Genomic DNA, 115343 nt, shown 5'->3' on the forward strand with positions numbered 1-115343 from the left:
ACCTCGGCCGCCGCGGCGTCCAGCAGTTGCTGGTGCGCCTTGAGGTCCTGCGGCTTACCGAGCGGGCGGTTGGTGGCGACCTCGCTCACCAGGGCGGCGATCTCGTTGTGCCGTATCAGCTTGACCTGCCCGGGCGGATCCCCCACCCCGCGGGCGTCGTCGATCTCGACGTCCACCGGCACGATCCCGTAGACGTAGGAGCCGGTGCTCACCGCGGACCGATCGGCCTGGTCGGTGCCCGCGGCCCTCGACCTTTCCGTAGAGCTGGACATCTCAGTCCTCCCCCCTTCGCCTCCGGCGGGGCACCGACTCCTCTTCCTCGTCGGACCCGCCGATGAAATCACGGAGTTTCTCTCCCGCCGCGTCAAGGGCCCCCTGGGTCGCGCCCTTGACCTTCCTCTTGCTTCCGCCCTCGGTAATGTCGCCGACGAGGTCGGGGAGGCCCTTCTGACCGGTTTGCGAGAGGTCCAGGCGGTTCGCGGCTTCCGCGAACCGCAGGTAGGTGTCGACGCTGGCCACGACGATGCGCACGTCGATCGTCAGGATCTCGATGCCGACGAGCGAGACCCTGACGAAGGCGTCGATCACGAGGCCCTTGTCGAGAATCGTGTCGATGACGTCGGCCAGGCCCGACGACGACGAGGACGAGCGACCGGCCGCTCCGCCCCCCGAAGGCTGCACTATGGTCATTGGCTCTCTCCTCCAGTGCTCATTCGACGGCCTGTCGGGTCAGGCGCCTCGACGGGCGGCCGTACGGCGGGCAGGACGGCGCGGTGACGGCTCCTCCTCCTCCTCCTCCTCCTCCGATTCGTCACGCCGACGCCTCTCCTCCGCGTTCTCACGCCGACGCCCCATCAGGCGTACTCGCCGCCGAGGCCTTTCAGGCTCTTCCTCGTCTTCCTCGGTGTCCTCGTCTTCCTCGGCTTCCTCGTTCCGCTTCCTCCTGCCACGCGGCTTCTCTTCTTCCTCGGGCTCCTCTTCCTCGGGCTCCTCCTCGTCCTCCTCCTCGTCTCGCTCCTCGTCCTCCTCCTCGTCTCGCTCCTCGTCCCGCTCCTCTTCCTCCTCGGGCTCCTCTTCCAGCTCTCCCTCGGTCTGCTGGGGCTCCTCCTCCTCGGACTGACGTTCCTTCTCCTCGCGGAGGGCGGTCTCGTGGTCCTTGACGACCTTGCTGTCGCGTATCTCGCCGCGCCAGCCCTCGATGTCATCGGGGTGCAGGATCGCGTGAACCATGACGTGGCGCCGGAAGTGCTTGAACTCCAGACGCGCCCGCCGTCCCTGCGCCCGCCAGATGTTGCCGGTGCGCTCGAAGAGCCCCTGCGGGTGGTACTCCAGCACGAGCAGGACGCGGGTGACGTCGGGGGTCAGCGCGTGGAAGGTCACGGCACCGTCGACGTAGCCCTTGGCTCCCTTGGATCGCCAGACGATCCGCTGGTCCGGCACCTGTTCGACGATCGTCGACTCCCAGACCCGGTGCGACCAGAACACCTGCGCCTTCCACGTGACCTTCTCGTCGGACTGCTGGTCGACGCTTTCGACCTTCTTCATGAAGCTCGGGAAGTCCTGGAACTGGGTCCACTGGTCGTAGACGACCCGGATCGGGGCGCCGACATCGAGCGACTCGACGATGTTGATGAGCTTCAGCTTCTTGCCCTTGCCCCCCTTGCCCCCCTTGCCGTCCCCGCCGCCCAGGGCGGACTTCAGCCCGGTGAAGCCTTTCGCCAGCTTGGCGACCCCTTTCACCCGGCCCATGAACCCCTCCGACCCCGACAACTGGCTCATCAGGCCCGCGCCGCCTTTCAGCGCGCCCATCAGGCCGTCTCCGTCGCCGCCGCCCTTCAGCGCGCCCATCAGGCCGCCTCCGCCGCCTTTCAGCAGGCTCGTCAGGCCCGCGCCACCTGTCAGCGCGCTCACCAGGCCCGAACCGTCGCCTTCGACGTAGTCGGTCAGCCGGCCGGTCAGGCCCTCGACCTTGTCGGTCACCGAGGCCAGGGCACGCTCGGCCAGGGCTGCGCCGAGGTCCTGGAGTCCGTCGGTGAGCTGGTTCAGGGGCAACTCCTTGACGATTCCGTCAACCGCTCCTTTGAGGGGCCCGCCCTCCAGCTTCTCGGTCAGCTTCTCTGTCATCGGGCTCACCTCCGTACCCGGCGAACCGGCCGATCGGATCCGGACGAGGACGCCCTCTCGCGCCGCACACCGCTGTGGGCCTTCTCTCGCTTGGCCGGCGGCTCCTCGTCGGAGAAGTCCTCATCGTCGTCCTGCGACTCCTCATCGCGAGACCTGGACGAGGACGCCCTCTCGCGCCGCTCGCCGTTGTGGCTCTTCTCCCGCTTGGCCGGCGGCTCCTCGTCGGAGAAGTCCTCATCGTCGTCCGACGACTCCTCGTCACGGGCGGCGGGTCGCTTCGCGTTCCCGGCCCGTTCCCTGCCGCCAGGCTTGCCCGCGGTCTTCCGGGGCTTGGCCTTGCCGCCGGCCCGCCCGTCTTCCGCCTCTTCCGAGTCGTCGGCCTCGTCACCGGCCCGGTCGGGGTTCCGCAACGACTCGGCCCGGTCGGAGAGCCGGTTGCTCATCGACTTGATCTGCTTGCTCGCCGCCGCCACGGCCGCGGCCTTCCCTGCCTCCAGCAGGCCGTCGCGAACGCCAGCAGTGATCTTCTCCAACTCCGGAGAAGAGCTGAGCGTCTTGAGCCCCTGCTGCAGCAACTTGCGCTGGTGGGTCCCCAGCCGTCCCGTCGCCCCGGCCACCGCCAGCGCGAGAGCCAACTTCAGCTTCTGGCGTCGGCCGAGGGCGTAGCCCGCGGCGACCGCCAGGGCCAGCTGTGCTTTGCTGTTCACGATCATCACTCCTCACCCGAGCACTCAGCCCTAAGACCGACCCCCCGGTTACGGCCGATCGGCCGTACAGGGCGGAAGCGCCGGCATTCGCCACGCTCGAACACGCTGGAGAATGTCTCGCTCTTGAATCGGCGGCTTCATACCCTAGAAAGGGACTAAAAAACATATACAGACACAAACCAGACATGCTTGATTCGAACATCACCCGCTCGGAGTGACGCTCGCACCTGCCACCGGATATTCAGGGCGGAGACCCGCTCTTCGAGGCGAGGAGGACGTCAACCGCCGATCGGTTCCTCCCCCTCCGCGATCCGGTCGAGGAGGGCCTCCAGCGTCTTGTCGTCCGTGGCCGGAGCCATGACGGTGATCCTCAGATGGCGGACCCCGCCGATCTCCGCGGAGGTCAGCAGGAAAGCGCCGTCCTCCATCAGGCGCTCGCGGAGGGCGGCCTGGTCGCCGGCACCGTACCGGAAGCAGACGATGTTGCTCTCCGGCTCGTACGGGCACTCGAAACCGGGCCGCTCACGGGCCAGCTCCCAGAAGCGGCGCGCGGTCGCGTACTGCCGCGTGACGTAGTCGCCCAGACCTCGCTCCCCCCTCCAGGCCAGGTTGAGGAAGATCTTCAGTCCCAGTTCGGCCTTGCTGCACTCCACGGTCCTGCCGATCAGGTCGAAACCCTGGTCGCCGTAGAACAGATAGCTGGCTCTCTGCCGGAAGGCCGCGTCCAGGTCTCCCTCGCGCCTGGTCAGGACCGCCGCCACCAGGCTGGAGGTCCGCAGCATCTTGTGGGCGTCCCAGATCAGCGAGTCGGCGAGCTCGATCCCGTCGAGCAGGTGCCGGTGCTCCTCCGACAGCAGCGCCGAGGCTCCGTGAGCTCCGTCCACGTGGAACCAGACCCCGTTGTCCGCGCAGAACCCGCCGATCCCGCGCAGGTCGTCGTAGAGCCCGGTCCCGGTCGAACAGGCGTTCGCCACCAGGGCCATCGGCCGCCGTCCCGCCCGCCGTACGCGCTCCAGGGCGTCGGGCAGCCTCGCGACGTCGACTCTGCCCAGCCCGTCCACGTCCAGCGGCATGACCGCGCGCTCCCCCAGGCCGAGGATCGCGGCGGCGCGGGTGAGCGAGTAGTGCGCCGACTCCGGCGCGAGCAGGGCGAGGTCGCCGGGGACCCCGTCGGTCCACGCGTCCGGCGCGGCGGCCGCCCGCGCGGCCAGCAGCGCGGTCAGGTTGGCCAGCGACCCCCCGTGGGTGAGCACGCCGCCGCCGTCCTCGCCGTACCCGACCTTGCCGAGCATCCAGCGCAGGACCTCGAACTCGACCGTCGCCGCCGAGGCGCCCATCTCGTAGATCGCCATCGGGTTGTTGGCCGCGCCGTGGACGAAGTCGGCGAGCGCGGCGGGGAAGTCGGGCGACGCGACCTGGTGGGCGAGATAGGCCGGGTGGTGCAACCTGGTGCCCTCGGCGAGATAGGCGTGCAGGAACTCCCCGTAGCCCTCCGGGGTCATCCCTCCCTCCCGCATCCACCGCGCGAGCCCCAGCCGCTCGGCCAGCTCGTGCGGGGGCCTGCGGCGGATGACGGGCGGCAGACCCCGCTGGCTCTCGTCCACGTAGGCGGCCAGCTCGTCGACGGTCAGACCGGCGGCTCGTACGAATTCCTCAACGTTCCACATCACACCGGGATACTGGTCGACCCGCGACGAATCGCCAAAGCCGACGAACACTCCTCTGGCCGACGAGTTATCGCATTGGGTAGAGTTAGCTCTACATGATGTAGCATTATCTCTACATGGATCGGCATCCCAACAAAGAGATCCGGGCGGCGATCGACCATCTGATCGCCGCCGGGTGGATCATCGAGAAGGCCGGAGGTCACGCATGGGGACGCGCTTCATGTCCCGGAGGACACCAGGGTTGCAGGCCGCCGACATCCATCTGGTCGACCCCGCGTTCGCCGGAGATCCACGCCAGACGCCTTCGCCGTCTCGCCGACCAGTGTCCGCACGGCCCTGAAGCCGATCCATCGGAGGGAGAGTGGATCTCATGACCGCCTACAGCTTCGAGCTGCACTTCACAGCCCCGATCGGCGAAGAGACGATCGATGTCCTGTACGAAACGGGATGGGACGACGCCACGGTGTCGCTCGATCCCGTCATGGGCGGGCCCGGCGTCGCCGCGTTCGACCGCGAGGCGTCCACAGCGGTGGAGGCGATCGCCTCGGCGATCGCCCAGGGCCGGGCCGCGGGAGTCGAGATCACCGGAGTCAGCGAAGATCTCGTGACGCTCGGCGAGATCGCCGAGCGGACCGGACGGACCTTCGCCACGGCCGATCACTGGGCCGTCGGGCGCCGAGGCCCCGGCGAATTTCCCGCGCCGAAGATCCGGCGGCCCCGCGTGAGCCTCTGGTCGTGGGCGGAGGTGGCGACCTGGCTGCACGACAACCATCTGGCCGAGATCTCGCCGATGGAGGTGGAGGTCGCACGGGTCTGTGAAATCGCCGACTCCCTGATTCGCGCATACCGTCTCCAGCGCCGGCTTCCCGTCGAGGATCGCGAGCGCCTCCGCCACGCGATGACCTGATCCTTGAGCGCCGGGGCACCCGACCGTCGAGGACACTCTTTCCGATGATCATGGCTCGGCGGAAGCGGTGGCCGGCCGGGTGATGCCGACGACGACCAGACCTCGCTGACGCGCACGCCGTCCTCGGCTCCCGAGGTTCTGATCTCGGGGATTTACTTCAGGTGGAACCGCTTCATGACCTTGAGAAGGCCCGCGAGGGTGTCGGCGTACTTGTCGTAGCCCATGCCGAGGATCGGCTCGAAGCCCAGCCAGGACGCCTGGCTGGAGACGGTCTGCGCCTCGGTGTACCTCAGCAGGCCCTCGGTCCCGTGACGCCGGCCGAGCCCGGAGGACTTCATCCCGCCCATGGGCGCGTCGTAGGAGGCGTAGGCCGAGCCGTACCCCTCGTTGATGTTGACGGTTCCGGCCTTGATCCGGGAGGCGAGCGCGCGTCCGCGGGACAGGTCGCGGGTCCAGATGGAGGCGTTGAGGCCGTAGTCGGTGTCGTTGGCCCTCTCCACCGCCTCGTCCTCGTCCGAGAACCGGTAGATCGAGACGACCGGGCCGAAGGTCTCGGCGCGGCACAGGTCCATGCTCTCGTCCACGCCGGCCAGGATGGTGGGCTCGTAGAACAGCGGGCCGAGGTCGGGGCGGGCCTTTCCACCGGCGAGGACCTCGGCCCCCTTCGCGACGGCGTTGTCCACGTGGGCGCCGACCGCGTCGAGCTGGCGCCGGGAGGTGAGCGAGCCCATCTGCACGTTCCAGTCGAGCCCGGAGCCGAGCCTCATGTTCCGCGTCTGGCGGACGAACCTCTCCACGAACGCGTCGTGCACGGCGTCGTGGACGTAGAGCCGCTCGATGGACAGGCACAGTTGCCCGGCGTTGGTGAAGCAGGCGCGCAGCGCGCCCTGGGCCGCCACGTCCAGGTCCGCGTCGTCGAGGACGATCATCGGGTTCTTGCCGCCGAGCTCCAGCGAGCAGCCGATCAGCCGCTTGGCCGCCGCTTCGGCGATCTTCCGGCCGCCGCGGGTGGAGCCGGTGAACGCCACGTAGTCGGCGTCCTCGATCAGCGCGTCACCGATCTCGGCGGGGTCGCCGAGCACGACCTGCCAGATCTCGCGGGGCATCCCGAGGGAGACCAGCAGGTCGATCGTCCACAGCGTGGACAGGGCGGTCTGGGTGTCGGGCTTGTGGACCACGGCGTTACCCGCGAGCAGGGCCGGGACGACGTCGGTGACGCCGAGCGACAGCGGGTAGTTCCACGGGGAGATCAGGGCCACGGCTCCCTTGGGCCGGCGCGCCTCGACCGTCTTCGTGGCGACGGGGAGGATGCCCGCGCGAGGCTTGGGCTCCAGGAGGCCGGGCGCCCGCCGCGCGTAGTAGAGCGCGCAGCCCGCGACGTCGAGGACCTCCTCGAAGGCGTGCCTGCGGGCCTTGCCCGTCTCCCACTGGACCAGATCGAGGATCTCCTCGCGACGGTCGAGGATGGCGTCGTGCAGGCGGAGGAAGGGCTTGGTCCGCTCACTCACGGGCAACGCGGCCCAGATCTCCTGCGCCTCCCGCGCCCCGGCGTAGGCGGCCCGGACGTCCCCGGCGGTGGAGACGGGCAGTTCGGCGAGAGGCTCGCCGGTGAACGGCGCGATGATCTCCTGGGTCTTCCCGCTGGAGGTGACCTGCCGGACGATGCGTTCGATCATGCTCGGGTCAAGCGTCCGCGTTGCTCCAAGAGTGACAGCCATGACCGCAGGGTAATCGCGGGAGGCGATCCCTGGCTACTGATCGGTAGAGGGTTGAACCGGGCGTCGCCTCGATCCGTCGTAGGGGCATGAGGACATCGATCCGTACGGCCGGCGCCGTCACCCTCGCCGCCGCCCTGCTCGCCACGGCGTGCAGTTCGACGGAGACTTCGCCGGAGGCAGGGCCCGGCGCGAGCCGTACGACGCCGGTCGAGCTGGGCGACATCAAACTGGTCTCCTACAGCGGTTGTGACGACATGCTGACCGGATTGCGGACGGAGACGGCGAAGAACGTCGGCCCCTGGGGCCTCGGCGGCCCGGTGATCATGTACGCGGAGGCCCTCTCGGCCGCGCGCGCGGACGCCGGCGCGGCCAAGGGCGTCGCGGGCGCGCCCGAGCACTCGACCACGAACGTGCACGAGGCCGGGGTCGACGAGCCGGACCTGGTGAAGACCGACGGCAACCGGGTGATCACCGTGAACCGCGGCGTGCTGCGGGTGGTGGACACCGCGACCAGGAAGGTCACCGGCACGCTCAGACTCGTGGACGCCGAGCAGGCCTGGGCCCCGGCCGACCTGTTGATCAGTGGAGACCGGGCGCTGGTGCTGTTCTCCGGCGGCGGGATCATCCCGTTCGGCGCGAGGGCCAAACGGGCCGCGAGCCCCGGACCGCGTTACGTCCTCGTCGACCTGTCCGGCCCGCCGAAGGTGCTCGGCTCGCTCACCCCGAACGGCGCTCACGTGGACGCCAGGATGGTCGGCTCGACGGTGCGGGTCGTGGTCCGCAGCCAGCCCGAGATCGACTTCTCGTTCCCCGACGCCGACCCCGGTCTCTCGGACGGCGACCGCACCCGGCTGAACAGGGACGTCGTGGCCAAGACCCCGGTCGAGGCGTGGCTGCCGAAGTTCGAGGTGACCGCCGCCGACGGCACGACCTCGAAGGGCTCGGTCAGGTGCGAGCAGATCAGCCACCCCGCGGAGTACACCGGGACGTCGATGCTGACCGTGCACAGCCTGGACCTGTCTCCGGGGGTCACGGGGATCTCCGAGACCGCGCCGATCGGCGTGGCGGCCGACGGTGACACGGTCTACGGCACCGGCAGCAGCCTGTACGTGACCAGCAACCCGCGCTGGTGGTGGCCCCGGCCGATCATCGACGACTCCGCGCCGGCGCCCACCCGGACACCCACCGAGACGGAGCCGCCCAGGGCGACCCCGGCGGCGCCGCAGTCCGAGCCGACGCCGACGGAGCCGTCGGTGACGCTCTCCCCCGGGCAGACCCCCCCGAGCGTCGAGCCCGCGACGGCGACTCCGACGCCGACCCCGGCGCCCCCGAGTTTCACGGCGGCTCCCAGTCCTGAGAACACCCCGGTCGAGCCTCCGGAGGAGACCGAGGTCCACCGGTTCGACATCACCGCGGCCGGCGCTCCCCGCTACGTCGCCTCGGGCAAGGTGCCGGGCCGGTTGCTCAACCAGTACTCCCTGTCGGAGTACGAGGGGAACCTGCGGGTCGCCACCACCTCGACCGCGGGGCGGAGCAGTTCCAGCGCCGTCTACGTGCTCAAGGCCGACACCCTGGGCAGGGTCGGGGAGGTCGGCGGCCTGGGTGAGGGCGAGCGGATCTACTCCGTCCGTTTCATCGGCCCCGTCGGCTACGTGGTGACGTTCAGGCAGGTCGACCCGCTCTACACCCTCGACCTGCGCGACCCGGCCGCCCCGAGGAAGACCGGCGAGCTGAAGATCACCGGCTACTCGGCCTATCTGCACCCGGCGGGCGAGGGACGGCTGATCGGCGTCGGCCAGGAGGCGAGCGAGGAGGGCCGCACCCTCGGCACCCAGGTCTCGCTGTTCGACGTCAGCGATCCGGCCAACCCGCGCCGCCTGTCGCAGATGTTCCAGAAGGACTCCGGCTCCGAGGCCGAATGGGACCCGCACGCCTTCCTGTACTGGGCCAAGACGGGCATGGCCGTCCTGCCGCTGAGCACCTGGACCGGCACCGAGCCGACCAACGGCGCGGCCCTGGTCCTCGACATCGGCGACTCCGCCATCACCAAGACGGGCACCGTCGTCCATCCCGCGCCCGCGCGCGCCGGCAACGCCGGCTTCGCCGCCTACGACCCGGGCATCCGCCGCTCGGTCGTCATCGGTGACAGCCTCTGGACGGTCTCCGATCTGGGTCTGAAGATCAGCGACATGAACGGCCTCGCCGACCAGGCGTGGATCCCCTTCTCCTGACCGTCCCGCTCCCGGCCTGGTCAGGGCCTCTCCCGACCCGATCGAGTACGGCTCGCGCCTCCGGCATCACCGCCGGGGGCGCGTCCTATTACACCGACATATCATCCTTTACAAGATCTTGTCATGGCTCTTGATCGATGTTACTTCTTGCGCACCGCATGTGATTCACGTGTGGCACGGCCGACGGCCATATCTACGCAGGAGGATCGGTGTCGACCAAGCCCTGGTTACGCCTCACCGTCATCGCAGCCGCGACCGCGGCGCTAGCCCTTCCCCTTCCGGGTATCGCGAACAGTGAACCCGGCGGGCAAGCCCCCAAGCCCCACGATTTTCAGGCCGAGATAGGCGCCAAACCGGATCTGGACAACCGCCGGGGCAGCGTCGCGCCACCGGCCTCACTGTCCCGGTCCACGAGCACCGCGACGATCCGGTGGAACACCCTCGGCACCCCGGCCGTCATCACCGACTCCGCACCGCTCGCCGAAGGGCTGGGCTCCGATCCCGAACAGGCCGCGCGGGCCTACCTCAAGGCGAACGAGAACCTCTTCGGGCTCTCCGGCGAAGCCGTGGACGGGCTGGAGAAGGTCGCGGTCAACCCCATCGGGGAGGGCCACGCCGTACTGCTCAGGCAGAGGTTCGGCGGTCTGCCGGCGGGCGTGGACGGGCAGGTCGCGATCGGCGTGAAGGACGGCAAGATCGTCCACGTCACCTCGACCCTGTCGCGTTCGACCGAGGCGCCCCCCGCCGCCGGGATCACCGAGCAGCAGGCGCTGGAGATCGCGGCCAGGGACGGCGGCATCGACCTGGCCACGGCGAGGACCAAGCAGGCCACCGCCGTCGCGGTGCCCGCACCGGACGGGACGCACAACGCCTTCCAGGTCGTCCTGATCGGCGGCTCGGAGGGCGAGGCCGCCGGCTACACCACCCACGTGGACGCGGTCAGCGGCGAGATCCTGACCCGCGAGAACCTCGTGGACCACGACTACGACCGTGACCGGGACCGCGATCACGGCAACGCCCCGGTGGGCCCGAGCTGGGAGGTCTTCCCGGCCAACCCGCCGGCCAACTACTCCTCCTCCGACACCCGCAAGACGTGGTGCCACGCCTCCGGCGCCCGCTGCGACTACGTGGTCGGCGGCGACCCCGCCACGGGCAAGGCCTGGGACGTGGACCACACCACGGGAGCCTCGACGACCACGAGCATCGGCAACTCCGCCAGGACCGTCGAGAACCGGGCCAGCGGCAGCTCCAACAGCGTCGGCACCCGCAGCAACGTGATCACGCCGAGCCGGAACTACGCCTACCCCTGGACCAACAAGTGGTACACGGCCAAGTGCGACCCGGCCACGTTCGACCAGCCGGGCGAGGCCGACCTCGAGGCCGCGATGGCGAACCTGCACGCCATGCACAACCGGATGCACGACTGGTCCTACCGGCTCGGCTTCACCGAGAACGCCTGGAACATGCAGAGCGACAACGGCGACCGGGGCGGCCTCGGCAACGACCCCGAGCGGGGCAACGCCCAGGCGGGCGCCCGGGTGCTCACCGTGCGAAACAACGCCAACCAGATCACCGGCCCCGACGGGGTCGCTCCGATCACCAACATGTACCTCTGGCAGCCGATGGCGGGCTCGTTCTACGCGCCGTGCGTGGACGGCGACTACGACATGTCGGTCATCGGGCATGAGTACACCCACGCGATCTCCGGTCGTATGATCGGCGGCCCGAACGCCGGATGGAGCGGCGCCCAGGCCGGCGCCATGAACGAGAGCACCTCCGACCTGTTCTCCATGGAGCAGCTCTACGAGTACGGCTTCCGCCCCGCGGGCGACACGCCCTACGTCACCGGCGGCTACGTCACCGGCGACAAGAAGGCGGGCATCCGCAACTACGACATGTCCAAGTCCCCGCTGAACTACAGCGACATCTCCTACGACATCGTCGGCACGCAGGTGCACGCGGACGGCGAGATCTGGTCGGCCACCCAGTTCGACGTGCGCAAGGCCTTCATCCAGCGGTACGGCGAGGGCAGCCCGTCCAAGCAGAAGGCGTGCGCCGACGGCCAGATCCCGGTGGACCAGTGCCCCGGAAACCGCCGCTGGGCGCAGGTCTCCTTCGACGCGCTGCTGCTGATGGCCTCCGGCGCGGTCAGCTACGTCGACCACCGCGACGCGCTGCTCGCGGCCGACGCCATCCGCTTCGGCGGCGCGAACCAGTCGATCATGTGGCGGGCGTTCGCCGAGCACGGTCTCGGCGCGGGCGCGGCGAGCCTGGGGGCGAACGACCCCGACCCGACCCCGAGCTTCGTCGACCCCAAGGGCAAGAACGGCAGCCTGCAGCTCAAGCCGCTGCTGGACGCCAAGGACGCGGCGCTCAAGCTCTACGTCGGCGACTACGAGGGCCGCGTCGTGCCGGTGGCCGACACCGACCCGGCGACCGACCTCGGCGACACCGTGGAGATGACCCCCGGCACCTACGACTTCGTGGTCACGGGCAACGGATTCGGTCACACCCGGACGAAGGCCACGGTGCTGCCCGGCCTGAAACTGCCGCTGCTGCTGCCCCTGGCGAAGAACCACGCCTCCGCCGCACTGGGTGCGACGGCGACCGGTGACGGCGTCAACCAGGCCATGCTGATCGACGAGACCGAGGCGACGAACTGGGCCTCGCTCACCGGACCGGTCAAGGGCAAGTCCGTCACCGTCGACCTGGCCGGAACCAGCCCGGTGGAGGTCCGCAGGGTCCAGGTCAGCGCCATGCTCCGGCCCCTCATCGGCGACGCTGCCGACCCCGGCGCCCAGAACCGCTTCAGCGCCCTGCGCGCCTTCGAGGTCCTGGCCTGCGACGCCGCCAAGAAGGACTGTTCATCCCCCGACTCCTACAAGCGGGTCTACACCAGCCCGTCCGACGCCTTCCAGACCAGCCTGCCGCGTCCTCGCGGCGCCGACCTGCTCATCGAGTCCTTCAAGATCCCGACCACCAAGGCGACCCACCTGACCCTGCGGGCCGTCTCCACCCAGTGCACCGGCAACCCGCTCTACGCCGGTGAGCAGGACAACGACCCCAACTCCGCCACCGACTGCTCCACCGCCAGCCCGGCCAGGGACCACCTGCGCGCCGCCGAGTTCCAGGCCTTCACCCGCTAGGTCCCCGTACGGCTCCGCCTGATTCTCCCGCGGCTCCCGCCTTCCCCGGCGGGAGCCGCATCCATGGGGCCCGCACGACGGAAGACCCGGGCGGGGCGGACCGCACGGACCCGAATCGGGTTCTGATCGGGCCCCGCGTCAGGCCTGATCGAGCCCCCGAGCCACCCCGGAGGTCCGATCAAGGTCCCGGACTACACGGGGGTCGAATCGGGGCCCGCCACCGGCACGATCTCGGGGGCTCCGAGGCGGATCGCGTCGGCCTCCTGGTCGGTGTCCTGCTCCTGGGAGAGCCGCTCGGCCTCGACGCGCTTCGTGTAGTACTTCACCTCGCTCTTGATCTGCTCGGCGTCCCATCCCAGCGGCCCGGCGAGCAACTCGGCGGTCTCCTCGACCACGTCCAGCCCCCGGTGGAAGGTCTCGATCGAGATGCGTGTGCGCCGGGTCAGGACGTCGTTCACGTGCCGGGCGCCCTCGTGGCTGGCCGCGTAGACGACCTCCGCCCTGAGGTAGTCGTCCGCCCCGGTCAGCGGCTTGCCGAGCGACGGATCCCGCTCGATCAACGCCAGGATCTCGTCGATCATCGACCCGTAGCGCTGGAGCAGGTGCTCGATCCTGGCCACGTGCAGCCCGGACGACTGGGCCAGCCTGTGCCGGGAGTTCCACAGGGCCTGATACCCCTCCGCCCCGGCCAGCGGGACCTGGTCCGTGCACGACGGCGGGACCCTCTGGTCCAGGCCGTGCGCCACGGCGTCCACCGCGTCCTTCGCCATGACCCGATACGTCGTGTACTTCCCGCCCGCCACCATGACCAGCCCCGGCACCGGATGGGCCACCACATGCTCGCGGGAGAGCTTGGACGTCTCCTCCGACTCCCCGGACAGCAGCGGGCGCAGCCCGGCGTAGACGCCCTCGACGTCCTCGCGGGTCAGCGGCACCGAGAGCACGGCGTTCACGTGGTCGAGCACGTAGTCGATGTCCGACCGGGACGCCGCCGGGTGCGCCCGGTCCAGCTCCCACTCGGTGTCGGTGGTCCCGATGATCCAGTGACGGCCCCACGGGATCACGAACAGCACCGACTTCTCGGTGCGCAGGATGATCCCGGTCATCGAGTGGATGCGGTCGCGCGGCACCACCAGGTGGACGCCCTTGGAGGCGCGGACGTGGATCTGCCCCCGCCCGCCGACCATCGCCTGGATGTCGTCGGTCCACACCCCGGTGGCGTTGACCACCTGACGGGCCCGTACGTCCAGCTCGCGCCCGGCCTCAAGATCCCGTACCCGGACGCCGGTGACCCGTTCCCCCTCGCGCAGGAACCCCACCACCTGCGCCCGCGAGGCGATGTTGGCCCCGTAGGTCGAGGCGGTCCGCAGCATGGTCACCACGTAACGGGCGTCGTCGACCTGGGCGTCCCAGTACTGCACCGCGCCGGAGAACGCCGTCCTCCGCAGCGAGGGCGCGATTCGCAGCGCCCTCTTGCGTGACAGGTGCCGGTGTCCGGGGACGCCCCGGGTGAACCCGAAGGAGAAGCCCAGCGTGTCGTACATCACCAGGCCGGCCCCGATGTACGGCCGCTCCCAGCCGACGTGCGTGAGCGGCATCAGGAACGGCACCGGCCGGACCAGGTGGGGGGCGATGCGCTGGAGCAGCAGGGACCGCTCCTGGAGCGCCTCCCTGACCAGGTCGAAGTTGAGCTGCTCCAGGTAGCGCAGACCGCCGTGGATGAGTTTGGACGACCTGGACGAGGTGCCGGAGGCGAAGTCGCGCGCCTCCAGCAGCCCGACGGTTAACCCGCGGGTCGCCGCGTCCAGCGCGACCCCCGCCCCGACGACCCCACCGCCGATCACCACGACGTCCAGTTCCTGAGCTGCCATCTGATTCAGTGCGGCGGTCCGTTCGGCAGGACCGAGCTGTGCGGTGCCCATTCGCGCCGTCATGCTGCATCCCCCTGGAGTACGGCTTGTCATCTTGCGTCGTGTATCTACCCCTCAACCATAGGCATCACTACCGACCGGTAGTGAACCCCGGGCAGGGATACGGGTCACATCCCGGTGAACGGCGGGAGACCTCCCGCGGGCCTCGCGAAGAAGGAGCCCGGCCTGGGGAATTCGACGACCACCGTCCCGGCGGAACCGGTGGAGGATGGTCCCATGAGCATCACACTCACCGACGCCCGCGTCGTGACCCCCCAGGGTGTCCACGGAGGCTGGCTCACCATCGAAGACGGCCGCATCACCCACATCGGCCAGGGCGCCGCCCCGGGACCGGGCCACAGCCTCGGCGGCCGGTACGTCGTGCCTGGCTTCGTCGACATCCACAGCCACGGCGGAGCCGGCGGTTCCTTCCCCTCGGGCGATCCGGACCAGGCGAGCGCCGTCGCCGCCCTGCACACCCTGCACGGCACCACCACGCTCATGGCCAGCCTGGTCACCGCGACCCTGGACGACCTGGCCAGGGCCACCGCCGCCCTGGCCGACCTGTGCGAGGACGGCCTGCTGGCCGGGATCCACTTCGAGGGCCCCTACATCTCCGGTGCCCGCTGCGGCGCGCACAACCCGGCACTGCTGCGGGAGCCGTCGGCACGGGAGCTCGGCGGGCTGCTCAAGGCCGGGCGCGGCCACGTGCGGATGCTCACCGTCGCCCCCGAGCTGCCCGGCGCGCTGGACACCATCCGGGAGGCGGTCGCGAACAACGTGATCGCCGCGCTCGGGCACAGCGACGCCACCTACGAGCAGACCCTCACGGGCATCGACGCGGGCGGCAGCGTCGCGACCCACCTCTACAACGCGATGCCGCCGCTGCACCATCGCGACCCGGGACCGATCGCCGCGCTGCTGGAGGACGAGCGCGTCACGGTCGAACTGATCAACGACGGCGTGCACGCGCACCCGGCGATGGTGCGCCTGGCCTACGACGTCGCGGGCCCCGGCCGCACCGCGCTGATCACCGACGCGATGGCGGCCGCGGGGGCGGGTGACGGCGTCTACGGGCTCGGCACGATGAAGGTCAACGTCGTCGGCGGCGTGGCACGGCTGGCCGAGGGCGGCTCCATCGCGGGCAGCACCCTGACCATGGACGTCGCGTTCCGGCGCGCCGTCCAGGAGGTCGGCCTGTCCCTGAGCGAGGCGGCCGAGATCGCCTCGCTCACCCCCGCGCGGGTGCTCGGCCTCGCCGACCGCCTGGGCTCGGTCTCGGTCGGCAAGCAGGCCGACCTCGTGGTGCTCACCGAGGAGCTGCGGGTCGCCGGGGTCATGCGGCAGGGGGCCTGGATCACCGAGCCCCGGTAGACCGTACGGGCGAGACTCCGGCCGTCAGGAGGGCAAGGCCGGTGACGTCTGGCCATCACCGGCCAAAGTAGTCTTTCCTTGTCCATCGGTGGACGTACGTATCCACCGGGTTCGGGGCACTTCGAGACCGCGCCGAAGACGACCTCGACGCGTGATCGGCCCTGGATACGGCACATGAGGCTCGAACACGACGCGTGAGGAAGGGACGGCGATGGCGGAGCCTGACCCGGGAGTGGTCCCGCAGGCGGTGCTGAGCCCGCTGACGAGAACGGCGATCTTCCTGGTGGTGACGGTCGACCCAGGTGGTGAGCCCGTCGCGAGGGATCTGCTGTCCGAGTTGTCGGCGTTGCAGCGCGCCATCGGTTTCCGGGCGCCGAACGGCGACCTGAGCTGTGTCGCCGGAATCGGGTCGCAGGCGTGGGACCGGCTGTTCGGCGGGCCACGCCCGGCCGAACTGCATCCTTTCCCCGAGCTGACCGGGGCCGTCCACCGCGCGGTGTCCACCCCCGGTGACCTGCTGTTCCACATCCGGGCCCAGCGACTGGACCTGTGCTTCGCGCTCGCGTCGCAGATCATGGAGCGCCTGCGCGGCGCGGTGACGGTCCGCGACGAGGTGCACGGATTCAAGTACTTCGACGTGCGCGACCTGCTGGGCTTCGTCGACGGGACCGAGAATCCGATCGGCCCGGCGGCCGGCGCGGCGGTCCTGGTCGGCGCCGAGGACCCGGAGTTCTCCGGCGGGAGCTACGTGATCGTTCAGAAGTACCTGCACGATCTGCAGACGTGGAACGCCCTGCCGGTCGAGGCCCAGGAAAGGGTGATCGGCCGTACGAAGCTGGACGACATCGAGCTGGACGACGCCGCCAAACCGGCCGACTCCCATGTCGCGCTGACCACGATCGTCGACCCCGACGGCACCGAGCGGCAGATCCTGCGGGACAACATGCCCTTCGGCACCGTCGGCAGCGGTGAGTTCGGCACGTACTTCATCGGCTACGCCCGTACCCCGTCGGTCACCGAGAGGATGCTGGAGCGGATGTTCCTCGGCGATCCCTCGGCGAGCCATGATCGGATCCTGGACTTCTCCACCCCCGTGACCGGCACCCTGTTCTTCGTCCCGAGTGTCGACTTCCTCGACGACCTGCCCGATCCGCCCGGCATCACCGCTGAGACCGGGGTCCACGCCGAGGACGAGGCAGGCACGACATCCGAGGTCCGGGAGCTGTCCGAGGGTTCCCTGGGCATCGGCGACCTGAAAGGGAGCACCGCCCGATGAACAACCTGCATCGCGAACTGGCACCGATCTCCGCGGCCGCGTGGGCCGATCTGGAGAACGAGGCCCGTCGCACCTTCGAGCGCCACGTGGCCGGCCGCCGCATCGTCGACGTCCCCACGCCGGGAGGCGTCCAGCTGTCCGCGGTCAGCACCGGGCACCTGGACGCCATCGACCTCCCCGCCGAGGGCGTCGTCGCCCACACGCGCCGCTCCCAGCCCATCGTCGAGTTGCGCGTGCCGTTCACCGTCGACCGGCAGCAGGTGGACGACGTCGAGCGCGGGGCCAAGGACGCGGACTGGCAGCCGGTCAAGGACGCCGCCCGCCAGATCGCCTTCGCCGAAGACCGCGCGATCTTCGAGGGGTACGCCGCGGCCGGCATCGCCGGCATCCGTGAGAGCTCCTCCAACCCGGCGATCGCGCTGCCGGCCGAGGTACGCGACTACCCCGACGCCGTCAGCCGTGCCGTGTCCGCGCTCCGGCTGGCGGGCGTCGGCGGGCCGTACACCCTGGCTCTCAGCGCCGACGCCTACACCGCCGTGAGCGAGACCTCCGATCACGGCTACCCGATCCACGAGCACATCGCCCGGCTGCTGGACGGTGAGATCATCTGGGCGCCCGCCATCGACGGGGCCTTCCTGCTGTCCACCCGCGGCGGCGACTTCGAACTGCGTCTCGGCCAGGATGTGTCGATCGGCTACCTGTCCCACGACGCGACCAGCATCCAGCTGTACTTCCAGGAAACGCTGACCTTCCTCGTGTACACCGGCGAGGCCGTGGTGACGCTCACGGCGCCGTCTCAGCCCACCGGCTGAACCCCCGGGCCAGGGCTCCGTATCGAGGTCGCGCCGAGGCCGTACCGGGGGTCGCCGCACCGTCCCGGCCCCCGGCCTGGCCGCGCCGAGGCCGTACCGAGGCCCGGCCCGCCGGTTGGGCCTCGCTGAAGCCCGCCGCTCCGCCCGGCCCGCCGGTTGGGACGGGCGGAGCCCGGCAGGGGCGGGCCGATCACCCCCGGCGGCGCCGCCCTCGACGGCCCCGCGGGCCGATCACGACCAGTTCCAGTGGACGCCGACCACGCCGGGTTCGAGCGTGTCGGCCACCATGTGGACGGCGTGGTGGGCGTTGAGCGCGAGCTCGTCCCGGTCGCGCTCGGGGGCACCGGGATCGTGGCGGGCGAAGCGGTGGACGCGGGCCGGAAGCGCGGTGGGGGCGAAGCTCACCCGGAGCACGTACTGGCCGGCGGGGAAGCGGAAGATCCGTTCGTACTTGACGGTCTCCACGCCGCTCGGGTCGGCCAGCTCGTAGCGGATCACCTGGGTGTCCCCCGTCTTGAGCTCCCGATCGAACAGCAACTCGGCCACCACCAGGGCGGTCGGCCCGTCGCGGCGGACCCGGCCGACCCTGCAGTCCTCAAGCGCGCGGATCCGCACGCGCTCCACGTCACATCCCAGGTCACCCCAGTAGATCATGATGTAGCGGTCGACGGCGTCCTCGTGCGCCCGCACCACCTGGAGCGTCTCGCGCCGGACGATGCTGCGGTCCTGTCCGGTCTGCACCGTCTCGTACATCCCGGCGATGTGCAGGCGCCGGTCGTCGGCCACCCCGTCCAGGTCCCTCAGCAGCGCCGACAGGGTCTGGGAGGACTCCATGATCGCGGGGTGCGGCGGGGCGCTCTGCGGCGGTTCCCCGACACCCCGGCCCCGGGGGCGGGGCGGGCCGAGGAGCGCCATGAGCGAGCGGGGCGGCAGGGCGAGTATCTCCTCCAGCGCGCGTACGGCACGCAGCGACTCGGGCCGCTCAGGACGGCGCAGTCCCTGCTGCCAGTAGCTCAGGCTCGTCATCCCGACCCGCAGGCCGCGTTCCTCCAAACGCTGGCGGAGCCTGCTCAGGGTCAGGCCACGCGCCTCCACCGCGACGCGGAGCGCGGCGTGAAAAGGGCCCTCGCCAAGGGCGATCTGGAGTTCTTGATCATCCGACACATGTGAATGTTCACAGATTTTCCCCTAAACGTCACTTCTGCCCCCGCTCGCAGCGCCCCTGACCGCGGCGCGGGCCCGTCTCCGGCCCGTCTCCGGCTCGTCTCCGGCTCGTCTCCGGCTCGGAGAACACCGAACGCCCGGCCCCACGGAAGGGACCGGGCGTTCGAAGGGGACGTCAGCCGACCTGCGGGGCCACGACGACCTCGACCCGCTGGAACTCCTTGAGGTCGGAGTATCCGGCGGTGGCCATCGTGCGCTTGAGCGCGCCCATCAGGTTCATCGAGCCGTCGGCCACGGAGGAGGGCCCGTGCAGGATCTGCTCCAGAGTGCCGACCGTGCCGAACCTGACCCGCTTGCCCCGGGGCAGTTCGGGATGCTGGGCCTCGGACCCCCAGTGGAAGCCGTGACCGGGGGCCTCGGTGGCCCTCGCCAGCGGCGAGCCGACCATGACCGCGTCCGCGCCCACGGCGATCGCCTTGGCGATGTCACCGGAGGTGCCCATGCCGCCGTCGGCGATGACGTGGACGTACCGGCCACCGGACTCGTCCATGTAGTCGCGGCGGGCCGCGGCCACGTCGGAGATCGCGGTGGCCATCGGCACCACCACGCCCAGCACCGTGCGGGTGGTGTGCGAGGCCCCGCCGCCGAAGCCGACGAGCACGCCCGCCGCGCCGGTCCGCATCAGGTGCAGCGCCGCGGTGTAGGTGGCGCAGCCTCCGACGATCACCGGAACGTCGAGTTCGTAGATGAACTGCTTGAGGTTCAGCGGCTCGGCCCTGCCGGAGACGTGCTCGGCGGAGACCGTGGTGCCGCGGATCACGAAGATGTCCACGCCCGCGTCGATGACGGCCTTGTGGTACTGGACCGTGCGCTGCGGGGACAGCCGGACGGCCGTGGCCACCCCGGCGGCGCGGATCTCCTCGATGCGCCGGCCGATCAGCTCTTCCTTGATCGGCGCGTTGTAGATCTCCTGCAGCCGCTTCGTGGCGGCCTCGCCGTCGAGCTCCGACACCTCCGCCAGCAGCGGCGTCGGGTCCTCGTAGCGGGTCCACAGACCTTCGAGGTCCAGCACGGCGAGACCGCCGAGCCGCCCGACCTCGATCGCGGTCTTCGGCGAGACCACGCTGTCCATGGGGCTCACCACCACGGGCAGTTCGAACCGGTAGGCGTCGATCTGCCAGGAGATCGAGACCTCCTCCGGATCACGGGTACGACGGGACGGGACGATGCCGATCTCGTCGAGCGCGTAGGCACGACGGCCGTTCTTGCCGCGCCCGATCTCCACCTGAGTCATATGTCTGTCTTTCCTTCATGCGTGTACGGGTGCTCACGCCAGATGGGCGCGGGCCGTACAGTGCAGCTGTGGCTCGCCTGCTCGCCGAGCCCGGCGCGGATCCCCGTTCTTGGGAACTTTAGCGACCGTGGTAGTTCGGAGCCTCGACCGTCATCTGGATGTCGTGCGGGTGGCTCTCCTTGAGACCCGCCGAAGTGATCGGCATGAGCTCGCATTTACTGTGCATCTCCGAGACCGTGCGGCATCCGGAGTACCACATGCCCTGGCGCAGGCCGCCGATGAGCTGGTGGGCCACCGCGGCGATCGGGCCGCGGTAGGGAACCTGGCCCTCGATGCCCTCGGGGATGAACTTGTCCTCGCCGCCGACGTCGGCCTGGGCGTAGCGGTCCTTGCTGAAGGAGGTGCCGCCGCGCTCGCGGTTGCGGACCGCGCCGAGCGAGCCCATCCCCCGGTAGGACTTGAACTGCTTGCCGTTGATGAAGATCAGCTCACCCGGCGACTCCTCGCAGCCCGCGAGGAGCGACCCCAGCATGACCGTGTCGGCCCCGGCCGCGATGGCCTTGACGATGTCGCCCGAGTATTGGAGGCCGCCGTCGCCGATCACCGGCACCCCGGCGGGACCGGCGGCCAGGGAGGCCTCGTGGATCGCCGTCACCTGCGGGGCGCCGACGCCGGCGACCACGCGGGTGGTGCAGATGGAGCCCGGCCCGACCCCGACCTTGACCGCGTCGACCCCGGCGTCGACCAGCATCTGGGCGCCGGCGCGGGTGGCGATGTTGCCGCCGATCACCTCGACCCGGCTGTTGGCCTTGATCTTGGCGATCATGTCGGCGAGGCCCTTGGAGTGACCGTGTGCGACGTCCACGATGATCGCGTCGACGCCGGCCTCGACCAGGGCCATCGCCCGCTTCTCCGCGTCATCCCCGATGCCGATGGCCGCCCCCACGACGAGCCGGCCATCGGCGTCCTTGGTGGCGAGCGGATACTGCTCGCTCTTGGTGAAGTCCTTGACGGTGATGAGCCCGCGGAGCCGCCCGTCGGCGTCGATCAACGGGAGCTTCTCGATCTTGTTCTGCCTGAGCAGCTCGTACGCGCCGTCCCTGGAGACGCCGACCGGCGCGGTGACCAGCGGCATCTGGGTCATGACCTCGCGCACGGAACGACCGTGGTCGGTCTCGAAGCGCATGTCGCGGTTGGTGACGATGCCGACGAGCACGCCGGTCGCGTCGGTCACCGGGACACCGGAGATCCGGTAGGTCGCGCAGAGCCGCTCGACGTCGGCGAGGGTGTCGTCCGGCGAGCAGGTGACCGGGTTGGTGACCATCCCGGCCTCGGAGCGCTTGACGAGGTCGGCCTGCTGGGCCTGGTCCTCGATGGAGAGGTTCCGGTGCAGGATGCCGATGCCGCCCTGACGGGCCATCGCCACCGCCATCCGGGCCTCGGTCACGGTGTCCATCGCGGCGGAGACCAGCGGAATCCGAAGAGTGATCCCGCGCGACAGCCGAGTGGTGGTGTCGGCCTCACCCGGCTGCAGATCCGAGTAGGCGGGCACCAGGAGCACATCGTCGAACGTGAGCCCCGGCTCGGTGAACTTGGCCATCTGCAAACCTCCTGCCACGGCGCTCTCATGATGGGGAAAGGCGCCGGCCCCCGGGTCACAGTTTAGAGTCTGCGGCCAAACCTGCGGGACACCCCCGGGGAAAGACGGGAGACCGAGCGGTCGGTGACCCGCTCGGCCCCCCGCATCACCGGCACCGGCACGAGAACGCCTGGCATGCCACCGGACCCCCCTCCGCGTCCGGATGGCGGCGCACCCGCATCCGGTGCCGACGCTGCGTCAAGCCTGCGTCACGATCGGTTCCCCCCGCAACGTACATCCGTGCAATTGCACAAAGTTGCACACCCCGACGCACCAGGTAGGGGCAACGCCCGGACAAGGACGATTCGTCGGGTTATCCTCGCCAGACCCCGTGTCATTTCAGGAGCCCCTCGCCGATGCGTACTGACACATCTGCACCACCAGACCCGCTGGAGACCCTGGGTCTCACCCCTGCCCAGACGACGCTCTACAACGCGGTGCTGCGCCTGCATCGCGCCACCTGCGCCGAGCTCGCGGAGGCCACCAACGACTCCCCGGAGCCGCTCGGCCGCGAGCTGGCCATCCTCGTGAGGCTCGGCGTGGTCGACGAGCAGGGCGGGGAGTATCTCGCCCGGCACCCCGCCACGGCCCTCGGCCACCTGGTGGCCGAGCGACTGGACCGGCTGGCCGCGGAGAGCCGCAGGATCGACACCGTGCTCGGGTCGATCCGCGGGTTCATCCACCAGTACGACGCCGGGCGCGACTATCAGGCGGGCCAGTTCCCCGTGACCCTGGTCGGCGGGGCCGACGAGCTCTACGAGAGCGTGATCGGCATGGCGGTCCAGGCACCGCCGCTGGAGCTGCTGTCGGCGATCCCCGACCAGCGGACGGTGAACGACTTCGCGCACCGCTACGCCGACCAGTGGATCGCGGCCCAGCGCACCGACCTGCTCTCCTCCCGGTTCATCATCCCGGTCCACACGCTGGAGATACCGGGCCTGCGCGACAAGCTGGACCAGTTCGAGCGGGCGGGGGCCCAGGTCCGCACCCTCGACGTGGTGCCGAGCTGGTTCCTCGTCGCGGGAGCCGACGCCGCGGGCATGCCCGCCCAGTGGGGCGGCACGCTCGCGGAGAACGCCTACAACTTCCACCTGGTCAGAGCGGCCGTCGTGGTGGCCGCGCTGCGCTCGTTCTTCGAGGAGCTGTGGGCCCGCGCGGCGCCGCTGCCGTGGACGCGCCGCGGCGACGGCGTGATCCGGGTGCTGCGGCTGGCCGGCCAGGGGGTCTCCGACGAGATGATCGCCCGGCAGCTCGGGGTCTCGGTCAGGACGGTGCGCTCCCGGTTCGCCGACGCCATGGCCGAGCTCGGCGTGCAGTCGCGTTTCCAGGCCGGGGTGGAGGCCTCGCGCCGCGGCTGGCTCGCCTAGTCCGCCCGGACGAGCCGGGACCCGCTCGCGGGCATCCGGTTCGTATGAGTTCCGGGCCTGTCTGTCACATCCAGGCCATAAGGTGGGATCGTGCTCGACGATGTCCCTCGCGACCCGTTCGCGGATGACCCCGACGACCCGGCGGCGGCGCTGGGTGAGCCTGACGATCCGGAGCCGCTGACCTCGGACGAGCGTGACGAGGCCATGACCGACCTCGCCGACGTGGAGGTCTTCCGATCCCTACTGGAGCCCCAGGGTGTGCTCGGCCTGGTCCTCGACTGTCCCGAGTGCGGCGAGCAGCACTACTTCAACTGGGAGCTGCTGCGCGGCAATCTGCGCCAGATGATCGAGAACGGCCAGCCGCAGGTGCACGAACCCGCCTACCAGCCCAACCCCACCGACTACGTGAGCTGGGAATACGCCCGTGGCTACGTCGACGGTGTGATCGACACCGAAGAACGCCGCTGATCGACGTCGTCGACCAGCGCCGACAGCAGGCCGATCACGGCATCCGAGGTGGGGACGGGCCTCCTGGCGGAGAGCGCCTCCAGGACGGCGTCGGCCTCGGCCACGGCCGGGTCCTCGTCCGGCCCGTATTTCCGAACCGGACGTCGCGGGTGAACCGTTGTCATGATCGCGCTCGCTCCGGGTCCTCGGCGGGCCTGCTCCGCGCTCCGGGTCCTCGCCCCCGACCACCACTCGACTGCTCCACGGTCAAGCTATCGACTCCAGCTCCGCCATCGCTCGCAGCCGGGCCAGCGCCCGGTGCTGGGCAACGCGAACCGCACCTGGTGACATACCCAGTACATTACCGGTCTCCTCGGCGGAAAGACCCGACACCACCCGGAGCATGAGCAGCTCGCGTTGATTGTCGGGGAGCCTGGAGAGCAGCCGGCGCGCGTGCTCGGCCTCGATGTAGCGCACCACGGTCTCCTCCGGCCCCGGACCCTCGTCGGGCCCGTCAGGAAGGTCCTGCGTGGGTACGGCGGAGCGTACGGAACTACGCAACGCGTCGGCCACCTTGTGGGACGCGATGCCGAAGACGAAGGACGCGAAGGGGCGTCCCATGTCCCGGTAGCGAGGCAGTGCGGACAGCACCGCGATACATACTTCCTGGGCCACGTCGTCCGCGATGTGATACTGACCGGAGACCCGGCCGAGACGACCACGGCAATAACGGACAACCATTGGCCTCAGCTGCGCGATCAGAGATTCGATCGCTGTGCGATCTCCCTGAACGGCGAGCCTCGTCAGATCTTTGAGATCATCCCTGTGGGCGGTCCCTTCAGATCTCGTCGCAAGCCTTACCCCATTTTTGGCGTCGGCGACGCATCCCTCGGTCACGTTAGGCATGATGCCCGCCCTGGTATGACCTGTCGTCATCGCAAACGGCTACGGATTGGTCACATTGAAGCGGCGATAACCGGTAGTAATCAATCGATCACAACAACGGCTTGAATTTATAACAATATTTCATTGGATTACCGAATAAGTCGACTATTTGTTAGAACGGTGTTTGGCCTTCCGCACATCACGCGATGACGCTCCGCAGGGCCTTTCGGTTTACCGCAAAACGCGAACGGCTCGCACCCCTCGGGGGGACGCGAGCCGTGCGGATCGATGAAGATCAGTGACCGTGGCCGTGACCGTGGCCGCCCGCGGCGGCGGCCGGAGCCTCCTCCTCGGGCTTGTCCACCACGAGCACCTCGGTCGTCAGCAGCATGCCGGCGATGGAGGCGGCGTTCTGGACGGCCGAGCGGGTGACCTTGACCGGGTCGATGACACCCTGCGCGATCAGGTCGCCGTACTCACCGGTCGCGGCGTTGAAGCCCTGACCGGCGGTCAGTTCGGCCACCTTGGTCGTCACGACGTAACCCTCGAGACCGGCGTTCTCGGCGATCCAGCGGGCCGGCTCGATGAGCGCCTTGCGGACGATGGAGACACCGGTCGCCTCGTCGCCGCTCAGGCCCAGGTCGTCCAGGATCTTGGAGACGTGGATGAGCGCGGAACCGCCGCCGGAGACGATGCCCTCCTCGATCGCCGCGCGGGTCGCGGAGATGGCGTCCTCGAGACGGTGCTTCTTCTCCTTGAGCTCCACCTCGGTGGCCGCGCCGACCTTGAGCACGCAGACGCCGCCGGAGAGCTTGGCGAGGCGCTCCTGGAGCTTCTCGCGGTCCCAGTCGGAGTCGGACTGCTCGATGGCGAGCTTGATCTCCTTGACGCGGTCGGCGATCGCCTGCGCGTCACCGACGCCGTCCACGATGGTGGTGGAGTCCTTGGTGATCACGATGCGGCGGGCGGTGCCGAGCACCTCGATGCCGACGTGCTCCAGCTTCAGGCCGATCTCCTCGCTGACGACCTGGCCACCGGTGAGGATGGCGATGTCCTGCAGCATGGCCTTGCGGCGGTCACCGAAGCCCGGAGCCTTGACGGCGACGGAGGTGAAGGTGCCACGGATCTTGTTCGTGACCAGGACCGCGAGAGCCTCGCCCTCGACGTCCTCGGCGATGACGAGCAGCGCCTTCTTGGACTGGGCGATCTTCTCCAGCAGCGGCAGGAACTCCGAGACGGAGGAGATCTTGCCCTGGGTGATCAGGATGTAGGGGTCCTCCAGGACCGCTTCCATGCGCTCCTGGTCGGTCACCATGTAAGGCGACAGGTAGCCCTTGTCGAACTGGAGACCCTCGGTGAACTCCAGCTCCAGGCCCATGCTGTTGGACTCTTCGACGGTGATGACACCGTCCTTGCCCACCTTGTCGAACGCCTCGGCGATCAGCTCGCCGATCTTGACGTCCTGCGCGGAGATCGTCGCGACGTGCGCGATCTCCTTCTTGTCCTCGACCGGGCGGGCGGACTCGATCAGCTTGTCGCTGACGGCCTTGGCCGCGAGGTCGATGCCGCGCTTGAGCGAGAGCGGCTGGGCGCCGGCCGCGACGTTGCGCAGACCCTCGCGGACCATCGCCTGGGCCAGAACGGTCGCGGTGGTGGTGCCGTCACCCGCGACGTCGTTGGTCTTGGTGGCGACTTCCTTGGCGAGCTGGGCGCCGAGGTTCTCGTACGGCGTCTCCAGCTCGACCTCGCGAGCGATGGTGACACCGTCGTTGGTGATGGTCGGCGCACCGAACTTCTTGTCGATGACGACGTTACGGCCACGCGGGCCGAGGGTCACCTTCACGGCGTCCGCAAGGGCGTTCACACCACGCTCAAGAGCGCGGCGTGCGTCCTCCTCGAACGACAGGGTCTTCGGCATAACATTCCCCTCTATAAGTACGTCGGCGCATCAAAGCCCCGGGCGCTCACGCGACCCGGGGCTCGATACGTCACCTTTATGAAGCTGGAACTACTTCTCGATGACGGCGAGCACGTCGCGGGCGGAGAGCACCAGGTACTCCTCGCCGCTGTACTTCACCTCGGTGCCGCCGTACTTGCTGTAGAGGACCACGTCACCCACTTCGACATCGAGCGGAATCCGCTTCTCGCCCTTGTCGTCCCAGTTGCCGGGGCCCGCCGCGAGGACTTTGCCCTCTTGCGGCTTCTCCTTGGCGGTGTCTGGGATAACCAGACCGGAAGCGGTGGTCTGCTCTGCCTCAAGCGGCTGGACCACAATGCGGTCGCCGAGCGGCTTAACGGGAACCTTGGTGGCGGTCGTCACGTCGGACCTCCCCTTCAGATTTGAATGATCTAGAAGAGGCGACCAGCGGTCTGCCGTCGCGGGTGTCAGACCTGCCTCGTCGCATGTATCTGGCACTCTCACCGGGAGAGTGCCAATACGGAACAGTATGCAAGGAGGGCTTGACAGTCAACACGGGATGGCCCTTCTGCGCTTCACGCGAACGTCAAGCTCTACCTGCCCCCACCTCAAGCTACCGTTCCGGCCGGGCCGCATCCGCCCGGGAAGGTGATGAGACGTCGAGGAATACCCGACGGGCGCGGGGAAGCACGGCGGAAAAGCGGGCGCCGGTCCGGCCTGGCAGCCGAACCGGGGCGAAGGCCACGGCCCGGCCAGGCGGTAACGTCGGACGACGTGGACCTTGACGCATTCCGGGAGCTGCTGACGCCTCGCGGCCAGGAGGCCCTGACGGCCGCGGCCGAGACCGCCGGCGACGACCCGGTGGCGGCGGTGACCCGGCTCAGGAAGAGCTACGACGCGGGCCTGACCTCGGCGGCGCTCACGCAGGCCGGGCTCAGGAGGCGGGCGAGGGAGAAGTTCGGCTCCGACGCCGATCTCATGTACTTCACGCAGGCCGGCCTGGAACAGGCCACCCGCCGGGAGGTCGCCGACCACAGGACGCGCCGCGTCGCCCCCGGCTCCAGGGTCGCCGACGTCTGCTGCGGCATAGGCGGCGACCTCCTCGCGCTGGCCAGGGCCGGATGCGTCGTCGAGGCCGTGGACGCCGACCCGCTCACCGCGGCGGTCGCCCGGGCCAACGCCGAGGCCCTGGGATTCGGCGACCGGGTCTCCGTCCGCACGGCGGACGCCTCCTCCCTCGACCCGGCGGCGTTCGACGTCCTGTTCGCCGACCCCGCCCGCCGTACGGCCCGGGGCAGGACCTTCGACCCGATGGGCTACTCGCCCCCGTGGCCCGACGTGCTGGAGATGGTGGCGAAGGCCACGTCGGCCTGCCTCAAGGTCGCCCCCGGGATCCCCTACGAGTTCGTTCCCGCCGGGGCGGAGGCCGAGTGGGTCTCCTACAAGGGGGACGTCAAGGAGGCCGTGATCTGGTGCGGCGCCCTCGCGGGCGAGACCGATCGCAGGGCCACGATCCTGCCGTCGGGCGACACGATGACGCCCGACCCCCACCTGGGCCAGGCGGAGGTCGGCCCCGTCGGCCGTTACATCTACGAGCCGGACGGCGCGGCGATCCGGGCCCATCTGGTCGCGGAGATCGCCGCGACGGTCGAGGGGCGCCTGCTCGACCCGCACATCGCCTACATCACCGGGGACGTCGCGGCACGGACCCCGTGGGCGTCGCGGTACGAGGTCCACGAGACGCTGCCGTTCTCGCTCAAGCGGCTGCGGGCGGCGCTCCGCGAGCGCGGGGTCGGCAATGTGACGATCAAGAAGCGCGGCTCGGCGGTCGATGTCGACAGATTGAGGAAAGACCTGCGACTTTCGGGGGATAAATCGGCGGTGGTCATTCTTACCCGAATCATCGACAGGCCGTTCGCCTTCATCTGCAATCCCGGCTGACCAGCCGAAACGGCGAATATGGACAATTCATTGACAATTACGATCTTTTAAATTCGACCCCGTTAAACCTTGATCAAGAGGCTAAGGTTGCCGGGCGAGAGTTCACTCTCTCGTGTGCGGTTTGACCGCGTTGAACAGCGAAATGAACCAATCCCACCGCGCGGCTGACCGTCGGCGAGTGAAGGAGCTTTCGGTGGATCACTCCGACCACACCCTGCTCCAGGCAGGCGGCCAGACTGCTATCTCCGACCGGATGCGCGAGCTCCTCGCCCGCGCGGCACAGGATCACGTCTACGAGCAGCGGACCCAGGGCGCGGTGCTGGACGAGATCCGCCAGCGCCTCGAAGGCATGGAGTGGTTGCTGCGGGAGGTCAGGGAGCGTGAGCTCGGCGGGCTGAGCGGCACGCTGGAGTCCGTCCACGGCCGCCTCGACGACATCTCCGTCCGCCCGCCGGCCTGGGCGGAGGGCCTGGCCCAGCACGTCGAGGCGGTCCGCGACCACGTGGACGCCGTGGGCGAGCGCGTCGGCTCCCTCGGCCAGCAGGTCGACTCCGTCCGCGACCGGGTCACCCCCCTCGTCGAGCTGCCGAGCCTCTGGACCGACATCGGCACCGTCGGCGAGAGCGTGGACGAGGCGCTCACCCGCCTGCAGACCATCACGGACGCCGCCCAGGGCGCCGACGACCGGCTGAAGGAGCTGACCGAGAATTTCGGCCGTCTCCAGTCGCACATGGAGGTCGCGGCCCACCGGTTCACCCGCCTGGACCGGTCGCTGGCCGACCTCGTCCAGCGCGCCGGGCGTCTGGAGTCCGGGATCCTCGAACTTCCCGCGAACGTGCGGGAGGCCGTCGACGGCGCGGCCGACCGCCTGCTCGCCGCCGTCGAGGAGATGAACGGCAGGATCGACCTGCTCGCGCCCCGGATCGACGACCGGGCCGACGGCGTCGAGAGCCGCATCGCCCGGCTGGACGGCCGCCAGATCATCGTCGAGGGCCGTTTCGACACGATCGACGAGCGCCTCGACGACATCGAGGGCCGCGTCACCAGCCGGATCGAGGTGATCGACGCCCGGCTGTGCGCCCTGGACGGCCGCGCGGAGAAGACCGCCGAGCGTCTGGAGTGCGTGGACGAGCGCGTCGACAGGCTTCCCTTCACCCTCGACATCGACGGCGTGCACAAGAACGTCGGCGCGCTCCTCGACATCCAGACCGATGGTCAGGGCAGACGCTTCGACTCCCTGGACGAGCACGTCGCCCGCGCGGAGGCCGCCCTGGCCCCGCTGGCCGACATGCTCCGCGCCCAGCCCGACCGCGCCCAGCTCTCCGAGGCCCTCGGCGCGATCGTGGAGCCCGTCCGCACCGACCTCACCCGCCGGCTCGGCGCCCTTGAGGAGACCATGCTGGCCCTCGCCGAGGCACTCCTGCGCCCCACCCGCGCCGACAAAGACTGATCACCGGCGCACGTCCTCCGGCCGCCGGGCGGCGTGCCGCGCCTCCGTCCTCAGGTCGGACGACACGTCGCCGCCTCGGGACACAGGTTGTCCCGGACCGTCGCGAGCAGGGACGACAGCACGTCGATCTGCTCGGGCCCCAGCCCCTGGGTCATCCGCCGGTGGGCTTCCCTCATCACCCTGCGAATCTCCGGCCGTAGCGCGTCTCCCGCGGGCGTGATCTCCACGACGCTGATGCGCCGGTTGGTCGGGCAGGGACTGCGGCTGACGAACCCACTGCGTTCGAGGCGTTGCAGGCTCTTGGTCATCGTTGACACGTCGATGCCGAGGATCTTCGCCAGGGCGTTCTGCGACTTCGGGCCGTGCTCCGCGAGCGCGTTCACCACGCGTTCCTGACCCGGGTAGAGGTCGATCTCCGCGAGAAGAGCGGCGAGCAGCACGCGATGACCACGCGTCGTCTGGGCCATCAGGCAGCTCAGATCGTTGTCGTACTCCCCGCTCATCGTGACCGCATCGACGTGCTCGGCGAGCAGCGGCTCCGCCATATCAGGATCCTTCCGTCGCCCCGAGCCTACCGCTTGCATATTGGTCGGCCAAGTTGTAGAACTGACCATTGGTCGGCCAAGTTGGTCGGCCATGAAAGGAACCGGGACATGTCTTTCTCACCGTTCACGCTCGACGGACTCCAGCTCCCCAACCGTCTCGTGATGGCCCCCATGACCCGTTCACGGGCCTACGTCGACGGAATCCCCTCCTCCCTGACCGCTCTTTACTACGCCCAGCGGGCCTCCGCCGGCCTGATCATCACCGAGGGGATCCAGCCGAGCCAGGCCGGCAAGGGTTACATGAACACTCCGGGCCTGTACACCGACGAGCAGGTGGCCGGCTGGCGAGAGGTCACGGACGCCGTCCACGCGGCGGGCGGCCGGATCTTCGCCCAGCTCATGCACGCCGGCCGGATCGGCCACCCCGACAACACCGGCGGGATGCCGGTCGGGCCGTCCGCCGTACGGCCCTCGACGCAGATGTTCACGCCGAACGGCATGCAGGACATTCCGGTCCCCGTGGAGCTGTCCACCTCCGAGGTCGAGGCGACCGTTCAGGACTTCGCCGCCGCCGCCGTCCGCGCCGTCGACGCCGGCTTCGACGGGGTCGAGCTGCACGGCGCGAACGGCTACCTCATCCACCAGTTCCTGTCGCAGAACGCCAACCTGCGCGAGGACGGCTTCGGCGGATCCGTGGACGGCAGGATCAGGTTCGCCGTGGAGACCGCCCAGGCGGTCGCGAAGGCGATCGGCGCGTCCCGGGTGGGCATCAGGATCTCCCCCGGAAACGGCGCCGGAGACCTGGTCGAGGACGACCTGCACGAGGTCTACCCGGCGCTGGTCTCGGCACTGGCCGGACTCGACCTGGCCTATCTGCACCTCGTGGCGAGCTCCTCGGACGAGCTCAACGGGCGGATCCGCGCGCTCTGGCCGAACGCGCTCATCGTCAACGACTCCTCACTCGGCGATCCGGCCGCCACCGTGGCCCACTGGCTGGACCGCGGCGCCGACCTGGTCTCGCTGGGCAAGTCCTTCCTGGCCAACCCCGACCTGCCGATCCGCCTGCGCCTGGGCGCGACGCTCAACGAGGCCGACTTCACCACGGCCTTCGGCGGCGACCACCGCGGCTACACCGACTACCCGACGCTCGCCCTTCACTCCGCCTAGAGCGCGTGGGCGGCGGACACGCGTCCGCCCGCCCCCGCTCCGCTCGGGAACGGGGGCGGACGGACGGCGGTCAGACGTGGACGGTGGTGATCGGCAGGGAGGAGTCCGCCGGGATGTCCAGCCGGGACGGCGCGGCGCCGGCCGCCACGAGGTCGGAGCCCAGCGCGGCGACCATGGCCCCGTTGTCGGTGCACAGTCCCGGGCTGGGGACGCGGAGCCGTACGCCGGCCGCGTCGCAGCGTTCCTGGGCGAGGGCCCGCAGCCGGGAGTTGGCGGCCACGCCACCGCCGATCAGCAGGTCCTGGACGCCGTACTTCGCGCACGCCTGCAGGGCCTTGCGGGTCAGCACGTCGACGACCGCCTCCTGGAACGACGCCGCCACGTCGGGCACGTGGATCGACTCGCCGGACCGCTCCTTGGCCTCGACCCACCGTGCCACGGCGGTCTTCAGGCCGGAGAACGAGAAGTCGAGCGTCCCGTCGTCGCGCTTGCCACGGGGGAACGCGACGGCCGTGCCGGACCCCTCCTTGGCCGCCCGGTCGATGTAGGGACCGCCGGGGAACGGCAGGCCGAGCACGCGGGCCACCTTGTCGAACGCCTCACCCGCGGCGTCGTCCACCGTGGACCCCAGCGAGACGACGTCCTTGGCCACGTCGGGCACCAGCAGCAGGGACGAGTGCCCTCCCGAGACCAGCAGGGCGATGCACGGCTTGGGCAGGGCGCCGTGTTCGAGCTGGTCCACGGCCACGTGGGCGGCCAGGTGGTTGACGCCGTACAACGGCAGGCCCAGGCCCAGCGAGTACGCCTTGGCCGCGGCGACGCCGACGAGCAGCGCGCCGGACAGGCCGGGCCCCGCGGTCACCGCGATCGCGTCGATGTCGGTGAACCGCAGACCCGCGCGCTCCAGGGCCCGCTCGACGGTCGGCGTCATCGCCTCCAGGTGCGCCCTGGAGGCGACCTCGGGCACCACCCCGCCGAAGCGGGCGTGCTGCTCGACGCTGGACGCGATCGTGTTGGCCAGCAGGGTGTGTCCCCGGACGATGCCCACCCCTGTCTCGTCACAGGAGGTCTCGATGCCCAGGACCAGAGGTTCGTCACGCATTGAGGTCCTTCTTCATCATGATCGCGTCGGTGCCGTCCTCGTAGTAGCGGCGGCGCACGCCGATCTCCTCGAACCCGAAACCGCTGTACACCGCCTGCGCGCCCGGGTTGTCGGCGCGCACCTCCAGGAAGATCGACTGCGCGCCCCGCCGTACGGCCTCGGACAGCAGCTCGGTCAGCATGGCGCTGCCGATGCCGGTCCGCCGCCACCCGGACAGGACGGCGATGGTCTGCACGTCCGCCTGGTCCCCCGCCGCGAACAGCCCGGCGTAGCCGACGATCTCGTCGTCCACCAGGGCCACCACGTAGTGCCGCGTCCTGGGCTGATCGTTGAGTTCGCCGCGGAGCATGCCCTCGCTCCACGCGTCCGCGGGAAAGGTCTCCTGCTCGATCTTCATGACCGCGGGCAGGTCGTCCGCGGTCATCCGGCGCAGCACAGCGGTCACGAGGAGACCTTCTTGGGCGGCGAGGGCACCTTGGCGTCGGGGCGGCGCAGGTAGATCGGAAGCGGCAGGCTCAGCACGGGATGCGTGCCGCTCTCGACCACCTCCCGGACCCCCCGCTCGCCGAGCTGCTCGACGGCCAGCGCCGCCAGCGCGCCCGCGAAGGGATACTCCGGCGCGTCCAGCAGGCGGGCGGCGCCGACGATCTCGGCGTACAGCCGTGCGCCGGCGCCGACCAGCGGGATCTCCCCGGGCAACTCCCGGGGCGCGTCCACCGCGGGCCCGGACAACCGGGTCCGGAGGTCCTGGTAGTGGCCCCAGAACACCTCCTTGCGCCGGGCGTCGGTGGCCACCAGGAACGGCTCGGTCAGCCCGCTGCCGTAGGCGATGGCGTCGAGCGTGCACACGCCGTACGCCGGGACGCCCAGCGACGTCGCGAGGGCCTGGGCGGTCATCAGACCGACCCTCAGGCCGGTGTAGGGACCGGGCCCGGAGCCGGCGACGACGACGGTGACGTCGCGGAGCGAGGCTCCGGACTCCCGCAGGACCGTCTCGATCGTGGGCACGAGCAACTCACCGTGGCGACGTGCGTCAACCGTCGTCGACTCGGCGAGAACCCTCTCGCCGTCGTGCAGCGCTGCGGTGACGGCGGGGGTCGCGGTATCAAAAGCCAGGACCAGCACGAACAGTTAGCCTAGTCCGTTCTCCGACCTCCTCTTCGACGAGAACGCCGAACAGGCCTTCTTCCCGTCCCGCTTCCCGTCCCACGGGACACTCCCGCACCGCCCCTCACCTCCGATGCGGAGATCCCGGAGCGCCGGCCCGGATCCCGGCGGCGAGGCGGCGGGCCGTCTCAGGTTTTGACGAGGGTGGCGTAGACGATGAGGTTGTCCTCGTATTCGTGCCTGTCCCAGTCGAATTCGCCCCCGCAGGTGATCAGCCGGAGGCCGTCCTCAAGATAGACCTTGTCGGCGGGGAACTCGTTCTTGCTCACCCGCTCGACGGAGTCCACCCGGTACTGGGCGACCTTGCCGTCACTCCGCATGATCTTGATGGCCTGCCCCTCCCGCATGTCCTTGAGCTTGTAGAAGACCGCCGGGGCGGTCTTGGTGTCCACATGCCCGAGGATCACCGCGGGACCCTGGTCGCCGGGGACCACGCTGTCCTTGACCCAGCCCGCGGTCTGCGGCTTCTCGTACGGCGGAAGCTCGACCGCGCCGTTCGTCACGCCCAGCTTCATCAGGGGCGCCTTGATGCCCAGGGACGGGATGTCGATGCGGCTGGGCACGACCGCGACGCGAGGGGGCGGTTTCTCCTCACCGCCGCCCCTGTTGAACGCGACCAGCACGACACCGGTGATGACTCCGGCCAGGACGATCCGTGACCAGCGAGTGGGTTCTGCCATCGCGGCCTACGAGCGACGGCGACGTACGACCGCGACGCCGATGCCGCCCGCGAGTGCCGCTCCGAGCAGGAGGCCGCTCATACCGAGCGGCATGCTCGAGTCTTCGGGGCCGCCGGCCGCGGTGCCGCCACCGCCCGTCTCCGGCGCCCTGGTGCTGATGACGGTCCTGGTGGTGGTGGGCCTGGGCCTGGGGGTCGACGTGGTGGCCGCCACGATCCTGAGGCTGGCCTTGCCGGTGTCGTTGGTCCCCTCGCACCTGGCGTTGATCTCGTAGATGCCCACCTCGGTGCCGGCCGCGACCGTGGCCTGTCCGCGGACCCACGGCCGCGGGGTGGGCGTGGCGGTGGCCGAGGGATCGGGGGTGGGCGTCGCCAGGATCGGATCGAGGGCGACCGGGCTGAAAATCTTGGAGGAGGCGGTGCCCCGATGCTCGGGTCCCCCCTGGGGGATCGGGCAGTTCGCCAGCACCCACACCTTGTCTCCGGCCCTGGCGCGGGCCGGTTGCAGCTGAACCTCGATGTCCTGCCTGCTGATCCCCGTCGGCGTGGGCGTGCCCGTGGGGCTCCCCGAGTTCGCCTCGGCCGTGCATCCGACCATCCCGAAAAGGCTGATGGCTCCCAGAACCGCGACACGCTTGACCCTTGGCACCGTCGAACTCCACTTCGCACTCCGGCCGACGACCCTCGCCCGGCACGATTTCCCACCTCTTACCCATTAAACATGGGCAAACCCGCCATAGTCGATCTTCGACCTGGATGATCTATACCAAGATGGGAAGTAGTGCCAGCGTGCCAGGATTCCCTTTCCCGCGGGGGCGAATCAGATTCCTACGGGGGCGAATCAGACGACACCCTCCCAGCGCGCGCCTATCCCGCGAAGCCGTACGGTCCGGGTCTCATCGGCCTCGTCCGACTCGCCGCGGTCGATGAAGATCTCCAGCCGGTCGTCGGCGAGCCCCTCCACCAGCCCCTCGCCCCACTCCACGACCGTCACCGACTCCTCCAGCGAGGCGTCCAGGTCGAGGTCGTCGACCTCCAGGTCGCCGCCGAGCCGGTAGGCGTCCGCGTGCACCAGCGCCGGTCCGTCGGAGAGCGAGGGATGCACCCGGGCGATGACAAAGGTCGGCGAGGTGATCGGGCCCCGCACCTTGAGCCCGTCGGCGATCCCCTGGACCAGAGTCGTCTTGCCGGCACCGAGCGGCCCCGACAGTATCGCCAGGTCACCGGGACGCAGGAGAGCGGCGAGTTCCGCTCCCAGCTCCCGCATCTCCTCCGCGGTCGCCACGACTCTCACGATTGCGTCACTCCCGTCGATCCGACCCGTCCGGGTCATCCGTACTGTCCGCGCCGCCTGTGCCGCTTGCGTCATCCGTGTCGCCCGCGTCGTCCGCGCTGTCGGCGGTCACCCGCTTGAGCAGGTCACGCAGCGCGTCGTTGACGACGGTCGGCCGCTCCAGCTGGACCAGGTGCGAGCTGTTGGGGATCTCGGCGAACTGGGCCCGGGGCAGCGCCGCCGCCATCGCCTTGCTGTGTTCGACGGGCGTCAGCCAATCCTTGTCACCGACCATGATGGAGGTCGGCACGTCGTTCAGGACGTTCAGGGCGTTCAGTTTGTCGTGCGACATCAGCGCCGGGTAGAACTCGGCGATCACCTCGAACGGGGTGGAGCGGATCATCGACTCCGCGAAGTCCACCACCGTGGGGCTGACGTTCTTGGAGTCGCCGAAGCCCAGGTGGCGCAGAGCGAGGAAGGCCACGTCGTTTCCCACCTGGCGGCTCCTGTCGACCAGCGTGCCACCCCGGCTGAGTATCGACACCGTGCCGGGCGTGATCTTGTGCACCGCCTTGGACAGCAGCGCGGGCAGGCCCAGGGAGACCTCGGCCAGCTTGCCGGAGGAGGTGGAGATCAGCGCGACCCCCTTGACCCGGTCGCGGAACAGCTCGGGGTGCCGATCCGCCAGCGCCATGATCGTCATACCGCCCATGGAGTGCCCGACCAGCACGCACGGGCCGGGAACCAGCGCCTTGATCACCTCGGCGAGGTCGTCACCGAGGCGGTCGATCGTGCAGTCGCCGTCCATGGTGCGCGGCGAACGCCCGTGAGAACGCTGGTCCCACAGGACCAGGCGGTAGGAGTCGCACAGGTCGCGCCGCTGGTAGTGCCAGGAGTCGAGGTTGAGTGTGTAGCCGTGACAGAACACCACGGTCAGCGGGGCCTCCTGCAGGCCGTCCACCTCCGCGTAGAGCTCCACGCCGTCGGAGGTGGCGACCATGACGGGGCTCCCGCGCAACTCGCCCAGCGGCTCGCTCGACTCCAGATCGGGACGGAGCCTGATACGGCCGACGGCGTAGCGCTTGGCGAAGGCCGCGGCGGCCACGCCCGCGGACGCGACACCGACGATCGCGCCCGCGATGCCGACCTTGCGCCGTGTGACAACACTCATGCGACTCCCTGAAATGCCTCTCATCGGTAAACGCGTGGAACCCGCGAACCGATCCTGGTCACGATCTCATGTGTGATCGTGCCCAGGGAATCCGCCCACTCCTGAGCGGTCGGCTCACCCTGCGAGCCGTCGCCGAACAGGATCACCTCGTCACCCTCGGACAGCGGATCGTCTCCCACATCGATCATGAACTGGTCCATGCATACCCGTCCGGCGATCCGCCGTCGCCGGCCCGCCGCCAGCACCTCCAGCCGGTTGGTGGCGTGCCGCAGGATGCCGTCCGCGTAGCCGAGGGGGACCAGGCCGAGCGTGGTCTCCCGGTCCGTGACGTACAGGTGCCCGTAGGACACCCCGGAATCCGCGGGCACCCGCTTGGCCAGGGCTATCCGGGCCACCAGGGTCATCGCGGGGCGCAGCCCGAAGTCCCCCAGCTCGGGCACGGGGCTCAGGCCGAAGACCGCGATGCCCGGCCGTACCATGTCGTAGCGCGCCTGCGGCAGGGTCAGCGTCGCCGCCGAGTTGGCGATGTGCTTGACGACGTGAGAGCCCCTGACGCCCGCCTTGTCGGCCATGGCCAGGGCCTCGTCGAAGGCGGCGAGCTGGAGCGCGATGGAGGGATCTCCCGGCATGTCGGCGCAGGCGAAGTGCGACCAGAGACCGACGATCTCGATCGTGCCCTCGGCCTGCTCGGCCAGCGCCCGGTCCAGCAGCGCGGGCCACTCCGCGAGCGCCGCGCCGCCACGCGACATGCCGGTGTCGACCTTCAGGTGCATCCTGGCGACCCTGCCCGCGCGACCGGCGGCTCCGGCGATCGCGTCCACCAGCCCGGGGGAGCCCGCCGACAGCTCCACGTCCTGCCGGACCGCCTCGTCCAGCGGCTCGTTCGGCGGGATGATCCACGACAGGATGGGCGCGGTGATCCCCGCGGCCCGCAGCTCCAGGGCCTCACGGACGTAGGCGGTGCCCAGGCGGTCGGCCCCGCCCGAAAGGCAGGCCCGCGCACCGGCGACCAACCCGTGCCCGTAGGCGTCGGCCTTGACCGCTGCCATGGTCTCGGCGCCGGGAGCATGGCTCCTGAGCAGCGCGAGATTGTCCCGGATCGCGGAGAGGCTCACCCGAGCCTCGGCAGGAGTCGTTGGAACGCTCATCCTTCCAGTCTGGCAGGTCAGCCGTCGTCCTGGGGCCGATCCATGATCGCTCTCATCGCCCCGGGGACGGCGTCCACGACGTCCCCCGCGGAGAGCGGACCGCGCCGACCCGCGATTCCGTGGAGGTAGGCGGCGCAGGAGGCCGCGTCGTATCCGCCGAGCCCCGCGGCCAGGAGCGTACCGGTGAGCCCGGCCAGCACGTCGCCGGTGCCGCCGGTGGCCAGCCACGGGCTGCCGGTGGGGTTGACCCTGACCGGCCGGCCCTCCTCCGCGACCAGCGTGGTCGAGCCCTTGAGCAGCACGGTCACGCCCAGCTCCGCCGCCGCCCGCCGTACGTGCTCCAGTCCTCGCGCCTCGATCCGCTCGCGCGGCACGTCCAGCAGCCGCGACAGCTCGCCCGCGTGCGGAGTGATCAGCACGGGGGCGGTACGGCGGAGCAGCGTCCTGTCCTCGGCGACCAGCGTCAGCCCGTCGGCGTCCACGAGCACCGGGACGTCGCTCGCCAGCACCGAGCGGGCGATGGCGAGGGCGTCCTCATCCGTGCCGAGCCCGGGCCCGAGCACCCACGCCTGCACGCGGCCCGCCTCCTCGATCCCCTCCCCCGGCGCGAGGGTCGTGATCACGGTCTCGGGCCAGCGGGCCCGCACCTGCGCCACCGGCTCGGCGACACCCACGTAGCGGACCATGCCCGCCCCGGCCCGGATCGCCCCGCCCACGGCCAGCACCGCGGCCCCGGTGTAGCGCTCGCTCCCGGCCGCGATCCCGACGACGCCCCGGCGGTATTTGTCGGAGGCGGCCCCGGGGACGGGCAGCAGCGACGCCACGTCGTCGTCGGTCAGCGCGGACGCGTCGGGGTCCGGCAGATGGGGGCCCAGCCCGATGCCGACGAGCTCCGCCCGCCCCGCGTGCCGCGCGCCCGGGTCGACGAGCAGTCCTGTCTTCCACGCCCCGAACGTGACGGTGGCGTCCGCCACGACCGCGGCCCCGTCGACCCGCCCGCTGGACGCGTCCACCCCGCTCGGCACGTCCACCGCGACCACCTCGCAGGGCGCGTCGCTCGCGAGCCGGGCGAGGGTCGCGTACGGCTCGCGCAGGGGTCCGGTCCCGCCGATCCCGACCAGCCCGTCCACCACCAGGCGTGCCGCCCCGATGAGTTCGCGCGCCGCGGCGTCGTCGTGGAATTCCGAGGCGCGGCCACCCGCCCGGCGCAGAGCCTTCAGCCCCCCGGCGTGGACCCGCGATCCGGCGATGATCGCGTCCACCCTGGCTCCCCTGGACGCCAGGCGCGCTCCGGCGTAGAGGGCGTCGCCGCCGTTGTCGCCGCCGCCGACGAGCAGCACGACGCGGGAGCCGTACACCGCGCCGAGCATCCTGGCGCAGATCACGGCGAGCCCGGTGGCCGCCCGCTGCATGAGGGTGCCCTCGGGCACCGTCGCCATCAGTGCCGCCTCGGCCGCCCTGATCTGACCGGAGGTGTACGCGGTCCGCATTCCACCGAATCTAACCTTCGGCGATCACGTAGGCGATGGCGACGCCCCCGTCATGGGTCAGGGAAATATGCCAGCGGGTGACTCCCAGGGTCCGGGCGACCTCCGCCACCCGGCCCGTCACCCGCAACTCCGGCCGCCCGTGCTCCCCGCTCAGCACCTCGGCGTCCAGGTGCCGCAGGCCGGGCGGTGCGCCCAGCGCCTTGGCCACGGCCTCCTTGGCCGCGAACCTCGCCGCCAGGGAGGCCGTCGCCAGCACGCCCTCGGCTTGGGTGAACAACCGCGCCCTCAGCGCGGGCGTCCGCGTCAGAGTCGCCTCGAACCTGGCCACGTCCACGACGTCGACGCCGATTCCAACGATCATTCGCCTAGGCTAGGCCGTTGTCCCGCCTGCGAGGCGAACGGTCCGAAGGGTCCGGCGGCGACCCGCCACGGCGGGACGGATTCATTTCGCGTTAACCGGCTCACACCCAAACGGCCATAGGGCATGAACTATCAATTAATCGGACAAAAGTGCAGTATAGTTCTTTTCCCACTTTCGGCCCTCACTAATCCATAGGAGTTATCCACAGGTTGTGGATTGTGGCCCGAATCCCCAGGCAGACCGGCCTAAAGCGACTATTTAGATCTTTCCATCCTATGATGTGATCTTGGTCACCTTATTCGCCTTCATGGCCGTCACGCTGACGGCGGCCGGGGCCCTTCGCTGGTCCGGCGAGGTCCGCCCGCACAGGATCACCGCCTTCTCCCGGCGGCAGGCGCTGATCGTCACTCCCGCCGCGGAGCCGGTCGTCCGCGACTATCTGCGGATCACCCGTATGTGGCGGTCGGCGGGGCTGGTGGCGGGGATCGCCTTTCCCACCGTGGGGACGGGCGGCTTCGGCTCCTTCGCGTTCGCCCCCTCCGACGTGGTCGCGGCCGTGCTCGCCACCCGGTCCCGTTCCGCCCACGTGCTGGCCACCGGTTGCGCGGTCGTCGCGCTCGACGGTCTCCTGCCGGACTCCTTCCCCTTGCCGGGCGGGGGTTCCCTTCCGGCCGGGCTCCTCGGGGCGGCGGTGGCGATCGCCGCCCTGATCGTGGGCACGCAACCGTGGGCGATCAATGTGACGACCGCCGCCCCTACTCCACCGTGACCGACTTGGCCAGGTTGCGGGGCTGGTCGACGTCGTGGCCCTTGGCGGCGGCCAGCTCGCAGGCGAAGACCTGGAGCGGCACCGTGGCGACCAGCGGCTGGAGCAGGGTCGGCACGGCCGGGATCCGGATCAGCGTGTCGGCGTAGGGCTCGACCGCGGTGTCGCCCTCCTCGGCGATGACGATGGTTCTCGCGCCCCGGGCCCGGATCTCCTGGATGTTCGAGACGATCTTGTCGTGGATCACGCGCTGGCCGACCGGGGACGGGACGACGACCACGACCGGGAGCCCCTTGTCGATCAGCGCGATCGGGCCGTGCTTGAGCTCGCCCGCCGCGAAACCCTCGGCGTGCATGTAGGCCAGTTCCTTGAGCTTCAACGCCCCCTCCAGCGCGACGGGGAACCCCACGTGCCTGCCGAGGAAGAGCACGCATCGCTCGGCGGCCAGCGACCTGGCCAGTGCGCGGACCGGCTCCACGGTCCCGAGCACCTCGCTCACCTTGGACGGCATCTCGGACAGCCGGGCCATGATCTGGGAGATCTCGTCACCGAACTTCATGCCCCGGACCTGGGCGAGGTAGAGCGCCACGAGATAGCAGGCGACGAGCTGGGTGAGGAAGGCCTTGGTGGAGGCGACCGCGATCTCCGGGCCCGCGTGGGTGTAGAGGACGGCGTCGGACTCGCGCGAGATCGTGGAGCCGTTCACGTTGCAGACGGCCAGCACCCGGGATCGCTGGTCGCGCGCGTGCCGTACGGCCATGAGCGTGTCCATGGTCTCGCCGGACTGGCTGATCACCAGGATCAGCGTGTCGCGGTTGAGAATCGGGTCCCGGTAACGGAACTCACTGGCCAGCTCGACCTCGCACGGCACCCCCGCCCAGTGTTCAATCGCATATTTCGCGATAAGTCCGGCGTGATAGGAGGTTCCGCACGCGACCACGATGATCTTCGTGATGTCCCGCAGCTCCTGGTCCGACAGCCGCATCTCGTCCAGCACCAGCAGGCCGTCCGGGCCGACCCTGCCCAGCAGCGTGTCCGCGACGGCCTGAGGCTGCTCGGCGATCTCCTTGAGCATGAAGTAGTCGTAGCCGCCCTTCTCTGCGGCCGAGGCGTCCCAGTTGACGCGGTAGTCCCTCGTCCCGGCGGGACGACCGTGGAAGTCGGTGATCGTGATCCCCGACGGCCGCAGCTCGACCACCTGGTCCTGTCCCAGCTCGACCGCCTCGCGCGTGTAGGCGATGAACGCCGCGACGTCCGACCCGAGGAAGTTCTCCCCCTCCCCCCGCCCGACCACCAGCGGCGAGTTCCTTCGCGCTCCCACCACCACCCCCGGCTCGTCCATCGAGACCGCGAGCAGTGTGAACGCCCCCTCCAGTCGCAGGCACACCCGGCGCATCGCCTCCGCCAGGCCGCCGACGGCGAACTCCTCCAGCAGGTGCGCCACCACCTCGGTGTCGGTCTCGGAGACGAGCTTGTGCCCCTCGCTCTCCAGCTCCGTCCTGAGCGCGGCGAAGTTCTCGATGATCCCGTTGTGGATGACCGCGATCCGCTCGTCGCAGTCGGTGTGCGGGTGGGCGTTGCGGTCGGTCGGCGCACCGTGGGTGGCCCACCGGGTGTGCCCGATCCCCGCCGTCGCCGGCGGGGAGGGCCGCGAGACCAGAATGGACCGCAGATTGGCCAGTTTCCCCGCCCGTTTCTCCACGATCAGGTCGCCGTCGTCTCCGACCAGGGCGATTCCCGCCGAGTCGTACCCGCGGTATTCCAACCGCCCGAGCCCCTCGACCGCGACCTCGACCGCCTGCCGGTGACCGGTATATCCCACTATTCCGCACATGGCCAACCCCCTTCACCTTGAGAGATCGGCCGCCGCGCCTATGGAGAACCCCCGTGGGAGCTCAAGATTCCTGCCCGGCGCCGGGCAACGCCGTCCCCCCCGAAAGGCGCCGCCGGGCGATCAGTAGGCTTCCTGACTATGGCCAACGAGGTGGACACGGCGTCACCATACGTGCAGCTGAGCCGGGCGCAGTGGAGCGAGCTCCGCAAGAACACGCCGCTGACGCTCACCGCGGACGAACTCGAAGAACTGCGCGGCGTCGACGATCCGATAAACCTCGCCGAGGTCACCGACATCTACCTGCCGCTCACCCGGCTGCTGAACCTGCACTTCACCGGGGCCAGGGAGCGCAGCAGGGCGCTCAACACCTTCCTCGGGGCCAGCCAGCGGCCCGCGCCGTACATCCTGGGCATCGCGGGCAGCGTCGCGGTCGGCAAGTCCACCACCGCCCGGCTGCTCCACACCCTGCTGGCCCGCTGGCCGGAACATCCCCGGGTGGAGCTGATCACCACCGACAGCTTCCTCTACCCGAACAAGGTCCTCACCGAGAAGGACATCATGCACAGGAAGGGCTTTCCGGAGAGCTACGACCGGAGGGCCCTCGTCAGGTTCGTCGCCGACGTCAAGGCCGGGCTGCCCGAGGTCACGGCTCCGGTCTACAGCCACCTGGAGTACGACATCGTGCCCGGCGCGGCCCAGGTCGTGCACCGGCCCGACATCCTCATCGTCGAGGGCCTCAACGTCCTGCAGCCCGCCCCGCCCACCGCGCTCGCGGTCAACGACTACTTCGACTTCTCCATCTACGTGGACGCCAAGGTCGAGCACATCCGCAACTGGTACGTGGACCGCTTCCACAAGCTCCGGCGGACGGCCTTCGAGGACCCCAAGTCCTACTTCAAATACCTCGCCGAGCTGTCGGCCGAGGAGGCGACCACGTTCGCCGAGAACGTGTGGCGCGACATCAACGAGCGCAACCTCGTGGAGAACATCGTCCCCACCCGGGGCCGGGCCGGCCTGGTGCTGTACAAGGGCGCGGACCACTCGATCCAGCGTCTGAGACTCCGCCGCATCTGACGGCCGGACAGGGGCTTCAGGCCCCGCGACGCAGGCCCTAGGGTTGGGCTGTGCTGCATCTACGTGTGATCAGTCCGCCGGAACTGTCAGACGGGGTGCTGGAGGTGCTCGACGAGGCCGTCGGCGTCGTCAACCTCGTGGTGCTGCCCGGTGCGGCCCGCTCCCCCCGGGGCGACCTGATCCAGGTCGATGTCGCCCGGGAGGCCGCCAACGAGGTGATCGAGGCGCTCCGGTCTCTCGGCCTGTGCACGGAGGGCTCGATCTCGGTCGAAGAGGTCGACCTGTCGATCTCCGAGGCGGCCGATCGCGCCCAGGAGGCGGCGCCGGGCGACGGGGACGACGCCGTGATCTGGGCGGAGTTCTCCCAGCAGGCCGAGGACGACTCCAGGCTCACCTGGGCCTTTCTGGCGTTTCTCGCGATCGCCACGCAGCTCGCGGCGATCGGCGTGATCACCAACTCTCCGATCCTGATCGTCGGCGCGATGGTGCTCGGGCCGGAGTTCGGCGCGATCGCGGCTGTCTGCTTCGGTCTGCTGCGGCGCGACGGGCACCTGATCGGCCGTGCCCTGCGGGCGCTGGCCATCGGTTTCACGGTCGCCATCGCGCTCACCTTCGCCTGCGCCCTGGCCGCCCGCTGGCTCGGCTGGATCGACCCCTCCTCGTTGATCGACCATCGGGAGATCAATTTCATCGTAAAACCCGATAAATGGTCGTTCATTGTGGCATTGCTCGCCGGCGCGGCCGGGGTACTCTCGGTCACCGCGGGCAAGTCGTCGGCCCTGGTCGGCGTCTTCATCTCGGTGACCACGGTCCCGGCCGCCGGATACTTCGCGGTGGCCGGAGCGCTCGGCCGCTGGAGCGACATGGCGGGATCGTCGGCCCAGCTCGGAGTGAACATCGCGGGCATGATCATCTCCGGCACGGTGACGCTACTCGTCCAAAAGGCCTACTGGTCATCATTCGATATGCGACTTTCGGCGCGGCCGAGGCGCATATAGGGGTTACCCCTGTCTTTACGGATGAGGGGAGACTCATTCGTCTGACGGAGGAATTTACGACACGCGGTAGATAGTGTCCGAGCATGACTATCCTCGCCACCGAGGGACTAACCAGACGCTTCCCCCGAGTGACGGCGCTCGATCAGCTCACCCTGACCATCGGCTCCGGCGTGACAGGCCTGGTCGGTGCCAACGGTGCGGGCAAATCGACGCTGATCAAGATCTTGCTGGGTTTGCTCGAACCTTCCGGCGGAAGCGCCCAGGTGCTCGGCATGGACGTGACGACCAGGGGAGCCGAGATCCGCAGGGTCGTGGGTTACATGCCCGAACACGACTGCCTGCCACCCGACCTGTCCGCCACCGAGTTCACCGTGCACATGGCCCAGATGTCGGGTCTGACCCGCACCGCCGCCCGGGAACGCGCCGCCGACGTACTGCGCCACGTGGGACTCTACGAGGAGCGCTACCGCGCGATGGGCGGTTACTCCACCGGCATGAAACAGCGGGTCAAGCTGGCCCAGGCCCTGGTGCACGACCCGCGCCTGGTCCTCCTGGACGAGCCCACCAACGGCCTCGACCCACAGGGACGCGACGAGATGCTCGCGCTGATCCGCAGGATCGGCTCCGAGTTCGGCATCAGCGTGCTGGTCACCTCCCACCTGCTGGGCGAGCTGGAACGGGTCTGCGACCACGTCATCGTGATCGACGGCGGCAAGCTGCTGCGTTCCTCGGCCATCGGTGAGTTCACCCAGAACACCCAGACCGTCACGGTCGAGGTGGAGGACGGCCAGGACGCCCTGGCGGCCCGCCTCACCGAACTGGGCGAGACCGTCGCCTTCCACGGCCGCCTGCTCCTGGTCGACATCCGCGCGCCGGAGACCTTCGACACGCTCCGCGACGTGGTCTGCGAGCTCGACCTCGGTCTCATCCGCATGGAGCAGGGCCGCCAGCGCATCGAGGACGTCTTCCGGGAGCCCGTCAATGTCTGAGTCCACAGGTGTCATCCACGACATCGGATACCGCCACTACGAGGGGGTACGGCTCGGCCGCGGCCACGCCGTCCTCGCACTGACCGTGCACAGCCTGCGCGGGGTGTTCGGGCTCGGCCGTACGGCCCGCGCGAAGATCATCCCGTTCCTCCTCGTGGGCGTGATGATGGTGCCCGCGGTCGTCTCCATCGCGGTCATGGCGCTGGCCAAGCAGCAGGGAGGGGTGGCCTACACCGACTACGCGGTCATGATGCAGGCCGTACTCGCGATCTTCCTGGCCTCGCAGTCGCCGTACACGGTGGCGCCGGACCTGCGCTTCCGGGTGCTGCCGCTCTACATGTCGCGCCCGGTGACGATATGGGACTACATCATCGCGAAGCTCGCGGCGATGATGACGGCGATGTTCCTGCTTCTGGCCGTGCCGCTCACCGTGCTCTTCATCGGCGAACTGCTCGTCGACCTCCCCGGAGACCCGCTTACCGGCCGATACCTGATCAGCATGGCCGGAGCGGTCTTCTACGCGCTGCTGCTGTCCTGCCTCGGCGTGGCGATCGCCTCCTTCACCCCCCGGCGCGGGCTGGGCGTGGCCTCGGTCATCGCCTTCTACCTGCTCACCTCCGCCGTGTCCGCCGTGCTGTCCGCGACGCTGGAGTCGATGGGCAACGACACCGCCGCCCCATGGGCCAGGCTGATCGACCCGTTCCTCCTGGTGGACGCGGCCGTGCACGTCGGGATCTTCGGAGCCGCGCCCGCGCAGAGCGGCGTCTACTCGTCGGCCGCCCTCCCCGCGGTCGCGGCAGTGATCATGGTCGCGCTGATCGCCCTGTCCGTGACAGCCCTGATCCTGCGATACCGGAAGGCGGCCTCGCGATGAACATCGAACTGGCTCAGGTCTCCCGCTGGTACGGCAACGTGGTCGCCGTCAACGACATCACGATGACCATCGGCCCCGGCGTCACCGGCCTGCTCGGCCCCAACGGCGCGGGCAAGTCCACGCTGCTGCACATGATGGCCGGGTTCCTGGCCCCCTCCAGCGGCACCGTGACGCTGGACGGCACCCGGATCTGGCAGAACCACGAGATCTACCGCTCGATCGGCCTGGTCCCCGAGCGCGAGGCCGTCTACGGCTTCCTCACCGGCTGGCAGTTCGTCCTGTCCAGCGCCAAGCTCCACCGCCTCCCCAACCCCGACGACGCCGCCCGCAAGGCGCTCGCCCTGGTGGAGATGGAGAGCGCCAAGGACCGCAGGATCGAGACCTACTCCAAGGGCATGCGCCAGCGGGTCAAGGTGGCGGCGGCCCTCGTGCACGACCCGCAGGTCCTGCTGCTCGACGAGCCGTTCAACGGCATGGACCCCCGCCAGCGCCTGCACCTGATGGACCTCGTCCGCGACATGGGCACCGCGGGCAAGACCATCCTGTTCAGCTCGCACATCCTGGAGGAGGTGGAGCGGGTCGCCCAGCACATCGAGGTCCTGGTCTCCGGGCGCCACGCCGCCTCCGGCGACTTCCGCGAGATCCGCCGCCGGATGACCGACCGCCCGCACCTGTTCAGGGTCAGCTCCAGCGACGACCGCCGCCTGGCGACCGCCCTGATCGCCGATCCCTCCTCGGGCGCGGTCTCCCTGACCGAGGACGGCCTGGAGGTACAGGCCCTGGACTTCCGGCGGTTCACCCGGCTACTGCCCCAGGTCGCCAAGGACGCGGACGTGCGGATCTGGCGGATCTCCCCGGCCGACGAAGACCTGGAGAGCGTCTTCTCCTACCTGATCAACAGGAGCAGCTGACCATGAACGGTGTCATCGCTGGAATCTCCTACCGGGCGCTCCTCGGTCGCCGGCGGATCTGGCTGCTGGGCCTGCTGCCGCTGGTGCTGATCGGCCTGGCCCTCCTGCTGCGACTGCTCGGCGTCGCCGACGAGCGGAACGCGATCACGCTCATGCAGATCTTCGCCGTCAGCACCATGCTGCCGCTGCTGGGCCTGATCGCGGGAACCGGGGTGATCGCCCCCGAGATCGACGACGGCACGATCATCCATCTGCTGGCCAAGCCGATCTCCCGCCCGGTCATCGCCCAGACCAAGTTCCTGGTCGCCGCCTCGACGCTCGCGCTGTTCGCCGCCGTGCCGACCTTCATCGCGGCCTACCTGCTGGTCAACCTCGAATCCGGGATCGCGTACGGCTTCGCCCTGGGATCCTTCATCGGCGGCATCGCGTACGCGGCGGTGTTCATGCTGCTGGGCGTGCTGACGCGGCACGCGGTCACGATCGGCATCATCTACGCGCTCATCTGGGAGGGCGTGGTGGGCAACTTCGTCCCCGGCGCCCGGAGGTTCTCCATCCAGCAGTGGGCCCAGACGGTCGCCGACCAGCTGTCGTCCTCGCCGTTCCTCTCCACCGAGATCACGCTCAGCTTCGCCGTACCGGCACTCCTCATCGTGACCGTCGGCGCGGTCTTCTGGGCAGGACGGCGCCTGCGTGTCTTCTCCCTCACCGGCGACGAGTAGATCCCTCCCGCCACATGTGCGCCCCCTCAGCCGGGGGCGCACATGTGGCGTTCGGATAGGAAGCCGTTCCTGACCGAGTTACCGAAACAGGGTGACCGGTGTGGAGGTCGGCATCTGGACACTGGACGGCCGGCTCCGTTCCTACTCCTGAACGAAAAGCACGGCCCGCGCATCGGATGCGCAAGCCGTGCTCAGATGGTTCAGACGCAGGCCGTACGGACGGCGACGACCGCACGACCCCGTCCGCCGAGACTTCCACAGGAAGATCGTCGATGGTTCTCACCGGCGACGCTCCCGGCGGGAACGGTCAGGGCCGCGCCGAGTCCGCAGAGAGCGGCGGCACGCCGCGTGCCGGTGGAGGGGCGGATCACTGCCATGGCCTTCTCCTTCACGTTGCTCAGGTATCGGGTGAGTGGTGTGTCCGGTGGGACGTCGCCTGCGGCCGGGACTCCGGGGACGGTGGGTCAGAGGGCCGTCGTGACGTAGGTGAGCGTCGCCGAATATCTGCCGACCCGGATGAAGGGGATGTCGGCTTCGAAGTCGTTGCCGATGGCGTCTCCGTTGGGTGCGGACGGGCCCGGCTGGGTGTGGACGAGCACCGGCTCGGTGGCGGAAAGGGGCTGGAAGGCCGACGTGCCGCTCTCACGCACGCGCAGGTTCCCGATCGGGATGGTCGCGTCGTTGCCGGGCTCGTTCGAGGTGAGCTCGTCGGACCCCGCCTGCACGGTGACGGTGTAGCCGTCGAAACTGTTCGTGATGACCGTCATGGTCACGGCCTCGTTGCCTCTGACCGTCGAGTTCGGAGTGCCGCTCAGCGTGAAATCGCTGGTCAGGTCGACGAGGCTGATGCTGGTGGGCGTCACGGCGGTCTGGACGGAACAGCCGGGGTCGGTACCGCCGACGGGGCAGGTGCTGCCGACGGTCGCCGAGGTGACCTGGTTGTCGAGGATCGCGTCGCCGGCCTCCTCGTCACTGGTGAGAACGGTGAAGGTGACGACCGCGCTCGCTGCCACCGGCAGCGCCCCGGTCCAGCCGAGGATGCCGTCGGCGTAGGTGACGGTGCCGACGGTCGCGGTCGCGTCGCCCTCGTAGGTGGCGTCGTCGAGCACCCCGGCCAGCGAGTCGGAGAACGCGGCCGCGGCGTACGGGGACTCACCGGTGTTCGTGACCGTGATCGTGTACTGGACGACGGCTTCCGCCACCACGGTACCGCTGTTGTCCGCGGTCTTGGTGATGGTGAGGCCGGGGGTCAGGACGGTGACGGTCGTGGTGCAGCGAGGATCGGTTCCCCCCTCGGGACAGGTGGCTCCGGCGGTGGTGGAGCTGACGGTACTGGTCATGACCTTGTTCCCCGGAGGGGGATAGATGGTGGTGACCGAGTAGGTGATCGTCGCGGTGGCGCCGATGGCGAGGGCGCCTCCCCAGCTGAGGATGCCGTCGGCGTAGGTGACGGTGCCGACGGTGGCGGTCGCGTCGCCGGCGTAGGTCGCGTCGTCGAGCACCCCGGTCAGCGGCTCGGTGAACGCGGCGCCGAGGTAGTCGGTCTCGCCGGTGTTGACCAGGGTCACCGTGTAGTGGACGGCCGTCCCGGCGGCGACGACGCTGGAGTCGGCGGTCTGCGTGATCGTGAGTTGCGGCACCAGGACGCGCACGAGCGTCGCGCACGCCGGGTCGCTGCCGCCCACCGGGCAGGTGCTGCCCGGTGCGGTGGAGCTCACGCCGCTGGTCAGAACCTTGTCGCCGGGGTCGGGATCCTTCACCGTGATGGAGTAGGTGATCGCGGTGCTCGCACCGACCGCGAGGGATCCGACCCAGGTCAGTTTCGGCGCGGTGTAGTCGAAGACGCCGGTGGAGGCGCTCGCGTCCTCGTTGTAGACCGCGTCGGGGAGCAGCCCGTTGAGCGCGGCGACGACGGAGGCGCCGGCGTAGTCGGTCTGCCCGGTGTTGGTGAGCGTGATCGTGTAGCCGACCGTGCTTCCGGGGGTCGTGGTCGCCGTGTCGGCGGTCATGGCGATGCTCAGCGCGGGGATCAGGATGGTGACGGTCGCGCTGCAGGCCGGGGCGGTGCCGCCCACCGGGCAGGTGCTGCCCGGCGCGGACGAGGAGACGACGCTGGTCATGCTCGTGTCTCCGGTGTTGGGGTTGTTCGCCGTCACCGTGTAGGTGACGGTCGCGGTCGCCCCGACCGCCAGATCGCCGGTCCAGGTCAGGGTCTGACCGGCGAGGCCGACCGTGCCGGTCGTGGCGCTCGCGTTCCCGTTGTAGGTCGCCTCGTCCAGCACCTCGGCGAGAGAGTCCGCGACGCTCGCGCCGAGGTAGGGGGTCTGGCCGGTGTTGGCGATCGTGATCGTGAACCGTACGGTGCCGCCGGGGGTCGTGGTCACCCGGTCCGCGACGGTGGAGACGGCCAGTCCCGGAATGAGCACGGTCACCGTCGCGGTGCAGGCCGGCCCGGTGCCGCCCACCGGGCAGGTGCTGCCCGGCGCGGACGACGAGGCGACTCCGGTGAGAACCTTGTTACCGGAGTCCGGGTTTTTGACCGTCACCGTGTAGCCGATGGTAACCGCCGCGCCGACCGCGAGATCGCCGGTCCAGGTCAGGGTCTGACCGGCGACGGCGACCGTGCCCACCGTGGCGGTAACGTCCCCGTTGTAGGTGGCGTCGTCCAGTATCCCCGCCAGCGCGCCGGCGACGCTCGTCCCGGTGTACGGGGTCTGGCCGGTGTTCGTGGCCGTGATCGTGAAGCCGACCGTCGCACCCGGCGTGGTGGTGGTCGTGCCGGCCGTCTGGACGATCGTCAGGGCGGGGACGAGCACGATGACGAGCGTCGTGCACGCCGGGAAAGACCCGACGGACGGGCAGGTGCTGCCCAGCGTGTCGGAGAACGTCTTGTTGACGATCAGCTTGTCGCCGGGGTCGGGGTTACGCACGGTCACCGAGTAGGTGATCGTGGCGCTGGCGCCGATGGCGAGGTCACCGGTCCAGGTCAGATCGGGGCTGGTGAAGGTGACCGTGCCGCTCGTGGCGGTCGCGTCACCGTTGTAGACGGCGTCCGGGAGCACCGCGTCGAGCTGGTCGGTCACCGATGCTCCGGTGTAGGGGGTCTGGCCGGTGTTGGCGACGGTGATCGTGTAGGTGACGATGCCGCCGGGGGTGACCGTGGTCTTGTCGGCGCTCTTGGAGACGTCCAGGACGGGGGTCAGCACGCTCACCGTCGAGGTGCAGGCCGGGTCGGTGCCGCCGACGGGACAGTTGTTCCCCGGGGCGGCCGAGGTCATCACGGAGCTCAGGGTCTTGTTCCCGGGGTCGGGGTTGCGCACGGTCACCGAGAAGGTGACGGTGACGGTCGCGCCGATCGCGAGAGCCCCTTGCCACCTCACCTGACCGCTCCCGGAGTTGAAAGTGATGTTGCCCGCCGAGGCCGCCACGTCGCCGGTGAGGGTCGCGTCGTCGAGGACTCCGGCGAGCAGGCCGTCCACGACGGCGACGGGGTACGGCGTCTGCCCGGTGTTCGCGATCGTGACCGTGTAGTTCACCGCCCCGGTCGGGATGGTCGTGGCGACGTCCGCCGAGTTCGTGATCGTGATCCGGGAGATCAGGACCTCGTTGGAGCAGCGGGTGTCGTTGCCGCCGACCGGGCAGGTGGCGCCGGCGGTGGTGGAGGTGACGGCGTTGGACAATCTCTGGTTGCCGGTGCCCGGGGTGTTGACCGTGATGCTGTAGGTGATGACGGCCGCCTGGCCGGGGCTGAGGGCGCCGGTCCAGGCGATGGCCTGGCTGCCGAAGGTAGCGGTACCGCGCGTGGCGCTCACGTCGCCGTTGTAGGCGGCGTCGTCCAGCACCCCGGCCAGCGCGTCGGTGAAGTTCGCCGCGGCGAAGGGCACCTGGCCGGTGTTGGTGGCCGTGATCGTGTAAGTGACCGTCCCACCGGGTGTGGTCGAGGTCTTGTCGGCGGTCTTCGCGATCGTCAGGATCGGGGTGAGGATGACGACCCTCGCGTCGCAGGCCGTGTTCCCACTGGCGGGCGGGCAGGTGCTGCCCACCTCGGTGGACGTGGCCGCGTTGGTCACGAGCTTGTCACCCAGAGCGGGGTTGTTGATGGTGACCGAGTAGGTGACGATCGCGGTCGCCCCGACCGCCAGGTTGCCGGTCCAGGTCAGGGTCTGACCGGCGAGGCCGACCGTGCCGGTCGTGGCGCTCGCGTTCCCGTTGTAGGTCGCCTCGTTCAGCACCCCGGCGAGCGAGTCCGTGACGGTGGCCCCGGTGTACGGGGTCTGGCCGGTGTTGGCGACCGTGAGCGTGTAGGCCACCACCCCTCCCGGAACCACCGCGGACCTGTCGGCGACCTTGGTGATCGTCAGAGCGGGGATCAGCACGGAGACGGAGACGGAGCAGCCGGGGTCGGTCGCCACGGGGCAACTGCTGCCCGGCGCCGAAGAGGACACGGCACTGGTCAGCACCTTGTCGCCCTGATCGGGGTTGTTCACCGTGAACGTGCCGGTCACCACGACGCTGTCCCCAATGGGGATGTTCCCCGTCCATGTCAGCGTGGTCGCGTCCAGCGACAGCGACAGCGACCCGGAGGTGGCGATCTGATCTCCGTTGGGGACGGCGTCGTCGAACATGCTGCTCCCGTTGAGGAGGACGGTGATCCCGTTGTACGCCGTCTGCCCCGTGTTGCTGATGAAGGTGGTGAAGCGCACCACTTCGCCCGGTGTGATGGTGTCCGTGTCGGCGAAGGCCAGGATCTCCAGCCCCGCCGTGGTCACTGTCTCGGAGCAGCGGGGGTCGGTGCTCCCGACGGCGCAGTTGCCGTCTGCCGAGTCCGACACCAGGGTGTTGGAGAGGAGCCCGTTCCCGCCGCCCCGGGGGTTCGCCGTCACCGAGTAGGTGACCGTGGTCGACCCCTCGGCCGGGACGGTCCCGGTCCAGGTCAGATCGGGTTCGGTGTAGGTGACGGTGCCCGTTCCGGCCGTGGCGTCGCCGTTGTAGGTCGCCTCGTCCAGCACCTCGGTGAGCGAGTCGGTGAACGTCGCGCCGACGTACGGGGTCAGTCCGCTGTTGCTGATCGTGACGGTGTAGGTGACCACCTCGCCCTCCGCGACCGAGGCGGTGCTCGCGGCCTTGTCGAACGTCAGCGTGGTGGCCTCGACGACCTGGACGCCGGCGCTGCAGCGGGTGTCGGTTCCGCCGGTCGGGCAGTTGTTGGCGGGGGTGGCGGAGGTGATCGCGTTCACCAGGTTCAGGTCGCCGGTCGCCGGGTTGTTGATGGTGACCGTGTAGGTGATGGTCGCGCTCGCGCCAACCGCCAGATTTCCGGTCCAGGTCAGGTCCGTCCCGGCGAAACCGACCGTGCCGGTCGTGGCCGTCGCGTCGGCGTTGTAGGCCGCGTCGTCCAGCACGCCCGCCAGCGCGTCGGTGAACGTCGCCCCCGTGTAGGGGAGCTGCCCGGTGTTGGCGGCGGTGATCGTGTAGGTGATCGTGCTCCCGGGAACCCCCGTCGTGGAATCGGCGGTCTTGGTGATCGCCAGGGCGGGAACGAGCACGGCCACGGCGCTGGTGCACTGCTGGTTACCGCTCGCCGGGGCGCAGTTGCTGCCGGCGGTGGGCGAGGAGACCGTGTTGACCATGAGCCTGTCCCCGGCGGCGGGATCGCCGACGGTGACCGTGTAGGCGATCGTCGCGCTCGCCCCGACCGCCAGATTTCCGGTCCAGGTCAGGTCCGTCCCGGCGAAACCGACCGTGCCGGTCGTGGCCGTGGCGTCGCCGTTGTAGGTCGCGTCGTCCAGCACGCCCGCCAGCGGGTCGGTGAACGTCGCACCGGTGTACGGCGCCTGCCCCGAGTTGGTGACCGTGACCGTGTAGCCGACGGTGCCTCCCTGGACCGTGGCGGCGGTGTCGGCGGTTTTGACGATCGTCAGGCCGGGGACCAGCACGGCAAGGCTGGCAGTGCAGCGGGGATCCGAGCCTCCCGATGGGCAGTTGTTACCCCTGGCCGTTGAGACCAGGGTGCCGGTGACGATCCGGTTGCCGGTGGGCGGGTTCTTGAGCGTCAGGGTGCCGGTGATGGTGACGACGCCCCCGACGGGGATGTTCCCGGTCCAGGTGATGCCCGTGGCATCAAGGACGAGCGTGCCCGAGCTGGCGGTCTGGTCGCCGTTGGGGATGGCGTCGTCGACGGTGCCGGCGCTGGCACTGAAGACGCTGATCCCGGTGTAGGGGACCTGCCCGGTGTTGGTGAACGTGGCGTTGAGCGTGATCGTCGAGCCGGGGGTCGCACCGGCCTGGGTGTAGCTCTGCTCCAGCACGAGGCGCGCCACCGGCACCGAGACGGAGCACCGGGGATCGAGGCTCCCGGCCGGGCAGTTACTCCCCCTGGTGGACGAGACGACGGTGTTGGAGAGCAGGGCGTCTCCCGGATCGGGATTGCGCACGGTGACCGTATAGGTGATCGTCGCACTCGCCCCGACCGCCAGGTTGCCGGTCCAGGTCAGGGTGGAGCCGGCGAAGCCGACCGTGCCGCTGGTCGCGGTGGCGTTCGCGTTGTAGACCGCGTCGTCCAGCACCCCGGCCAGCGCGTCGGTGACGGTGGCCCCGGTGTACGGGGTCTCCCCGGAGTTGGTGACGGTGACCGTGTAGCCGACGGTCGCCCCCGGCACCGTCGTAGTGGCGTTCGCGGTCTTGGCGACGGTCAGCGCCGGCACGAGGACGATCACCGACGCGGTGCACCGGGCGTCGCTGCCCCCGGCGGGGCAGGTGCTGCCCGGCGTGGTCGAGACCACCACGCTGTCCAGCTGCCGGTCACCGGCGTAGGGGTCGTGCACGGTGACCGAGTACGTGATCGTCGCACTCTCCCCGACCGCGAGGTCCCCGGTCCAGGTCAGGGTGGAGTCGGCGAAGCCGACCGAGCCGCTGGTCGCGGTGGCGTCCCCGTTGTAGTCCGCGTCGTCGAGCAGCTGCTCCAGCGACTCGGTCACCGTGGCGCCGGTGTAAGGGGTCTCCCCCGTGTTGGCGACCGTGATCGTGTAGGTCACCGTGTCACCCGGCAAGGTCGTCTGAGCGTCGGCGGTGTTCGTGATCGTCAGCGCCGGGACCAGGACCGTGACGACGTTGAAACAGCCGGGCAACGTCGCACCGATGACCGGACAGGTGCTGCCCGGCGCGGGAGACGTGATGGAGGTGCTCAGAGCCTTGTCCCCGGTGTCGGGGTCGTTGACGGTGACCGAACCGGTGATGGTGACCGTCGCGCCGACCGCGATGTCCCCCGTCCACAGGAGCGCGCCGGTCGGGGTCACTCCGATACTGCCCGAGCTGGTCACGATGTCGCCGTTGTAGGTCGCGTCATCGAGGAAGCCCGCGATGGTGAACGTGGCACTGGTGTTCACGTAGGGGGTCTGCCCGGTGTTGGCCAGCGTGAGCGTGTAGGTGACGACGCCCCCCGGGACCGTGGTGGACACGTCGGTCTCATCGGTGATCGTCAGCTGCGGAACGAGGACCGCCACGCTGTCGGCGCACCGGGCATCGCTACCCCCTGTGGGGCAGTTGCTGCCGACGGTGGACGAGGAGACCGTGTTCGAGAGCACTTTGTTCCCGGTGTCGGGATTCTTCACCGTGACCGAGTAGGTGATCGTGGCGGTCGCGGCGACCGCGAGGTCACCGGCCCAGGTCAGTGTGGAGCCGGCGAAGCCGACCGAGCCGCTGGTCGCGGTGGCGTCCGCGTTGTAGGTCGCGTCGTCCAGCACCCCGGCCAGCGCGTCGGCGAACGTCGCCCCGGTATACGGCGTCTGCCCCGAGTTGGTGACCGCGACCGTGTAGTGGACGACCGACCCGGGGGTCGTGGTCGACGCGTCGGCCACCTTGGCGATCGTCAGGCCGGGGATCAGGACCGGGACGGTGCTGAAGCACCCAGGGGCCTGGTTGCCCACCGGGCAGTTGTTGCCCGCCGCGGCGGAGACTGCGGAGGTCCTCAGGACCCTGTCGCCGGTGTCGGGATTCTTCACGGTGACCGAGCCGGTGATGGTGACGGCCGCGCCGATGGCCAGGTTACCGGTCCAGGTGTAGGTGCCGTTCAGATTGTTGACCAGAGTGCCCGACGTCGCGGCGAAGTCGCCGTTGCTCGTCGCGTCGTCCAGCACGCCCGCCAGGGAGACGGTGAAACTCGTCCCGACATAAGGGGTCTGCCCGGTGTTGGAGGCTGTCAACGTGTAGTTCACGGTCGAGCCCGGCGTGGTGCTGGCCACGTCCGCGCCGCTGCTGATCGTCAGTCCGGGGATCAGGACCGTGACGGTGGCGGTGCACTGCGCGCCGGGGTTTCCCGGCGGGCAGGTGCTGCCGGGAGTGGCCGAGGAGATCGTGTTGGAGACGGTCCTGTCGCCGGTGTCGGGGTTCTGCACCGTGGCCGAGTAGGTGATGTTCGCACTCGCACCGGGCGCGAGGTTTCCGGTCCAGATCAGGTTGGGGCTGGTGTACGACAGGCTACCGGTCGTCGCGATCGCGTCGGCGTTGTAGACGGCGTCGTCGAGCAGACCGGCCATCGCGTCGGTGAACGTCACCCCGGTGTACGGGGTCTGGCCGTTGTTCGTCACCGTGACCGTGTAGCCGATCGCCCCTCCGGGGGTCGCCGTCGAGACGCTGGCGACCTTGACGATGGACAGTCCGGACACGGTCACGGTGGCGGAGCATCGGGGATCGCTGCCGCCGGCCGGGCAGGTGCTGCCGACCGTCGATGAGGTCACCGCGTTGGCCAGCACCTTGTTGCCGGTGTCGGGGTTGTTCACCGTGACCGAGTAGCCGATGGTCACGGTCGCGCCGGCCGCCACGTTGCCCGTCCAGGTCAGGGTCTGGCCGGTCAGTGACACCGAGCCGGCGCTCGCGGTCGCGTCACCGTTGTAGGTCGCGTCGTCGAGGACGCCCGCCAGCGGGTCGTTCAACGTCGCACCGGTGAAGGCGGTCGTGCCGGTGTTGTTCACGGTGATCGTGTAGTTGAGCGTGCCCCCCGGGACCGCCGAGGAGGCATCGGCCGTCTTGACCATGACCAGGGGCCCGACCGCGATGACCAGCGTCACGGACCTGGTGTCGGCCAGACCGTTCGCGTCGACCACCCGGAAGGTGACCGTGGAGCTGCCCGTCGCGGTCGGGGTGCCCGACAACACGCCGGTGGAGGTGTTCAGGGTCAGGCCCGGCGGCAGGCTGCCCGCGCTGACCGACCACACATACGGCGCGGTTCCCCCGCTCACGGTCAGCGGAACGCTGTAGGCGACCCCGACCTGCCCGGGCGGTGGCGCGACGAACGTGAACGTGGGCAGCGCCGCGATCGTCAGGCTCACCGTCCTGGTGTTGCTCTGGTTGAAGGCGTCGACCACCCTGACGGTGAAGGAGAAGGCACCTCCAAGCGTCGGGGTGCCCGACAGCACACCGGTGGAGGTGTTCAGAGTCAGGCCCGGCGGCAGACTGCCCGCGGTGATCGACCACACGTACGGCGCGGTGCCGCCGGTGACGGTCAGCGGGATGCTGTAGGGGATGCTCACCTCCCCGGCGGGCGGCGCCGGGAACGTCAGGACGGGTGCCGCCGCGATGATCAGGGTGACCGCACGGGTGGTGCTCACGTTGCTGGCGTCCGTCACCCGCGCGGTGAAGGAGTAGCTGCCCGCCGAGGTGGGGGTGCCCGACAGCACACCGGTGGAGGTGTTCAGAGTCAGGCCCGGCGGCAGACTGCCCGCGCTGACCGACCACACGTACGGCGCGGTCCCCCCGGTGACCGTCAGCGGAACGCTGTAGGCGACGCTCACCTCTCCCGCCGGAGGCGCGGCGAAGGTGAAGGCGGGCGAGGAGTTGGGGACGACGGCGGCGGAGGGCAGGGACGGCTGGCCGGGGCCCGCCGCGTTCACGGCGGTCACGGTGAACGTGTACGAGGTCCCCGGGGTCAGGCCGGTGGCGGTCTGGGTGGTCGCGGTGCCGGCGAACGTCTGGGTGGCCTGCGCGACGCCGCCGATGTAGGGCGTGACGACGTAGCTCGTGATGGCGCTGCCGTTGCTCGCCGGCGCCGTCCAGGTCAGGGTCGCGGAGGAGGTCCCGGCGGTGACCGCGGTGATGGCCGGCCGGCCGGGGAGGTCGTAGGGGACGACCGCGTTGGACGCGGGGCTGGGTGAGCCGGTGCCGATCGCGTTCACCGCGGCGACGGTGAAGGTGTATGTTGCGCCGGCGGTCAGCCCGGTCAGCGTCCGGCTGGTGGCCGAGGCGTCGAAAGCCACTGGGGTCTGGGCCACACCGTTGCGCGTCGGGGTCACCACGTAGCCGGTGATGGCGCTGCCGTTGTTCGCCGGCGCCGTCCAGCTCACCGTCGCGCTGGTCACCCCGGTCGTGGCCGTGGGAGCGGTGGGCGCCGCGGGCGCGGCGAGGTAGGTGTAGGCGGCCGCCGCGGCGAGGCCCACGGTGACCACGGTGACGGTCACCGCCCCGCTGGTGGACCTGGCGGGCATGGACGGGATGGTCAGGGTGCCGTTGCCGTTGTTGACGAAGCATCCGGTGGTGACCCCGGAGGGACACGGCAGCAGGACCACCGGGGTGCCGGCCTGCTGCTGGGCGGTGGAGCCGATCTCGATGGCGGTCGCGTTGGAGATGTTCGTCCCGTTCACGGTCACGGTGCTGCCGCCGGCGATCGTGCCCGAGGTCGAGCTCAGGCTGATGCCACTGGGCGTCGCCGGCAGCGTGCCCACGGTCGTGGACGACGAGTAGGCGGGGCTGGCGTCGCTCGCCGACGACGTGGCCACCGTCGTGCTCTGGACCAGCGCCGGCGTGACACCGGTCGCGGTGACGATACCCACCACGGTGATCGGCGCTAACGTCGCCCCGGCCGGGAACGGGCCGTTGCTGTTGGTACAGGTGACCGACCGCCCCGAAGGCGCGGCGCAGACCCATCCCGTGCCGTACGCCCCCGCGGCCACCGTCCCGACCGGCAGCGTCTGGGTCATCGAGATCGGAGAGGTCTCCGGGATGCCGGCGGCGACGCCCGCCACGACGCTGTAGGTCACCGGATCGCCCGGCGACAGCGTCGCGGCGTTGTAACTCGTCTGCGAGACCGTCAGCTCGGGGACCGCACTGATCGTGGCCACCTTGGCCTCGTCGACCTCGTGGAAGTCGACCACGGCTCCGGTGGATCCCACCCAGCCGAACACCAACTGCCGGGGAACCCCGTTGGCGTTCAGCCAGCTCGCCGGATACAGGCCAGCGGTGACCGCGGGGAGCGTGCCGGTCAGAGTCTTGGTCACACCGCCCACCAGGGTGACCACCACCCGGTAGCTGTTGGCCGGGATCGCCAGGCCGGCGGCGGTCGTGAGGACCGTGTTGGTGGGGTTGATGCCCACCTGGACCGGGACACCCGTGCGAGTGGCCGCCCGCAGGGGAAGGGCCGGGGAGGCCGTCGTGGTGGCCGTGCTGTTGATCGCGCAGTAGCCGACTGCGCCGTTGCCCGGCCCGCGCACGACGACCTGGCCGGGCACCTTGACACCGCCCGTCCCGATGTAGGCCGGGTTCGTGCAGGCGCTCCCCTGGTAGGTGCTGGTGCTGTAGTTCCCGAACACGTCAAGGCCGATGCCGAGATAGCCGTACGCCAGGCCGGCGAGAACGTTGGTCCCGGTGTAACCCAGCCCGCCACCCAGCTGGCCGAGGTTGGCCGGCGGCTGGGGGTTGGCCGGGTCGACCGCCGCCAGCACGAAGGCGAGGCCGTCGGCGTTGCCCCCACCGTACTGGTAGGTGTTGAACGTCACGTCGAGGCCCTGCGAGGTGGGCACGCCGACGGCGCCGAAGACCCCGCCCACCTTGTTGGTCGACGCGTCGGTCAGGCGCAGCTTGCCTAAGCCCGGGCTGTCCGGGCTGCCGGTGCAGCTGCGCAGGACACCCGTGGTGGTGTTGCCGGGGGCGGTCAGGCACGCGAAGTTCGTCAAGCCCGAACCGGCCGGCGGCGCGGGCAGCACCACGGCGCCGTTCCCGTTGGCCGTGTTGTTGTGGAACGGCTGGTCGAACACGACCGTGCCCGCCGCCGACGCGGGACGAGGGTCCAGCACGGTCGCCGTACCGGTCAGCCCCGAGCAGGTCAGGGCCAGGACGAGAACCCGGACGGTCCCCCTCCTGACACGAGGCACCCAGGTCCCCTGCCCGGACACAGCAGTGAAGAAAGGCACGCCGACACCCCGATCGATCTCGATGTTCGCGGCTTCCCGATCTGCGAACGCCCTGAGGATCGGGGTGAACCGCGGTCACCGGACTCCAGATCGCCGACGCGGTGATCCAGTCGCTGACTTCTTGATTCGCCGGGGAACGTCGGAGCCACCGGAGCCAGCCCGGAGAGATCTAGCCGTAACGACTCAAAGTCTCTGATCAACTACGGAGAGTGTCAATCAACGCGAAGAGACGGCGTGGCGACGCGGGATATGCCGGATACTTCATACAGTTTCAGCCCGAGCCGGCACTACAGCCGATAACCGCATCACGACAAAGGACGGTCAGAGATGGCGGGGAGAAGTGTCCTCAACCCGTCCGGGACTCAAAAGAAGCGACCCCTTGCCGGGGGTGTGAACACCCCCGGCAAGGGGTCGTGACCGCTTCGGGCGCGGGCCGCGCCTCATCGCCACGAACAGGCGGGAACGGTCAGGACGGTAGCCGCAGGCGGGCGTGGCGTCTCGCGCGGCGGGCGACCAGTGTTCCGGCCACCGCCACGACCAGCAGCCCGATCCCCATCAGGACGTACCGCATGGGGCCCGAGACCGGATCGGTCGCCTGGCGGGCGGCCTCGTCCGCGGCGGCGCCGGCCGGCAGTTGGTCCGAGTGGGTGGCGCAGACGATCGGTTTGGCGTCCGCTCCGGTGCTCGCGCAGGCGACGGTGGCCAGGCGCAGCAGGTGATCCGGCGTGGCCTGCACCTTGGCGGTGGTGTGGAAGGTGACGTCCTTGCCCGCCCCCAGGTTCGCCGACCAGACGACCTGCCCCTTTCGTACCGTGCCATGACCGTCGGCGGAGACGAACTTGAGGCCGGGCGGAAGGCTCTGGGTGAGGTGGAGGTCGCGAGCACCCGCCGTGCCGATGTTCCGGACGGTGACGGTGTAGGTCAGCCGGTCCCCCTCCTGGGTGGCGGTCCGGCCGTTGTCGACGCTGATGCTCAGCCGCGGGACCTCCCCGGCGGAGGCGTTCCCGGCGATCGCCTTCCCCGCGGGCGCCTTCCCACCCGCCTTCTCTCCGGCGGCCGTCCTCTCATGGGCCGCCCCTCCGCCTGTCTTCTCACGGGTCTCCCTTTCGGCGTTCGCCCTCCCCCCGGCCTCCTCTCCGGTGGTCGCCTTCTCACCCGGGCCTCCCGGCGACGGCTCCGGCGCGAGCGCCGCCGAGGAGGTGCCCGCGAGGACTGCGGCCAGCATCACGCCGAGTCCGCAGGCGACGGCGGCGCGCCGCGCGGCGCCGGTGTGAGGGGTGCCTGTCATGGCTTCTCCTTCGCGTTTCACGTACAGAGGTGAATGATTCGGTCATGTACAGAGGTGGATGATCTGTGGTGGTGCGGTGGGAGACGGCAGGTCACGGGGTCATCGCGACGTACTCGATCGTCGTGGAGTAGCGACCGGCCGCGACAAAGGGAATGTCCACCTCGTAGTCGTTGCTGATGGCGTCCCCGCCGGGCGCCGACGGTCCGGACTGCTGGTGGACGAGCACCGGGATCGTCGCGGAGAGGGGCGAGAAGGTCGACGTGCCGCTCGCGCGGACGCGCAGGTTTTCGACCGGGATGCGGTCGAGCACGCCGGGAGTCGCGGGGACGAGTTCGGGAGAGGTCGCCCGCGCGGTGACGGTGTAGCCGTTGACGCTGTTCGTGGTGACGGTCATCGTCACCGCCTCCGTGCCGCGCACGGTCGTGTCCGGCATGCCCACCAGCGTGAACTCGGTGATCAGGTCCGTCAGGGCGATGCTCGTGGGCGTCACGGTGATCGAGCTGAAGCAGCCGGGGTCGGTGCCGCCCACGGGACAGGTGCTGCCGGTCGACGCCGAGGTGACCCGGGCGTCGAGGACCCCGTCCCCGGTGATCGGGTTGTTGGCGGTGACGCTGAAGGTGATGACCGTGGTCGCGTTCACGGGCAGCGCACCCGTCCAGCCCAGGGTGGTGCCCGCGAAGGTGAGAGCGCCGCTGGAGGCGGCCGCGTCCGCGTTGTACGCGGCGTTGTCGAGCACTCCCGCCAGCAGGGCGCTGAGCGCCGCCGCGGCATAGGGAGCCTCACCGGTGTTGGTGGCCACGATCGTGTAGTTGACGGTGCCGCCCGCGACGACGGCGCCGTTGGTGTCCGAGGTCATGGTGACGGTCAGTGCCGGGACGATGATGGTGACGGTCGCGGCGCAGCCGGGATCGGTCCCCGGGGCAGGGCAGGTGGAGCCGGGCTCGGCGGAGGTGACGGCGTTGTCCATGACACGGTCGCCTGAGGCGGGATAGGTGACGGCCACCGAGTAGGTGACCGTGGCGATCTCACCGACCGCGAGATCGCCGGTCCAGGTCAGCACCGGCGCGGCGTAGGCGACGGTCCCGGTGGAGGCGGTCGCGTCGTTCTGGTAGACGGCGTCGTCGAGCACACCGGCCAGCGCGTCGGTGACCGTGGCACCGGTGTAGACGGTCTCTCCGGTGTTGGCGATCGTCACCGTGTAGTGCACGGCGTTACCGGCGACGGCGACGGCGGTGTCGGCGGCCTTCGTGATCGTCAGCGCCGGCACGAGGACCCGCACGAACGTCTCGCAGGCCGGGTCGGTGCCGCCCACCGGGCAGGTGTTGCCCGGGGTCGGCGAGGTCACATTGCTGGTCAGGGTCTTGTCACCGGGGTCGGGGTCCTTCACCGTGACGGAGTAGGTGATCGTGGCACTCGCGCCGATGGCGAGGGCGCCGGTCCAGGTCAGCTTCGGCGCCGTGTAGTCGAGGGTGCCGGTGGTGGCGGTCGCGTCGCCGTTGTAGATCGTGTCCGAGAACAGCCCGTCGAGCGCGGAGACGACGGTGGCCGCGGCGTAGGCCGTCTGCCCGGTGTTGGTGAGCGCGATCGTGTAGACGACCGTGCTTCCGGGGGTCGTGGTCGCAACATCGGCTGTCTGGGTGATGCTCAGGGCGGGGATCAGGACGGTGACGGTCGCGGTGCAGGCGGGACCGCCGCCACCCACCGGGCAGGTGCTGCCCGGCGCGGACGAGGCGACGACACTGGTCATGGTCTTGTCCCCGGTGATGGGGTTGTTGACCGTCACCGTGAAGGCGACGGTCGCGGTCGCCCCGGTCGCGAGGCTGCCGGTCCAGGTCAGGTCGGACCCGGCGAACCCGACGCCGCCGGTGGTGGCGGTCGCGTCTCCGTTGTAGGTCGCGTCGTCCAGCACGGCCGCGAGCGCGTCGACGACGGTCGCCCCGGTGTACGGGGTCTGGCCGGTGTTCGCGATCGTGATCGTGAACCGTACGGTGCCATCGGGGGTCGTGGTCGCCGTGTCCGCCGTGGTGGAGATCGCCAGTCCGGGGATCAGAACGGTCACCGTCGAGGTGCAGGCGGGACCGCCGCCGCCCACCGGGCAGGTGCTGCCCGGCACGGACGAGGCCACGCTGTTGGTCATGGCCTTGTCGCCGGGATCGGGGGCGCGCACGGTGACCGAGTACGTGACCGTGGCGCTCGCACCGACCGCGAGATCGCCGGTCCAGGTCAGGTTGGGGCTGGTGAAGACGACCGTGCCGCTCGTGGCGGTCGCGTCGCCGTTGAAGGTCGCGTCGTCCAGCACGGCCGCGAGCGCGTCGACGACGGTCGCCCCGGTGTACGGGGTCTGGCCGGTGTTCGCGACGGTGATCGTGTAACCGACCGTGGAGCCTGGCGTGGTGGTGACGGTGTCCGCGACCTTCGTGACGGACAGGGCGGGGACGAGCACGGTGACGAGCGTCGTGCACGCCGGGGTGGATCTGCTGGACGGGCAGGTGCTGCCCAGCGTGTTGGAGAAGAGTCCGTTGGCGATCTGCTTGTCGCCGGGGTCGGGATCGCGAACGGTGACCGAGTAGGTGATCGTGGCACTGGCGCCGACGGCGAGGTCACCGGTCCAGGTCAGGTCGGGGCTGGTGAAGGTGACCGTGCCGCTCGTGGCGGTCGCGTCACCGTTGTAGACGGCATCCGTGATCACCGCGTCGAGCTGGTCGGTCACGGATGCCCCGGTGTACGGGGTCTCGCCGGTGTTGGCGACAGTGATCGTGTAGGTGATGGTGCCACCGGGGGTGACCGTGGCCCTGTCCGCGACCTTGGAGATATCCAGAACGGGAGTCAGCACGGTCACGGACGACGTGCAGGCCGGGTCGGTGCTCCCGACGGGACAGTTGGTCCCCGGGGTGGCCGAGGTCACGACGGAGCTCAGGACCTGGTTCCCCGGGTCCGGGTTCCGCACGGTCACCGAGAAGGTGACGGTGACGGTCTGGCCGACCGCGAGGGCGCCCTGCCACATCAACTCTCCGCTCCCGGGAACGAAGGTGAACTGGCCCGCCGAGGCCGTCCCGTCGCCGTTGTAGACCGCGTCGTCCACCACTCCGGCGAGCAGGTCGTCCACGGCGGCGGTGATGTACGGTGTCTGCCCGGTGTTCGCGATCGTGACCGTGTAGTGCACCACTCCGGTCGGAATGGTCGTGGCGACGTCCGCCGAGTTCGTGATCGTGATCCTGGAGATCAGGACCTCACGGGAACAGCGGGTGTCGGTGCCGCCGACCGGACAGGTGGTGCCCGGGGTGGTGGAGGTGACGGCGTTGTCCAGCCGCTGGTCACCGGTGCTCGGCGTGTTGACCGTGATGCTGTAGGTGATGATGGCCGCCTGGCCGGGGCTGAGGGCGCCGGTCCAGGTGATGGCCTGGCTGCCGAAGGTGACCGTTCCCCGCGTGGCGCTCGCGTCGCCGTTGTAGGTGGCGTCGTCCAGCACCCCGGCCAGCGCGTCGGTGAAGTTCGCCGCGGCGAAGGGCACCTGGCCGGTGTTGGTGGCCGTGATCGTGTAGGCGACCGTTCCGCCGGGTGTGACCGAGGCGCTGCCGGCGGTCTTCACGATCCTCAGGACCGGGGTGAGGATGACGACACTCGCACTGCACGCCGCGCTGCCGCTGGCGGGCAGGCAGGTGCTGCCCACATCCGTGGAGGAGGCCGAGTTGATCAGGAGCTTGCCGGCCGAGCTGGTGCCTCCGGCGGTGACCGAGTAGGTGACGGTCGCGGTCGCCCCGACCGCCAGATTGCCGGTCCAGGTCAGGGTCTGACCGGCGAGGCCGACCGTGCCGGTCGTGGCGCTCGCGTTCCCGTTGTAGGTCGCCTCGTCCAGCACCCCGGCGAGCGAGTCCGTGACGGTGGCGCCGGTATACGGGGTCTGGCCGGTGTTGGCGATCGTGACCGTGTAGGCCACCACCCCTCCCGGAACCACCGCGGACCTGTCGGCGACCTTGGTGATCGTCAGAGCGGGGATCAGCACGGAGACGGAGACGGAGCAGCCGGGGTCGGTCGCCACGGGGCAGCTGCTGCCCGGCGCCGAAGAGGACACGGCACTGGTCATCACCCTGTCGCCCAGGTCGGGATTGTTCACCGTGAACGTGCCGGTCACCACGACGCTGCCGCCCACGGGGATGTCCCCGGTCCACGTCAGCGCGGTCGCGCCCAGCGACAGCGACCCGGAGGTGGCGATCTGGTCTCCGTTGGGGACGGCGTCGTCGAAGATGCCGCTCCCGTTGAGGAGGACGGTGATCCCGTTGTACGCCGTCTGCCCCGTGTTGTCGATGAAGGTGGTGAAGCGCACGACCTCGCCCGGTGTGACGGTCTCCGCGTCGGCGAAGGCCAGGATCTCCAGTGCCGCCAAGGTCACCATGTCGGAGCAGCGTGAGTCGGTGCTCCCGACGGCGCAGTTGCCGTCTGCCGAGTCCGACACCAGGGTGTTGGAGAGGATCCCGTTCCCGGAGCCCACGGGCTTCGCCGTCACCGAGTAGGTGACCGTGGTCGATCCCTCGGCCGGGACGGTCCCGGTCCAGGTCAGGTCGGGTTCGGTGTAGGTGACGGTGCCCGTTCCGGCCGCGGCGTCGCCGTTGTAGGTGGCATCGTCCAACAGCCCGGCCAGCGAGTCGGTGAACGTCGCGCCGACGTACGGGGTCAGTCCGCTGTTGCTGATCGTGACGGTGTAGATGATCGTCTCGCCCGGCGCGACCGGTTCGGTGTTCACGTCCTTGTCGAACGTCAGCGTGGTGGCCTCGACGACCTGGACCCTGACGCCGCAGCGGGTGTCGGTCCCACCGGTTGGACAGTTGTTGGCGGGGGTGGCGGAGGTGATCGCGTTCACCAGGTTCAGGTCGCCGGTCGCCGGGTTGTTGATGGTGACCGTGTAGGTGATGGTCGCGCTCGCGCCAACCGCCAGATTTCCGGTCCAGGTCAGGTCCGTCCCGGCGAAACCGACCGTGCCGGTCGTGGCCGTCGCGTCGGCGTTGTAGGCCGCGTCGTCCAGCACGCCCGCCAGCGCGTCGGTGAACGTCGCCCCCGTGTAGGGGAGCTGCCCGGTGTTGGCGGCGGTGATCGTGTAGGTGATCGTGCTTCCGGGAACCGCCACCTCGAGATCGGCGGTCTTGGTGATCGTCAGCGCCGGTACGAGCACGATCACGTTGCTGGTGCACTGCTGGTTACCGCTCGCCGGGGCGCAGTTGCTGCCGGCGGTGGATGAGGAGACCGTGTTGATCATGAACCTGTCCCCGGCGACGGGATCGCCGACGGTGACCGTGTAGGCGATCGTCGCGCTCGCCCCGACCGCCAGATTTCCGGTCCAGGTCAGGTCCGTCCCGGCGAAACCGACCGTGCCGGTCGTGGCCGTCGCGTCGCCGTTGTAGGCCGCGTCGTCCAGCACGCCCGCCAGCGGGTCGGTGAACGTCGCACCGGTGTACGGCGCCTGCCCCGAGTTGGTGACCGTGACCGTGTAGCCGACGGTGCCTCCCTGGACCGTGGCGGCGGTGTCGGCGGTTTTGACGATCGTCAGGCCGGGGACCAGCACGGCAAGGCTGGCAGTGCAGCGGGGATCCGAGCCTCCCGATGGGCAGTTGTTACCCCTGGCCGTTGAGACCAGGGTGCCGGTGACGATCCGGTTGCCGGTGGGCGGGTTCTTGAGCGTCAGGGTGCCGGTGATGGTGACGACGCCCCCGACGGGGATGTTCCCGGTCCAGGTGATGCCCGTGGCATCAAGGACGAGCGTGCCCGAGCTGGCGGTCTGGTCGCCGTTGGGGATGGCGTCGTCGACGGTGCCGGCGCTGGCACTGAAGACGCTGATTCCCCTGTAGGCGGTCTGCCCGGTGTTGGTGAACGTGGCGTTGAGCGTGATCGTCGAGCCGGGGGTCGCACCGGCCTGGGTGTAGCTCTGCTCCAGCACGAGGCGCGCCACCGGCACCGAGACGGAGCACCGGGGATCGAGGCTCCCGGCCGGGCAGTTACTCCCCCTGGTGGACGAGACGACGGTGTTGGAGAGCAGGGCGTCTCCCGGATCGGGATTGCGCACGGTGACCGTATAGGTGATCGTCGCACTCGCCCCGACCGCCAGGTTGCCGGTCCAGGTCAGGGTGGAGCCGGCGAAGCCGACCGTGCCGCTGGTCGCGGTGGCGTTCGCGTTGTAGACCGCGTCGTCCAGCACCCCGGCCAGCGCGTCGGCGAGGGTGGCACCGATGTACGGCGTACCACCGGAGTTGGTGACGGTGACCGTGTAGCCGACGGTCGATCCGAGCGTCGTCGTGGTGACGTTCGCGGTCTTGGCGACGGTCAGCGCCGGCACCAGAACGGCCACCGTCACGGCGCACCGGACGTCGGTGCCCCCGGCCGGGCAGGTGTTGCCGGGCGTGCTCGACACCAGCGTGTTGACCATCAACTTGTCACCGGGATCGGGGTCGAGGACGGTCACCGAGTAGGTGATCGTCGCGCTCGCGCCGATCGCCAGATCACCGGTCCACGTCAGGTTGGGGCTGGTGAAGGAGACCGTGCCGCTGGTCGCGGTCGCGTCGCCGTTGTAGGCCGCGTCGGTGAGGACCTGGGCCAGCAGATCGGTCACCTGGGCGCCGGTGTAGGCGGTCTGCCCGGTGTTGGTGGCCGTGACCGTGTAGTTCACGGTCGAGCCGGGCGTGGCGGTCTGGGTGTCGGCGGCGATGTCCAGGGTCAGCGCCGGGACCAGGACCGTGACGACGTTGAAACAGCCGGGCAACGTCGCACCGATGACCGGACAGGTGCTGCCCGGCGCGGGAGACGTGATGGAGGTGCTCAGAGCCTTGTCCCCGGTGTCGGGGTCGTTGACGGTGACCGAACCGACGATGGTGACCGTCGCGCCCACCGCGATGTCCCCCGTCCACAGCAGCGCGCCCTCCGGGGTCACTCCGATACTGCCCGAGCTGGTCACGATGTCGCCGTTGTAGGTCGCGTCATCGAGGAAGCCCGCGATGGTGAACGTGGCACTGGTGTTCACGTAGGGGGTCTGCCCGGTGTTGGCCAATGTGAGCGTGTAGGTGACGACGCCCCCCGGGACCGTGGTGGACACGTCGGTCTCGTCGGTGATCGTCAGCTGCGGAACGAGGACCGCCACGCTGTCGGCGCACCGGGCATCGCTACCCCCTGTGGGGCAGTTGCTGCCGACGGTGGACGAGGAGACCGTGTTCGAGAGCACTTTGTTCCCGGTGTCGGGATTCTTCACCGTGACCGAGTAGGTGATCGTGGCGGTCGCGGCGACCGCGAGGTCACCGGCCCAGGTCAGTGTGGAGCCGGCGAAGCCGACCGAGCCGCTGGTCGCGGTGGCGTCCGCGTTGTAGGTCGCGTCGTCCAGCACCCCGGCCAGCGCGTCGGCGAACGTCGCCCCGGTATACGGCGTCTGCCCCGAGTTGGTGACCGCGACCGTGTAGTGAACGACCGACCCGGGGGTCGTGGTCGACGCGTCGGCCACCTTGGCGATCGTCAGGCCGGGGATCAGGACCGGGACATTGGTGAGGCACGCGGGGGCCTGGTTGCCCACCGGGCAGGTGTTGCCCGCCGCGTCGGACGTGACGGAGGTCGTCAGCACCCGGTCGCCGGTGTCGGGGTTGTTCACCGTGACCGAGCCGGTGACGGTGACCGACGCGCCGATGGGCAGGTTGCCGGTCCATGTGAGGGTGCCGTCGGGATTGAGGATTACGCTGCCGGACGTCGCGACGGCGTTGCCGTTGTACGTGGCGTCGTCGAGTGTTCCCGCGAGAGAGAAGATGAAGCCGGTCCCCGTGTAGGCCGTCTGGCCGGTGTTGGAGGCCGTGACCGTGTAGTTCACGGTCGAGCCGGGTGTCGTGGTGGCCACGTCCGCGCTACTGGTGATCACCAGGGCGGGGATCAGGACCGTGACGGTGGCGGTGCACTGCGCGCCGGGGTTTCCCGGTGGGCAGGTGCTGCCGGGAGTGGTCGAGGAGATCGTGTTGGAGATGGCCCTGTCCCCGGTGTCAGGGTTCCTCACCGTGACCGAGTAGGTGATGGTCGCACTCGCACCGACCGCGAGGTTTCCGGTCCAGGTCAGGTTGGGGCTGGTGTACGACACGCTGCCGCTCGTCGCGACGGCGTCGGCCTGGTAGACGGCGTCGTCGAGCAGGCCGGCCAGCGAGTCGGTGAACGTCGCCCCGGTGTACGGGGTCTGACCGTTGTTCGTGGCCGTGACGGTGAAGCGGACCGTCCCGCCGGGCGTCGTCGTCGCGGCGTCGGCGACCTTGACGATGGACAGCCCGGAGACGGTCACCGTCGCGGTGCAACGCGGATCGCTGCCGCCGGCCGGGCAGGTGCTGCCGACCGTCGGCGAGGTCACCGCGTTGGCCAGCACCTTGTTGCCGGCGTCGGGGTTGTTCACCGTGACCGAGTAGGTGATGGTCACGGTCGCGCCGGCCGCCACGTTCCCGGTCCAGCTCACGGTCTGGCCGGCGAAGGACACCGAGCCGCCGGTGGCGGCCGCGTTCCCGTTGTACGTCGCGTCGTCGAGGACGTCCGCCAGCGGGTCGTTCATCGTCACGCCGGTGAAGGCGCTCGACCCGGTGTTGTTGACGGTGATCGTGTAGTTGACCGTGTTACCCGGGCCCGCCGACGAGGTGTCGGCTGTCTTGACCATGACCAGCGGGCCGGGTGTGATGACGAACGTCACCGGCCTGGCGTCGAAATGGCCGTCGACGTCGGTCACCCGGACTGTGACCGGATAGCTGCCCGTCGTCGTCGGGGTGCCCGACACCAGGCCGGTGGAGGTGTTCAGCGTGAGACCGGGCGGCAGGCTACCCGCGGTGACCGACCACACGAACGGCGCGGTCCCCCCGCTCACGGTCAGCGGGAAGCTGTAGGCGACTCCCGTCCGACCGCTCGGGACCGCGGGGAACGTGAACGTCGGCGGCGGCACGATCAGCAGGCTGACCGTCCTGGTCGTGCTCTGGTTCTGGGCGTCGACCACCCTGACGGTGAAGGAGAAGGTACCCCCAGTGGTCGGGGTGCCGGAGAGCTGGCCGGTGGAGGTGTTCAGCGTGAGACCGGGCGGCAGGCTACCCGCGGTGACCGACCACACGAACGGCGCGGTCCCCCCGCTCACGGTCAGCGGGATGCTGTAGGGCACCCCCACCTCACCGTCCGGCGGTGCGGGGAACGTCAGCGTCGGCGGCGGCACGATGACCAGGGTGACCGGCTTGGTGGCACTCACGTTGCTGGCGTCCGTCACGCGCACGGTGAAGGGGTAGCTGCCCGCCGAGGTGGGGGTGCCCGACAGCACACCGGTGGAGGTGTTCAGGGTGAGACCCGGCGGCAGGCTGCCCGCGCTGACCGACCACACGTACGGCGCGGTACCCCCGCTCACGGTTAGCGCGACGCTGTAGGGCGCTCCCACCTCACCGGCCGGAGGCGCCGGGAAGGGCAGGGTCGGCGAGGAATTGGGCACGACGGTGGTCGAGGGCAGGGACGGCTGGCCGGGGCCCGCCGCGTTCACGGCGGTCACGGTGAACGTGTACGAGGTCCCCGGGGTCAGGCCGGTGGCGGTCTGGGTGGTCGCGGTGCCGGCGAACGTCTGGGTGGCCTGCGCGACGCCGCCGATGTAGGGGGTGATGACGTAGCTCGTGATGGCGCTGCCGTTGCTCGCCGGCGCCGTCCAGGTCAGGGTCGCGGAGGAGGTCCCGGCGGTGGCCGCGGTGATGGTCGGCCGGCCGGGAACGTCGTAGGGGACGACCGCGTTGGACGCGGGGCTGGGTGAGCCGGTGCCGATCGCGTTCACCGCGGCGACGGTGAAGGTATAGGACGCGCTCGCGGTCAGCCCGGTCAGCGTCCGGCTGGTGGCCGAGGCGTCGAAGGACACCGGGGTCTGGGCCACACCGTTGCGGGTCGGGGTCACCACGTAGCCGGTGATGGCGCTGCCGTTGCTGGCCGGCGCCGTCCAGGTCACCGTCGCGCTGGTCACCCCGGCCACCGCCGTAGGGGCGGTGGGCGCCGCGGGAGCGGCGAGATAGGTGTAGGCCGCCGCCGCGGCGAGACCCACGGTGACCACGGTGACGTTGGTCAGCCCGCTGGTGGATCTGGCGGGCATGGACGGGATGGTCAGGGTGCCGTTGCCGTTGTTGACGAAACAGCCGGTGGTGACCCCGGAGGGACACGGCAGCAGGACGACCGGGGTGCCGGCCTGCTGCTGGGCGGTGGAGCCGATCTCGATCGCGGTCGCGTTGGAGATGTTCGTCCCGCTCACGGTCACGGTGCTGCCGCCGGCGATTGTGCCCGAGGTCGAGCTCAGGCTGATGCCACTGGGCGTCGCCGGCAGCGTGCCCACGGTCGTGGACGACGAGTAGGCGGGATTGGCGTCGCTCGCCGACGACGTGGCCACCGTCGTGCTCTGGACCAGCGCCGGCGTGACACCGGTCGCGGTGACGATACCCACCACGGTGATCGGCGCTAACGTCGCCCCGGCCGGGAACGGGCCGTTGCTGTTGGTACAGGTCACAGACCGCCCCGAAGGCGCGGCGCAGACCCATCCCGTGCCGTACGCCCCCGCGGCCACCGTCCCGACCGGCAGCGTCTGGGTCATCGAGATCGGAGAGGTCTCCGGGATGCCGGCGGCGACGCCCGCCACGACGCTGTAGGTCACCGGATCGCCCGGCGACAGCGTCGCGGCGTTGTAACTCGTCTGCGAGACCGTCAGCTCGGGGACCGCGCTGATCGTGGCCACCTTGGCCTCGTCGACCTCATGGAAGTCGGTGATGCTCCCGGTGGAGCCCACCCAGCCGAACGCCAGTTGCCGGGGCGTCCCGTTGGCGTTCAGCCAGCTCGCCGGATACAGGCCGGCGGGAACCGTGGGGAGTGTGCCCGTTAGGGTCTTGGTCACACCGCTCACGAGGGTGACCAGGATCCGGTAGCTGTTGGCCGGGATCGCCAGGCCGGCGGCGGTCGTGAGGACCGTGTTGGTGGGGTTGATGCCGACCTGGACCGGGACACCCGTTCGGGTGGCCGCCCGCAGGGGGAGAGCTGGGGAGGCCGGCGTGGTAGCCGTGCTGTTGATCGCGCAGTATCCCACGGTGCCGTTACCCGGGCCGCGCACGACGACCTGGCCGGGCACCCGGGTGGTCGTCGAGATGTAAGCCGGATTCGTGCAGGTGCTCCCCTGGTAGGAGGCGTTGCTGTAGTTTCCGTACACGTCGAGGCCGATGCCGAGGTAGCCATAGGCCAGGCCGGGGAGGGCGGAGAACGAGGTGTAGCCCAGCGCACCGCCCGACTGGCCGATGTTGGCCGGAGACTGGGGGTTGGCCGGGTCGACCGCCGCCAGCACGAAACTCATGCCGTCGGCCCCGCCCCCTCCGTACTGGTAACTGTTGAACGTCACGTCGAGGCCCTGCGAGGTGGGCACGCTGACCGCGCCGAAGAGGCCGCCGACCCTGCCGGTCGTCGCGTTCGTCAGCCGCAGTTTGCCGGTGCCCGGGCTGTCCGGGTCGGTGGTGCAGCTGTGCAGGCCGACGGTTCCGGGGTTGCCGGAGGCGCTCAGACACGCGACGTTCGTACCCCCCTGACCGGCCGGCAGCGCGGGCAGCACCACGGCGCCGTCCCCGTTGGCCGTGTTGTTGTGGAACGGCTGGTCGAACACGACCGTGCCCGCCGCCAGCGCGGGACGAGGCGCCAGCACGGCCGCCGTACCGGTCAGCCCCGAGCAGGTCAGGGCCAGGACGAGGACCCGGACGGTCCCCCTCCTGACACGAGGCACCCAGGTCCCCTGCCCGGACACAGCAGTGAAGAAAGGCACGCCAATACCCCGATCGATCTCGATGTTCGCGGCTTCCCGATCTGCGAACGCCCTGAGGATCAGGGTGAACCGCGGTCACCGGACTCCAGATCGCCGACGCGGTGATCCAGTCGCTGACTTCTTGATTCGCCGGGGAACGTCGGAGCCACCGGAGCCAGCCCGGAGAGATCTAGCCGTAACGACTCAAAGTCTCTGATCAACTACGGAGAGTGTCAATCAACGCGAAGAGACGGCGTGGCGACGCGGGATATGCCGGATACTTCATACAGTTTCAGCCCGGGCCGGCACTACAGCCGATAACCGCATCACGACGAAGAACGGTCAGAGATGGCGGGGAGAAGTGCCCTCAACCCGTCCAGGGCTCAAAAGAAGCGACCCCTTGCCGGATGTGTGAACACCCCCGGCAAGGGGTCGTGATCGCTTCAGGCGCGGGCCGTGCCTCAAACACAGGCCGTACGGACGACGTCCGCCAGGCGGTTCGCCATCTGCTCGGCCTGCTCCGCGGAGGAGGCCTCGACCATGACGCGGATCATCGGTTCGGTGCCGCTCGGCCGGATCAGCACCCGGCCTGTCTCCCCCAGCTCCGCCTCCGCCGCGGCGACCGCCGCGGACAGTTCGGGAGCCGAGGCCTTGTCGCGGTCGACGTCCTTGACGTTGACCAGGATCTGCGGCAGTCGGGTCATCACCGAGGCCAGCTCCGCCAGCGACTTCCCCTCGCGCGCCACGATCGACAGCAGATGGAGCGAGGTCAGCAGACCGTCTCCGGTCGTGGCGTGGTCGAGCATGAGGACGTGGCCGGACTGCTCGCCACCGAGGTTGTATCCGCCCGCCTTCATGGCCTCCAGGACGTAGCGGTCGCCCACGGCGGTCTCGATCATGTCGATGCCGGCGTTCTTGAGCCCGATCTTGAAGCCCAGGTTGGACATGACCGTCGCGACCACGGTGTCACCGACCAGTTTCCCCTCGGCGTGCATGGCCATGGCCAGCACGGCCATGATCTGGTCGCCGTCGATCACCTCGCCGGTGTGTGAGACCGCCAGGCAACGATCGGCGTCGCCGTCGTAGGCGATGCCGACGTCCGCGTTGCGGGAGACCACGATCTGCTGGAGTTTGTCCAGGTGAGTGGAGCCGACTCCGGCGTTGATGTTGAGCCCGTCGGGGCGGGCCCCGATGGTCTCGACCGTGGCCCCGGCCCGCAGCAACGCCTCGGGAGCCACCATGTGGGCGGCGCCGTGGGCGCAGTCGAGGACCACGTTCAGGCCGTCCAGGCGGCCGGTGACGGTGGACAGCACGTGGGACACGTAACGGTCGGCCTCGCCGTACGCTTCGCGCACGCGGCCGACCGAGGCTCCGACAGGGCGGTCCCACTTCTCGTCGAGCCGCTGCTCGATCTCGTTCTCCATCGCGTCGGGCAGCTTGTAGCCGCCGCGGGTGAGGAACTTGATCCCGTTGTCCGGGGCGGGATTGTGGGAGGCGGAGATCATCACGCCCATGTCGGCTCTGAGAGCGGTGGTGAGATAGGCGACCGCCGGGGTGGGCAGCACGCCGAGCCGGAGGACGTCCACGCCAGACGACGCAAGGCCGGCGACCACAGCGGCCTCCAGGAATTCTCCTGAAGCTCGCGGGTCCCGGCCTACGACGGCGACGGGACGGCCTCGCCGCCCGACGCTGGCATGGAACGCCCCGGCATCGCCGAGGACATGAGCCGCGGCCACGGACAGGTCCATGGCGAGCTCGGCCGTGAGGTCGCGCCCAGCGACCCCACGTACCCCGTCGGTGCCGAAAAGGCGCCCCAACTTAACGCTTGCTGTACTGCGGAGCCTTGCGGGCCTTCTTGAGGCCGTACTTCTTGCGCTCGGTGGCGCGAGCGTCACGGGTCAGGAAGCCTGCCTTCTTCAGCGGCGGGCGGTTGACCTCGACGTCCAGGAGGGTCAGCGCGCGGGAGAGTCCCATGCGCAGGGCACCGGCCTGGCCGGTGACGCCGCCACCGTTGATGCGGGCGATGACGTCGAACTGGTCCTCGGCGCCGAGGACCACGAAGGGCTCGTTGACGATCTGCTGGTGGACCTTGTTCGGGAAATAGTTGTCAAGTGCGCGACCGTTGATCGTCCACTTGCCGGTGCCCGGCACGATGCGCACGCGGGCTACGGATTCCTTGCGGCGGCCCGTGCCGTACGAGTTACCCGTGGTGATGGGCTTACGGACGGCGGCCTCGCCGCTGGCAGTGGACTCGGAGGTGTACTCGGAGGGGAACTCCTCCGCGGAGTACGCTTCCTGCTCGCCCTCGACGGGCGTCTCGACACCGGTGGGCTCAGCCACGGTTCTCCTCTAACTTTCCTACTCGGCGTCGGCCATCGGCCAACGCTGCTGGCGACAAGCAGCTAGCGACTACTGGGCGATCTGGGTGAGCTCGAAGGGCACAGGCTGCTGCGCCTGGTGCGGGTGCTCGGAACCGGCGTAGACCTTGAGCTTCTTGATCATCTTCCGGCCGAGGGCGTTCTTGGGCAGCATGCCCTTCACGGCCTTCTCGACGGCGCGGTCAGGACGCTTGTCCATGAGCTCGCCGTAGGTGACGGAACGCAGACCGCCGGGGTAGCCCGAGTGACGGTACGCCTTCTTCTGCTCGAGCTTCTTACCGGTCAGCGCGACCTTGTCGGCGTTGATGATGACGACGAAGTCACCGGTGTCGACGTGGTTGGCGAAGGTCGGCTTGTGCTTACCGCGAAGCAGGATCGCGACGTGGCTGGCCAGCCGGCCAAGCACGATGTCAGTGGCGTCGATGATGTGCCACTGACGCTCGACTTCGGCAGGCTTGGGTGTGTACGTGCGCACGGTCGTATGCCTTCTTTGCTCGCGTCTTCGGCGCTGTCGGAAGTGACAGCAACTTGGTCGGTAGGTGCGGGCACACGACAGCCCGGACCTTCCGTCTCCCAAGTTTTAGGAGATGACGCCGGACGCGCCGCGTATCGGTCTGCAACGGAGACCAATTCGCACACAACGAACTAGCAGGATACCGGCGCGTATGAGCATGGGTCAAAAGACGGACTCTGCGCCAGCGTCCTTGGCAGTCTACCCGTGACCGGGCAGTGCTGGGGGATGTCCCCCGCGAGCCCTCACAGAACGGTTCCGATACGTTCTCGGCATTCTCTTCTTCCCCACCGCAAACATCTCTATCTTTGATAGCGGTATGTGGCAGCTTCCTCACCCCCGGCATACCCAGCGGACCCGTCTGCGCCGCATGGGGCTGTTCGCGTGCCTGACGACGGTCTTGCTGACCGGGTTCCTCCTGGGCCGGGGCACCCGCGCCGAGGAGCCTCCCGACCAGATCTATATAAACGCCGGGCCGATCACGACCGAGGCCACGCCCACGGCCGTGCGCACCGGCCAGGGCAGAGCCGGGCGGGCCAGCGACCGTCGCACGCCTCTCGTCCGGGTCGCCCGTCCCCCCGTCGCCCCCACGGCGCCGCTGGAGCGACGCTCCCCACGCCCCACGCCAAGCCCCGAGAACACGATCGACGGCTCGACGAACGGCGGCTTCTCCTCTGTCATCAACGGCGACGACCGGCCCGGCACCCCCGCCCTCAGCGCGATGGAGAACGAGGCGATCCGGCTCGTCAACCTTGAGCGCAGGAAGCAGGGGTGCTCCCCGCTCAGGGTCGACAGGCGCCTGACCCTGTCCGCCAGGGCGCACTCGGCCGAGATGGCCGCCAGCGGCACCCTCTCCCACGACTCCCCGGACGGCAGGTCGCCCTGGGATCGGATGGAGAGCGCCGGCTACGGCGACGGGGGCGCGGAGAACATCGGCCGCGGCTACACCTCGGCCGAAGACGCGGTACAGAGCTGGATGGCGACCGGCGGCCACCGGCGCAACATCCTCAACTGCAAGCTCACCGCCACCGGAGTAGGGGCTGTGGACGGTTCGACCGGGCCGTGGTGGACGCAGGATTTCGGCTACTCCTGAGTAAACCGGCCCCGATAAAACGGCTAGTCTCGGCGCATGGGTTTTCCCGGGGAGCCGCCACGCCGACAGCCTTACAACCAGCCTGACGCGTCGCCGCCCAGGCAGGGCGATCACTGGTTCGACGCCTCACCGCACAGCCGCGCTCCCGAGGCGGCGACCGCTCAGGGCGCGTGGCCGCCCCAGCAGCAGCCCCAGCCTCAGCAGCGGCAACAGCCTCCACAGCAGCCGCAGCAGCGGCCTTCGCAGGAGCAGCCGCCGCGACGCCAGGAACGGCCGCGACGGGAGAGGTGGAGCCCCTACGACGAGGGCCCCCGTTCGCGTCGTCCGATCTTCATCGCGGTCGGCGCGTTCGCCCTGCTGATCGCCGGAGGCGTCGGCCTGGCCATGCTCGCCAACTCCGACTCCTCGACACCGGCCGATACGGCGAGCCCCCTGGCCTCGGCCTCCAGCGCACCGGTGCCCGACGCCCCCGCCGACAAGTTCGGATACGCCGCCGCCCGTACCACCGACCCTCTCACCCTCACCCTGAACGAGGTGTTCAGGAACAAGAAGATAAAGATCGGTGGACAGAGCTATCTGATGACCACGCGCAGGGCCGACAAGAAATGCGGCGACGCCGTGGTGGGCAGCAAGCTTCAGAAGGCCCTCACCGGAGGCAAGTGCAACCAGTTGCTGCGGGCCTCCTTCCGCGACGCCTCAGGAAAGATCATCGGCACCGTGGGGGTGGCCAACCTCAGCACCTCGAAGGGGGCCGCCGCGGTCGTCTCCGCCGGAACCGGCAAGGAGCGAGAGGAATACATCAAGCCGCTGCCCGGCAAAGACGCGGTCACCAAATTTCTCGGCACGGGTGAGGCGTTCGTGGGCGAGTGGAGGCACGGGCACTACGTCGTGATGGTCTGGTTCCAGTACAAGGACGGGCACCTGCCGAAGAAGACCGAGGTCAAGAAGCTCAACCAGGCGGCCTTCGGTGCCGCCGACGCGACCGTGACGCCGGCCCTCGAATCCCGGTCGCTGACCGGAAAGCGGCCGTAACAAAGACCCCACCCCGGTATTTTCGCCCCATAAAACTGGCGGGCGATACGGCCGAGAACGCCCATACACGCATGACGATCTCCGGCTATCGCTAGGCTGCGACCTATGCGTGGCCAGGAATCCGGGTCCGAGCACGAACGTGAAGGCGGCGGTTCGGCCGCACCGGCGACGCCACCGCCGAGTTTCGGCCAGTCTTCGCCGCACGTGCCCCGGACCGATCTCACAGGTGACGATCAGCCCTATTCCCCCCCGGCGTGGCCCGAACCGGCGCCCGGGGCGGCCCAGCCGTGGATGGTTCCCGGCGACGACGGCGCCCCCTACGACTGGCTGGCCGAACCCGAACCCGAGCCCGAGCCTCCCGCCCCCTGGCCCGGCTCTCCGCAGCCCGAGCCACAGCCCGGCCCCCCGGCGTCACGGGAGCCCTCCGGCGCGGCGTGGTCGGGCTCCCCCGCCCCTCAGGAGCCCCCAGGCGCGGCGTGGTCCGGCTCCCCCACCTACCAGGAGCCCCCCGGCGCGGTCCGGTCCGGCTCCCCCACCTACCAGGAGCCCCCCGGTCCGGCGTGGTCCGGCTCCCCGGCATGGGCCGCCCCCTCCTCCCAGGAGCCCGGTTCCCCGGGATGGTCCGGCCCCCCGCCTTCCGCCGAACCCCCCACTCCGTCGTGGCCGGGCGCGTCGGCCGGTGACGGGCCCACCACGCCTTCCGGCGCCGTTCCGTTGAACCCACCTCTGCCCACGGCGCCGATCGTGCCCGGAGCTCCGCCGTGGCAGCCGCCGCCGGCCTTCACCGCCGCCGCCGCGGGGATGCAGGTCTGGCCTGACACTCACTGGCCCGCCGCCACCGGAGAGCCGGTCTGGCCCGATCCCGAGGAGACGGTCGCCCGCCCGGGAGAGCCCGGCGACATCGCCGTCTGGCCGCCTGACGCGGCCTTCCAGGACGACCCCGACGAGGGCACCGTCAACGTCCGCGGACCCGAACTCCCCGTGCCCGACCCCCATGAGCCGGGCCGGCCGCAGCCGCCCGAGGCCGGGCCGTACACCCCCGTTCAGACCCCGCCGGGCGCCTACCCGTCGGGTGCGTCCCGATCATCCGAGGCGGGACCGTACACCCCGTCCCCTCCGCCGGGCGCCTACCCTTCGGGCCCGCCCCAGCCGCCCGAGGCGGGACCGTACGCCCCGGGCCAGAACTCACCTTCCCCGGCGGGCGCCCACCAGCCGCCCGAGGCGAGTCCCTACGCTTCGGGCTCGGCCTCGCCCACCGACATGACCGTCCCGTCCCCCGCGCCCGCGCCCGTCACGCAGGCCCCGACGTCCGAGCCGGAGCTGATCCCGCAGGTGCCCGTGCCGCCCCTCGACCCGGTCACCTATGCCCCGGCGCCGCCTCAGGCCCCGGGTCACCAGGCCGAGCCCGACTCCCCCGCTCCCGATTCCGGCAGGCCGGCACCGCCTTCGGGTTACGTGGAGCAGGAGACCCCTCCCGGCGGCATCCCGATGCTTCCCCCGCTGTTCCCGCCCCTTCCGGTGGTGTCACCGGCCGGCCAGGCGGCTCCCACAGCCGCCGCCCTGGCCCCACGCGACGCCTTCACCCCGGTCTCGGCCCTCACGGCCGAACTCCCGGTCACCCCGCCCGCCGAACCGCCCCCCGGCCGGAGCGGTACCAAGCTGATCGTGGCCGTGATCTCGGTCGTGGTGGTCGGCATCGCCGTCGGAGCGTTCTTCGCCTACCAGTCGTTCAGCTCCAGGAACCAGACGAGCGCGTCCAGCTCGATCCCCACCGCCGAGATCATCGATCCCACCGGGGATCCGGTTCCGGAGCCCGACCCGATCAACACCACGATGCTCGACTCCGAGAAGACCGACCCGGGCAAGCTGACCGTGCCCGACGCCTTCACCAAGAAGGTGACCCTGGCGGGGGCGACGTTCACCCGGGTCAAGACCAACATCACCGAAGATTGCCCGAAGGCCGCGGCCGGCAAGTTCGCCCGCGTGCTGGGCAGCCAGGAATGCCGCCGAGTGCTGCGGGCCACCTACGTGGACAGCAAACGGCGATACGCGGTGACCACGGGAATCGCGGTGCTGCCCACCCGGGAGTCCGCGGTCGAGGCCGACAAGGCCAAAGACCTCAACAGCAACCTGTGGTTCCGCAGCCTGCCGGGCAACGCCGGCAGCGGAGCCGAACGCGTGCACATCGCGGGCGGTTACGCGGCCGGGATGGTGTGGGGCCGCTACATCGTGTTCAGTTACGCCACCTTCAGCGACGGCCACACGCCGACCGCGAAGGAGAAGGGCCTGGGCAAGGTCAGCAGCGCGTTCCGCGACCAGACGGCCAAGGTCGTGGAGCGCCGCGTCAGGAACTGAGCGTGCGCACCCGGCGGGTCTCGGCGGCCCGCCGGGCCAGGTCCTCCGCTCCCGGATAGAGCACCTCTTCGAGACAGAGGCCGTGCGCGGGCGCGACGTGCACCTTGGAATCCCGGACGACGCTCTTCAGCACCTGACCGGGCCAGTCCACGGGAAGCCGCCCCTCCCCGACGGGTAGCAGCGATCCGACGAGTGCCCGGACCATCGAGTGGCAGAACGCGTCGGCCACCACCGTCGCGACGAGGATGCCCTCCTCCCGCACCCAGTCGAGCCGCTGCAACTCACGAATCGTGGTCGCTCCCTCGCGTTTCTTGCAAAAGGCCGCGAAGTCGTGCTCTCCCAGCAGATGGGCGGCGGCCGCGTTCAACCGGTCGACGTCGAGGGGACGGCCGTACCAGGCGACCTCGCGCCTGCGGAGGGGGTCCACCCCGCCGGGCGTATCGGAGATCCGGTAGGCGTACCGCCGCGACATCGCTGAGAACCGGGCGTCAAAGCCCCCAGGAGCCACCGTGACGCGACGAACCCTCACATCCGAGGGCAGGACCCCTGCCAGCCTTCTCACCAGAGCAGAGAGCTGCTCATCGACGCTCTCCGGCGATCCGGGCTCGGCGGGAGCGCTTGCCGGGGACGCCCCCCGGCGGTGGCGGCTCTCCAGCGCGCCGAATCCGCCGGCGTCCAGATCCACATGGGCGACCTGGCCCCGCGCGTGCACTCCGGCATCGGTCCGCCCGGCCACCGTCAGCGCCGGCGGTTCGGGAAGCCGGAAGATCTTGCCGAGCGCCTCCTCGATCTCTCCCTGGACGGTTCGCTGTCCGGGCTGCTTCGCCCAGCCGGAGAAGTCGGTGCCGTCATAGGCGAGATCCAGGCGCAGCCGTACCACGATTTTTCCTCCTGGAAAGCGGAAACGGGCCCGGCATCTCCCAGAGAGGAGGTGCCGGGCCCGTTCACAGGACCTGAAAGATCAGGCGTTGTCCTTCTTGGCCTCGGTCTCCTCGGCGGGAGCCTCGGCGGCCTCGGCGGTCTCCTCGGAAGCCTTCGGCTCCTCGGTGGTCTCCTCGGCCTTGGTCTCTTCGACCTTGGTCTCTTCGGCCTTCGGCTTCTCGGCAGCGGCCTGGCTGACGCGAACCGGGTTCAGCTGCTCGGTCACCAGCTCGATGACGGCCATGGGGGCGGCGTCGCCCTTACGGAGGCCGACCTTGGTGATCCGGGTGTAGCCACCGGGACGCTCGGCGAAGGTCGGCGCGATCTCGGTGAACAGGTGGTGGACGACACCCTTGTCCCGGACGATCGTCAGGACCTGGCGACGGTTGTGCATGTCGCCCTTCTTGGCCTTGGTGATCAGCCGCTCCGCCAGCGGACGCAGGCGCTTGGCCTTGGCGACCGTGGTCTTGATCCGACCGTGCTGGAACAACTGGGTGGCGAGGTTCGCCAGGATCAGCCGCTCGTGGGCCGGGCTTCCGCCGAGGCGGGCACCCCTTGCTGGCTGAGGCATTTCGTTCTCCTTGAGAGTGAACCCGCCCCGGCCGTATGAGGTACCGGGGTCGGGCCGGGGATCCGTGGATCCCCGTTATTCAGCGAAACTCAGTACTGCTCGGTCTCGACGTACGCATTGTCGTCGTCGTCGTAGCCGCCGCCGGCCACCGCGCTGGGGTCGAACCCGGGCGGGGAGTCCTTCAGCGCGAGCGTCATCTCGTGCAGCTTCTGCTTGACCTCTTCGATGGACTTCGCACCGAAATTCCTTATATCGAGGAGGTCCTGCTCGCTGCGGGCGACGAGCTCACCCACGGTGTGGATGCCCTCGCGCTTGAGGCAGTTGTAGGAACGAACCGTGAGGTTCAGCTCCTCGATCGGCAGCGCCAGGTCGGCGGCCAGGGCCGCGTCCGTCGGCGACGGGCCGATGTCGATGCCCTCGGCCTCGACGTTCAGCTCGCGGGCGAGACCGAACAGCTCGACGAGGGTCTTACCGGCCGAGGCCACCGCGTCGCGGGGCTTCATGCACGGCTTCGTCTCGACGTCCAGGATCAGGCGGTCGAAGTCGGTGCGCTGCTCGACACGGGTCGCCTCGACCTTGTAGGTGACCTTGAGAACCGGGGAGTAGATGGAGTCGATCGGGATGCGGCCGATCTCCTGGCCCGGCTGCTTGTTCTGCGCGGCGGAGACGTAGCCGCGGCCGCGCTCGACGGTCAGCTCCATCTCCAGCTTCGCCTTGCCGTTCAGCGTGGCGATGCGCAGCTCGGGGTTGTGCACCTCGACACCGGCCGGAGGCGCGATGTCGGCGGCGGTGACGTCGCCGGGGCCCTGCTTGCGCAGGTACATCACCACGGGCTCGTCGTGCTCGGAGGAGACGACCAGGTCCTTGAGGTTCAGGATGATGTCGGTGACATCCTCCTTGACCCCCGGCACGGTCGTGAACTCGTGCAGCACACCCTCGATGCGGATGCTGGTCACGGCCGCGCCCGGAATGGACGACAGCAGCGTGCGCCGCAGAGAGTTGCCGATGGTGTAACCGAAGCCCGGCTCCAGCGGCTCGATGATGAACTTGGACCGGGTCTCCTCGAGTGACTCCTCGAGGAGGGACGGGCGCTGAGCGATCAGCATGTGAGATCTCCCCCTGCATGGCGGCGCCCGCTATTTGACGCCGCTCGAACAACAGCATAGGTGCCGTGCGGCGAACCGCACGGCACCTGTGGAGCTTCTACTTGGAGTAGAGCTCGACGATCAGCTGCTCCTGGACCTGGGTGTCAATCTGCTGACGGACCGGGAGCTGGTGAACCAGGACGCGCATGGCGTCCGGAATGACGCCCAGCCAGGCCGGGAACGTCTTGTCACCGGAGGTGGCGCGAGCCACCTCGTAGGGAAGCAGGTTGCGCGAACGCTCGCGAACCTCGACGATGTCGTGCTCGCGGACGCGGTACGAAGGAATGTCGACCTTCTTACCGTTCACCAGGATGTGTCCGTGACGGACCTGCTGGCGAGCGGCGTCGCGCGACTCGGCGAACCCGGCGCGGTAGACCACGTTGTCGAGACGGCTCTCCAGGATCTGGAGGAGGTTCTCGCCGGTCTTGCCGCCCTTGCGGTTGGCTTCCTCGTAGTAGTTGCGGAACTGCTTCTCGAGGATGCCGTAGATGCGGCGGGTCTTCTGCTTCTCACGAAGCTGGAGCTGGTACTCAGACTCCTTGGGCCGACCGCGGCCGTGCTCACCCGGCGGGTAAGGACGGATCTCGATGGGGCACTTCGCGGACTCGCACTTCTTGCCCTTGAGGAAGAGCTTGGTCTTCTCTCGACGGCAGAGCTTGCAGTCCGCACCCGTATAACGAGCCATTTTCTATCTTCTCCTGGGCGTCAGACGCGACGGCGCTTGGGCGGACGGCAGCCGTTGTGCGGCACGGGGGTGACGTCCTGGATGGAGCCAACCTCGAGGCCGGTCGCCTGCAGCGAACGGATCGCGGTCTCACGGCCGGAGCCGGGGCCCTTGACGAAGACGTCGACCTTGCGCATGCCGTGCTCCATGGCCCGGCGAGCGGCGTTCTCGGCGGCCATCTGCGCGGCGAACGGGGTGGACTTACGAGAGCCCTTGAACCCGACGTGGCCGGCACTGGCCCAGGAGATCACGTTCCCGTTCGGGTCGGTGATCGAAACGATCGTGTTGTTGAACGTGCTCTTGATGTGGGCGTGCCCATGAGCGACGTTCTTCTTTTCCTTGCGACGCACCTTTTTGGGTGCGCCCTGGCGGCTCTTAGGAGGCATTCTTTGCCTTCACTCCTGAGGTCTTCGGTCCTGCGGCTACGCGGACTACTTCTTACCGGGCTTCTTCTTACCGGCCACGGTCTTCTTCTTGCCCTTACGGGTGCGTGCGTTGGTCTGCGTACGCTGACCGTGCACGGGAAGGCCACGGCGGTGCCGAATGCCCTGGTAGCACTGAATCTCGATCTTGCGACGAATGTCGGCCTGAACTTCGCGACGGAGGTCACCCTCGATCTTGTAGTTCGCCTCGATGTAGTCACGCAGCGGCACGAGCTCTTCGTCCGTGAGCTGGTGAACTCGAAGATCACCGTTCACGCCGGTGGCCTTGAGGGTCTCCAGGGCGCGAGTGCGGCCGATTCCGAAAATGTAGGTGAGAGCGATCTCCAGCCGCTTGTCGCGGGGGAGGTCGACGCCAACCAGGCGAGCCATGGTCGGGCATTCTCCTTCTTTATGGCGGAGGTCCTGCGCCTCACTTCCCCTCCCCATGCCCGGGGTGAGGGCCCCGGCCTCCGACCGGGGGTCTCCTGCGGGGTACGGCCGAAACCGCCGACGCAGGTGTGAAACGCGATTACTGTGGCGGCCCCACATGGGTTGAGCCCGCCACTGAGAGCGGACTCCTGCAGGACCTGTTTACTGCGATTAACCCTGACGCTGCTTGTGGCGCAGGTTCTCGCAGATCACCATGACGCGACCGTGCCGGCGAATCACCTTGCACTTGTCGCACATCTTCTTGACGCTCGGCTTGACCTTCATAGTCTTATTTTCGTCCCTCAGACGCTTACTTGTATCGGTAGACGATCCGCCCACGACTGAGGTCGTAGGGGCTCAGTTCGACGACAACCCTGTCGTCAGGAAGGATACGGATGTAGTGCATCCGCATCCGCCCGCTGATATGGGCCAGGACCTTATGGCCGTTGTCGAGCTGCACCCGGAACATCGCGTTCGGGAGCGACTCAACCACAGTGCCCTCGATCTCGATGGCGCCGTCTTTCTTGGCCATGTCCCTCGCGTTTCACTGATCGGTCGTCTGAGGCATCGGAACACTAAGCAGCCGCGACCCAGCGCTTCGATGAGAGCGGCGGTTGCGAAACCGCCGACGCGCAATGGTCATAGTGAACCGAAGAGGGAGTGTACGGCACCGGGCAAGGAAATGCGAAACGCACGGCCGGCACCTTGACACAACCGCTACTCAGGATACCGCAGATCCAGGGCAGGACACGCAACGCGGCATGACGCACGAATAACCGTGCGCTCATTGTAAGCACATCCCGCCTGGTCGAGGCCACCGACACGGGCCACCGACACGGCGGCAGACCCATGCCGGCGACACCCCGGCGTAACGCGAAGAAGCCCCCGGCGGCCTGACGTCAGGAGACTTCCTTGATCGGCTTCTCCTTGATCGAGATTTCCCCGCCGGGGAACCTCGATCGGCCTTCCCCGAAAGGCACGACACGGCCTTTGGAAGGTGCCGCCCCGGCGGGCACTCCCGCGCGAGCCTTCACCCCCGGCCTGAGGGCCGCGGCACCGGCTCGTGTTCGGGTAGCCCTTGACGTGGGAGCGGTCACCGACGTTCTCGCCGCGGCCGACCCCCGAGCGGTACGGGCCGAAAGAAGTGCGTGAAGCTCTGGACCCGCTGCGCGGCGGGCGAGGCGGTCAAGGTTCCGGCGGCCGAGGTGGTCGAGGCGGTCGAGATTCCGGCGGTCGAGGCCGTGGCGGCGGGGGCCGCGGCCATGCCGGCGACGAGCGCACCGGCCAGGGAGGTGCCCGCGAGAAGAGTGCGAGCCTTGCTCATTTCCTCCCGGGTGGGGGCGTCCTGCCGTTTTCCTCCTGGGCGGGGGGCGTCCTGCCGTTCGGACACCGTTCACGTCAGGAAGGAACAGCCCGCCCGTCCACGGAGGAACGCCCACTCAGCGCGCACCGTTACGGGTTGCGCTTCTTGCCGAGGCTCGCCGCCAGCGTGGCGAGCAGCAACATCGCTCCCCAGGGACCCATCACCCACAGCGGCCACGGATAGGTGAAGTCGAGACCGTCGGCCACACCGACGATGAGCCAGACCACCCAGTTGATGGCGCTGGTCACCGCCCAGACGGCCCAGATGTGCCTCAGCGCTCCATCGCTCGCCCGCCCTCTGTCGGGGCGTCCACCGCGCTCTGAGGGGCGGGCAAGGGCATTGGACAGTCCCTGCAGGTCGACGTCGGGAAGGTCGGAGGTGAGCGTGGCGAGCTCGCCGTACGTCTTGCTCGTGTAGAGCTGGTCCAACCGCTCGTCGAACTCCTCGCCGGTGAGCCGGCCCTGCGCGTAGTGCTCCCGCAGGACCGAGGCGACCCTGTCGCGATCTCCGTCCGAGGCCCGCATGTTCGGGCTAGCCGCCATCGTCAACCACACATCCACTCACCGCTGGACAGTGTTACCGGGCTTGCTAGGTCGACGGCCCACGATCTTTCGACAGGTCGGCAAGCCTCTCCGCCCCGCCGTCGAGGGCGGTCAGTACCCAAGGTCCATTATGTGTCACCGCGACGCTGTGTTCGAAATGCGCCGAGGACTTGCCGTCGACGGTGATGACGGTCCAGTCGTCGGCCAGCACCTTGGTCCTGTCCGTGCCGAGGTTCACCATCGGCTCGACGGCGAAGCACATGCCCGGCTCGAAGCGCGGCCCGCGGCCCGGCTTTCCGTGGTTGGCGACCCAGGGGTCCATGTGCATCTCGGTACCGATGCCGTGCCCGCCGTACTCCTGCGGAATGCCGTAACGGCCCTGGGAACGGACGTACTTCTCCACCTCGTGGCCGATGTCGGACAGCTGGCGGCCCACGGTGAGCGTGGCGATGCCGCGCCACATGGCCTCCTCGGTGACCCGCATCAGCTCGGTCAGCTTGGGATCGACCTCACCGACCGGGACCGTGATCGCCGCGTCGCCGTGCCAGCCCTCCAGAATGGCGCCGCAGTCGATGGAGATGATGTCGCCCTCCTGCAGAGCCCGCCGATCGGTCGGGATTCCGTGGACGACCTCGTTGTTCACCGACGCGCAGATCGTCGCCGGAAAGCCCTGGTACCCCTTGAAGGAGGGGATCGCGCCCTCGTCCCTGATGGCCTTCTCCGCGATCCCGTCGAGATCCAGCGGGGTCATGCCGGGCCGCACGCTCTCCCGGAGCAGTTGCAGGGTCCGGCCGACCACCAGGCCCGCCGCCCGCATCTTTTCCAGTTGTTCAGGCGTTTTTATCTGGATTCCATGCTTGTTCTTCTTGAACACGTGCACACCCCCTGGGGTGGTTCAACGGGCGATCGGGGAGCCCAATTCCCCCGATTCTGCCCTAAACGACAGCACGCCACCCATGGGAATCCATGGATGGCGTACCGGACGAATATCTCTAATCGACGAAGGGGCTCAGAGCCTCCATCGCACGCTGGGTGACCTCTTCCACCGGACCGGTCGCATCCACGCCGACCAGAATGCCCTCGTCGGCGTAGAAGGACACCAGCGGGGCGGTCTGCTCCTGGTAGACCTCCAGCCGATGCCGGACCGTCTGCTCCTTGTCGTCGTCCCGCTGGTAAAGCCGCCCGTTGCAGGCGTCGCAGACGTCGTCCTTCTTGTCATCGAAATCGACGTGCCAGATGCGGCCGCACTGGCTGCAGGTACGGCGACCCGCCAGCCGGCGGACGACCTCCTCGTCGTCGACCACGAGTTCCAGGACGACGTCCAGACCGACTCCGAACTCGGCGAGCATCTTCTTCAGGATCTCGGCCTGGGGCACGTTCCTGGGGAAGCCGTCGAGCAGGAAACCGTCCTGCGCGTCGCTCTCCGAAAGGCGGTCACGGACCATCGCGATGGTGACCTCGTCGGGTACGAGGTCGCCGCGGTCCATGTATTCCTTGGCAAGCTTGCCGAGCTCCGTGCCGCCCGAAACATTGGCGCGGAAGATGTCACCTGTCGAGATCTTCGGGATGGACAGGTTCGATGCGACGAACTGGGCTTGTGTCCCCTTACCCGCTCCGGGGGGCCCGACCAGGACGAGACGCACTATTTCAGGAAGCCTTCGTAGTTGCGCTGCTGAAGCTGGCTCTCGATCTGCTTCACGGTGTCAAGACCGACACCAACCATGATCAGAATGCTCGTCCCTCCGAACGGGAAGTTCTGACTCGCACCGACGAGCGCCAACGCGACGATCGGCACCATGGAGATCAGGCCCAGATACAGCGCGCCAGGAGCGGTGAGTCGCGTGAGCACAAAGTTCAAGTACTCAGCCGTCGGCCGGCCCGGGCGGATACCCGGGATGAACCCACCGTACTTCTTCATGTTGTCCGCGACTTCAACGGGGTTGAAGGTAATGGACACATAGAAGTAAGTGAAGAAGACGATCAGCAGGAAGAAAGTGATCATGTAGGTCGGGGTGGTGCCGCCTCCACCGAACTCCTGCGAGATCCACTGGATGATCGGGTTCGGCGTTTCCTGGGCGTTGCTGAAGAGCGACGTGACCAGTTGCGGGAGGTACAGCAACGAGGAGGCGAAGATGACCGGGATGATGCCGGCCTGGTTCACCTTCAACGGGATGTAGGTCGAGGTGCCGCCGTACATTCGGCGTCCGACCATCCGCTTGGCGTACTGCACCGGGATCCGTCGCTGAGCCTGCTCGACCATGACCACCAGGGCGATCATCGCGATACCGGTCACCATGACCACGGCGAAGACGAACACGCCCTTGGTCTGGGCGATGGTCACCAGCTCGGCCGGGAAGACCGCGATGACCTGGGTGAAGATCAGGATGGACATGCCGTTGCCGACGCCGCGGTCGGTGACGAGCTCGCCCAGCCACATGATGACGGCGGTTCCGGCGGTCATCGTCAAAACCATCACGGTGATGGAGAAGACGCTGTCCTTGTCGAGAAGAATGTCTTCACGACACTGGGGGAACAGCTGTCCGCTGCGAGCCAGGGCGATGAAGGCGGTCGACTGGAGAACGGCCAGACCGACCGTCAGGTAACGCGTGTACTGCGTGATCTTGGTCTGACCGGCCTGGCCCTCCTTCTTGAGGGCCTCCAGACGCGGGATGACCACGACCAGGAGCTGAAGGATGATGCTCGCGGTGATGTACGGCATGATGCCGAGCGCGAACACTGAAAGTTTCAGCAGGGCGCCGCCGCTGAACAGCTGCACCATTCCATAGATGTTGCCACTGGATCCGGCCTGCGCCTGAGTGAGACAGCGGCTGATGTTCTCGGTATGTACACCCGGGGTCGGGAAAACCGACCCAAGTCGGAACAGCGCGATGATGCCCAAAGTGAAGAGCAACTTCTTACGCAGGTCCGGCGTACGGAACGCTCGGGTAAACGCGGTCAGCACGGTCCCTCCTGCGCGCCTAAAAGGCGAGGTCGGTCAGCGATGGTGCGGGGGTAATCCATCTTTGCCATCTCAAGTCAGCGAACCCAAGGAAATGAGTCGAGGCCCACTGTCCAGCGAACTCTAACGCACTACGGGCGCGGAGGCCCATTATGAGCCTCCGCGCCGCGTGGTGATACCTACAGCTCGGAGACGGAGCCCCCGGCAGCAGCGATCTTCTCCTTGGCACTCTTGGAGAAGGCGTGCGCCTGCACGTTCAACGCCACAGAGATGTCGCCGGTTCCCAGAACCTTGACAAGCTGGTTCTTGCGAACGGCGCCGTTGGCGACCAGCGTCTCGACGGTGACGTCCCCACCCTCGGGGAACAGCTCGCCGAGCCTGTCCAGGTTGACGACCTGGTAGGTCGTCTTGAACAGGGCGTTGGAGAAGCCCTTGAACTTGGGCAGGCGCCGCTGCAGCGGAACCTGACCACCCTCGAAGCCGAGAGGAACCTTGTTTCTGGCCCTCGTGCCCTTGGTGCCACGACCGGAGGTCTTGCCCTTGGACGCCTCGCCACGGCCCTTACGGACCTTGGACTTGTTGGCGCCGGGAGCCGGCCGCAGGTGGTGGATACGGAGCGGAGTGTTCTCTGCCATGTCAGTCGACCTCTTCCACGGTGACAAGGTGCGTCACCACGGTGACCATGCCACGGATCTCCGGGCGGTCCTCCTTGACGACGACATCGCCGATTCGCTTCAGACCGAGCGAACGCAGCGAGTCGCGCTGGTTCTGCTTGCCGCCGATCTTCGAACGGACCTGGGTAATCTTCAGACGCGCCATCGACTAGCTCACCGCCTTGGCCGCTGCGGCCTCTGCGAGACCCTCGGCGCGAGCCCTGAGCATGCGCTTGGGAGCGACGTCCTCGATCGGCAGGCCACGACGGGCCGCGATCTCCTCGGGGCGGCTGAGGCCCTTCAGAGCGGCCACGGTCGCGTGCACGATGTTGATCGGGTTGTCCGAGCCGAGCGACTTGGACAACACGTCGTGGATGCCGGCGCACTCCAGTACGGCGCGCACCGGGCCACCGGCGATGACGCCGGTACCGGGCGAGGCCGGACGGAGGAACACGACACCGGCGGCCTCTTCACCCTGCACGATGTGCGGGATGGTGCCCTGAATGCGGGGCACCCTGAAGAAGCTCTTCTTGGCCTCTTCCACACCCTTGGCGATCGCCGCGGGCACTTCCTTGGCCTTGCCGTAGCCGACGCCGACCATGCCGTTGCCGTCACCGACGATGACGAGGGCGGTGAAGCTGAAGCGACGACCACCCTTCACGACCTTGGCCACTCGGTTGATCTTTACCACGCGCTCGATGTACGAAACGCCCTTGTCAGCGTTGCCACCGCGGCGGTCATCACGACGACCGTCACGCCGCTCGCCACCGGCGGCGCCACCGCGACGCGGTGCTCCAGCCATTAGTGGTTCCTCTTCTCACTCGTATAACGGGCCATCGGTTGCGATCCACGGGAGGGAGTCATCAGAACTCCAGCCCGCCTTCGCGGGCGCTGTCCGCGAGGGCCGCGATACGGCCCGCGTAGCGGTTTCCACCGCGGTCGAACACCACCGCGGTGATCCCGGCTGCCTTGGCCCGCTGAGCGAGAAGCTCGCCGACCTGCTTCGCCTTGTCGGTCTTGGCGCCCTCGGCCGTACGGAGGGAGGCGTCCATGGTGGAAGCGCTCACCAGCGTGTGGCCCTGGGCGTCGTCGACGATCTGGACGAAGAGGTGCCTCGTGGAGCGGTTGACGACCAAACGCGGACGCGTGGCCGTGCCAACAACCTTCTTGCGGACTCGGCCGTGGCGGCGGGCCCGCGAGACGGCGCGGGCGGCCGTGTGCTTGCCGAACGCAGTCTTGCCAGCCATGCCTACTTACCAGCCTTTCCGACCTTGCGGCGGATAACTTCACCCTGGTAACGCACGCCCTTGCCCTTGTACGGGTCAGGCTTGCGCAACTTGCGGATGTTTGCGGCGATCTCGCCGACCTTCTGCTTGTCGATGCCGTCCACGTGGAACAGCGTCGGCCTTTCGACGCGGAAGGAGACACCCTCGGGAGCGTTGACGATCACCGGGTGACTGAAGCCCAGAGCGAACTCGAGCTGAGTCGGGCTCTTGGCCTGAACGCGGTAACCGACGCCCACGATTTCGAGGGTCTTGGAGTAGCCCTGGGTCACACCGAGCACCATGTTGGCGACCAGCGTGCGGGACAGGCCGTGCAGCGCACGAACCTTGTTTTCGTCGTTGGGACGCGTGACGGCGAGAGTGCCGTCATCGCCCTTGGCGATCTCGATCGGCTCAGCGATCGTGTGAGAAAGTGTGCCCTTGGGGCCCTTGACCGTGACGTCCCGGCCGTCGATGGCGACGTCCACGCCGTTCGGTACAGGGATGGGCAGCCGTCCGATTCTCGACATGCTGTGATTTCTCCCCTCTACCAAACGAAGGCGAGGACTTCCCCGCCCACTCCACGCTTGCCGGCCTGCTTGTCCGTCATGAGACCGCCGGACGTCGAGATGATCGCGACGCCCAGTCCGCCCAGAACTCGAGGCAGGTTGTCCTTCTTTGCATAGACCCGCAGACCGGGCTTGGAAACCCGGCGTAGGCCCGAGAGCGACCGCTCACGGGTCGGCCCGAACTTGAGCTCCACCACGAGGTTCTTTCCGACCTTGGCGTCTTCGACGGTCCAGGCCTGAATGTAACCCTCCTGCTGGAGGATCTCGGCGATGTGCGCCTTGATCTTCGAGTACGGCATCGCCACGGTGTCGTGGTAAGCCGAGTTCGCGTTTCGCAGACGGGTCAACATGTCTGCGATCGGGTCAGTCATCGTCATGGCCGGTGGCCTTCCTCACCGCGGTTTCCACAAGGGACCTACGGTGCGGTCATGGGCGCTTGAAGCAGCGTCCGGTGAATACGACTTCTATGTACGGGTGGCGGCGCCGCGCGGATCCTTCCGCGCGGACGACTACCAGCTCGACTTGGTGATACCAGGCAGCTCGCCCCGGTGCGCCATCTCACGGAAGCAGATACGGCACAGGCCGAACTTCTTGTAGACGGCGCGGGGACGGCCACAGCGCGAGCACCGAGTGTAGCCCCGGACCTCGAACTTGGGCTTGCGAGCAGCCTTGACCTTGAGCGATGTCTTCGCCATGATCAGGCCTCCTTGAACGGAAAGCCGAGGAGCTTCAGCAGCGCCCGGCCCTGGTCGTCGGTCTTAGCGGTGGTCACGACCGTGATGTCCATACCCCGCTGGCGATCGACCTTGTCCTGGTCGATCTCGTGGAACATGACCTGCTCGGTGAGACCGAAGGTGTAGTTCCCGTTGCCGTCGAACTGCTTGGGCGACAGGCCGCGGAAGTCGCGGATACGCGGCAGTGCCAGCGACAGCAGCCGGTCCAGGAACTCCCACATGCGGTCGCCGCGCAGCGTGACGTGCGCGCCGATCGGCATGCCCTCGCGCAGCTTGAACTGGGCGATGGACTTGCGGGCCCTGACGACCGCCGGCTTCTGACCGGTGATCACGGTGAGGTCGCGGACGGCGCCGTCGATGAGCTTCGAGTCGCGCGCGGCCTCGCCGACGCCCATGTTCACCTTGATCTTGGTGATCGTGGGCACCAGCATGATGTTCTCGAACCCGAACTGCTCGTTCAGCTTCGCGATGATCTCCTCGCGATAGCGCTGCTTGAGCCGCGGAAGGGTCCGCTCTTCAGTGTTCGCGGTCATCGGTTGTCCTCACCCGACTCGTCAGAAGCGGCCTTGGCCGACTCCTTCTTGGCAGGCTTCTCGTCCTTGGCAGGCTTCTCGTCATCCTTGAGCTTCTTGACGTTGCTCACGTGGATGGGAGCTTCCATGGTCTGCACGCCGCCGGACTTGGCGCCGCGCGGACCATCGTTGGTCTCCTTGGAGTGCTTCTTGACCATGTTGACGCCCTCGACCACCACGCGCTCATCGCGCGGGTGGGCGGCGATCACACGGCCCTTGGCACCCTTGTCCTTACCGGCGATGACCTGAACCAGGTCACCCTTCTTCACGTGAAGCTTCGGCATTTACAACACCTCCGGCGCAAGCGAGATGATGCGCATGAACTTCTTCTCACGCAGCTCACGCCCGACGGGACCGAAGATACGCGTGCCACGAGGGTCACCGCTGTCCTTGATGATGACGGCGGCGTTCTCGTCGAAGCGGATGTAGGAGCCGTCGGGCCGGCGGCGCTCCTTGACAGTGCGGACGATGACAGCCTTGACGACATCGCCCTTCTTCACGGTGCCGCCAGGAATGGCGTCCTTGACTGTGGCGACGATGATGTCGCCAATTCCCGCGTAGCGCCGACCCGAGCCACCGAGCACACGGATGCAAAGAACTTCCTTCGCACCAGTGTTGTCGGCGACCTTGAGTCGCGACTCCTGCTGGATCACTTGTACTCCTGTGTGTCTCGCTGGTTCTCACCCGGTGGGCGAGCCTTGCGGAACCTGATGGGGTCTTTTTCCTCCGACGTCAGCCGAACAGCCGCCGCCGCAGGCGGGACGAAGATCACTTCGCCCCCTTGGACACCGTCGTGGGGGTGGCTGGGCCACCCCCACGAGGCGCGTTGCTTACTTGGCCTTCTCGAGGATCTCGATGACGCGCCAGCGCTTGCTGGCGGACAGCGGCCGGGTCTCCATCAGGAGAACCCGGTCACCAACGCCACAGGCGTTGGCCTCGTCGTGCGCCTTGTACTTGGTCGTCCGACGGATGACCTTGCCGTACAGGGGGTGCTTGACGCGGTCCTCAACGGCGACCACGACAGTCTTGTCCATCTTGTCACTGACGACCAGACCCTCACGGGTCTTGCGGTAGTTCCGCGCCTCGGTCGTTGCCTCAGTGGTCTCGGTCTCAGCCATCGATCGACTCCTTCTCAACCGTCACAATGCCGAGCTCCCGCTCGCGCATCACGGTGTAGATACGGGCGATCTCGCGGCGAACGGCACGCAGCCGCCCGTGGCTCTCCAACTGGCCGGTCGCAGCCTGGAAGCGGAGGTTGAACAGCTCCTCCTTGGCTTCCTTCAGCTTCTTGACCAGGGTGTCCTGGTCTTCCACCCGCAGCTCACCGGCGGTCAGGCCCTTAGCCATCACGCCTCACCTACTTCACGCTTAACGAACCGGCACTTCATGGGGAGCTTGTGCATCGCACGACGCAGGGCCTCGCGAGCCACCGGCTCGGCGACACCCGACAGCTCGAACATGACGCGACCGGGCTTGACGTTGGCGATCCACCACTCAGGTGAACCCTTACCGGAACCCATGCGGGTCTCGGCGGGCTTCTTGGTGAGGGGGCGGTCCGGGTAGATGTTGATCCAGACCTTGCCGCCACGCTTGATGTGGCGGGTCATGGCAATACGAGCCGACTCGATCTGACGGTTGGTCACGTAGGAGTGCTCAAGCGCCTGAATGCCGAACTCGCCGAACACGACCCTGGTGCCACCCTTGGCGGCACCGTGACGGTCGGGCCGGTGCTGCTTGCGGTGCTTGACCCTGCGCGGGATCAGCATGGTCAGCTCCCTTCAGCACCCGGCTGCGCAGCCGGGCCGGTCTCGGGGGCAGCCTGCGAGGCCGCCTCAGTCCTGGGTGCGCGGTCGCCACGGCCACCCGCGCCGCCACCACGACGGGCGCCACCGGCGCCTGCGCCGCCGCCACGACGGGGACGGTCGCCGCCACCGGCACCGGGGCCGCGACGGTCGTCGCGCTCCCGACGCTGGCCCGCACGAGCGCCGGCGGCAGCCGCCTCACGCTCGGCGCGGCTGGTCGGAGCCTCACCCTTGTAGATCCACACCTTCACGCCGATACGGCCGAAGGTGGTACGGGCCTCGTAGAGGCCGTAGTCGATGTCCGCACGGAGCGTGTGCAGGGGCACGCGGCCCTCGCGGTAGAACTCCGAACGAGACATCTCGGCGCCACCCAGACGACCGGCGCACTGCACCCGGATGCCCTTGGCGCCGCTCTTCATGGCCGACTGCATCGCCTTGCGCATGGCCCGACGGAACGAGACACGGCTGGAGAGCTGCTCTGCCACACCCTGAGCGACGAGCTGAGCGTCGATCTCGGGGTTCTTGACCTCGAGGATGTTCAGCTGGACCTGCTTCTTGGTCAGCTTCTCGAGGTCACCGCGAATCCGGTCCGCCTCGGCGCCGCGGCGGCCGATGACGATGCCCGGACGGGCGGTGTGAATGTCGACCTGTACCCGGTCGGTGGTCCGCTCGATCTCCACTTTGGAGATGCCGGCCCGCTCCATGCCCTTCTTGAGCATGCGGCGGATCGCCACGTCCTCGGCGACGTACGACTTGTAGAGCTTGTCGGCATACCACCGGCTCTTGAAGTCGGTCGTGATGCCGAGGCGGAACCCGTGCGGGTTAACCTTCTGACCCACTAGCGGGTCCTCCCCTTCGGCTCGCGGGACTCCACGATCACGGTGATGTGGCTGGTCCGCTTGTTGATCCGATAGGCACGACCCTGAGCGCGGGGACGGAACCGCTTCAGCGTCGGGCCCTCGTCGACCCAGGCACGGCTCACGAAGAGCGTGCCGCGGTCGAGCTTGAAGTTGTGCTCCGCGTTCGCAATGGCGCTGGACAGCACCTTGTACACGGTCTCGCTCGCCGACTGGGGAGCGAACTGCAGCACGGCCTGCGCCTCCGAAGCGGGCAGCCCGCGAATGAGGTCCACCACACGGCGGGCCTTCATGGGCGTGTGGCGCGCGAATCGCACCTGAGCCCTGGCTTCCATCGCTTACTCCTCTTACCTTCTTCTAAGGCGCTTACCGCCGGCTGCGGCGGTCTTCCTTGACGTGGCTGCGGAACGTCCGCGTCGGCGCGAACTCACCCAGCTTGTGACCGATCATCGCCTCGGTGACGAACACCGGGACGTGCTTGCGGCCGTCGTGAACGGCGATCGTGTGACCGAGCATGTCGGGAACGATCATGGAGCGCCGTGACCACGTCTTGATGACGTTTTTGGTGCCCTTCTCGTTCTGAACGTCCACCTTCTTCTGAAGGTGGTCGTCCACGAAGGGACCCTTCTTAAGGCTACGTGGCATTTTGGCTGCTCCTACCGCTTCTTCCGCTTGGTCCGACGACGGATGATCAGCCGGTCGCTGGCCTTGTTCGCCGCACGAGTACGACCCTCGGGCTTGCCCTTCGGGTTAACCGGGTGACGACCGCCGGAGGTCTTACCCTCACCACCACCATGCGGGTGGTCGACCGGGTTCATCGCGACACCGCGGACGGTGGGGCGCTTGCCCTTCCACCGCATGCGTCCGGCCTTGCCCCAGTTGATGTTGGCCTGCTCGGCGTTGCCGACCTGGCCGATGGAGGCCCGGCAGCGAACGTCGACCTGGCGCATTTCGCCGGAGGGCATACGCAGCGTGGCGTACTGTCCCTCCTTGGCGAGGAGCTGGATCTGCGCGCCGGCGGACCGGCCCAGCTTGGCGCCACCGCCCGGACGGAGCTCCACCGCGTGGATGAAGGTACCGGTCGGGATGTTGCGCAGCGGGAGGCAGTTGCCCGGCTTGATGTCGGCCGTGGGGCCGTTTTCAATCTTGTCGCCCTGCTTGAGGCCGGTCGGGCAGAGGATGTAGCGCTTCTCCCCGTCGGCGTAGTGCAGCAGAGCGATACGGGAGGTACGGTTCGGGTCGTACTCGATGTGAGCGACCTTGGCCGGAATCCCGTCCTTGTCGTGGCGCCGGAAGTCGATGATCCGGTAGGCGCGCTTGTGACCGCCACCCTGGTGGCGAGTGGTGACTCGGCCGTGGACGTTACGGCCACCCTTGCTGTGCAGGGGTGCAAGCAGCGACTTCTCGGGCGTGCTGCGCGTGATCTCGGCAAAGTCCGAGACGCTGGCGCCGCGTCGACCCGGGGTCGTCGGCTTGAGTTTACGGATGCCCATCTTTTTCGTTCATCCTTCGTCGGTTAATCCGGTCGAATGCCCCTTGCCTGCTGGCAAGGGGCGCTCTCCCTGTACTTACTGAGCGAGCGGGTCAGCCGATCTGGCCGAAGATGTCGATCCGGTCGCCCTCGACCAGGCTCACGATCGCTCGCTTGGTGCCGGGACGCTGACCGTGACCGAACTTGGTCCGCTTGCGCTTGCCCTGGCGGTTGATGGTGTTGACGCTGGCCACCTTGACGCCGAAGATCTTCTCAACTGCGATCTTGACCTGCGTCTTGTTGGCCGTCTTCCGCACCAGGAACGTGTACTTGTTGTGCTCGTCGATCAGGCCGTAGCTCTTCTCGGAGACAACCGGCTTGATGATGATGTCGCGCGGGTCGGCGATCTTCTCCATCAGGCGTCTTCCTTCCCGCTCTTGCTCAGACGGGCGACGACCTGGTCGTACGCCTCCTGAGTGAAAACGACGTCGTCGTAGCAGAGCACGTCGTACGTGTTCAGCTGCCCGGCGTCCAGCAGGTGGACCTCGGGAGCGTTGCGCAGGCTCAGCCAGGTGAGCTCATCGCCCTCGTCGACGACGACCAGGACGCTACGAGTCTGCGTGATCTTGCGCAGCGACTCAAGAGCCGCCTTGGTCTTCGGGGTCTCCCCCGCGACCAGACCGCTGACCACGTGAACGCGGCCGCCGGTCGCCCGATCCGAGAGGGCGCCACGCAGAGCGGCGGCCTTCATCTTCTTGGGAGTCTTCTGGCTGTAGTCACGCGGCTGCGGGCCGTGGACGACACCGCCGCCCGCGAACTGCGGGGCGCGGGTCGAACCCTGACGGGCGCGGCCGGTGCCCTTCTGGCGGTACGGCTTCTTGCCGCCACCGCTGACCTCGCCACGGGTCTTGGCCTTGTGGGTGCCCTGCCGGCGAGCGGCGAGCTGGGCCACGACGACCTGGTGGATCAGCGGAACGTTGACCTTGGCGCCGAAGATGTCTTCGGGAAGGTCGACGGTGCCGGTCTTCGCTCCGCTCACGTCGAGGACGTCAATGGTGCTCACTTGGCAGCCCCCTTCTTGGCAGCGGTGCGAACGAGGACCAGGCTGCCGTTGGCGCCGGGAATCGCACCCTTGATCAGGATGAGACCCTTCTCGACGTCCACGGCGTGGACCTTCAGGCTCTGGATGGTGGTGCGGACGTTACCCATCCGACCGGCCATCCGGACGCCCTTGAAGACCCTGCCCGGGGTGGAGCAGCCGCCGATGGAACCCGGCGAACGGTGCTTGCGCTGCGTACCGTGGGAAGCGCTCAGACCCTTGAATCCGTGACGCTTCATGACACCGGCGAAGCCCTTGCCCTTGCTCTTGCCCGTCACGTCGACGAACTGGCCGGCCTCGAAGGTGTCGGCCAGGAGCTCCTGGCCGAGGGTGTAGTCACCTGCGTCTTCGGTACGGATCTCCGTGAAATACCGGCGCGGGGTGATGTCGTGCTTGCGCAGGTAGTCGCCGAGCGGCTTGTTGACCTTCCGCGGGTCGACCTGCCCGAAGCCGAGCTGCACGGCGGAGTAGCCGTCCTTCTCGGGGGTGCGGACGCGGGTCACGACGCACGGACCTGCTTCGACGACGGTCACCGGGACCATCCGGTTGTCTGCGTCGAAGACCTGGGTCATGCCGAGCTTCTTGCCCAGGACGCCCTTGATCTGCTTAGCCATGTCAGTGCGTTCCCTCAGAGCTTGATCGAGATGTCGACACCGGCGGGAAGGTCGAGTCGCATGAGCGAGTCGACCGTCTTCGGCGTCGGATCGATGATGTCAATGAGCCGCTTGTGCGTGCGCATCTCAAAGTGCTCGCGGCTGTCCTTGTACTTGTGCGGCGAGCGGATGACGCAGTACACGTTCTTCTCGGTCGGCAGCGGCACCGGGCCTGCGACCTTGGCGCCAGTCCTTGTCACCGTCTCGACGATCTTCTTGGCCGAGACGTCGATGACCTCGTGGTCATAGGCCTTGAGCCGAATGCGGATCTTCTGTCCCGCCATAATGGCCTCGGTGTCCTTCGCTGTCGTCTGAAAAAGTTACATGCGGCCTGATGCCGCCATTCATGGTCCAACCCCACGTAGCAGACACGTTGATCTGCGCTTTCTTCCGTGATCTGGCAGTTACTTCGGCCATCGTGTGGCCGAACCAACTGCGAGATCACGGTTCGTGGGACCTTGCGGAGACACCTGCCTTGCGGCACGAGCCTCCTTGTGGTTCGGCGGCCGGCTCTGCGATGAGAGCCGGCCGCCGCTCCGCGAGTGTCTTACTTGATGATCTTGGTAACGCGACCCGCACCGACGGTGCGGCCACCCTCACGGATGGCGAACTTGAGACCGTCCTCCATCGCGATGGGCTGAATGAGGGCGACGTTCATCTCGGTGTTGTCACCGGGCATGACCATCTCGGTGCCCTCGGGCAGAGTCACAACACCGGTCACGTCAGTCGTACGGAAGTAGAACTGGGGACGGTAGTTGTTGAAGAACGGCGTGTGGCGGCCACCCTCGTCCTTCGACAGGATGTAGACCTGAGCCTCGAACTCGGTGTGCGGGGTGGTCGTGCCCGGCTTGATGATGCACTGGCCGCGCTCGACGTCCTCGCGCTTGATACCGCGCAGGAGCAGACCGACGTTGTCGCCCGCCTGGCCCTCGTCGAGGAGCTTGCGGAACATCTCGACGCCGGTGACCGTGGTGGTGGTCTTGGTCTCCTTGATGCCGATGATGTCGACAGTCTCGTTGACCTTGACGATGCCACGCTCGATACGACCGGTCACGACGGTGCCGCGGCCGGTGATCGAGAAGACGTCCTCGATCGGCATGAGGAACGGCTTGTCGGTCTCACGGGTCGGCTGGGGAACACTCTCGTCCACAGCGGTCATGAGCTCGATGATGGAGTCGGCCCACTTCTCGTCGCCCTCGAGCGCCTTCAGCGCCGAGACGCGAACCACGGGCAGGTCGTCGCCGGGGAACTCCTGGGCCGAGAGAAGCTCACGGACCTCGAGCTCGACGAGCTCCAGGATCTCCTCGTCGTCCACCATGTCGGCCTTGTTCAGGGCGACGACGATGTAGGGGACGCCGACCTGGCGGGCCAGGAGGACGTGCTCCTTCGTCTGGGGCATCGGACCGTCGGTGGCGGCGACCACGAGGATCGCGCCGTCCATCTGAGCCGCACCGGTGATCATGTTCTTCACGTAGTCGGCGTGACCGGGGCAGTCCACGTGGGCGTAGTGGCGGCTCTCGGTCTGGTACTCGACGTGCGCGATGGAGATCGTGATACCACGAGCCTTCTCCTCGGGCGCCTTGTCGATCTTGTCGAACGCGGTCGCCTCGTTGAGGTTCGGGTAACGGTCGTGGAGTACCTTGGTGATCGCCGCGGTCAGAGTGGTCTTGCCGTGGTCGATGTGCCCAATGGTGCCGATGTTTACGTGCGGCTTGGTCCGCTCGAACTTGGCCTTGGCCACTGCTCTCTCCTTAGAGATTCTGACGTGACTTGCGTCTTCTTATTCGGGTTTGGGGAAGCCGGTTCCTCCCGGAACCGGCCGACGAGAATTCACTCGCCCCACACCCCTCGGCCGGACGGCGATCTCCTCGCCGTCCGCACCGAAACGGATGCCGGACTACTCGCCCCGCACCTTCGCGACGATCTCCTTGGCGATGTGCACAGGCACCTCGGCGTAGGAGTCGAATTGCATGCTGTAGCTCGCACGTCCCTGCGTCTTGCTACGGAGGTCACCCACGTAGCCGAACATCTCAGAGAGCGGCACGAGCGCCGAGATGATACGGGCGCCGGAGCGCTCGTCCATCGACTGGATCTGCCCGCGGCGACCGTTGAGGTCTCCGATGACATCACCCATGTAGTCCTCGGGCGTGGTGACCTCGACGGCCATCATCGGCTCCAGGATTACGGCGTCCGCCCTGCGCGCGGCCTCCTTGAAGGCCATCGAGCCGGCGATCTTGAAGGCCATTTCGGACGAGTCCACCTCGTGGTAGGCGCCGTCCTGCAGGGTGACCTTGACCCCGACCATGGGGTAGCCGGCGAGCACGCCGAACTGGGCGGCCTCCTGGGCACCCGCGTCGACCGAGGGGATGTACTCCCTCGGGATGCGGCCGCCGGAGACCTTGTTGGAGAACTCGTAGCCGTCGTTGCCCTCGCCCAGCGGCTCAATGTCAATGATGACCTTGGCGAACTGGCCGGAACCACCGGTCTGCTTCTTGTGGACGTAGTCGATCTTCTCCACCTTGCGGCGGATGGTCTCGCGGTACGCCACCTGCGGGCGGCCGATGTTGGCCTCGACCTTGAACTCGCGGCGCATCCGGTCGACGAGGATCTCCAGGTGGAGCTCACCCATTCCCCAGATGACCGTCTGCCCGGTCTCATCGTCACGACGGACCTGGAAGGACGGGTCCTCCTCGGCCAGACGCTGGATCGCGGTGCCCAGCTTCTCCTGGTCGCCCTTGGTCTTGGGCTCGATGGCGACGCTGATGACCGGCGCCGGGAAGTTCATCGACTCCAGGACCACGGGGTGAGCCGGGTCGGCCAGGGTGTCACCGGTGGTGGTGTCCTTCAGGCCCATGACCGCGACGATCTGACCAGCGTGAGCCGACGCGCGCTCTTCGCGCTTGTTGGCGTGCATCTGGTAGATCTTGCCGATCCGCTCCTTCTTGCCCTTCACCGAGTTGGTCACCGCGGTGCCGGTCTCGAGCGTGCCCGAGTAGATGCGGATGTAGGTGAGACGGCCCAGGTGCTGGTCGCTCATGATCTTGAAGGCCAGCGCGGAGAACGGCTCGTTCACGTCCGCGTGACGCTCGACGATCTCCTCTTCCTTACCGACCGCGTGGCCCTTGAAGGCCTTGATGTCGATAGGGGCGGGGAGGTAGGCGACGATCGCGTCGAGCAGGGGCTGGACACCCTTGTTCTTGAACGCGGTGCCGGTCAGGACCGGGTTGATGGCACTGGACAGCGTCGCGCGGCGGATCGCGGCGACGAGCTGCTCCTCGGTGGGCTCGATGCCCTCAAGGAAGAGACCCATGAGCTCGTCGTCGTTCTCCGCGACGGTCTCGACCAGCTTGTCGCGCCACTCGCGAGCGGTCTCGGCGTGGTCGGCCGGGATGTCGACGACGTCGTACATCTCGCCCTTGGCCGCCTCGGCGCTCCAGAGGAGGCCCTTCATCTTCACCAGGTCGATGACGCCCTTGAAGTCGGCCTCGACGCCCCAGGGAAGCTGGATGACCGCGGGGGTCGCGTGCAGACGGCTGATCATCATGTCGACGCAGCGGTGGAACTCCGCGCCGACCCGGTCCATCTTGTTGACAAAGCAGATGCGGGGGACTTCGTAGCGGTCGGCCTGGCGCCACACCGTCTCCGACTGGGGCTCGACGCCGGCGACGGCGTCGAACACCGCGACGGCACCGTCGAGGACGCGGAGCGAGCGCTCCACCTCGATCGTGAAGTCCACGTGACCCGGGGTGTCGATGATGTTGATCGTGTGGTCGAGCCATTCGCAGGTGGTAGCAGCGGAGGTGATGGTGATACCACGCTCCTGCTCCTGCTCCATCCAGTCCATCGTGGCTGCGCCCTCGTGGACTTCACCGATCTTGTAGTTGATACCGGTGTAGAACAGGATGCGCTCGGTCGTCGTGGTCTTGCCCGCGTCGATGTGGGCCATGATCCCGATGTTACGGACCTTGGCCAGGTCAAGAGCGGTCGTGGTGGCCACTTCTCTCGCGTCCTCGTCGTCTCGTCGAACCCGCTGTTACCAGCGGTAGTGGGCGAAGGCCTTGTTGGACTCGGCCATCTTGTGGGTGTCCTCGCGCTTCTTGACACTGGCGCCGAGGCCGTTGCTGGCATCGAGCAGTTCGTTCATGAGGCGCTCGGTCATGGTCTTCTCGCGGCGGGCGCGGGAGTACTGCACCAGCCAGCGCAGGGCCAGGGTGGTGCTGCGCGCCGCGCGCACCTCGACCGGGACCTGGTAGGTCGCGCCACCGACACGGCGGCTGCGGACCTCAAGGGTGGGCTTGACGTTGTCCAGCGCGCGCTTCAGGGTGACGACCGGGTCGTTGCCGGTCTTCTCCTTCGCACCCTCAAGGGCGCCGTAAACGATGGACTGTGCGATGGAGCGCTTGCCGTCCAGGAGCACCTTGTTGATGAGGGCGGTGACCAGCGGCGAGTTGTGGACCGGGTCAGCCATGAGCTGACGACGGCCAGGAGAACCCTTGCGAGGCATTCTTACTTCTCCTTCTTCGCGCCGTAACGGCTACGGGCCTGCTTGCGGTTGCGGACACCCTGGGTGTCGAGCGAACCGCGGATGATCTTGTAGCGAACACCCGGCAGGTCCTTCACACGACCGCCGCGGACGAGCACGATGGAGTGCTCCTGGAGGTTGTGGCCGACACCGGGGATGTAGGCCGTGACCTCGATGCCGTTGGTGAGCCGGACACGCGCGACCTTGCGGAGGGCGGAGTTCGGCTTCTTCGGGGTCGTGGTGTAAACGCGCATGCAGGTGCCGCGTCGCTGGGGGCTGGCCTTGAGCGCCGGGGTCTTGGTCTTAGTGACCTTGTCCTGGCGGCCCTTGCGGACCAGCTGCTGAATCGTGGGCACCGCGTCTCCGTTCGTGCTTGCCGGTTATTCGAATATCGTGCATTTTGCAGGCACTGCCGGTGTCATGACCTGCGGGTTTTCCATCCACTCCGACCCACGCGGTCGGGCGTGTCGCGCAATTACCGCGCCACTTCCCGGCTAGGCCAGTCCAGTGGAGGAGGCCATACGGCGCCTCTGTCAACTCCCCGCGGGAAACCTGTCGACGCGCACGCATGAGAGCCCATGAAGCCACGGGCACGAAGGGCAAGACTACCTAGTCCAGCGCAACACGTCAAAACGGTTGCACTCGCCGCGCGCCGTTATCGGCGCCCGTATTCGTGTCGTGGCTCCCGCGATCGGTTTCCGGCCGACCGCTGTTGGGTCCGTGCTGAGTTTACCTGTCGCGGAGGACTTCTCCAGCCGTTCCTCTCATTAACGTACGGCTTTCCCCGCAACATTCCGGTCAAGGCGAGGACACGGCGCCCCCGGCGCCGGGTGGAGCCTCCGGGCGGAAACTCCGGCGGGCGGAAACTCCGGCGGGCGGAAATCCGGGAGGAACAGCCGCGGGCGAATGTCCGGAAAGTGAATTTTTCGGGTGGCGAACTCCTGAGCGGCCGCTCGTACCCGCACGTGTCCGAGCCGCTCGCCACCTCTCAGGCGCTCGGCGACGGCCGTCAGCCAGGGGCCCGGATCGCCGGGCGGCCCTCCGGCAGGTGGTCCACACCCATCGGACTGTCAGTCAGGCGCCCGGGTTACCCGGCGGTCCTTCGGCAGGTAGTTCATGCCCATCGGGCCGTCAGCCAGGCGCCCGGGTTACCGGGCTGTCCTTCGGCAGGTGGTCCATGCCTGGCTGACCGGTCGGCCCGGCGCCCGGGTTATCGGGAACCCCGGACAGACGACAGCGCCCGGTTCCCGAAGAGGGAACCGGGCGCTGCCCATGACCACTTAGCGGTTGTACTGACCGAAGTCGTACTCCTCCAGCGGCACGGCCTCACCGGAGCCCGAACCGAAGGTGTAGTCCGCCGCGGAGCCGTCGTAGCCGCCGACCGTGTACATCGCGGCCTTGGCCTCCTCGGTCGGCTCGACCCGGATGTTGCGGTACTGGGGCATGCCCGTACCGGCCGGGATGAGCTTTCCGATGATGACGTTCTCCTTGAGACCGAGCAGCGAGTCCGACTTGGCGTGGATCGCCGCGTCGGTGAGCACTCGGGTCGTCTCCTGGAAGGACGCCGCGGACAGCCAGGACTCGGTTGCGAGCGAGGCCTTGGTGATGCCCATCAGCACGGGACGGCCGGAGGCCGGCGTACCGCCCTCGGCCACGCACTCGCGGTTGATCCGCTCGAAGCGGGGCCGCTCGACGAGCTCACCGGGCAGCATGTCGGCATCGCCGGACTCGAGCACGTTCACGCGCTTGAGCATCTGCCGGACGATGATCTCGATGTGCTTGTCGTGGATCGACACACCCTGCGAGCGGTAGACCTGCTGGACCTCTGCCACAAGGTGCAGCTGCACGGCCCGGGGGCCGAGGATGCGCAGCACCTCGTTGGGGTTGACCGCACCGGCGATCAGCTGGTGGCCGACGCCGACCCGCTGCCCGTCGGAGACCAGCATGCGCGACCGCATGGAGACCGGGTAAGCGATCTCCTCGGAGTCGTCGTCCGGAACGATCACGATCTTCCGGGTCTTGTCGGTCTCGTCGATCCGGACCCGGCCCTCGGCCTCGCTGATCGGGGCGACACCCTTGGGGACGCGCGCCTCGAAGAGCTCCTGGACACGGGGCAGACCGTGGGTGATGTCCGCACCCGCCACACCACCGGTGTGGAAGGTACGCATCGTCAGCTGGGTACCGGGCTCGCCGATCGACTGGGCGGCGATGATGCCGACCGCCTCGCCGACGTCCACGAGCTTGCCGGTCGCGAGCGAGCGGCCGTAGCAGGTGGCGCAGACACCGATCTTGGCCTCGCAGACGAGAGCGCTGCGGGTCCTGACGGTCTCCACACCGGCCTCGACCAGCGCGGTGACGTGGATGTCGTTGATGTCGACACCCGCGGTCGCGATGATCTTGCCGTCGACCTCCACGTCCTCGGCGAGGATGCGGCCGTGCACGTTGCTCTCGGCGTTCTCCGCCTTGACCAGGTTGCCCTGGGCGTCACGGTCGGCGACGTGCAGCGGGACACCGCGGTCGGTGCCACAGTCGATCTCGCGGACGATGACGTCCTGCGCGACGTCCACCAGACGACGGGTCAGGTAACCCGAGTCGGCGGTCCGCAGCGCGGTGTCCGCGAGGCCCTTCCGCTGTCCGTGGGTGGAGATGAAGTACTCCAGCACCGACAGGCCCTCGCGGAACGAGGCCTTGATCGGACGCGGGATCGTCTCACCCTTGGTGTTGGACACCAGACCGCGGATACCGGAGATCTGACGGACCTGCATCAGGTTTCCTCGGGCGCCCGACTGGACCATCATCCAGACCGGGTTGGTCTTCGGGAACGCCTTCTGCATGTCGTCGGTCACGTCACTGGTCGCGTGCGTCCAGATCTCGATGAGCTCCTGACGGCGCTCCTCGTCCGTGATCAGACCGCGCTCGTACTCCCGCTGGACCTTGTCGGCCCGGCGCTCGTACGTCTCCATGATCTCGGCCTTGTTCGGCGGCGCGATGACGTCCTCGATGGAGATCGTCACACCGGCCCTGGTCGCCCAGTAGAAGCCGGCGTCCTTGAGGGCGTCGAGCGCGGCCGCGACCTCGACCTTGGGATACTTCTCCGCAAGCTCGTTGACGATGACCGACAGCTGCTTCTTGCCGACCTGCGAGTTCACGTACGGGTAGTTCGCCGGCAGCGTCTGGTTGAACAGGCAGCGGCCGAGCGTGGTCTCCAGGCGGTAGGTGTCGCCCGGCTCCCAGCCCTCGGGAGCCGTCCAGTCGCGAGGCGGCGGGACGTCGCCCTTCATCCGGATCTGGATCTTGGACTGGATGTCCAGCTCGCGGCGGTCGAAGGCCATGAGCGCCTCGGACACCGAGCCGAAGGCCCGGCCCTCGCCGACCCCGCCCTGAGTGTCGTCCTTCAGCGTGGTCAGCGAGTACAGACCGATGATCATGTCCTGGGTGGGCATGGTCACCGGCTTGCCGTCGGCCGGCTTCAGGATGTTGTTGGTGGACAGCATCAGGATGCGGGCCTCGGCCTGAGCCTCGGCCGACAGCGGCAGGTGCACCGCCATCTGGTCACCGTCGAAGTCCGCGTTGAACGCGGTGCAGACGAGCGGGTGGATCTGGATGGCCTTGCCCTCGACCAGCTGCGGCTCGAAGGCCTGGATGCCCAGACGGTGCAGCGTCGGCGCGCGGTTGAGCAGCACGGGGTGCTCGGTGATGACCTCTTCGAGGACATCCCACACGACCGGGCGGGCACGCTCGACCATCCGCTTGGCCGACTTGATGTTCTGTGCGTGGTTCAGGTCGACCAGGCGCTTCATCACGAAGGGCTTGAAGAGCTCCAGCGCCATCTGCTTGGGCAGACCGCACTGGTGCAGCTTCAGCTGCGGGCCGACGACGATGACCGAACGGCCGGAGTAGTCGACTCGCTTGCCCAGCAGGTTCTGGCGAAACCGGCCCTGCTTGCCCTTCAGCATGTCGCTGAGGGACTTCAGGGGACGGTTGCCGGGGCCCGTGACCGGGCGGCCACGACGGCCGTTGTCGAACAGCGCGTCGACGGCCTCCTGGAGCATCCGCTTCTCGTTGTTCACGATGATCTCGGGGGCACCGAGGTCAAGGAGACGCTTGAGGCGGTTGTTCCGGTTGATCACGCGACGGTACAGGTCGTTCAGGTCCGAGGTCGCGAACCGGCCACCGTCGAGCTGCACCATCGGGCGCAGGTCCGGCGGGATGACCGGGATGCAGTCCAGGACCATGCCGTTGGGCGAGTTGCGCGTGTTCAGGAACGCGGACACGACCTTGAGACGCTTGAGCGCGCGGGCCTTCTTCTGGCCCTTGCCGCTGCGGATCGTCTCGCGCAGGTTCTCGGCCTCGAGAGCGAGGTCGAAGTTGGTCAGACGCTCCTGAATGGCCTGGGCGCCCATGCCACCGCGGAAGTAGCGGCCGAAACGGTCGCGCATCTCGCGGTAGAGCAGCTCGTCGCCCTCAAGGTCCTGGACCTTGAGGTTCTTGAAGCGGCTCCAGACCTCGTCCAGCCGGTCCAGCTCGCGCTGGGCCCGGTCACGGAGCTGCCGCATCTCACGCTCGGCGCCCTCACGGACCTTGCGGCGCTGGTCGCCCTTGGCCCCGGCGGCCTCCAGCTCGGCCAGGTCGGCCTCGAGCTTCCTCTGCCGGGCCTCGATGTCGGAGTCACGACGCTGCTCGACGTGCTGCCGCTCGACGGAGATCTTCGCCTCGAGCGAGGGCAGGTCACGCTCACGCATTTCCTTGTCGACATGCGTGATCATGTAGGCCGCGAAGTAGATGACCTTCTCAAGGTCCTTCGGGGCCAGGTCGAGCAGGTATCCCAGACGGGACGGGACACCCTTGAAGTACCAGATGTGCGTGACGGGCGCGGCCAGCTCGATGTGGCCCATCCGCTCACGACGCACCTTGGCGCGAGTGACCTCGACGCCACAGCGCTCACAGATGATGCCCTTGAAGCGGACGCGCTTGTACTTACCGCAGTAGCACTCCCAGTCCCGGGTCGGGCCGAAGATCTTCTCGCAGAAGAGTCCGTCCTTCTCGGGCTTGAGGGTCCGGTAGTTGATCGTCTCGGGCTTCTTGACCTCGCCGTGCGACCACTGGCGGATATCGTCGGCGGTCGCGAGGCCGATCCGAAGCTCGTCGAAGAAGTTGACGTCGAGCACTTGTAATCCCCTCCTCAGCTTCTGGATCAGACCTCTTCGACACTGCTCGGCTCGCGCCGGGACAGGTCGATGCCGAGCTCTTCCGCAGCGCGGAAGACATCCTCGTCGGTGTCGCGCATCTCGATGGACATGCCGTCGCTGGAGAGCACCTCAACGTTCAGGCACAGCGACTGCATTTCCTTGATGAGGACCTTGAACGACTCTGGAATACCTGGCTCGGGGATGTTCTCGCCCTTGACGATGGCCTCGTAGACCTTCACACGGCCGAGGACGTCGTCGGACTTGATCGTGAGCAGTTCCTGGAGCGCGTAGGCGGCGCCGTACGCTTCGAGCGCCCACACCTCCATCTCGCCGAAACGCTGTCCACCGAACTGGGCCTTACCACCGAGCGGCTGCTGGGTGATCATGGAGTACGGGCCGGTCGAACGAGCGTGGATCTTGTCATCGACCAGGTGGAGCAGCTTCAGGATGTAGATGTAACCGACCGAGACCGGGTGCGGGAACGGCTCACCGGAACGGCCGTCGAAGAGCTGGGCCTTTCCGTTCGGGCCGACCATGCGCCCGCCGTCCCTGTTGACCAGGGTGCTGTCCAGCAGACCGACGATCTCTTCCTCGTTGGCACCGTCGAACACCGGGGTGGCCATGTTGGTGCGCGGCGCGACCTGGGCGAAGCCCTTGTCGCGCAGCCGCTCGGCCCACGCCTCCTCGATGCCCGAGATATCCCACCCTCTGGCGGCGATCCACCCGAGGTGGGTCTCCAGGACCTGACCGACGTTCATTCGGCCGGGCACGCCCAGGGGGTTGAGGATGATGTCGACCGCCGTGCCGTCCTCGAGGAACGGCATGTCCTCGACCGGAAGGATCTTGGAGATGACACCCTTGTTGCCGTGACGGCCGGCCAGCTTGTCACCGTCGGTGATCTTACGCTTCTGGGCCACGTAGACGCGGACCAGCTCGTTGACGCCGGGGGGGAGCTCGTCGCCCTCCTCGCGGCTGAACACGCGGACGCCGATGACCTTGCCGGACTCGCCGTGCGGCACCTTCAGAGAGGTGTCACGGACCTCGCGGGCCTTCTCACCGAAGATCGCGCGGAGCAGGCGCTCCTCGGGGGTCAGCTCGGTCTCACCCTTGGGCGTGACCTTGCCGACGAGGATGTCACCGGTGGTGACCTCGGCGCCGATGCGGATGATGCCGCGCTCGTCGAGGTCGGCCAGGACCTCCTCGGAGACGTTCGGGATGTCCCGGGTGATCTCCTCGGGGCCCAGCTTGGTGTCACGGGCGTCGACCTCGTGCTCCTCGATGTGAATCGAGGAGAGGACGTCGTCCTGGACCAGACGCTGGGAGAGGATGATCGCGTCTTCGTAGTTGTGACCCTCCCACGGCATGAACGCCACGAGCAGGTTCTTGCCGAGCGCCATCTCGCCGGTCTCCGTGCAGGGACCGTCGGCGACGACCTGGTTCACCTCGACCCGGTCGCCTTCCTTGACGATCGGCTTCTGGTTGAAGCAGGTGCCCTGGTTGGAGCGCTTGAACTTGGCGACGCGGTAGGTCGTGCGGGTGCCGTCGTCGTTCATCACGGTGACGTAGTCGGCGGAGACCTCCTCGACCACGCCGGCCTTGTCCGCGGTGATGACGTCACCGGCGTCGGTCGCGGCACGGTATTCCATGCCGGTGCCGACCAGCGGCGCCTCGCTCTTGAGCAGCGGCACCGACTGGCGCTGCATGTTGGAACCCATGAGCGCGCGGTTGGCGTCGTCGTGCTCGAGGAACGGGATCATCGCGGTCGCCACGGACACCATCTGGCGTGCCGAGACGTCCATGTAGTCGACCTCGTTGGCCCGCAGCGACTCGAACTCCCCGCCCTTACGGCGGACGAGCACGCGCGGCTCGAGGAACGTTCCGTCGGAACCGATCGGCGTGTTCGCCTGGGCGATGACGTGCCGGTCCTCCTCGTCCGCGGTGAGGTAGTGGACCTCCTCGGTGACCCGGCCCTCGATGACCTTCCTGTACGGCGTCTCGACGAACCCGAAGGAGTTCACGCGGCCGAAGGAGGCCAGCGAACCGATCAGACCGATGTTCGGTCCTTCGGGCGTCTCGATCGGGCACATGCGGCCGTAGTGAGACGGGTGGACGTCACGGACCTCGAAGCCGGCCCGCTCACGGGACAGACCACCGGGACCCAGCGCGGACAGACGACGCTTGTGCGTCAGACCGGCCAGGGGGTTGGTCTGGTCCATGAACTGCGACAGCTGGGAGGTTCCGAAGAACTCCTTGATCGACGCCACGACCGGACGGATGTTGATCAGGGTCTGCGGCGTGATCGCCTCGACGTCCTGGGTGGTCATCCGCTCGCGGACGACGCGCTCCATACGAGCCAGGCCCAGACGGACCTGGTTCTGGATGAGCTCGCCGACCGTGCGCAGGCGACGGTTGCCGAAGTGGTCGATGTCGTCGGTCTCGACGACCATCTCACGGCTCGCACCGGGCATCGAGACCTCGCCGGCGTGAAGCCGGACGATGTATTCGATGGTGGCGACGATGTCCTCTTCGGTCAGCGTTCCCTGCGTGATCTCGCTGTCGACGCCGAGCTTCTTGTTGATCTTGTAGCGGCCGACCTTCGCGAGGTCGTAACGCTTGTGGTTGAAGTACAGGTTCTCCAACAGCGTCTGCGCCGACTCCTTGGTCGGCGGCTCGCCGGGACGCAGCTTGCGGTAGATGTCCAGCAGGGCGTCATCCTGGCCGGCCGTGTGGTCCTTCTCCAGGGTTGCGCGCATGGACTCGTACTGTCCGAAACGCTCAAGAATCTGCTCGCTGGTCCACCCGAGCGCCTTCAGCAGGACCGTCACGGCCTGCTTGCGCTTGCGGTCGATGCGGACGCCGACGCTGTCACGCTTGTCGATCTCGAACTCGAGCCAGGCGCCCCTGGAGGGGATCACCTTGCATCCGTAGAGGTCCTTGTCGGAGGTCTTGTCGACACTGCGGTCGAAGTAGACGCCCGGGGACCGGACCAGCTGGGAGACCACGACACGCTCGGTGCCGTTGATGATGAACGTTCCCTTGCCGGTCATGAGCGGGAAATCGCCCATGAACACGGTCTGGCTCTTGATCTCACCAGTGGTGTTATTGATGAACTCCGCCGTGACGAACATCGGGGCGGAGTAGGTCATGTCCTTGTCTTTGCACTCATCCACTGAGTACTTTGGCGGCTCGAACCGGTGATCGCGGAACGACAGGGACATGGTTCCGGAGAAGTCCTCGATGGGACTGATCTCTTCAAAGATCTCTTCGAGACCCGACTGGGCCGGAACGTCCTTGCGCCCGGCCTGACGAGCCGCCTCGACCCGCCCCTTCCACTTCTCGTTGCCAAGCAACCAGTCGAAGGACTCGGTCTGGAGAGCGAGAAGGTCAGGAACTTCGAGCGGCTCCTGGATTCGTGCGAAAGACACACGACGGGGACCGGCGGGTACGGCGAAGGCGTTGCGCGAGGCTGCCAACAGGATGTCCTTCCGAGGGCTCGCGGCGGACTGACTACACGCACGCCAGACGACCATGCATCAGAGCACCAAAAGAAGCGGGTCGTCAAAGGGCAGCGCAAAGGGGCAGTGTAGCCGAACGGCACACACCTGTCCACTTCAGTCTCGCTGCAAGCTCCACGTTGGTCGCAGCATCGCCCGTCATCGCCGAAACGTCAAGCCCGCGAGCCGACATTTCGGCCAAGCAATAGCCGAGATGCTGGGAGTTTTCCCACCGGATGACTTACGCACACCACCGCGCCCAAGAGGGTACCCCGACCTGGTGCGGTTGACGCTCAGTCACACGACGGTTCGAACGCTAGCCGATGTTCGACCGACGATCGACGCTGCCGTGGCTGATGTACCCCCCGGCCTACACATCTCAAACCGAAGCTTTACTAACAATTGAGTAACCCGCCACGCCGACTAGGGTCTCGGAGGGCTTCCGAGCAGCGTGGACAGCTCCGCGACCAGCCAGCGAGAATCCTTTTTGACCATGACGAAAAGGGCTCGATTCTGGCTGACCTGCCGCCGGGGCTCCTTCTCCCCCGGGAGGGTCTTCACGATGCTCATGCTCATGAACAACAGCACCTCGACCCGGCCGGATTCCGCCGACTCCACTCCTGCCCCGGCCACCGTCGCCTGCTGCACCGTCCGCTCTTTCCTGGCCTGGGGCACCAGGGTCGTGGCAAGCTGCTTATAGTGCCAGGTGAGGCCTCCGGCGGTGTATTCGCCCGCTCTTGCGAAATCCTGTTCGATTGTACGATAGTCGTAGGACAGCATGGCGGAGGCGACCGAGCGGGCCGCGGCGAGGGCCTCCGCCCCTGCCGTCTCCTGCTCGCGCAGCCGGCTCAGATCGGCGAACATGATCCAGATAACCGCCGTGAGCGCGAGCGCCACGGCGACCAGCATCCAGATCACCAACAGGGAGACACGCCTCACAGGACCACCTCCGCCTTCGACACGAGCCATACCCCTCCGACCTTGGTGACCTCCATGTTCCACCGGTAGAACCGCTCCTGTGGAGCGTTCTTACCGCCGTCCATCCGGATCAGGGTGTCCCCCACGACCATCACCTGAGCCGTGGTCCCCTTGAGCGAGACCAGCCCCGTGGCGCGCAGCGCACCCGCCTGGACCACTTTCTCCTTGACCGTGGTCTCCTTGAGCTCCGCGGCGGTCCTGGCGTACTCCGCTCTGGCCGCTCCGGTGGAGGTGTCCAGGATGCGTTTGATGTCCGCGTCGACGCTCTGATAGCTGACGGAGAGCAGATTGACCGCGTGCACCCCCGCCACCCGCATCGCCGCCTGCCTGTCGTCGGCCGCGGCTTGAGCGTCACGCAGATCCCTGCCGATCCAGAAGGCCGCGGCCAGCAACGCCACGATCAGCACGCCCAGAACCGGTCCGGCGATCCCCAGCGGGCGACGGGGCCGGGCGGCATGTACTGCCATGCGTTCTCTCCCATCGCACGGTCTCCGGAACGCCGGCCGGTGAGCACGGAACCCTGGAACACGGAACCCTGTCCGTCCGAACCGACAAGCCCCCGGTCGCCGGATCATAACCCGCCGCACACATCCGCATGGAAGGCTTTCGCCACCGGTCTCACACCGCGCCGCGCCCGCACCGCGCCTTCCAGGCGGCCAGGAGGGTCCGCGAGCGCGAGAGCGGGAACGCACAGGCGGGAGGAGCCCTCCGTCACCCTTCTCGCGCCTCCCTCGCCCTCCTCGCGAGCCTGGGAGGTCTCCGGGCGGAAAAACCGGGGAACGAGGCCGGAGGCTCCCGTCGTCCGCCTCACGCCCCTGTGGGGCCCGGAAGGTCTCCGAGACGAAACCCGAAGAACGGGCAGAAGGCTCCCGTCTCACACCTTTCCCGCGGATCCGGAGGACCTCCGGGCGCGGGAACGGGCAAACAAAAAAGAGCGGACCACCGGCACCTGGTGGACCCGCCCTTTTCTGATGAAGCGAACTGCGTGACTTACTTGACGGTGACGCTGGCGCCGGCGGCCTCGAGAGCGGCCTTGGCCTTCTCCGCCTGCTCCTTGTTGACCTTGCCGTCGAAGACGGACTTGGGAGCGCCGTCCACGAGGTCCTTGGCCTCCTTGAGACCCAGGCTCGTCAGAGCGCGGATCTCCTTGATGACCTGGATCTTCTTGTCGCCGGCGGCCTCGAGGATGACGTCGAACTCGTCCTGCTCCTCGACCTCTTCGGCAGCGGCGCCGGCGGCACCGGGGACGGCGGTAACGGCGACCGGGGCGGCGGCCTTGACGTCGAAGGTGTCCTCGAAGAGCTTCACGAAGTCGGACAGCTCAAGGAGAGTCATTTCCTTGAAAGCGTCGAGCAGCTCGTCGGTGCTGAGCTTCGCCATGATGATTCCTCCGTATGAATCTAACTACTAAGAAATGGGACCGCGGTGTGCGTTAATCCCCTGTGACCGCTTACGCGGACCTACTCGCCGGCGCCTTCGCGCTTGACGCGCAGGGCCTCGGCCAGCTGAGCCATGTTGGTGGGCAGCGCGTTGAAGACAGCGGCCGCGTGGCCCT

The 115343-nt window shown here is 68.5% G+C and carries 98 protein-coding genes (2 of these 98 only partly in view); 21 read left to right on the top strand and 77 right to left on the bottom strand.

What is annotated here, in order from left to right:
• The 5 genes from J2853_RS28940 to J2853_RS28960 all read right to left on the bottom strand — a co-directional run.
• Window positions 1-272 carry the start of a GvpL/GvpF family gas vesicle protein gene (locus J2853_RS28940; protein WP_307563424.1) on the bottom strand. It extends 547 nt beyond the left edge of the window, so the window shows 272 of its 819 coding nt (coding positions 1-272); it begins with the start codon at window positions 270-272; its stop codon lies beyond the left edge, outside the window.
• A 1-nt stretch (window position 273) separates the two neighbouring features.
• Complete coding sequence (gene gvpJ / locus J2853_RS28945; RefSeq protein WP_307563426.1) at window positions 274-690, bottom strand: gas vesicle protein GvpJ; 417 nt, start codon at window positions 688-690, stop codon at window positions 274-276.
• Window positions 691-729: 39 nt separating this feature from the next.
• Window positions 730-2124: an SRPBCC family protein gene (locus J2853_RS28950; RefSeq protein ID WP_307563428.1), complete on the bottom strand. Its 1395-nt coding sequence runs from the start codon at window positions 2122-2124 to the stop codon at window positions 730-732.
• A 5-nt stretch (window positions 2125-2129) separates the two neighbouring features.
• Window positions 2130-2831 (bottom strand): hypothetical protein, encoded by a 702-nt coding sequence (locus J2853_RS28955; protein ID WP_307563430.1) that lies wholly within the window; start codon window positions 2829-2831, stop codon window positions 2130-2132.
• 278 nt (window positions 2832-3109) lie between these two features.
• A complete protein-coding gene (locus tag J2853_RS28960; protein WP_307568862.1) occupies window positions 3110-4498 on the bottom strand; it encodes a pyridoxal phosphate-dependent decarboxylase family protein in 1389 nt (462 codons plus the stop codon).
• Between the two features lie 370 nt (window positions 4499-4868).
• On the opposite strand from J2853_RS28960, the gene J2853_RS28965 reads away from it, so the two are divergent.
• Complete coding sequence (locus J2853_RS28965; RefSeq protein ID WP_307563432.1) at window positions 4869-5405, top strand: hypothetical protein; 537 nt, start codon at window positions 4869-4871, stop codon at window positions 5403-5405.
• Window positions 5406-5557: 152 nt separating this feature from the next.
• Here the strand turns inward: J2853_RS28965 and J2853_RS28970 are convergent, their stop codons facing one another.
• Window positions 5558-7123, bottom strand: coding sequence for a succinic semialdehyde dehydrogenase (locus J2853_RS28970; RefSeq protein ID WP_307563433.1), 1566 nt, complete (start codon window positions 7121-7123; stop codon window positions 5558-5560).
• 86 nt (window positions 7124-7209) lie between these two features.
• Between J2853_RS28970 and J2853_RS28975 the strand changes: the two genes are divergently transcribed.
• Together J2853_RS28975 and J2853_RS28980 are read left to right on the top strand one after the other, a co-directional pair.
• Window positions 7210-9354: a beta-propeller domain-containing protein gene (locus tag J2853_RS28975; RefSeq protein ID WP_307563435.1), complete on the top strand. Its 2145-nt coding sequence runs from the start codon at window positions 7210-7212 to the stop codon at window positions 9352-9354.
• 209 nt (window positions 9355-9563) lie between these two features.
• Window positions 9564-12500, top strand: a complete 2937-nt coding sequence (locus tag J2853_RS28980) for a M36 family metallopeptidase (RefSeq protein WP_307563437.1) — start codon at window positions 9564-9566, stop codon at window positions 12498-12500.
• 191 nt (window positions 12501-12691) lie between these two features.
• Here the strand turns inward: J2853_RS28980 and glpD are convergent, their stop codons facing one another.
• Window positions 12692-14422 (bottom strand): glycerol-3-phosphate dehydrogenase, encoded by a 1731-nt coding sequence (gene glpD / locus J2853_RS28985; RefSeq protein WP_370879541.1) that lies wholly within the window; start codon window positions 14420-14422, stop codon window positions 12692-12694.
• Window positions 14423-14647: 225 nt separating this feature from the next.
• Here glpD and nagA point away from each other — a divergent pair, with 225 nt between their 5' ends.
• The 3 genes from nagA to J2853_RS29000 all read left to right on the top strand — a co-directional run bounded on the left by nagA (window position 14648) and on the right by J2853_RS29000 (window position 17872).
• Window positions 14648-15784, top strand: a complete 1137-nt coding sequence (nagA, locus tag J2853_RS28990; RefSeq protein WP_307563441.1) for an N-acetylglucosamine-6-phosphate deacetylase — start codon at window positions 14648-14650, stop codon at window positions 15782-15784.
• 211 nt (window positions 15785-15995) lie between these two features.
• Complete coding sequence (locus J2853_RS28995) at window positions 15996-17060, top strand: Dyp-type peroxidase (RefSeq protein ID WP_307563443.1); 1065 nt, start codon at window positions 15996-15998, stop codon at window positions 17058-17060.
• Window positions 17057-17872 carry a family 1 encapsulin nanocompartment shell protein gene (locus tag J2853_RS29000; protein ID WP_307563445.1) on the top strand — a complete coding sequence of 272 codons (816 nt, stop codon included), beginning with the start codon at window positions 17057-17059 and terminating at the stop codon, window positions 17870-17872. The genes J2853_RS28995 and J2853_RS29000 overlap by 4 nt, the downstream gene beginning before the upstream one ends.
• A gap of 231 nt (window positions 17873-18103) precedes the next feature.
• Here J2853_RS29000 and J2853_RS29005 read toward each other — a convergent pair whose 3' ends face one another.
• The 3 genes from J2853_RS29005 to guaB all read right to left on the bottom strand — a co-directional run bounded on the left by J2853_RS29005 (window position 18104) and on the right by guaB (window position 21930).
• Complete coding sequence (locus J2853_RS29005) at window positions 18104-19036, bottom strand: hypothetical protein (RefSeq protein ID WP_307563447.1); 933 nt, start codon at window positions 19034-19036, stop codon at window positions 18104-18106.
• 175 nt (window positions 19037-19211) lie between these two features.
• Window positions 19212-20330 (bottom strand): GuaB3 family IMP dehydrogenase-related protein, encoded by a 1119-nt coding sequence (locus J2853_RS29010; RefSeq protein WP_307563449.1) that lies wholly within the window; start codon window positions 20328-20330, stop codon window positions 19212-19214.
• 118 nt (window positions 20331-20448) lie between these two features.
• Window positions 20449-21930: an IMP dehydrogenase gene (gene guaB / locus J2853_RS29015; RefSeq protein WP_307563451.1), complete on the bottom strand. Its 1482-nt coding sequence runs from the start codon at window positions 21928-21930 to the stop codon at window positions 20449-20451.
• 395 nt (window positions 21931-22325) lie between these two features.
• Here guaB and J2853_RS29020 point away from each other — a divergent pair, with 395 nt between their 5' ends.
• Together J2853_RS29020 and J2853_RS29025 are read left to right on the top strand one after the other, a co-directional pair.
• Window positions 22326-23336, top strand: coding sequence for a helix-turn-helix transcriptional regulator (locus tag J2853_RS29020; protein WP_307563453.1), 1011 nt, complete (start codon window positions 22326-22328; stop codon window positions 23334-23336).
• 90 nt (window positions 23337-23426) lie between these two features.
• Window positions 23427-23804, top strand: a complete 378-nt coding sequence (locus J2853_RS29025; protein WP_089209299.1) for a DUF5319 family protein — start codon at window positions 23427-23429, stop codon at window positions 23802-23804.
• Here J2853_RS29025 and J2853_RS29030 read toward each other — a convergent pair.
• The 4 genes from J2853_RS29030 to groES form a co-directional block, all read right to left on the bottom strand.
• Complete coding sequence (locus J2853_RS29030; protein ID WP_307563458.1) at window positions 23765-23908, bottom strand: hypothetical protein; 144 nt, start codon at window positions 23906-23908, stop codon at window positions 23765-23767. The genes J2853_RS29025 and J2853_RS29030 overlap by 40 nt on opposite strands.
• A 142-nt stretch (window positions 23909-24050) precedes the next feature.
• Entirely contained in the window at window positions 24051-24689 is a 639-nt protein-coding gene (locus J2853_RS29035) for a sigma-70 family RNA polymerase sigma factor (protein WP_089209297.1), read from the bottom strand.
• A gap of 274 nt (window positions 24690-24963) precedes the next feature.
• Window positions 24964-26586 carry a chaperonin GroEL gene (gene groL / locus J2853_RS29040; RefSeq protein WP_307563461.1) on the bottom strand — a complete coding sequence of 541 codons (1623 nt, stop codon included), beginning with the start codon at window positions 26584-26586 and terminating at the stop codon, window positions 24964-24966.
• Between the two features lie 90 nt (window positions 26587-26676).
• On the bottom strand, window positions 26677-26988 hold the full coding sequence (gene groES / locus J2853_RS29045) for a co-chaperone GroES (RefSeq protein ID WP_089209295.1): 312 nt from the start codon (window positions 26986-26988) through the stop codon (window positions 26677-26679).
• 372 nt (window positions 26989-27360) lie between these two features.
• Between groES and J2853_RS29050 the strand changes: the two genes are divergently transcribed.
• Complete coding sequence (locus J2853_RS29050) at window positions 27361-28527, top strand: class I SAM-dependent methyltransferase (RefSeq protein ID WP_307563464.1); 1167 nt, start codon at window positions 27361-27363, stop codon at window positions 28525-28527.
• A 193-nt stretch (window positions 28528-28720) separates the two neighbouring features.
• A complete protein-coding gene (locus J2853_RS29055) occupies window positions 28721-29977 on the top strand; it encodes a coiled-coil domain-containing protein (RefSeq protein ID WP_307563467.1) in 1257 nt (418 codons plus the stop codon).
• Window positions 29978-30027: 50 nt separating this feature from the next.
• Here the strand turns inward: J2853_RS29055 and J2853_RS29060 are convergent, their stop codons facing one another.
• A complete protein-coding gene (locus J2853_RS29060; protein WP_307563468.1) occupies window positions 30028-30522 on the bottom strand; it encodes a MarR family winged helix-turn-helix transcriptional regulator in 495 nt (164 codons plus the stop codon).
• Between the two features lie 108 nt (window positions 30523-30630).
• Here J2853_RS29060 and J2853_RS29065 point away from each other — a divergent pair, with 108 nt between their 5' ends.
• The gene (locus tag J2853_RS29065) at window positions 30631-31689 is read left to right on the top strand and encodes an alkene reductase (protein ID WP_307563471.1); all 1059 of its coding nucleotides are present in this window, start codon (window positions 30631-30633) and stop codon (window positions 31687-31689) included.
• 70 nt (window positions 31690-31759) lie between these two features.
• Here J2853_RS29065 and tsaD read toward each other — a convergent pair whose 3' ends face one another.
• The 10 genes from tsaD to J2853_RS29115 form a co-directional block, all read right to left on the bottom strand.
• On the bottom strand, window positions 31760-32791 hold the full coding sequence (gene tsaD, locus J2853_RS29070; RefSeq protein ID WP_307563473.1) for a tRNA (adenosine(37)-N6)-threonylcarbamoyltransferase complex transferase subunit TsaD: 1032 nt from the start codon (window positions 32789-32791) through the stop codon (window positions 31760-31762).
• On the bottom strand, window positions 32784-33236 hold the full coding sequence (gene rimI, locus J2853_RS29075; protein WP_307563474.1) for a ribosomal protein S18-alanine N-acetyltransferase: 453 nt from the start codon (window positions 33234-33236) through the stop codon (window positions 32784-32786). Before rimI ends, tsaD begins: the two co-directional genes overlap by 8 nt.
• Window positions 33233-33916 (bottom strand): tRNA (adenosine(37)-N6)-threonylcarbamoyltransferase complex dimerization subunit type 1 TsaB, encoded by a 684-nt coding sequence (tsaB, locus tag J2853_RS29080; RefSeq protein ID WP_307563476.1) that lies wholly within the window; start codon window positions 33914-33916, stop codon window positions 33233-33235. Before tsaB ends, rimI begins: the two co-directional genes overlap by 4 nt.
• Window positions 33917-34086: 170 nt before the next feature.
• Window positions 34087-34638, bottom strand: coding sequence for a class F sortase (locus tag J2853_RS29085; protein ID WP_307563478.1), 552 nt, complete (start codon window positions 34636-34638; stop codon window positions 34087-34089).
• Between the two features lie 6 nt (window positions 34639-34644).
• Window positions 34645-35286: a hypothetical protein gene (locus tag J2853_RS29090; protein WP_307563479.1), complete on the bottom strand. Its 642-nt coding sequence runs from the start codon at window positions 35284-35286 to the stop codon at window positions 34645-34647.
• A gap of 192 nt (window positions 35287-35478) precedes the next feature.
• Entirely contained in the window at window positions 35479-35970 is a 492-nt protein-coding gene (tsaE, locus tag J2853_RS29095) for a tRNA (adenosine(37)-N6)-threonylcarbamoyltransferase complex ATPase subunit type 1 TsaE (protein ID WP_307563481.1), read from the bottom strand.
• On the bottom strand, window positions 35939-37081 hold the full coding sequence (locus J2853_RS29100) for an alpha/beta fold hydrolase (RefSeq protein ID WP_307563483.1): 1143 nt from the start codon (window positions 37079-37081) through the stop codon (window positions 35939-35941). Before J2853_RS29100 ends, tsaE begins: the two co-directional genes overlap by 32 nt.
• Before the next feature lie 20 nt (window positions 37082-37101).
• A complete protein-coding gene (alr, locus tag J2853_RS29105; RefSeq protein WP_307563485.1) occupies window positions 37102-38229 on the bottom strand; it encodes an alanine racemase in 1128 nt (375 codons plus the stop codon).
• Window positions 38230-38246: 17 nt separating this feature from the next.
• Window positions 38247-39719 carry an NAD(P)H-hydrate dehydratase gene (locus tag J2853_RS29110; protein WP_307563486.1) on the bottom strand — a complete coding sequence of 491 codons (1473 nt, stop codon included), beginning with the start codon at window positions 39717-39719 and terminating at the stop codon, window positions 38247-38249.
• Window positions 39720-39729: 10 nt separating this feature from the next.
• Window positions 39730-40080 carry a holo-ACP synthase gene (locus J2853_RS29115; RefSeq protein ID WP_307563488.1) on the bottom strand — a complete coding sequence of 117 codons (351 nt, stop codon included), beginning with the start codon at window positions 40078-40080 and terminating at the stop codon, window positions 39730-39732.
• Between the two features lie 286 nt (window positions 40081-40366).
• Between J2853_RS29115 and J2853_RS29120 the strand changes: the two genes are divergently transcribed.
• Window positions 40367-40849 (top strand): hypothetical protein, encoded by a 483-nt coding sequence (locus tag J2853_RS29120; protein WP_307563490.1) that lies wholly within the window; start codon window positions 40367-40369, stop codon window positions 40847-40849.
• Here the strand turns inward: J2853_RS29120 and glmS are convergent.
• The gene (gene glmS, locus J2853_RS29125) at window positions 40836-42680 is read right to left on the bottom strand and encodes a glutamine--fructose-6-phosphate transaminase (isomerizing) (protein ID WP_307563492.1); all 1845 of its coding nucleotides are present in this window, start codon (window positions 42678-42680) and stop codon (window positions 40836-40838) included. The two genes, J2853_RS29120 and glmS, sit on opposite strands and share 14 nt — an antisense overlap.
• A 171-nt stretch (window positions 42681-42851) precedes the next feature.
• Between glmS and coaA the strand changes: the two genes are divergently transcribed.
• The 6 genes from coaA to J2853_RS29155 all read left to right on the top strand — a co-directional run bounded on the left by coaA (window position 42852) and on the right by J2853_RS29155 (window position 48245).
• Window positions 42852-43754: a type I pantothenate kinase gene (gene coaA, locus J2853_RS29130; RefSeq protein ID WP_370879542.1), complete on the top strand. Its 903-nt coding sequence runs from the start codon at window positions 42852-42854 to the stop codon at window positions 43752-43754.
• Between the two features lie 50 nt (window positions 43755-43804).
• The gene (locus tag J2853_RS29135) at window positions 43805-44752 is read left to right on the top strand and encodes a DUF389 domain-containing protein (RefSeq protein ID WP_307563497.1); all 948 of its coding nucleotides are present in this window, start codon (window positions 43805-43807) and stop codon (window positions 44750-44752) included.
• An 83-nt stretch (window positions 44753-44835) separates the two neighbouring features.
• Complete coding sequence (locus J2853_RS29140) at window positions 44836-45741, top strand: ABC transporter ATP-binding protein (protein WP_307563499.1); 906 nt, start codon at window positions 44836-44838, stop codon at window positions 45739-45741.
• The gene (locus tag J2853_RS29145; RefSeq protein ID WP_307563501.1) at window positions 45734-46615 is read left to right on the top strand and encodes an ABC transporter permease; all 882 of its coding nucleotides are present in this window, start codon (window positions 45734-45736) and stop codon (window positions 46613-46615) included. The genes J2853_RS29140 and J2853_RS29145 overlap by 8 nt, the downstream gene beginning before the upstream one ends.
• Window positions 46612-47526 carry an ABC transporter ATP-binding protein gene (locus J2853_RS29150; protein ID WP_307563503.1) on the top strand — a complete coding sequence of 305 codons (915 nt, stop codon included), beginning with the start codon at window positions 46612-46614 and terminating at the stop codon, window positions 47524-47526. Before J2853_RS29145 ends, J2853_RS29150 begins: the two co-directional genes overlap by 4 nt.
• Before the next feature lie 2 nt (window positions 47527-47528).
• Window positions 47529-48245: an ABC transporter permease gene (locus J2853_RS29155; protein ID WP_307563505.1), complete on the top strand. Its 717-nt coding sequence runs from the start codon at window positions 47529-47531 to the stop codon at window positions 48243-48245.
• Between the two features lie 200 nt (window positions 48246-48445).
• On the opposite strand, the gene J2853_RS29160 is transcribed toward J2853_RS29155, so the two are convergent.
• The 7 genes from J2853_RS29160 to rplM form a co-directional block, all read right to left on the bottom strand.
• Window positions 48446-48622, bottom strand: coding sequence for a hypothetical protein (locus J2853_RS29160; RefSeq protein WP_307563507.1), 177 nt, complete (start codon window positions 48620-48622; stop codon window positions 48446-48448).
• Window positions 48623-48709: 87 nt separating this feature from the next.
• Window positions 48710-60385, bottom strand: coding sequence for a beta strand repeat-containing protein (locus J2853_RS29165; RefSeq protein ID WP_307563509.1), 11676 nt, complete (start codon window positions 60383-60385; stop codon window positions 48710-48712).
• A gap of 505 nt (window positions 60386-60890) precedes the next feature.
• Window positions 60891-61712: a hypothetical protein gene (locus J2853_RS29170; protein WP_307563511.1), complete on the bottom strand. Its 822-nt coding sequence runs from the start codon at window positions 61710-61712 to the stop codon at window positions 60891-60893.
• 91 nt (window positions 61713-61803) lie between these two features.
• The gene (locus tag J2853_RS29175) at window positions 61804-73470 is read right to left on the bottom strand and encodes a beta strand repeat-containing protein (RefSeq protein ID WP_307563514.1); all 11667 of its coding nucleotides are present in this window, start codon (window positions 73468-73470) and stop codon (window positions 61804-61806) included.
• Between the two features lie 479 nt (window positions 73471-73949).
• A complete protein-coding gene (gene glmM, locus J2853_RS29180; RefSeq protein WP_307563516.1) occupies window positions 73950-75305 on the bottom strand; it encodes a phosphoglucosamine mutase in 1356 nt (451 codons plus the stop codon).
• 1 nt (window position 75306) lies between these two features.
• Window positions 75307-75828: a 30S ribosomal protein S9 gene (gene rpsI, locus J2853_RS29185; RefSeq protein ID WP_307563518.1), complete on the bottom strand. Its 522-nt coding sequence runs from the start codon at window positions 75826-75828 to the stop codon at window positions 75307-75309.
• Between the two features lie 69 nt (window positions 75829-75897).
• A complete protein-coding gene (gene rplM, locus J2853_RS29190; protein WP_307563520.1) occupies window positions 75898-76341 on the bottom strand; it encodes a 50S ribosomal protein L13 in 444 nt (147 codons plus the stop codon).
• 355 nt (window positions 76342-76696) lie between these two features.
• Between rplM and J2853_RS29195 the strand changes: the two genes are divergently transcribed.
• The 3 genes from J2853_RS29195 to J2853_RS29205 all read left to right on the top strand — a co-directional run bounded on the left by J2853_RS29195 (window position 76697) and on the right by J2853_RS29205 (window position 80857).
• Window positions 76697-77470, top strand: a complete 774-nt coding sequence (locus J2853_RS29195; protein WP_307563521.1) for a CAP domain-containing protein — start codon at window positions 76697-76699, stop codon at window positions 77468-77470.
• Window positions 77471-77506: 36 nt separating this feature from the next.
• Window positions 77507-78502, top strand: a complete 996-nt coding sequence (locus J2853_RS29200; RefSeq protein WP_307563523.1) for a hypothetical protein — start codon at window positions 77507-77509, stop codon at window positions 78500-78502.
• Window positions 78503-78607: 105 nt separating this feature from the next.
• Window positions 78608-80857, top strand: coding sequence for a hypothetical protein (locus J2853_RS29205; protein ID WP_307563525.1), 2250 nt, complete (start codon window positions 78608-78610; stop codon window positions 80855-80857).
• On the opposite strand, the gene truA is transcribed toward J2853_RS29205, so the two are convergent.
• The 44 genes from truA to rplJ form a co-directional block, all read right to left on the bottom strand.
• A complete protein-coding gene (gene truA / locus J2853_RS29210) occupies window positions 80847-81737 on the bottom strand; it encodes a tRNA pseudouridine(38-40) synthase TruA (RefSeq protein ID WP_307563527.1) in 891 nt (296 codons plus the stop codon). The two genes, J2853_RS29205 and truA, sit on opposite strands and share 11 nt — an antisense overlap.
• Window positions 81738-81818: 81 nt before the next feature.
• Window positions 81819-82349: a 50S ribosomal protein L17 gene (rplQ, locus tag J2853_RS29215; protein ID WP_307563529.1), complete on the bottom strand. Its 531-nt coding sequence runs from the start codon at window positions 82347-82349 to the stop codon at window positions 81819-81821.
• Window positions 82350-82438: 89 nt separating this feature from the next.
• On the bottom strand, window positions 82439-83455 hold the full coding sequence (locus tag J2853_RS29220; RefSeq protein ID WP_307563531.1) for a DNA-directed RNA polymerase subunit alpha: 1017 nt from the start codon (window positions 83453-83455) through the stop codon (window positions 82439-82441).
• 97 nt (window positions 83456-83552) lie between these two features.
• Complete coding sequence (gene rpsD / locus J2853_RS29225; RefSeq protein WP_089210161.1) at window positions 83553-84179, bottom strand: 30S ribosomal protein S4; 627 nt, start codon at window positions 84177-84179, stop codon at window positions 83553-83555.
• 20 nt (window positions 84180-84199) lie between these two features.
• Entirely contained in the window at window positions 84200-84604 is a 405-nt protein-coding gene (gene rpsK / locus J2853_RS29230) for a 30S ribosomal protein S11 (RefSeq protein WP_020542285.1), read from the bottom strand.
• Window positions 84605-84649: 45 nt separating this feature from the next.
• On the bottom strand, window positions 84650-85030 hold the full coding sequence (gene rpsM / locus J2853_RS29235) for a 30S ribosomal protein S13 (protein WP_012887859.1): 381 nt from the start codon (window positions 85028-85030) through the stop codon (window positions 84650-84652).
• Between the two features lie 210 nt (window positions 85031-85240).
• Window positions 85241-85354 carry a 50S ribosomal protein L36 gene (gene rpmJ / locus J2853_RS29240; RefSeq protein WP_089210163.1) on the bottom strand — a complete coding sequence of 38 codons (114 nt, stop codon included), beginning with the start codon at window positions 85352-85354 and terminating at the stop codon, window positions 85241-85243.
• 25 nt (window positions 85355-85379) lie between these two features.
• A complete protein-coding gene (infA, locus tag J2853_RS29245) occupies window positions 85380-85601 on the bottom strand; it encodes a translation initiation factor IF-1 (protein WP_012887858.1) in 222 nt (73 codons plus the stop codon).
• 561 nt (window positions 85602-86162) lie between these two features.
• Window positions 86163-86393, bottom strand: coding sequence for a hypothetical protein (locus J2853_RS29250; protein WP_307563542.1), 231 nt, complete (start codon window positions 86391-86393; stop codon window positions 86163-86165).
• A 128-nt stretch (window positions 86394-86521) separates the two neighbouring features.
• Window positions 86522-86974 carry a DUF1707 SHOCT-like domain-containing protein gene (locus J2853_RS29255; protein WP_307568864.1) on the bottom strand — a complete coding sequence of 151 codons (453 nt, stop codon included), beginning with the start codon at window positions 86972-86974 and terminating at the stop codon, window positions 86522-86524.
• Window positions 86975-87020: 46 nt separating this feature from the next.
• The gene (gene map, locus J2853_RS29260; RefSeq protein WP_307563544.1) at window positions 87021-87848 is read right to left on the bottom strand and encodes a type I methionyl aminopeptidase; all 828 of its coding nucleotides are present in this window, start codon (window positions 87846-87848) and stop codon (window positions 87021-87023) included.
• A gap of 118 nt (window positions 87849-87966) precedes the next feature.
• The gene (locus J2853_RS29265; protein WP_307563545.1) at window positions 87967-88617 is read right to left on the bottom strand and encodes an adenylate kinase; all 651 of its coding nucleotides are present in this window, start codon (window positions 88615-88617) and stop codon (window positions 87967-87969) included.
• Entirely contained in the window at window positions 88617-89936 is a 1320-nt protein-coding gene (secY, locus tag J2853_RS29270) for a preprotein translocase subunit SecY (RefSeq protein ID WP_307563547.1), read from the bottom strand. Before secY ends, J2853_RS29265 begins: the two co-directional genes overlap by 1 nt.
• Window positions 89937-90112: 176 nt before the next feature.
• Window positions 90113-90568, bottom strand: a complete 456-nt coding sequence (gene rplO, locus J2853_RS29275) for a 50S ribosomal protein L15 (RefSeq protein WP_307563549.1) — start codon at window positions 90566-90568, stop codon at window positions 90113-90115.
• Between the two features lies 1 nt (window position 90569).
• On the bottom strand, window positions 90570-90752 hold the full coding sequence (gene rpmD / locus J2853_RS29280) for a 50S ribosomal protein L30 (RefSeq protein ID WP_012887849.1): 183 nt from the start codon (window positions 90750-90752) through the stop codon (window positions 90570-90572).
• Window positions 90753-90755: 3 nt separating this feature from the next.
• Window positions 90756-91388, bottom strand: coding sequence for a 30S ribosomal protein S5 (gene rpsE / locus J2853_RS29285; protein WP_307563551.1), 633 nt, complete (start codon window positions 91386-91388; stop codon window positions 90756-90758).
• 61 nt (window positions 91389-91449) lie between these two features.
• Window positions 91450-91833, bottom strand: coding sequence for a 50S ribosomal protein L18 (gene rplR / locus J2853_RS29290; RefSeq protein WP_089210170.1), 384 nt, complete (start codon window positions 91831-91833; stop codon window positions 91450-91452).
• Window positions 91834-91835: 2 nt separating this feature from the next.
• On the bottom strand, window positions 91836-92378 hold the full coding sequence (rplF, locus tag J2853_RS29295; protein ID WP_307563554.1) for a 50S ribosomal protein L6: 543 nt from the start codon (window positions 92376-92378) through the stop codon (window positions 91836-91838).
• Between the two features lie 17 nt (window positions 92379-92395).
• The gene (gene rpsH, locus J2853_RS29300) at window positions 92396-92794 is read right to left on the bottom strand and encodes a 30S ribosomal protein S8 (RefSeq protein ID WP_307563556.1); all 399 of its coding nucleotides are present in this window, start codon (window positions 92792-92794) and stop codon (window positions 92396-92398) included.
• Window positions 92795-92926: 132 nt separating this feature from the next.
• Window positions 92927-93112, bottom strand: a complete 186-nt coding sequence (locus J2853_RS29305; protein ID WP_089210173.1) for a type Z 30S ribosomal protein S14 — start codon at window positions 93110-93112, stop codon at window positions 92927-92929.
• Between the two features lie 2 nt (window positions 93113-93114).
• A complete protein-coding gene (rplE, locus tag J2853_RS29310; RefSeq protein WP_089210174.1) occupies window positions 93115-93684 on the bottom strand; it encodes a 50S ribosomal protein L5 in 570 nt (189 codons plus the stop codon).
• Window positions 93681-94007 (bottom strand): 50S ribosomal protein L24, encoded by a 327-nt coding sequence (gene rplX / locus J2853_RS29315; protein WP_307563560.1) that lies wholly within the window; start codon window positions 94005-94007, stop codon window positions 93681-93683. Before rplX ends, rplE begins: the two co-directional genes overlap by 4 nt.
• Window positions 94008-94376, bottom strand: a complete 369-nt coding sequence (rplN, locus tag J2853_RS29320; protein ID WP_089210176.1) for a 50S ribosomal protein L14 — start codon at window positions 94374-94376, stop codon at window positions 94008-94010.
• 177 nt (window positions 94377-94553) lie between these two features.
• Window positions 94554-94841: a 30S ribosomal protein S17 gene (gene rpsQ / locus J2853_RS29325; protein ID WP_089210177.1), complete on the bottom strand. Its 288-nt coding sequence runs from the start codon at window positions 94839-94841 to the stop codon at window positions 94554-94556.
• Entirely contained in the window at window positions 94834-95070 is a 237-nt protein-coding gene (gene rpmC, locus J2853_RS29330; RefSeq protein ID WP_089210232.1) for a 50S ribosomal protein L29, read from the bottom strand. The genes rpsQ and rpmC overlap by 8 nt, the downstream gene beginning before the upstream one ends.
• Window positions 95070-95489 (bottom strand): 50S ribosomal protein L16, encoded by a 420-nt coding sequence (gene rplP / locus J2853_RS29335; RefSeq protein ID WP_012887838.1) that lies wholly within the window; start codon window positions 95487-95489, stop codon window positions 95070-95072. Before rplP ends, rpmC begins: the two co-directional genes overlap by 1 nt.
• Window positions 95490-95491: 2 nt before the next feature.
• On the bottom strand, window positions 95492-96364 hold the full coding sequence (gene rpsC / locus J2853_RS29340) for a 30S ribosomal protein S3 (protein ID WP_307563565.1): 873 nt from the start codon (window positions 96362-96364) through the stop codon (window positions 95492-95494).
• Window positions 96364-96717, bottom strand: a complete 354-nt coding sequence (gene rplV, locus J2853_RS29345; protein WP_089210179.1) for a 50S ribosomal protein L22 — start codon at window positions 96715-96717, stop codon at window positions 96364-96366. Before rplV ends, rpsC begins: the two co-directional genes overlap by 1 nt.
• A gap of 31 nt (window positions 96718-96748) precedes the next feature.
• Entirely contained in the window at window positions 96749-97027 is a 279-nt protein-coding gene (gene rpsS / locus J2853_RS29350) for a 30S ribosomal protein S19 (protein ID WP_089210180.1), read from the bottom strand.
• A gap of 11 nt (window positions 97028-97038) precedes the next feature.
• Complete coding sequence (rplB, locus tag J2853_RS29355; protein ID WP_271220144.1) at window positions 97039-97875, bottom strand: 50S ribosomal protein L2; 837 nt, start codon at window positions 97873-97875, stop codon at window positions 97039-97041.
• A 91-nt stretch (window positions 97876-97966) separates the two neighbouring features.
• Window positions 97967-98269, bottom strand: coding sequence for a 50S ribosomal protein L23 (gene rplW / locus J2853_RS29360; RefSeq protein WP_307563570.1), 303 nt, complete (start codon window positions 98267-98269; stop codon window positions 97967-97969).
• Window positions 98269-98916, bottom strand: a complete 648-nt coding sequence (rplD, locus tag J2853_RS29365; protein ID WP_307563572.1) for a 50S ribosomal protein L4 — start codon at window positions 98914-98916, stop codon at window positions 98269-98271. The genes rplW and rplD overlap by 1 nt, the downstream gene beginning before the upstream one ends.
• Entirely contained in the window at window positions 98913-99566 is a 654-nt protein-coding gene (rplC, locus tag J2853_RS29370; RefSeq protein ID WP_307563574.1) for a 50S ribosomal protein L3, read from the bottom strand. The genes rplD and rplC overlap by 4 nt, the downstream gene beginning before the upstream one ends.
• A 14-nt stretch (window positions 99567-99580) precedes the next feature.
• Window positions 99581-99889: a 30S ribosomal protein S10 gene (gene rpsJ, locus J2853_RS29375; RefSeq protein ID WP_030912931.1), complete on the bottom strand. Its 309-nt coding sequence runs from the start codon at window positions 99887-99889 to the stop codon at window positions 99581-99583.
• Window positions 99890-100152: 263 nt separating this feature from the next.
• Entirely contained in the window at window positions 100153-101346 is a 1194-nt protein-coding gene (tuf, locus tag J2853_RS29380; RefSeq protein WP_307563576.1) for an elongation factor Tu, read from the bottom strand.
• A 156-nt stretch (window positions 101347-101502) separates the two neighbouring features.
• Window positions 101503-103551, bottom strand: a complete 2049-nt coding sequence (gene fusA / locus J2853_RS29385) for an elongation factor G (RefSeq protein ID WP_370879543.1) — start codon at window positions 103549-103551, stop codon at window positions 101503-101505.
• Between the two features lie 87 nt (window positions 103552-103638).
• Window positions 103639-104109, bottom strand: coding sequence for a 30S ribosomal protein S7 (gene rpsG, locus J2853_RS29390; RefSeq protein ID WP_012887827.1), 471 nt, complete (start codon window positions 104107-104109; stop codon window positions 103639-103641).
• A 2-nt stretch (window positions 104110-104111) separates the two neighbouring features.
• The gene (rpsL, locus tag J2853_RS29395; protein WP_012887826.1) at window positions 104112-104483 is read right to left on the bottom strand and encodes a 30S ribosomal protein S12; all 372 of its coding nucleotides are present in this window, start codon (window positions 104481-104483) and stop codon (window positions 104112-104114) included.
• Window positions 104484-105407: 924 nt separating this feature from the next.
• Window positions 105408-109295: a DNA-directed RNA polymerase subunit beta' gene (locus J2853_RS29400; protein ID WP_307563580.1), complete on the bottom strand. Its 3888-nt coding sequence runs from the start codon at window positions 109293-109295 to the stop codon at window positions 105408-105410.
• A gap of 26 nt (window positions 109296-109321) precedes the next feature.
• On the bottom strand, window positions 109322-112789 hold the full coding sequence (gene rpoB / locus J2853_RS29405; RefSeq protein WP_307563582.1) for a DNA-directed RNA polymerase subunit beta: 3468 nt from the start codon (window positions 112787-112789) through the stop codon (window positions 109322-109324).
• 444 nt (window positions 112790-113233) lie between these two features.
• The gene (locus J2853_RS29410; RefSeq protein WP_307563583.1) at window positions 113234-113749 is read right to left on the bottom strand and encodes an Rv1363c family protein; all 516 of its coding nucleotides are present in this window, start codon (window positions 113747-113749) and stop codon (window positions 113234-113236) included.
• Entirely contained in the window at window positions 113746-114255 is a 510-nt protein-coding gene (locus tag J2853_RS29415; RefSeq protein WP_307563585.1) for an Rv1363c family protein, read from the bottom strand. The genes J2853_RS29410 and J2853_RS29415 overlap by 4 nt, the downstream gene beginning before the upstream one ends.
• 523 nt (window positions 114256-114778) lie before the next feature.
• Window positions 114779-115168 (bottom strand): 50S ribosomal protein L7/L12, encoded by a 390-nt coding sequence (rplL, locus tag J2853_RS29420; RefSeq protein ID WP_307563587.1) that lies wholly within the window; start codon window positions 115166-115168, stop codon window positions 114779-114781.
• A gap of 80 nt (window positions 115169-115248) precedes the next feature.
• A protein-coding gene (gene rplJ, locus J2853_RS29425; RefSeq protein WP_307563589.1) for a 50S ribosomal protein L10 crosses the window boundary here: on the bottom strand, window positions 115249-115343 show its 3' portion. Its footprint extends 430 nt past the window's final position; the window shows 95 of its 525 coding nt (coding positions 431-525); its start codon lies beyond the right edge, outside the window; it ends in the stop codon at window positions 115249-115251.

Origin of the sequence: Streptosporangium lutulentum, from assembly GCF_030811455.1 — a bacterium.
GTDB classification, from domain to species: domain Bacteria; phylum Actinomycetota; class Actinomycetes; order Streptosporangiales; family Streptosporangiaceae; genus Streptosporangium; species Streptosporangium lutulentum.

Excerpts from the sequence above, each read along its gene's own strand:
- gvpJ (WP_307563426.1), bottom strand. The coding sequence starts at position 690 with ATGACCATAGTGCAGCCTTCGGGGGGCGGAGCGGCCGGTCGCTCGTCC.
- J2853_RS28950 (WP_307563428.1), bottom strand. The coding sequence starts at position 2,124 with ATGACAGAGAAGCTGACCGAGAAGCTGGAGGGCGGGCCCCTCAAAGGA.
- J2853_RS28960 (WP_307568862.1), bottom strand. The coding sequence starts at position 4,498 with ATGTGGAACGTTGAGGAATTCGTACGAGCCGCCGGTCTGACCGTCGAC.
- J2853_RS28965 (WP_307563432.1), top strand. The coding sequence starts at position 4,869 with ATGACCGCCTACAGCTTCGAGCTGCACTTCACAGCCCCGATCGGCGAA.
- J2853_RS28970 (WP_307563433.1), bottom strand. The coding sequence starts at position 7,123 with ATGGCTGTCACTCTTGGAGCAACGCGGACGCTTGACCCGAGCATGATC.
- J2853_RS28975 (WP_307563435.1), top strand. The coding sequence starts at position 7,210 with ATGAGGACATCGATCCGTACGGCCGGCGCCGTCACCCTCGCCGCCGCC.
- glpD (WP_370879541.1), bottom strand. The coding sequence starts at position 14,422 with ATGGGCACCGCACAGCTCGGTCCTGCCGAACGGACCGCCGCACTGAAT.
- nagA (WP_307563441.1), top strand. The coding sequence starts at position 14,648 with ATGAGCATCACACTCACCGACGCCCGCGTCGTGACCCCCCAGGGTGTC.
- J2853_RS28995 (WP_307563443.1), top strand. The coding sequence starts at position 15,996 with ATGGCGGAGCCTGACCCGGGAGTGGTCCCGCAGGCGGTGCTGAGCCCG.
- J2853_RS29000 (WP_307563445.1), top strand. The coding sequence starts at position 17,057 with ATGAACAACCTGCATCGCGAACTGGCACCGATCTCCGCGGCCGCGTGG.
- J2853_RS29010 (WP_307563449.1), bottom strand. The coding sequence starts at position 20,330 with ATGACTCAGGTGGAGATCGGGCGCGGCAAGAACGGCCGTCGTGCCTAC.
- guaB (WP_307563451.1), bottom strand. The coding sequence starts at position 21,930 with ATGGCCAAGTTCACCGAGCCGGGGCTCACGTTCGACGATGTGCTCCTG.
- J2853_RS29020 (WP_307563453.1), top strand. The coding sequence starts at position 22,326 with ATGCGTACTGACACATCTGCACCACCAGACCCGCTGGAGACCCTGGGT.
- J2853_RS29035 (WP_089209297.1), bottom strand. The coding sequence starts at position 24,689 with ATGCCTAACGTGACCGAGGGATGCGTCGCCGACGCCAAAAATGGGGTA.
- groL (WP_307563461.1), bottom strand. The coding sequence starts at position 26,586 with ATGCCGAAGACCCTGTCGTTCGAGGAGGACGCACGCCGCGCTCTTGAG.
- J2853_RS29060 (WP_307563468.1), bottom strand. The coding sequence starts at position 30,522 with ATGGCGGAGCCGCTGCTCGCCGAGCACGTCGATGCGGTCACGATGAGC.
- J2853_RS29065 (WP_307563471.1), top strand. The coding sequence starts at position 30,631 with ATGTCTTTCTCACCGTTCACGCTCGACGGACTCCAGCTCCCCAACCGT.
- tsaD (WP_307563473.1), bottom strand. The coding sequence starts at position 32,791 with ATGCGTGACGAACCTCTGGTCCTGGGCATCGAGACCTCCTGTGACGAG.
- J2853_RS29085 (WP_307563478.1), bottom strand. The coding sequence starts at position 34,638 with ATGGCAGAACCCACTCGCTGGTCACGGATCGTCCTGGCCGGAGTCATC.
- tsaE (WP_307563481.1), bottom strand. The coding sequence starts at position 35,970 with ATGACCCGGACGGGTCGGATCGACGGGAGTGACGCAATCGTGAGAGTC.
- J2853_RS29100 (WP_307563483.1), bottom strand. The coding sequence starts at position 37,081 with ATGAGTGTTGTCACACGGCGCAAGGTCGGCATCGCGGGCGCGATCGTC.
- alr (WP_307563485.1), bottom strand. The coding sequence starts at position 38,229 with ATGAGCGTTCCAACGACTCCTGCCGAGGCTCGGGTGAGCCTCTCCGCG.
- J2853_RS29110 (WP_307563486.1), bottom strand. The coding sequence starts at position 39,719 with ATGCGGACCGCGTACACCTCCGGTCAGATCAGGGCGGCCGAGGCGGCA.
- J2853_RS29115 (WP_307563488.1), bottom strand. The coding sequence starts at position 40,080 with ATGATCGTTGGAATCGGCGTCGACGTCGTGGACGTGGCCAGGTTCGAG.
- glmS (WP_307563492.1), bottom strand. The coding sequence starts at position 42,680 with ATGTGCGGAATAGTGGGATATACCGGTCACCGGCAGGCGGTCGAGGTC.
- J2853_RS29140 (WP_307563499.1), top strand. The coding sequence starts at position 44,836 with ATGACTATCCTCGCCACCGAGGGACTAACCAGACGCTTCCCCCGAGTG.
- J2853_RS29145 (WP_307563501.1), top strand. The coding sequence starts at position 45,734 with ATGTCTGAGTCCACAGGTGTCATCCACGACATCGGATACCGCCACTAC.
- J2853_RS29150 (WP_307563503.1), top strand. The coding sequence starts at position 46,612 with ATGAACATCGAACTGGCTCAGGTCTCCCGCTGGTACGGCAACGTGGTC.
- J2853_RS29155 (WP_307563505.1), top strand. The coding sequence starts at position 47,529 with ATGAACGGTGTCATCGCTGGAATCTCCTACCGGGCGCTCCTCGGTCGC.
- J2853_RS29160 (WP_307563507.1), bottom strand. The coding sequence starts at position 48,622 with ATGGCAGTGATCCGCCCCTCCACCGGCACGCGGCGTGCCGCCGCTCTC.
- J2853_RS29170 (WP_307563511.1), bottom strand. The coding sequence starts at position 61,712 with ATGACAGGCACCCCTCACACCGGCGCCGCGCGGCGCGCCGCCGTCGCC.
- J2853_RS29195 (WP_307563521.1), top strand. The coding sequence starts at position 76,697 with ATGTGGCAGCTTCCTCACCCCCGGCATACCCAGCGGACCCGTCTGCGC.
- J2853_RS29200 (WP_307563523.1), top strand. The coding sequence starts at position 77,507 with ATGGGTTTTCCCGGGGAGCCGCCACGCCGACAGCCTTACAACCAGCCT.
- J2853_RS29205 (WP_307563525.1), top strand. The coding sequence starts at position 78,608 with ATGCGTGGCCAGGAATCCGGGTCCGAGCACGAACGTGAAGGCGGCGGT.
- rplQ (WP_307563529.1), bottom strand. The coding sequence starts at position 82,349 with ATGCCTCAGCCAGCAAGGGGTGCCCGCCTCGGCGGAAGCCCGGCCCAC.
- J2853_RS29220 (WP_307563531.1), bottom strand. The coding sequence starts at position 83,455 with ATGCTGATCGCTCAGCGCCCGTCCCTCCTCGAGGAGTCACTCGAGGAG.
- rpsD (WP_089210161.1), bottom strand. The coding sequence starts at position 84,179 with ATGGCTCGTTATACGGGTGCGGACTGCAAGCTCTGCCGTCGAGAGAAG.
- rpsK (WP_020542285.1), bottom strand. The coding sequence starts at position 84,604 with ATGCCTCCTAAGAGCCGCCAGGGCGCACCCAAAAAGGTGCGTCGCAAG.
- rpsM (WP_012887859.1), bottom strand. The coding sequence starts at position 85,030 with ATGGCTCGCCTGGTTGGCGTCGACCTCCCCCGCGACAAGCGGCTGGAG.
- rpmJ (WP_089210163.1), bottom strand. The coding sequence starts at position 85,354 with ATGAAGGTCAAGCCGAGCGTCAAGAAGATGTGCGACAAGTGCAAGGTG.
- infA (WP_012887858.1), bottom strand. The coding sequence starts at position 85,601 with ATGGCCAAGAAAGACGGCGCCATCGAGATCGAGGGCACTGTGGTTGAG.
- J2853_RS29250 (WP_307563542.1), bottom strand. The coding sequence starts at position 86,393 with ATGAGCAAGGCTCGCACTCTTCTCGCGGGCACCTCCCTGGCCGGTGCG.
- J2853_RS29255 (WP_307568864.1), bottom strand. The coding sequence starts at position 86,974 with ATGGCGGCTAGCCCGAACATGCGGGCCTCGGACGGAGATCGCGACAGG.
- rplO (WP_307563549.1), bottom strand. The coding sequence starts at position 90,568 with ATGGCAGAGAACACTCCGCTCCGTATCCACCACCTGCGGCCGGCTCCC.
- rpmD (WP_012887849.1), bottom strand. The coding sequence starts at position 90,752 with ATGGCGCGTCTGAAGATTACCCAGGTCCGTTCGAAGATCGGCGGCAAG.
- rpsE (WP_307563551.1), bottom strand. The coding sequence starts at position 91,388 with ATGGCTGGAGCACCGCGTCGCGGTGGCGCCGCCGGTGGCGAGCGGCGT.
- rplR (WP_089210170.1), bottom strand. The coding sequence starts at position 91,833 with ATGGCTGGCAAGACTGCGTTCGGCAAGCACACGGCCGCCCGCGCCGTC.
- rplF (WP_307563554.1), bottom strand. The coding sequence starts at position 92,378 with ATGTCGAGAATCGGACGGCTGCCCATCCCTGTACCGAACGGCGTGGAC.
- rpsH (WP_307563556.1), bottom strand. The coding sequence starts at position 92,794 with ATGACGATGACTGACCCGATCGCAGACATGTTGACCCGTCTGCGAAAC.
- J2853_RS29305 (WP_089210173.1), bottom strand. The coding sequence starts at position 93,112 with ATGGCGAAGACATCGCTCAAGGTCAAGGCTGCTCGCAAGCCCAAGTTC.
- rplE (WP_089210174.1), bottom strand. The coding sequence starts at position 93,684 with ATGACCGCGAACACTGAAGAGCGGACCCTTCCGCGGCTCAAGCAGCGC.
- rplX (WP_307563560.1), bottom strand. The coding sequence starts at position 94,007 with ATGCCGAAGCTTCACGTGAAGAAGGGTGACCTGGTTCAGGTCATCGCC.
- rpsQ (WP_089210177.1), bottom strand. The coding sequence starts at position 94,841 with ATGGCTGAGACCGAGACCACTGAGGCAACGACCGAGGCGCGGAACTAC.
- rpmC (WP_089210232.1), bottom strand. The coding sequence starts at position 95,070 with ATGGCTAAGGGCCTGACCGCCGGTGAGCTGCGGGTGGAAGACCAGGAC.
- rplP (WP_012887838.1), bottom strand. The coding sequence starts at position 95,489 with ATGCTGATCCCGCGCAGGGTCAAGCACCGCAAGCAGCACCGGCCCGAC.
- rplV (WP_089210179.1), bottom strand. The coding sequence starts at position 96,717 with ATGGAAGCCAGGGCTCAGGTGCGATTCGCGCGCCACACGCCCATGAAG.
- rpsS (WP_089210180.1), bottom strand. The coding sequence starts at position 97,027 with ATGCCACGTAGCCTTAAGAAGGGTCCCTTCGTGGACGACCACCTTCAG.
- rplB (WP_271220144.1), bottom strand. The coding sequence starts at position 97,875 with ATGGGCATCCGTAAACTCAAGCCGACGACCCCGGGTCGACGCGGCGCC.
- rplW (WP_307563570.1), bottom strand. The coding sequence starts at position 98,269 with ATGGAGAAGATCGCCGACCCGCGCGACATCATCATCAAGCCGGTTGTC.
- rplC (WP_307563574.1), bottom strand. The coding sequence starts at position 99,566 with ATGGCTAAGCAGATCAAGGGCGTCCTGGGCAAGAAGCTCGGCATGACC.
- rpsJ (WP_030912931.1), bottom strand. The coding sequence starts at position 99,889 with ATGGCGGGACAGAAGATCCGCATTCGGCTCAAGGCCTATGACCACGAG.
- fusA (WP_370879543.1), bottom strand. The coding sequence starts at position 103,551 with ATGGCCCACATCGACGCGGGCAAGACCACGACGACCGAGCGCATCCTG.
- rpsG (WP_012887827.1), bottom strand. The coding sequence starts at position 104,109 with ATGCCTCGCAAGGGTTCTCCTGGCCGTCGTCAGCTCATGGCTGACCCG.
- J2853_RS29415 (WP_307563585.1), bottom strand. The coding sequence starts at position 114,255 with ATGGCAGTACATGCCGCCCGGCCCCGTCGCCCGCTGGGGATCGCCGGA.
- rplL (WP_307563587.1), bottom strand. The coding sequence starts at position 115,168 with ATGGCGAAGCTCAGCACCGACGAGCTGCTCGACGCTTTCAAGGAAATG.